Annotated in this window: 90 protein-coding genes (1 of these 90 only partly in view); 59 read left to right on the top strand and 31 right to left on the bottom strand. The window is 39.0% G+C overall.

What is annotated here, in order from left to right; translation table 11 throughout:
- A protein-coding gene (locus WAE64_RS17540) for a head GIN domain-containing protein (protein ID WP_340238815.1) crosses the window boundary here: on the bottom strand, positions 1 to 277 show its beginning. The gene continues 440 nt to the left of window position 1, outside the view; 277 of the gene's 717 nt are visible here — the first part of the coding sequence; it begins with the start codon at positions 275 to 277; its stop codon lies beyond the left edge, outside the window.
- 145 nt (positions 278 to 422) lie between these two features.
- On the opposite strand from WAE64_RS17540, the gene WAE64_RS17535 reads away from it, so the two are divergent.
- A complete protein-coding gene (locus WAE64_RS17535) occupies positions 423 to 1337 on the top strand; it encodes an ROK family protein (RefSeq protein WP_340238814.1) in 915 nt (304 codons plus the stop codon).
- A gap of 63 nt (positions 1338 to 1400) precedes the next feature.
- Here WAE64_RS17535 and WAE64_RS17530 read toward each other — a convergent pair whose 3' ends face one another.
- The 6 genes from WAE64_RS17530 to WAE64_RS17505 are packed head-to-tail and all read right to left on the bottom strand — an operon-like array spanning position 1401 to position 7065.
- The gene (locus WAE64_RS17530; RefSeq protein WP_340238812.1) at positions 1401 to 1772 is read right to left on the bottom strand and encodes a DUF805 domain-containing protein; all 372 of its coding nucleotides are present in this window, start codon (positions 1770 to 1772) and stop codon (positions 1401 to 1403) included.
- Between the two features lie 27 nt (positions 1773 to 1799).
- Complete coding sequence (locus WAE64_RS17525) at positions 1800 to 3134, bottom strand: DUF58 domain-containing protein (protein ID WP_340238809.1); 1335 nt, start codon at positions 3132 to 3134, stop codon at positions 1800 to 1802.
- Entirely contained in the window at positions 3134 to 4117 is a 984-nt protein-coding gene (locus WAE64_RS17520) for an AAA family ATPase (protein ID WP_340238807.1), read from the bottom strand. Before WAE64_RS17520 ends, WAE64_RS17525 begins: the two co-directional genes overlap by 1 nt.
- Before the next feature lie 9 nt (positions 4118 to 4126).
- A complete protein-coding gene (locus WAE64_RS17515) occupies positions 4127 to 5386 on the bottom strand; it encodes a DUF4350 domain-containing protein (RefSeq protein ID WP_340238806.1) in 1260 nt (419 codons plus the stop codon).
- A gap of 1 nt (position 5387) precedes the next feature.
- Positions 5388 to 6098 (bottom strand): hypothetical protein, encoded by a 711-nt coding sequence (locus WAE64_RS17510; protein WP_340238805.1) that lies wholly within the window; start codon positions 6096 to 6098, stop codon positions 5388 to 5390.
- A complete protein-coding gene (locus tag WAE64_RS17505; protein WP_340238803.1) occupies positions 6064 to 7065 on the bottom strand; it encodes a stage II sporulation protein M in 1002 nt (333 codons plus the stop codon). Before WAE64_RS17505 ends, WAE64_RS17510 begins: the two co-directional genes overlap by 35 nt.
- A 108-nt stretch (positions 7066 to 7173) precedes the next feature.
- Here WAE64_RS17505 and WAE64_RS17500 point away from each other — a divergent pair, with 108 nt between their 5' ends.
- Positions 7174 to 7947, top strand: a complete 774-nt coding sequence (locus WAE64_RS17500) for an RDD family protein (RefSeq protein WP_340238801.1) — start codon at positions 7174 to 7176, stop codon at positions 7945 to 7947.
- A 444-nt stretch (positions 7948 to 8391) separates the two neighbouring features.
- Here the strand turns inward: WAE64_RS17500 and WAE64_RS17495 are convergent, their stop codons facing one another.
- Positions 8392 to 9615 (bottom strand): 4-hydroxy-3-methylbut-2-enyl diphosphate reductase, encoded by a 1224-nt coding sequence (locus WAE64_RS17495; protein WP_340238799.1) that lies wholly within the window; start codon positions 9613 to 9615, stop codon positions 8392 to 8394.
- 195 nt (positions 9616 to 9810) lie between these two features.
- On the opposite strand from WAE64_RS17495, the gene WAE64_RS17490 reads away from it, so the two are divergent.
- The 3 genes from WAE64_RS17490 to WAE64_RS17480 all read left to right on the top strand — a co-directional run bounded on the left by WAE64_RS17490 (position 9811) and on the right by WAE64_RS17480 (position 14701).
- Positions 9811 to 11517: a capsule assembly Wzi family protein gene (locus WAE64_RS17490; RefSeq protein WP_340238798.1), complete on the top strand. Its 1707-nt coding sequence runs from the start codon at positions 9811 to 9813 to the stop codon at positions 11515 to 11517.
- A 112-nt stretch (positions 11518 to 11629) separates the two neighbouring features.
- Positions 11630 to 14026 (top strand): TonB-dependent receptor, encoded by a 2397-nt coding sequence (locus WAE64_RS17485; RefSeq protein ID WP_340238797.1) that lies wholly within the window; start codon positions 11630 to 11632, stop codon positions 14024 to 14026.
- Between the two features lie 114 nt (positions 14027 to 14140).
- Entirely contained in the window at positions 14141 to 14701 is a 561-nt protein-coding gene (locus tag WAE64_RS17480) for a hypothetical protein (RefSeq protein WP_340238795.1), read from the top strand.
- Positions 14702 to 14824: 123 nt separating this feature from the next.
- On the opposite strand, the gene WAE64_RS17475 is transcribed toward WAE64_RS17480, so the two are convergent.
- Positions 14825 to 15832: a LacI family DNA-binding transcriptional regulator gene (locus WAE64_RS17475; protein ID WP_340238794.1), complete on the bottom strand. Its 1008-nt coding sequence runs from the start codon at positions 15830 to 15832 to the stop codon at positions 14825 to 14827.
- A 266-nt stretch (positions 15833 to 16098) separates the two neighbouring features.
- On the opposite strand from WAE64_RS17475, the gene WAE64_RS17470 reads away from it, so the two are divergent.
- From WAE64_RS17470 to WAE64_RS17430, 9 genes are all read left to right on the top strand, one after another.
- Positions 16099 to 16863: an SDR family oxidoreductase gene (locus tag WAE64_RS17470; RefSeq protein ID WP_340238879.1), complete on the top strand. Its 765-nt coding sequence runs from the start codon at positions 16099 to 16101 to the stop codon at positions 16861 to 16863.
- Positions 16864 to 16968: 105 nt separating this feature from the next.
- Complete coding sequence (kduI, locus tag WAE64_RS17465) at positions 16969 to 17799, top strand: 5-dehydro-4-deoxy-D-glucuronate isomerase (RefSeq protein ID WP_340238792.1); 831 nt, start codon at positions 16969 to 16971, stop codon at positions 17797 to 17799.
- 56 nt (positions 17800 to 17855) lie between these two features.
- Positions 17856 to 19028 (top strand): glycoside hydrolase family 88 protein, encoded by a 1173-nt coding sequence (locus WAE64_RS17460; protein WP_340238790.1) that lies wholly within the window; start codon positions 17856 to 17858, stop codon positions 19026 to 19028.
- Positions 19029 to 19690: 662 nt separating this feature from the next.
- Positions 19691 to 20815, top strand: a complete 1125-nt coding sequence (locus tag WAE64_RS17455; protein ID WP_340238788.1) for a glycosyltransferase family 4 protein — start codon at positions 19691 to 19693, stop codon at positions 20813 to 20815.
- A gap of 328 nt (positions 20816 to 21143) precedes the next feature.
- Positions 21144 to 21548: a response regulator transcription factor gene (locus WAE64_RS17450; RefSeq protein ID WP_340238786.1), complete on the top strand. Its 405-nt coding sequence runs from the start codon at positions 21144 to 21146 to the stop codon at positions 21546 to 21548.
- 16 nt (positions 21549 to 21564) lie between these two features.
- On the top strand, positions 21565 to 22761 hold the full coding sequence (locus tag WAE64_RS17445; protein WP_340238784.1) for a sugar transferase: 1197 nt from the start codon (positions 21565 to 21567) through the stop codon (positions 22759 to 22761).
- Positions 22762 to 22807: 46 nt separating this feature from the next.
- A complete protein-coding gene (locus tag WAE64_RS17440) occupies positions 22808 to 23674 on the top strand; it encodes a glycosyltransferase family 2 protein (protein ID WP_340238782.1) in 867 nt (288 codons plus the stop codon).
- Between the two features lie 19 nt (positions 23675 to 23693).
- A complete protein-coding gene (locus WAE64_RS17435) occupies positions 23694 to 24611 on the top strand; it encodes a glycosyltransferase family 2 protein (RefSeq protein WP_340238780.1) in 918 nt (305 codons plus the stop codon).
- Between the two features lie 71 nt (positions 24612 to 24682).
- The gene (locus tag WAE64_RS17430; protein ID WP_340238778.1) at positions 24683 to 25816 is read left to right on the top strand and encodes a glycosyltransferase family 4 protein; all 1134 of its coding nucleotides are present in this window, start codon (positions 24683 to 24685) and stop codon (positions 25814 to 25816) included.
- Here WAE64_RS17430 and WAE64_RS17425 read toward each other — a convergent pair whose 3' ends face one another.
- The 11 genes from WAE64_RS17425 to WAE64_RS17375 form a co-directional block, all read right to left on the bottom strand.
- Positions 25817 to 26674 (bottom strand): beta-1,6-N-acetylglucosaminyltransferase, encoded by an 858-nt coding sequence (locus WAE64_RS17425; RefSeq protein WP_340238776.1) that lies wholly within the window; start codon positions 26672 to 26674, stop codon positions 25817 to 25819.
- Positions 26675 to 26683: 9 nt separating this feature from the next.
- On the bottom strand, positions 26684 to 28036 hold the full coding sequence (locus WAE64_RS17420) for an oligosaccharide flippase family protein (protein ID WP_340238774.1): 1353 nt from the start codon (positions 28034 to 28036) through the stop codon (positions 26684 to 26686).
- A gap of 41 nt (positions 28037 to 28077) precedes the next feature.
- Positions 28078 to 29286, bottom strand: a complete 1209-nt coding sequence (locus WAE64_RS17415) for a glycosyltransferase (protein ID WP_340238772.1) — start codon at positions 29284 to 29286, stop codon at positions 28078 to 28080.
- A gap of 106 nt (positions 29287 to 29392) precedes the next feature.
- On the bottom strand, positions 29393 to 30568 hold the full coding sequence (locus WAE64_RS17410; protein WP_340238770.1) for a glycosyltransferase family 2 protein: 1176 nt from the start codon (positions 30566 to 30568) through the stop codon (positions 29393 to 29395).
- Between the two features lie 88 nt (positions 30569 to 30656).
- Positions 30657 to 32126: an O-antigen ligase family protein gene (locus tag WAE64_RS17405; protein ID WP_340238768.1), complete on the bottom strand. Its 1470-nt coding sequence runs from the start codon at positions 32124 to 32126 to the stop codon at positions 30657 to 30659.
- A 13-nt stretch (positions 32127 to 32139) separates the two neighbouring features.
- Positions 32140 to 34344 (bottom strand): GumC family protein, encoded by a 2205-nt coding sequence (locus WAE64_RS17400; protein WP_340238766.1) that lies wholly within the window; start codon positions 34342 to 34344, stop codon positions 32140 to 32142.
- A complete protein-coding gene (locus tag WAE64_RS17395) occupies positions 34341 to 35180 on the bottom strand; it encodes a TolC family protein (protein ID WP_340238764.1) in 840 nt (279 codons plus the stop codon). The genes WAE64_RS17400 and WAE64_RS17395 overlap by 4 nt, the downstream gene beginning before the upstream one ends.
- 383 nt (positions 35181 to 35563) lie before the next feature.
- Positions 35564 to 36772 (bottom strand): glycosyltransferase family 2 protein, encoded by a 1209-nt coding sequence (locus WAE64_RS17390; protein WP_340238762.1) that lies wholly within the window; start codon positions 36770 to 36772, stop codon positions 35564 to 35566.
- A 93-nt stretch (positions 36773 to 36865) separates the two neighbouring features.
- Entirely contained in the window at positions 36866 to 37234 is a 369-nt protein-coding gene (locus WAE64_RS17385; protein WP_340238760.1) for an Hpt domain-containing protein, read from the bottom strand.
- 117 nt (positions 37235 to 37351) lie between these two features.
- Complete coding sequence (locus WAE64_RS17380) at positions 37352 to 38041, bottom strand: LytR/AlgR family response regulator transcription factor (RefSeq protein ID WP_340238759.1); 690 nt, start codon at positions 38039 to 38041, stop codon at positions 37352 to 37354.
- The gene (locus WAE64_RS17375; protein ID WP_340238757.1) at positions 38038 to 40884 is read right to left on the bottom strand and encodes a PAS domain-containing hybrid sensor histidine kinase/response regulator; all 2847 of its coding nucleotides are present in this window, start codon (positions 40882 to 40884) and stop codon (positions 38038 to 38040) included. Before WAE64_RS17375 ends, WAE64_RS17380 begins: the two co-directional genes overlap by 4 nt.
- A 662-nt stretch (positions 40885 to 41546) precedes the next feature.
- Here WAE64_RS17375 and WAE64_RS17370 point away from each other — a divergent pair.
- From WAE64_RS17370 to dapA, 14 genes are all read left to right on the top strand, one after another.
- Positions 41547 to 44648, top strand: coding sequence for a SusC/RagA family TonB-linked outer membrane protein (locus tag WAE64_RS17370; protein ID WP_340238755.1), 3102 nt, complete (start codon positions 41547 to 41549; stop codon positions 44646 to 44648).
- Between the two features lie 84 nt (positions 44649 to 44732).
- The gene (locus WAE64_RS17365) at positions 44733 to 46121 is read left to right on the top strand and encodes a SusD/RagB family nutrient-binding outer membrane lipoprotein (RefSeq protein WP_340238753.1); all 1389 of its coding nucleotides are present in this window, start codon (positions 44733 to 44735) and stop codon (positions 46119 to 46121) included.
- A 58-nt stretch (positions 46122 to 46179) separates the two neighbouring features.
- Positions 46180 to 46656, top strand: a complete 477-nt coding sequence (locus WAE64_RS17360) for a hypothetical protein (protein ID WP_340238751.1) — start codon at positions 46180 to 46182, stop codon at positions 46654 to 46656.
- Between the two features lie 288 nt (positions 46657 to 46944).
- Positions 46945 to 47292: a cupin domain-containing protein gene (locus WAE64_RS17355; protein WP_340238749.1), complete on the top strand. Its 348-nt coding sequence runs from the start codon at positions 46945 to 46947 to the stop codon at positions 47290 to 47292.
- An 11-nt stretch (positions 47293 to 47303) separates the two neighbouring features.
- Positions 47304 to 48464: an alpha/beta hydrolase gene (locus tag WAE64_RS17350; RefSeq protein WP_340238747.1), complete on the top strand. Its 1161-nt coding sequence runs from the start codon at positions 47304 to 47306 to the stop codon at positions 48462 to 48464.
- A gap of 187 nt (positions 48465 to 48651) precedes the next feature.
- Positions 48652 to 49857, top strand: coding sequence for a DUF6786 family protein (locus tag WAE64_RS17345; RefSeq protein WP_340238745.1), 1206 nt, complete (start codon positions 48652 to 48654; stop codon positions 49855 to 49857).
- A gap of 28 nt (positions 49858 to 49885) precedes the next feature.
- The gene (locus WAE64_RS17340; RefSeq protein WP_340238743.1) at positions 49886 to 52279 is read left to right on the top strand and encodes a glycoside hydrolase family 95 protein; all 2394 of its coding nucleotides are present in this window, start codon (positions 49886 to 49888) and stop codon (positions 52277 to 52279) included.
- Positions 52280 to 52319: 40 nt separating this feature from the next.
- Positions 52320 to 54233, top strand: coding sequence for a glycoside hydrolase family 88 protein (locus WAE64_RS17335; protein WP_340238741.1), 1914 nt, complete (start codon positions 52320 to 52322; stop codon positions 54231 to 54233).
- A 202-nt stretch (positions 54234 to 54435) separates the two neighbouring features.
- Positions 54436 to 55836 (top strand): glucuronate isomerase, encoded by a 1401-nt coding sequence (uxaC, locus tag WAE64_RS17330; protein WP_340238740.1) that lies wholly within the window; start codon positions 54436 to 54438, stop codon positions 55834 to 55836.
- Between the two features lie 12 nt (positions 55837 to 55848).
- Positions 55849 to 58386: a glycosyl hydrolase gene (locus tag WAE64_RS17325; protein ID WP_340238738.1), complete on the top strand. Its 2538-nt coding sequence runs from the start codon at positions 55849 to 55851 to the stop codon at positions 58384 to 58386.
- Positions 58387 to 58446: 60 nt separating this feature from the next.
- Positions 58447 to 59742 (top strand): MFS transporter, encoded by a 1296-nt coding sequence (locus tag WAE64_RS17320; RefSeq protein ID WP_340238736.1) that lies wholly within the window; start codon positions 58447 to 58449, stop codon positions 59740 to 59742.
- Positions 59743 to 59777: 35 nt separating this feature from the next.
- On the top strand, positions 59778 to 60218 hold the full coding sequence (locus tag WAE64_RS17315; RefSeq protein WP_340238734.1) for a nuclear transport factor 2 family protein: 441 nt from the start codon (positions 59778 to 59780) through the stop codon (positions 60216 to 60218).
- 120 nt (positions 60219 to 60338) lie between these two features.
- Entirely contained in the window at positions 60339 to 61613 is a 1275-nt protein-coding gene (locus WAE64_RS17310; protein ID WP_340238732.1) for a serine hydrolase domain-containing protein, read from the top strand.
- Between the two features lie 96 nt (positions 61614 to 61709).
- On the top strand, positions 61710 to 62594 hold the full coding sequence (gene dapA / locus WAE64_RS17305; RefSeq protein WP_340238730.1) for a 4-hydroxy-tetrahydrodipicolinate synthase: 885 nt from the start codon (positions 61710 to 61712) through the stop codon (positions 62592 to 62594).
- 14 nt (positions 62595 to 62608) lie between these two features.
- On the opposite strand, the gene WAE64_RS17300 is transcribed toward dapA, so the two are convergent.
- Positions 62609 to 63526: a YihY/virulence factor BrkB family protein gene (locus WAE64_RS17300; RefSeq protein ID WP_340238728.1), complete on the bottom strand. Its 918-nt coding sequence runs from the start codon at positions 63524 to 63526 to the stop codon at positions 62609 to 62611.
- Between the two features lie 189 nt (positions 63527 to 63715).
- Between WAE64_RS17300 and porX the strand changes: the two genes are divergently transcribed.
- Complete coding sequence (porX, locus tag WAE64_RS17295) at positions 63716 to 65278, top strand: T9SS response regulator signal transducer PorX (protein WP_340238726.1); 1563 nt, start codon at positions 63716 to 63718, stop codon at positions 65276 to 65278.
- Positions 65279 to 65286: 8 nt separating this feature from the next.
- Positions 65287 to 65991: a hypothetical protein gene (locus tag WAE64_RS17290; protein ID WP_340238724.1), complete on the top strand. Its 705-nt coding sequence runs from the start codon at positions 65287 to 65289 to the stop codon at positions 65989 to 65991.
- A gap of 12 nt (positions 65992 to 66003) precedes the next feature.
- Here the strand turns inward: WAE64_RS17290 and WAE64_RS17285 are convergent, their stop codons facing one another.
- Both WAE64_RS17285 and fsa read right to left on the bottom strand, forming a co-directional pair.
- The gene (locus WAE64_RS17285) at positions 66004 to 66729 is read right to left on the bottom strand and encodes a cell division ATP-binding protein FtsE (protein ID WP_340238722.1); all 726 of its coding nucleotides are present in this window, start codon (positions 66727 to 66729) and stop codon (positions 66004 to 66006) included.
- Positions 66730 to 66764: 35 nt separating this feature from the next.
- The gene (fsa, locus tag WAE64_RS17280) at positions 66765 to 67424 is read right to left on the bottom strand and encodes a fructose-6-phosphate aldolase (RefSeq protein ID WP_340238720.1); all 660 of its coding nucleotides are present in this window, start codon (positions 67422 to 67424) and stop codon (positions 66765 to 66767) included.
- Between the two features lie 434 nt (positions 67425 to 67858).
- Between fsa and WAE64_RS17275 the strand changes: the two genes are divergently transcribed.
- The 3 genes from WAE64_RS17275 to WAE64_RS17265 all read left to right on the top strand — a co-directional run bounded on the left by WAE64_RS17275 (position 67859) and on the right by WAE64_RS17265 (position 70063).
- Positions 67859 to 69145, top strand: coding sequence for a tail fiber domain-containing protein (locus WAE64_RS17275; RefSeq protein ID WP_340238719.1), 1287 nt, complete (start codon positions 67859 to 67861; stop codon positions 69143 to 69145).
- 11 nt (positions 69146 to 69156) lie between these two features.
- On the top strand, positions 69157 to 69534 hold the full coding sequence (locus WAE64_RS17270; RefSeq protein WP_340238717.1) for a hypothetical protein: 378 nt from the start codon (positions 69157 to 69159) through the stop codon (positions 69532 to 69534).
- Between the two features lie 193 nt (positions 69535 to 69727).
- Positions 69728 to 70063, top strand: a complete 336-nt coding sequence (locus WAE64_RS17265; protein ID WP_340238715.1) for a transmembrane 220 family protein — start codon at positions 69728 to 69730, stop codon at positions 70061 to 70063.
- A 58-nt stretch (positions 70064 to 70121) separates the two neighbouring features.
- On the opposite strand, the gene kdsB is transcribed toward WAE64_RS17265, so the two are convergent.
- The gene (kdsB, locus tag WAE64_RS17260; RefSeq protein ID WP_340238713.1) at positions 70122 to 70856 is read right to left on the bottom strand and encodes a 3-deoxy-manno-octulosonate cytidylyltransferase; all 735 of its coding nucleotides are present in this window, start codon (positions 70854 to 70856) and stop codon (positions 70122 to 70124) included.
- 106 nt (positions 70857 to 70962) lie between these two features.
- On the opposite strand from kdsB, the gene WAE64_RS17255 reads away from it, so the two are divergent.
- From WAE64_RS17255 to WAE64_RS17240, 4 genes are all read left to right on the top strand, one after another.
- Positions 70963 to 72048 (top strand): septal ring lytic transglycosylase RlpA family protein, encoded by a 1086-nt coding sequence (locus WAE64_RS17255; RefSeq protein ID WP_340238711.1) that lies wholly within the window; start codon positions 70963 to 70965, stop codon positions 72046 to 72048.
- A 27-nt stretch (positions 72049 to 72075) separates the two neighbouring features.
- The gene (locus tag WAE64_RS17250) at positions 72076 to 72270 is read left to right on the top strand and encodes a hypothetical protein (protein ID WP_340238709.1); all 195 of its coding nucleotides are present in this window, start codon (positions 72076 to 72078) and stop codon (positions 72268 to 72270) included.
- Between the two features lie 57 nt (positions 72271 to 72327).
- Positions 72328 to 73098: a TIGR02757 family protein gene (locus tag WAE64_RS17245; protein WP_340238708.1), complete on the top strand. Its 771-nt coding sequence runs from the start codon at positions 72328 to 72330 to the stop codon at positions 73096 to 73098.
- Positions 73099 to 73172: 74 nt separating this feature from the next.
- On the top strand, positions 73173 to 74357 hold the full coding sequence (locus tag WAE64_RS17240; protein ID WP_340238706.1) for an acyltransferase family protein: 1185 nt from the start codon (positions 73173 to 73175) through the stop codon (positions 74355 to 74357).
- 66 nt (positions 74358 to 74423) lie between these two features.
- On the opposite strand, the gene WAE64_RS17235 is transcribed toward WAE64_RS17240, so the two are convergent.
- Positions 74424 to 75350, bottom strand: a complete 927-nt coding sequence (locus tag WAE64_RS17235; RefSeq protein ID WP_340238878.1) for a zinc dependent phospholipase C family protein — start codon at positions 75348 to 75350, stop codon at positions 74424 to 74426.
- A gap of 168 nt (positions 75351 to 75518) precedes the next feature.
- Between WAE64_RS17235 and WAE64_RS17230 the strand changes: the two genes are divergently transcribed.
- From WAE64_RS17230 to WAE64_RS17200, 7 genes are all read left to right on the top strand, one after another.
- Positions 75519 to 76502 carry an alpha/beta fold hydrolase gene (locus WAE64_RS17230; protein WP_340238704.1) on the top strand — a complete coding sequence of 328 codons (984 nt, stop codon included), beginning with the start codon at positions 75519 to 75521 and terminating at the stop codon, positions 76500 to 76502.
- Positions 76503 to 76851: 349 nt separating this feature from the next.
- Complete coding sequence (locus WAE64_RS17225) at positions 76852 to 77265, top strand: Dabb family protein (RefSeq protein WP_340238702.1); 414 nt, start codon at positions 76852 to 76854, stop codon at positions 77263 to 77265.
- 204 nt (positions 77266 to 77469) lie between these two features.
- A complete protein-coding gene (rpsT, locus tag WAE64_RS17220; protein ID WP_340238700.1) occupies positions 77470 to 77724 on the top strand; it encodes a 30S ribosomal protein S20 in 255 nt (84 codons plus the stop codon).
- A 108-nt stretch (positions 77725 to 77832) separates the two neighbouring features.
- Entirely contained in the window at positions 77833 to 78513 is a 681-nt protein-coding gene (radC, locus tag WAE64_RS17215) for a RadC family protein (RefSeq protein ID WP_340238698.1), read from the top strand.
- A gap of 78 nt (positions 78514 to 78591) precedes the next feature.
- Positions 78592 to 80211 (top strand): ABC-F family ATP-binding cassette domain-containing protein, encoded by a 1620-nt coding sequence (locus WAE64_RS17210; protein ID WP_340238697.1) that lies wholly within the window; start codon positions 78592 to 78594, stop codon positions 80209 to 80211.
- A complete protein-coding gene (locus WAE64_RS17205; protein ID WP_340238695.1) occupies positions 80204 to 81136 on the top strand; it encodes an RpnC/YadD family protein in 933 nt (310 codons plus the stop codon). Before WAE64_RS17210 ends, WAE64_RS17205 begins: the two co-directional genes overlap by 8 nt.
- A gap of 7 nt (positions 81137 to 81143) precedes the next feature.
- Positions 81144 to 81428 (top strand): rhodanese-like domain-containing protein, encoded by a 285-nt coding sequence (locus WAE64_RS17200; RefSeq protein ID WP_340238694.1) that lies wholly within the window; start codon positions 81144 to 81146, stop codon positions 81426 to 81428.
- A 294-nt stretch (positions 81429 to 81722) separates the two neighbouring features.
- Here the strand turns inward: WAE64_RS17200 and WAE64_RS17195 are convergent, their stop codons facing one another.
- From WAE64_RS17195 to WAE64_RS17170, 6 genes are all read right to left on the bottom strand, one after another.
- Positions 81723 to 82889 carry an NRAMP family divalent metal transporter gene (locus tag WAE64_RS17195; protein WP_340238692.1) on the bottom strand — a complete coding sequence of 389 codons (1167 nt, stop codon included), beginning with the start codon at positions 82887 to 82889 and terminating at the stop codon, positions 81723 to 81725.
- A 133-nt stretch (positions 82890 to 83022) separates the two neighbouring features.
- Complete coding sequence (locus WAE64_RS17190) at positions 83023 to 89334, bottom strand: LamG-like jellyroll fold domain-containing protein (protein ID WP_340238690.1); 6312 nt, start codon at positions 89332 to 89334, stop codon at positions 83023 to 83025.
- 229 nt (positions 89335 to 89563) lie between these two features.
- Positions 89564 to 92437, bottom strand: a complete 2874-nt coding sequence (gcvP, locus tag WAE64_RS17185; protein WP_340238688.1) for an aminomethyl-transferring glycine dehydrogenase — start codon at positions 92435 to 92437, stop codon at positions 89564 to 89566.
- Positions 92438 to 92741: 304 nt separating this feature from the next.
- On the bottom strand, positions 92742 to 93605 hold the full coding sequence (locus tag WAE64_RS17180) for a sugar phosphate isomerase/epimerase family protein (RefSeq protein ID WP_340238685.1): 864 nt from the start codon (positions 93603 to 93605) through the stop codon (positions 92742 to 92744).
- 98 nt (positions 93606 to 93703) lie between these two features.
- On the bottom strand, positions 93704 to 94609 hold the full coding sequence (locus tag WAE64_RS17175) for a sugar phosphate isomerase/epimerase family protein (protein WP_340238683.1): 906 nt from the start codon (positions 94607 to 94609) through the stop codon (positions 93704 to 93706).
- Between the two features lie 187 nt (positions 94610 to 94796).
- Positions 94797 to 95114, bottom strand: coding sequence for a low molecular weight protein tyrosine phosphatase family protein (locus tag WAE64_RS17170; protein ID WP_340238681.1), 318 nt, complete (start codon positions 95112 to 95114; stop codon positions 94797 to 94799).
- A gap of 70 nt (positions 95115 to 95184) precedes the next feature.
- On the opposite strand from WAE64_RS17170, the gene WAE64_RS17165 reads away from it, so the two are divergent.
- The 15 genes from WAE64_RS17165 to WAE64_RS17095 all read left to right on the top strand — a co-directional run bounded on the left by WAE64_RS17165 (position 95185) and on the right by WAE64_RS17095 (position 115341).
- Complete coding sequence (locus tag WAE64_RS17165; protein WP_340238680.1) at positions 95185 to 95934, top strand: helix-turn-helix domain-containing protein; 750 nt, start codon at positions 95185 to 95187, stop codon at positions 95932 to 95934.
- A gap of 25 nt (positions 95935 to 95959) precedes the next feature.
- Positions 95960 to 97105: an FAD-dependent oxidoreductase gene (locus WAE64_RS17160; RefSeq protein ID WP_340238679.1), complete on the top strand. Its 1146-nt coding sequence runs from the start codon at positions 95960 to 95962 to the stop codon at positions 97103 to 97105.
- Between the two features lie 411 nt (positions 97106 to 97516).
- Positions 97517 to 98740 (top strand): cysteine dioxygenase, encoded by a 1224-nt coding sequence (locus tag WAE64_RS17155; RefSeq protein WP_340238677.1) that lies wholly within the window; start codon positions 97517 to 97519, stop codon positions 98738 to 98740.
- 121 nt (positions 98741 to 98861) lie between these two features.
- On the top strand, positions 98862 to 100337 hold the full coding sequence (locus WAE64_RS17150) for a hypothetical protein (protein ID WP_340238675.1): 1476 nt from the start codon (positions 98862 to 98864) through the stop codon (positions 100335 to 100337).
- Between the two features lie 273 nt (positions 100338 to 100610).
- Positions 100611 to 101147: a phage tail protein gene (locus WAE64_RS17145; RefSeq protein ID WP_340238673.1), complete on the top strand. Its 537-nt coding sequence runs from the start codon at positions 100611 to 100613 to the stop codon at positions 101145 to 101147.
- A 407-nt stretch (positions 101148 to 101554) separates the two neighbouring features.
- Positions 101555 to 102181, top strand: coding sequence for a hypothetical protein (locus WAE64_RS17140; RefSeq protein WP_340238671.1), 627 nt, complete (start codon positions 101555 to 101557; stop codon positions 102179 to 102181).
- 692 nt (positions 102182 to 102873) lie between these two features.
- Positions 102874 to 104520: a TldD/PmbA family protein gene (locus WAE64_RS17135; RefSeq protein ID WP_340238669.1), complete on the top strand. Its 1647-nt coding sequence runs from the start codon at positions 102874 to 102876 to the stop codon at positions 104518 to 104520.
- A 29-nt stretch (positions 104521 to 104549) separates the two neighbouring features.
- The gene (locus tag WAE64_RS17130; RefSeq protein ID WP_340238667.1) at positions 104550 to 105866 is read left to right on the top strand and encodes a TldD/PmbA family protein; all 1317 of its coding nucleotides are present in this window, start codon (positions 104550 to 104552) and stop codon (positions 105864 to 105866) included.
- A 320-nt stretch (positions 105867 to 106186) separates the two neighbouring features.
- A complete protein-coding gene (locus WAE64_RS17125; protein ID WP_340238666.1) occupies positions 106187 to 107827 on the top strand; it encodes a TldD/PmbA family protein in 1641 nt (546 codons plus the stop codon).
- Between the two features lie 134 nt (positions 107828 to 107961).
- Positions 107962 to 109299 (top strand): TldD/PmbA family protein, encoded by a 1338-nt coding sequence (locus WAE64_RS17120; RefSeq protein WP_340238665.1) that lies wholly within the window; start codon positions 107962 to 107964, stop codon positions 109297 to 109299.
- A gap of 129 nt (positions 109300 to 109428) precedes the next feature.
- Positions 109429 to 110043 (top strand): DUF4159 domain-containing protein, encoded by a 615-nt coding sequence (locus tag WAE64_RS17115; RefSeq protein ID WP_340238664.1) that lies wholly within the window; start codon positions 109429 to 109431, stop codon positions 110041 to 110043.
- Between the two features lie 3 nt (positions 110044 to 110046).
- Positions 110047 to 111024, top strand: coding sequence for an AAA family ATPase (locus WAE64_RS17110; RefSeq protein WP_340238662.1), 978 nt, complete (start codon positions 110047 to 110049; stop codon positions 111022 to 111024).
- A 5-nt stretch (positions 111025 to 111029) separates the two neighbouring features.
- A complete protein-coding gene (locus WAE64_RS17105) occupies positions 111030 to 111890 on the top strand; it encodes a DUF58 domain-containing protein (protein ID WP_340238661.1) in 861 nt (286 codons plus the stop codon).
- 2 nt (positions 111891 to 111892) lie between these two features.
- Entirely contained in the window at positions 111893 to 113116 is a 1224-nt protein-coding gene (locus WAE64_RS17100) for a BatA domain-containing protein (protein ID WP_340238659.1), read from the top strand.
- On the top strand, positions 113113 to 115341 hold the full coding sequence (locus tag WAE64_RS17095; protein WP_340238658.1) for a hypothetical protein: 2229 nt from the start codon (positions 113113 to 113115) through the stop codon (positions 115339 to 115341). The genes WAE64_RS17100 and WAE64_RS17095 overlap by 4 nt, the downstream gene beginning before the upstream one ends.
- The last annotated feature ends 2 nt before the right edge of the window (positions 115342 to 115343 follow it).

Here is a 115343-nt window from a genome sequence, read left to right as displayed (position 1 = left end):
GAAACCCACCATTAGCATCTAAAATAAGTGTATTACCGCTTATTCGGGTAACAATACGAGACATAATATTGCGCTCGGCTTCTATTTGTATATCTCTGGCCGGGCCTTGCGTAAGAATAACCTCTGCTGCAAAATCAAGCTCGATTCTGTTAAAATAGCCTGCCCGACGGTACTCTGTTTCAATAATTCCATTGCCTGTTTCTTCGTAAATATTACAAGAAGATAACCCTACTACTCCCAACAGGATTATGCCGATAAAGATGAGTGAACGTTTCATAGTAACACGATTTTAGCTTTTTCTAAGTTTTTTTTGCCTTTAACTATTAGATGCTATATGTTTGCATAAAGTTGTCTGGCAAATTGTTAATAATACGTTAAGGACAATTAAATGATGTTTTTCCCTCATATCAGTAATATAAAAAATGAAGACACTTTGGGGTATAGACCTGGGCGGTACCAAAATAGAAGGCGTAGTAATGAACGCCGATACAAATGAAGTTTTATTAAGAAAAAGGATTCCGACCGAAGCCGCTAAAGGCTACGAACATATTATCAGCCAGATTGCCCGATTGGTTGATATGATTAAAGAGGAAACCAAGCTTTCGCCTGTTGCTGTTGGTTTTAGCACGCCCGGTGCGCTAGACCCTAGCACACAAACCATGAAAAACTGCAATACTACCTGCATGAATGGCCAACGGATGAAAGAAGATATTGAAAGAGCCATTGGTGTGCCTATCGAGATTGCCAACGATGCCAATTGTTTTGCACTGGCCGAGGCAACTATGGGTATTGTGAAAGACGTAGTACCTGATGCAAAAGTAGTTTTTGGTATAATATTGGGCACAGGCGTTGGTGGCGGTGTAGTGATTAACGGACAAGTACTGAATGGCCGACACGGTATTGGTGGCGAATGGGGGCACAATGTATTGGAAGACGATGGCTACGAATGCTACTGTGGTAAAAGAGGTTGTAACGAAACGGTTTTCTCGGGGCCATCTCTACAACGCTATTATGAAAAAATTAGTGGCAAAGCCCTAACCATGAAAGAAATATATCAGGCGTATCGTGATGGCAACGACCCTCATGCTACGGCTACGCTGAAATACTTAACCAAATCGTTCGGGAAAGCTATTTCTTATATCACCAATGTGATTGACCCCGATGCCATTGTGATTGGCGGCGGTGTTGGTAATATTGACGAAATATATACCGAAGGACCTGAAGAACTGAAAAACTATATTTTCAATAGCCGTGTAGTAGAAACACCTTTCTTAAAACCTAAGTTAGGCGATAGCGCCGGGGTTTTCGGCGCAGCCGAATTGGTAAGAGGTTATTAATCTTTATGCTGATTTTAAAAAAGCGAGGGATGGCTCTAGTAAACTATCCCTCGCTTTTTTATATTATTGCCCTAATGATTTTCCTATTTCATCAATCTGGTCATCGTAACTATCATCATTTCCTATTCCTTTAGGGTTTGGTCCATACTCATTCTCACCATATTCTCCATCCTGAAAAAGCATCCAAAGCGGATAAAAAGGAATAATCTGATACCAACCGCTATTACCTAAATCGTGGCAACGCTTGGCTCCTTGCGCCCACATAAACCAAACTGTAGGGATATACAAAAGTATCATAAAAAGTAAGCCTGCTCCATAACCCACTAAAGTTAAAAATAAGATAAAAATAAAATAAGAAAAAACTCGAATAATAAGCGAAAGACCGTATTCTGTCCTTCTGATTCTTCCATCAAATGAAAAGGGATTTTTAAACATCACAGTATTAGTTTAGGTTAATTAAAATTAAATCATTTGTTTTCTTTTAATCTGAATATATTTGTTGATGGTTTCTATACTCAACAAATGGGGTTGGGTTATGAGACCCTGAATACCCGCCTTGATTAATTCTTTCAATATCAATTGATTCTGACTCAGAAAATGCTTGCCAATAGTATTTGAATATATCTCTCGAAGGTCAGTTGCAGGTTTATTTACAAACTCAACAATTTCTGAGTTTTCGAAGAAAACAACCAAAACCAGATGATATTGCGCTATGGCTTTCAGGTATTGCAGGTTTCTTTTCAGACTATTGATAGAGTCAAAATTTGTAAAAATGACTAACAAACTGCGCTGCCTTATTTTAACCCGCACAAATTTATACAAGCGTTCAAAATCTGATTCCAGAAAATCAGTTGTCAGGTTATAGAGCCTGTCATTAATAATACTAAACTGCTTGTATTCGCTTCTTGCAGGCAGATACGCACAGCTTTTTGATGAAAACGTAATGAGCCCGGCTTTGTCTTTTACATCTAGTATCGATTTTGTTAAAGCTATTGAGCCATTAATGGCATAGTCGAGCAAGGTTTGTTGTTTAAAAGGCATTTTCATGCTCCGCCCCATGTCTAGTACCATGTAAATATCCTGGCTCCGTTCGGCCTGATACTGGTTCAGCATCAGTCGCCCTTGTTTGGCACTTGCTTTCCAATTTATATGCCTGTAATTATCGCCGCTTACATAGTCTTTTATCTGCTCAAACTCAAGGCTCTGTCCTATTTTGCGGATATGCGTGGTGCTTGTTTCTGAAAAATTATTGACCAGTGCATTAATAGGTAATTTTTTAAATTGCTCAAACGAAGGATAACAACTGATAGACGTCAGGTCTTCGAATGTGAACTTACGGGCAACAAAACCGAGAAAAGACACGCTAGCTAGAATATTTGTATGATGCCACGAGTAAATACCCCGTTGCGTGGGTCTTACTTCATAATTAACATGCTGGTTTGCTGCTTTATTGAGCTTTACCTCAATTTTCCATATCCTGAGCTGGAGCAAATCGGGTAGGTCTTCATAGATAGTCAGAGCCAAATCAATGGTCGAATAATTTTTGAGTTGCAGTTCTATCTGATTCTGATCACCATTGCTTAGCCTGTTTGGTAAAACCCTGCGGCTACTAATAAGCTGTGTTTTGCTATAAACCAACACCGTTTCAACCAGCACAGCCAGAAACAGCAGGAATAGCAAAAGCTGCCCTAGTATAAAACTAAGGTTTAATACCAGACCAATGCAAAACAAGGCGATACAAACTCCTAAAACAATAAATGTTCGAGGAGTCAGATAAAACGATTTAAAGAAATTCATCAGCGTGGAATCTCTACTTTTGAAAACAGGTTATCTAGTACTTCATCTTCGTTTACGCCCTCCATTTCGGCGTCGGGTGTAAGTATAACTCTGTGGCGCAAAGTTGGTTTTGCCATACTTTTTACGTCTTCAGGTATCACAAAATCTCTGCCCGATAGAGCGGCCTTTGCTTTTGATGCCAACATCAAGGCAATAGAAGCACGTGGCGAAGCGCCCAACTCAAGCAATTTATAATTACGAGTAGCTTGTATAAGCAAAGTAATGTATTTCAGAATATTATCTTCAATAATTACTTGTCTTACGGTCTGGCGCAACTCTTTTAACAATCTTACATTCAGAACGGGTTGTAAATCGTTCACAACATCGTTGTATGTTTCATAATTGAAGCGTTTCAGCATTAATACCTCATCGTCTGGTGCAGGATACCCAATATTTACTTTGAACAGAAAACGGTCTAGCTGTGCCTCAGGCAATCGGTAAGTTCCCTCCTGCTCTATTGGGTTCTGGGTCGCCAATACAATAAACGGAGTTGCCATCGGATAAGTATTACCATCAATGCTTATCTGTCGCTCTTCCATTAGCTCAAACAAAGCTGCTTGTGTTTTGGCAGGGGCTCGGTTTATTTCATCAATTAACACAATATTACCAAAAACAGGACCTGGTTTATACTCAAAGTTTAAGGTTTTAGGATTAAAAACAGAAGTACCCAGCACATCAGAGGGCATCAGGTCAGGCGTAAACTGAATCCGCTTGAAAGAAATATCCAGTACCTTGCCCAACAGCTTGCTCATCATGGTTTTGGCTACACCCGGCACACCTTCTATCAGCACGTGTCCATCGCTTAGTAAGCCTATCAGTATCAGGTCTATTACCTCATCTTGCCCAAAAACAATCTGATTAAGCTCACGTTTAATGTCGCTCACAGCCTTGGTAACCATCGAAAGGTCTATTCTATTTGTAAAGATTTCTTCTTCGTTTTCCATCAGTAATTTTTATTCTTGGTAAAAAGAGTTAATTTTTTGGTACAAGTTCATCAGGTGTTGTTTACTAATTTCTTCGTGAGATTTGACAAAACTGATTTCATCAAAAACCTCTTTTACTTTTTGTAAACTTCGCCCTGTTTTATGGCTGATTTTTTCTAGACCAACCTCCTGAAAATCTTTTGAGTGAATCTGAAAATTATGCAGCAGATACTCAAAAAACTGTGCAATAATTTTATCAGCAATCGATTTATGATTTTGTTGTTGCCAATACAAACCGCTTACTACATTAATATAAGCCTCGCTATTGTTTTTTGGAGTGCTGTAAATAGGCACAGCCCTTTGGATACGCCGATAATAAATGAGGATAAACAAAAGTGCACCTGCAATAAAGGTATAAAAAGCCCACACCAAAGGCGGATGCTCAAAAATTACCCTCATTACTTCGCTACGGCCTATGCCCGACGAATTACTATCGTATCCGTCAGTATTATTTACTCGTCTATAAAAATCGTCCCAGATAATGTTATTTTCAGCCAGTTTTATTTTATCAGCCAGCTTGTTAAAGAGGGTGTAATTATCTTTATACAACAGAAAATAATTACTGAACAGAATAGGATTATTGCAAAGAAATATACGCCCAAGACCACAGGTGATTTCGAGCATCTGAATATTATTCTCGTTATCAGTAATCACCGTGTCAATATCAGTAACAAGGTTGTTGCTCAATAAAAAAATAGAGTCTAGTACGGCAGTAGTGGGTTTGTGCCCCCATAAATTATATTGAGTTGTAGTACTATCTTCGTTTTGCCAGTTTATATTCCAGCGGCTTTCTAGCAACAAGGGCGGATATGCTACATTTGCTTCTTCGCTTCTTGTTGAAAAATAGAGTGAGTCTATTACTTCTGAGGTAAGCCCAAAGGCACAGATAAACACATTGTTGCCTTTACTTGCAAATGTTTTAATATGATGGATGTCGTTGCCGGAAGGGTAAAAATTCGGCGAAACAATCATGTAGGTGTTATCGTAGGTCTCTATGTTACCCAAACCGCTTTCATCAAACCTTACATTACTCTCACTAAAGCCTCCGCCTGTATTTTTTTTTAGCTCGTCATAAAAAAACTTGCAGTCATAAGGCTTATAAGAATTGGGACTGACAGTGAAGACTTTTTCAAACTTTTTTTCTTTAGTAAACAAGTTTCCTAAACCCAAAAAGAGAGAAATCACAATTCCGATTAACACAATACCCACTATTATTAATTTACCCCTCATACTATTTTTTCAGAAAATCTTTAAAGGTCTTTTCAATTGTAAGAAATGCGGTTTCGGTTACCGCAAAATTTCCAAACCACAAATACTCATAATAATGTGTGCATTGGATAAATAAACTTAGCCTGTCTCTTGAAAAATTATTTCTTTTGCTTAGCTCTTGTGTATAATCTTGGTTGGTTTTATCTATATTAAACTCTATCAGTTGTGCTTCGTTTAGCATCTTCATTGCCCACAGGTAATAGTATCTTACTGCCAGTCGATAGTTTTTCTCCTGAATACTTTTCTCAATCAGGCTACTTAAATCAAGTGTTGAAAATGCTTTAATATCTAGCTCTTCGGCCTTTGCCTCTGTGGTAATAACTGCAACCTCAGGGTTTGATCTGAACCTGAACCCTTTTAGATTTTTGAAAATAACATAGATTGCACCAAGTACACCCGCTCCTAAAATAACCCAGACAAGCGCCCTGAAAACCGACGCAATAGCAGCAAGAATCTTTATTAGCCTTTCGGATTCTTTCTGGTTGTCGATAGGCTTTTGCTCACTCTTAAATTTATCAACATACCACAGTTTTTCTTCACTTTTCTTCAGCGAATCAACATACGTTTTCGACAAAGCCCCCTCTTGCGCAAAAGCCATTGTGCCCGAAAAAAAGAAAACCAAGCCCAGCAGATATAGCTTATTTATGAACAATATCTTCAATATATTTTGCATAAGGGTATTTTTCAGTCAGCCTTTTTGAATAAATAAAAAAGTACCAGATAACAACAAGCCAACTGCCTATAAAGACCAAAGCCAGAAACAACATAACAAGTATATTACTATTCTGAAAGCCCTGTTTGCCAAGATAGGTTACATAGCTTTCTATCAATGCAGCAATGGTAGTAAAAGGTAGCGTACCGATATAGATTTTCACACTCTCTGCCAGCCCCTTTTTAAACGCCTGCTTTCGGGTAAGTGTACCCGGAAACAGAAAACTTAAACCCAAAATAAAACCCGCCATACACTCTAGTATGAGCCCCATGAGCTCAAATGTGCCATGCAGCATGATAACAAACACGGCGTCGGTACCAAGATTATTCTGAATAAATAATGACATAAATGCTCCCACCATTACGCCGTTCGAGAAGGTAAAATAAAAACTGCCTATCCCAAAGAATATACCCGAAATAAACAGAATAAGACCTACCCGAAGGTTATTTGAGAAAATAGACAAAAACATAACCAAAGGTGAATTGGAAGCGTAAACACCAAATGGCTCTCCTTTCTTGATGTTTTCTTCGGTCATTCTCACGTAATCTCGGCCCAGAATACCTTCTATAAAGCTGGTATCAATAAAAGAGCAGATATAACCTAAAATACAGAAAGTAAAAAATATAGCCGTGGCCAACCATAGTATTCTTGAGTTATGCCCAATAATAGCCGGAAAATCTTTTACCCAGAAATGATAAAATGGATTTTTGTCTTGCTTTTGCTGGAGAAATATTTTCTTATAAACCCTTGATGAAAGCGAGTTTACGTATTCATTTATTTTACTATGAGGATAATGGGTTTGTGCATAAGATAAATCGTTCATCAGGTCGATGAAATCAGATGAAATTTCGTCAGGATCTGTTTTAAAATCATTTTCAATTTCTTCCCATCGCTTAAAATTTTTATCAATAAATGTACTTTCTCGCATAGCACTTGTTTGAAAAGTCGATACAGCAAATTAGAAAATATATTCGATAAAGTTGTATTTTTAAAAATAAAAAAAATAAATTTATCCAACAACAGCAGTGTTTTATAAATGAAGGCAATTTTTATCCCGACTTATCTGAATATAGACCTTAAATTTGAGTTGGCTCATGTTGGCGCTCGCTTTGGTGCATATTTAATAGATTGGGCAATTAAATGGCTTTATCTTATTGTTGTTTCTACAGTTACGAGCATTCCACTCATGGGCAATTCTGTGCTGGTTTCGTTTCTTATTTATATGCCATTTATCTTTTATTCTTTTTTGTTCGAATGTCTCAATAAAGGGCAATCGCCCGGAAAATATCTTCTGAAAATACGAGTAGTAGGCGTTGATGGTAACTATCCATCCATCTATCAGTGTGCTGCTCGTTGGTTGTTTCTTGGGGCTGATATGTGGCTTGTATGGCTTTTTATATTTGTACATCCTGCTTTTTCGGCACTGGCTATTTTTAGCCCACTTATTGGTGGTTTACTAATTATTTTTTCGGAAAGGAATCAACGCTTTGGCGATATGGCCGCCAATACGGTAGTGATTAGCACCAAGCAAAAAGAAATATATATTGAAGATACTATTTATGCCTATGCAACCAAGAAAAGAGATTATGAGCCTAAATATCCTGAAATCATGCGCTTGTCTGATAAAGACATTAACAAAATACAACAGTTGATGGAAAAAGGCGACCAAACAATGAATACTGAACTTACCAATAAGCTAGCAAAGCATCTTAAAAGTTTATTGAAAATAGAAACAGAAGACGATAACTATACGTTTTTGAAGCAATTGCTGAACGATTATAATTATTATGCCATTAACGAGACTAACTAAACGTTTATGGGTGATGTATGATTTATCGTTATAAAATCGTTCTGTTCAATAAAATCAGAAACCAAAAAAGCCTCTCAGTGTACTATACTGAGAGGCTTTTCCTTAAACACTTAGTTGTGATCGTCGGAAAGTCTTGTTCAGAATCCCCCGATAAATACTTCCGAATTTCCCATAACACCACTTTCTTAACTCGCGTACCTCTCGGATGGACAATAGCTTTAATGCTTTTTTTAATTCTTTTTCAAACAAACTACTTTCAAAACTTACTTTCTCTAGGACCACCTTCACGTAATCTAACATTTTCATAAATCATAATTGGTTAGAATGGTTATAGCGACTAGTAGGTGTAAATTTACAAATTATTTTTTTAATCGGTTATATAAAAAAGTTTAATTTTTTATTAAAAAAATATTCTTATTCAAAGGCATCATTTACACCCTTCTATTATTTCAACGCTTCAATTGTTTCGCTTATTTCATTTGTAATATTAAAAAAAGATGAAATCTTAAGCAATACGGCTTCCATGATTGCATCAGGACAAGAAGCACCACAGGTAAGCATAATGGTAGTTTTTTCTTGCTCTGGAATAAACCCACTTGTAACCTCCTGCTTGCTGTGGAGGTCGTAATGTATAATAAGGTTTTTATCTAAAATTTTGTCATGCGATTGTATAAAAAACGTTGGCAATTGCTTTTCACACAACTCTACAAGATGCGATGTATTTGAGCTATTATAGCCGCCTACTACTACGGCAAAATCTGCTTTGCTTTTCAATAAAGCATAGGTCGCCTCCTGATTGTCGTTAGTAGCATAGCAAAGCGTATCTCGGGTATTGGCAAAATGCTTTTCTACTTCTTGCGGCTGCAAATCATATTTAGCAATCATTATCTGTTTCAGGTAGTCGGCAATGGCTTGAGTATCCGATGCCAGCATGGTTGTCTGGTTTACTACGCCTATTCTTGCCAAATCTCTGTCAGGGTCAAACCCCTCTGAATACTGCCCTGCAAAATCCTGATAGAACTGCTCTTTTGGCAACTCTTTTGTTATGTACTTAGCCAATAACTGCGCTTCTTCCATGTCGTTCACCACTACGGTAGGCGCATTCTCTTTACTGTGCGAAAAAGTAGCACGGGTTTCTTCATGCTTTGGCTTGCCATGCACCACAATACTATAGCCCCTCTCTCCTATCTGCGATGCCCTGTTCCATACTTTTTCTACAAAAGGGCAGGTGGTGTCATATTTGTATGGGTCAATATTCAAGCTTTCGAGTTGTTGCTGAATCTCCAGCGTAGTACCAAATGCGGGCACTATCACGGCATCGTCAGGCTTTAGGTCGCTCCACTCAATCAGTTGATTCCCTTTTGTATCCATCAGAAACTTTACTCCCTGCGATAAGAGGTCGGCGTTCACATCAGGGTTGTGTATCATTTCGCTCAGCAAAAAGATACGTTTATCCCGATTTTCGCTTATTGTTTTATAGGCAATCTCAACGGCATTTTCTACACCATAACAAAAACCAAAATGGCGGGCAATCAGAAATTTAACAGGCCCTAAGTCTACTATTGTTGGCGAAAAATCTTTTTTCAGACGGTCTTTTGTCCGGCGAATTTCTTTGATTTTACCAATAATATTACTTTTATAAATTTCCGGAATAACAAATGTTTTCATAAATTATTATGATAATGATATACTAGCACGATAGCACACAATTTGCACCTTTTGGTTTATTAAAGATAGTTTTTATGTCTGACATTTTACTTATTAATTTCACAAAATTACAATATCTATAACATAAACTGAGGAATTATCCTTATTTTCGCAACCAATAGCCTCAGCTATATAAAAGAACATATTTTGATGCGTTTGAGTTTTATCTTTTTTCTGGGAGTAATATCTTTTGGTTCTTCGGCACAAAGTACTTTTACTCCGCTGAATAACAATTATTTGCATTTTATCGAACGTTATGAGATAAAAAGCGGTAAGCTCTCTAACAAATTCTTCAGTAATATTAAACCAATCAGCCGTAATGATTTAGTGGGAATGACCGTCGATTTAGAGAAAGATTCGTCTGCAAAACTTTCCAGAGTCGACCGCTTCAATATCTCATATCTACAAAATGATAGCTGGGAATGGCTTGCAGGGCATTATGCCGACGGACTTGACGAACATAAAGCTATTCAGAATAATACCAGAAGGCCTTTTCTCAAGCATCTCTTCGAGAAGAAATCAGATTTTTATTATTTCAATAACGAAGACTTTGATATCCATATTAACCCTATCCTACAATTTGGTATTGGCCACGATAATCTCACAAGTAACCAACCGTTTATTAATACCCGTGGAATAGAAATACGTGGAAATCTGAATAAAAAACTGGGCTTTTATACGATGCTTACCGAAAATCAGATTGCGTATCCACAATATGTGAGAGACTATGTAATGCTCTATAAGGGTTTTCCATATGAGGGCTTCACTAAAGTTAATAATAGTGATTCAACCAAGCTTGTAACCGATTTCTTTTCGGCAAGAGGGTATATTACATTTAAGGCTTTAAAGAACCTGACGCTGCAATTCGGGCATGATAAAAACTTTATCGGCTCGGGCATACGTTCTATGATATTATCTGATTTTGCGGCTCCATACCTGCATCTGAAAGCCATTACACAAGTGGGCAGGTTTCAATACATCAATATTTTTGCACAGACCATCAACAAACAAGTGGCTGTGGCTGCAGATGGTACAGAGCAACTTCCGCCTAAATATTTTACATTCCATCATTTAAGTGCCAATATCTCCAAAAACCTCAATATTGGTTTGTTTGAAAGCATTGCATTTGGCCAGCGCAAAATTGGTTTTGATATTAATTACCTCAACCCTGTTATTTTCTATCGCTATGTTGAAGGCCACTTGGGAAGCGTAGATAACTCTATCATAGGGGCAGATTTCAAGTTTAATTTCTTACGACATTTTTCGCTTTACGGGCAATTGGTTTTAGACGAGTTTAATCTTAAGCATTTTAAACGAAAAGGCTGGTGGGCTACAAAATACGCCGCACAATTAGGCTTACGCTATATTGATGCACTGGGCATTAAAAATCTTGATTTACAGACCGAATACAACATGGCTCGCCCTTATACTTACAGCCATAATTCGTCATTCAGTAACTATGCACATTATAATATGCCATTGGCACATCCGCTAGGGGCAAACTTTCATGAGTTTTTGTTTGTAGCACGTTACCAACCACTCAAACGCCTGACTATCACTTATAATGGAATGCTTGCCCAAAAAGGCGAAGATTATAATTTTATTAACTGGGGCGGCAATATCCTGCGCAATTATAACCTACTTCGCCCTTATGACTATAATAATGTTATCGGGCAAGGGAGCGAAGCCAACATACAACATAACGAAATAAGTGCCTCGTATATGCTTGGGCACAATTTCTTTATAGATGCCGGTTTTCAGAACAGAAAGGTAACTTATCCGGTAAGCTCCGAAAGCACTACAAGCAATATATTCTCGTTGGGTGTGCGTTGGAATATAGGTAAGCGACAGCTATTGTTTTAAGGTTTTCATCTACTTTTAATCTTATTTTCACGGGTTATTCATCTTTATTTTATAATTTTGCAATATAGTTGCATTTGTAACTATACGATTAGATAATCGTATAATTGAACTCATGAAAAAAGGATTCTTTATATTTTTTTATTTTTTGTATTTCTCCTCTTTCTCACAAACCAAAGAAGAAAATCAAAGTACCCATACCCAATGTGATTGTTTTATACAAGGTATTGTGCTCGACAACGCCACCAAAGAGCCAATTGTTGGCGCAGTGGTGTTAGTTAAAGAACAGAATAAAGGCACTAGCACCGATACCAAAGGGCGTTATAGAATCGCTAATCTTTGCCAGGGTACTTATACTATCATTGGCCGCATTGTAGGCTATCAGGAAAAAACCTATACTATCAAGCTCGAACACGGTGCCGAGCAAGACATTAAATTATCAGAAGACGAACTTCATCTTGCTAATATCGATATTAAGGCCGAAAAAATTGATAATCTGACACAAACCAAAAATGTGTTAGAAAATGCTGCCTTAGACCAAACCCGTGGGCAATCACTAGGCGAAGCACTCAAGCAGATTTCGGGCGTAACTACCTTACAAACAGGTAGCTCTATTGCCAAGCCTGTTATTCATGGCATGCACTCAAACCGGGTACTAATTATGAATAACGGTATTCGGCAGGAAGGCCAACAATGGGGAAGCGAACACGCACCCGAAATTGACCCTTTTGTAGCCAAAAAAATTACGGTTTTAAAAGGTGCTGCGGGTGTAAGATACGGCTCCGATGCCATAGCAGGGGTAATTATGCTTGAACCCGAGCCCCTGCCTGATTCAACCAAGTTTGGAGGTGAAGTAAATACTGTTTTCTTCACAAACGGGAATCAGATTGTAACTTCAGGCATACTCGAAGGGGGTTACCGCTTAAAAAAAGCTGCTGTGCCTCAATCGTTTGGTTATAGAGTGCAAGGCACTTTTAAAAAAGGTGGCGATATTTCGACACCCAACTACCGGTTGGCAAATACGGGTGTAGAAGAAATCAATTTTTCGATAGGTGCTAATTATAAACGCCGTAACTGGCAGTCAGAGGTTTTCTTTAGTCAGTTTAATACGCAAATCGGTGTATTTGCTGGTTCACACATTGGCAATGTAACCGACTTGGTTCAGGCTATTGAAAGGGGTAAACCGCTTAGTATTTATACACCCGAAAAGTTTACATACACCATAGGCCGCCCCTATCAGGATGTGCAGCATAATTTGCTGAAACTAAAATCGGTTCACCAATTACAGAGTGGCAAGTTATCGCTCACTTTGGGCCGACAATACAATTACAGAAAAGAGGTTGATGTATTGAGAGGCGATAGAAACTTGGTTCAGGTTTTTCAGTTAACTTCTTATACCGGAGAACTACAATTTGAACACAAGCCTCTGTTTAAATTACTGACGGGCTCAATAGGCGTAAATGCCAATTTCCAACAGAATGTAACTACCGGTACACTCAAAGAACCTCGTTCTTCTACAGTATTAATCCCTAATTTTCAGAACCTGACAGGAGGCTTATTTCTGATTGAAAGGGTTGTAAGAAATAAATGGGAAATTGAAGGTGGAATCAGGTATGATTTCCGGGATTTGAATGTTTATCGCATCCCGAGAGGACAATCAGGCATAGTAGAAAGTAATCTGCAAAACGAAAACTTTACAGGTACTTTTGGGCTTAATTTCAGACCCAGTGCGCAATGGAACTTCTTGTTGAACTTCACTTCTGCCTGGCGTGCCCCTACTGTTAATGAATTGTATAGCGACGGCGTACACCACGGAGCAGCCAGCTACGAAAGAGGCAACGAAAACCTGAATGCCGAAGTAGCTACTAATCTTTCGTTTACTACCAATTACATAACCAAGGTATTTCAGTTAGAGCTACACCTCTACAACAACTATATCCGTAATTTTATCTTTTTGTCGCCAACGGGGCGGCCTACACTTACTATTCGTGGGGCATTTCCTGAGTTTTGGTACACCCAAACCAATGCACGTTTCAGAGGTATTGATTTGAGCGGAAATTTTCAGATTCTGAAAAGTCTTTCTCTAAATTCTAAATTATCGTACCTGCAAGCGCAGGATATTAGCCACGAGCAGCCATTAATCATGATTCCGCCAAACCGCTGGGAAAACACCCTGCGTTATGAATGGAAACAAAGCGGCATTTCACTTACAAACCTTTATGTAGCCAAACAAAACCGTGTGCCTACCAAAGTGATTTTTAGTGAGATTCCGACCGACGAAATTATATTCAATCAATATGGCGGCGACTTTGCACCTCCACCACCGGCTTATATGCTTTGGTCGGCAGCATTTACGCAACATCTGAAATTTAACCATAAAAACGGGCTCGATTTATCGCTCACAGTAAGCAATTTGTTCAATACTGCCTACCGCGACTACCTGAACAGATTCAGATATTTTACTGATGAAATCGGCCGTAATTTTGTTTTAAGAGCTAAATATTCGTTTTAAATAAGTAATATACAACTTAATTTTATTTTGCAATATTGTTGCACAAATAATATTAAGCCAATATATTTGCACTATTGTTGCAAATAAAAAATTCATTACTTAATCCAAAGAACCATGCAAAAAAATCGCATTGCTTTACTCAAGTATCTTACATTAGCTATGTTATTTTCGGCAGTAGCTTGTAAAAAAGACGCAGTAGATGTTGAAGAAGAAAACGAAATTATTACTACTGTGAAGCTAAACTTTACGTCGGGTGGTACTACACAATCATTTGTTTTTACTGACCCTGACGGAGACGGAGGAAATGCCCCTACTAAATTCGATAATATTACCTTAAAAGCAAACACTTCTTACACGCTTAGTGTTGAGCTATTAGATGAGTCGAAAACACCTGCTGAGAACATTACAGAAGAGGTCTCTGAAGAAAGTGACGAACATTTATTTGTATTTACGCCTTCTCCATCAAGTTTATTAACTTATACTTATGGCGACAAAGATGCCCGTAATTTCCCGATTGGCTTAGCAGGAACAGTACAAACGGGTGCAGCAGGTAGCGGAAAACTTAAAGTACAATTGCGTCATCAGCCACCAGTAAATGGGAAAGAAGTAAAAGACGGCACGCCAACACCCGGCAGCGACGACGTAAACCTAGACTTTAATATCAGTATTCAGTAATATAGATACGAAAAAATCTGTTTAAACATATAAGATTAAAGCAAACAGTTTTTTTAGTTTTTTTTTAATCTTATAGTTTAGTTTAGATAACAAATCCGCAGGCTACTGGCTTGCGGATTTTTTTCATTCTGACGAAGTCCGAAGGTTTACCTCCGTTGGTATTTTTATGGTTTTTACTGCGGCATTGCTTTGTTTGTTTTCAATGGTATCCAACAGCATTTCGGCAGCGGTTTTACCTATTGCAAAAGCAGGTTGAACAATAGTGCTCAGCGGAGGGTCTAAAAGATGTGCTACTCCCAGATTTGTAAAGCCAATAAAGGCCACTTGCTCAGGAATCTGAATCCCTTTGGCTTTTACGGCTGCAAAACTATCGAGCGCAAGTCGGTCGCTGGCAGTAAAAATAGCATCAGGTTTTTGGGTTTCAAGTACTTCAAAAATTACCTGTTTGGCATCTTCGGGCTCAAAGCCACAATAACGCACCAGATTTTCATCAAAAGGTATATTATATTTAGCCAAAGCAGCTTTATAACCCTCTAGTCGTTCATTGGTAGTATAAAGCAACGAAGGGCTTGTGATATGAGCGATTCTTTTACGACCCGATAAAATCAAATGTTCGGTGGCCTCATAAGCCCCTTGAAAATTATCAGCAATAACTTTATTAGAGATGATATCGTTCGAGATACGGTCAAAAACTACCAGAGGTACTCCCCTCTTTTGTATTTCCTGCAAATGTTCAACTGTGGTTGTTTGCCCTGATAGCGAAATCAACACGCCATCAACCTTACGCCCTACAAGGTGTTGTATATTGCTACGCTCCCGCTCATAAGACTCGTGGCTCTGGAAAATTACAACATGGTAGCCTCTATCATAAGCTACAGCCTCTATGCCATTAATTGCTTGCGAGAAAAAATTATTAGCTATTTCCGGCACTATTACCCCTATGGCTTTGCTTCGGTTTTCTTTTAGACTCAAAGCAATCGGATTAGGGTGGTAATTCATCTTCTCGGCATACTCCAGCACCAGTTTCTTGGTTTCGTTATTAATCTCATAACTACCCCTCAGCGCTCTCGAAACCGTAGAGGTTGAGAGGTTCAGGGCTTTGGCAATATCTTTTATGGTTATAGCTTCCAAGATTAATACAAGTAAAATGCAATTCGGTGGTTTGTTCGTTTTAAGTCAGGCAATCAGCCAGATGGCATAACTACAACCAAAGATATTAAATTTATCTAATCCGATGCTAGCAAAATGCCTTTTTGGTAACGTTCCCGATAACGATTGCATAAATAAAGTCAATTATTTATTTGTTTCTCCCTATATTCCGTTTGCATCTTAGCATATAAATTTGTTTCAATTTACTGTCCTGTTCCAGGGCTATATCTTAGAATAATTCTATTAATATACTTAAAATGTTTAATCTTTCAGGTAAAGTTGCCCTTGTAACAGGTTGTAATAGAGGTATTGGCAAAGCCATAGCTATTGGGCTAGCCGAAGCCGGAGCCGATATTATTGGTGTATCGGCCAGTATTGAGCTAGAAAATAGTGAAGTAGAAAAAGCCGTTAAGGCTTTGAATAAAAGCTTCAAGGCTTATCAGGCTGATTTTAGTGACAGAGATAGCCTTTATCAGTTTATTAAGCAAGTAAAAGCCGATTTCCCGACTATTGATATTCTGATAAACAATGCAGGCACTATTTTGCGTAAGCCTGCTGCCGAGCATCCTGATGAATATTGGGACAAAGTAATGGCTATAAATCTTGATTCTCAATTTATTCTGGCCCGTGAAATTGGTGCAAGAATGGTTGAACAAAAATCAGGGAAAATCATTTTTACTGCCTCATTACTTACTTTCCAAGGGGGTATTAACGTTCCGGGCTATGCTGCCAGCAAAGGCGCTATTGGTAGTTTGGTAAAAGCACTTGCCAACGAATGGGCCTCGCATGGCGTGAATGTAAATGCCATTGCACCGGGCTATATCGCAACCGATAATACCGAAGCACTCAGAAACGACCCCGAAAGAAGTACATCAATATTGGCACGTATTCCGGCTGGTCGTTGGGGCGAAACCGAAGACTTTAAAGGCCCGGCAGTATTCCTGGCCTCATCAGCATCAGACTACGTCCATGGTACTATCCTGACAGTAGACGGTGGCTGGATGGGGAGGTAATTTTGCAAAGGGCAGAGGGCTTGGAGCAAAGGGGCTTTTTTAGCATTATTCACTAATTCGCCATTCGCTAATTCACCATTTTCTTAAATCACTAAATTAATTTATATGCAATCAAGATATGAAAGTAGTCCACGCGAAACAGCGGGAATGACTACTAAAGAACTAAGAGACAATTTTCTGGTAGAAACACTATTTACACCAGACCAGGTACACGTGGTTTATTCTCATTACGACCGTATGATTATAGGCGGAATAATGCCTAAAAATGAAGCTGTTCCACTTGGAAACTATGATGAACTAAAAGCTGAGTTCTTTCTGGAAAGAAGAGAAATAGGTATTATCAACGTTGCTGGTGATGGCAAGATTACGGTAGATGGCGAAACTTTCAACATCAACAAGCTAGATTGCTTATATGTAGGGAAAGGAGCAAAAAAGGTAGTTTTTGAAAGCGTTGATAACAATGCACCTGCAAAATATTTTATTCTTTCGGCGCCTGCGCATGTGGCTTATCCAACTCGCCTCATGACCAAAGAAGAGGCTTCTCCGGCAAGTATGGGCGCAGTTGAAACAGCTAACCAACGTGTGATTTATAAGTACATCCACCTTGATGGTATCAGAAGTTGCCAGTTAGTAATGGGGCTTACTGTATTACAAACCGGAAGCGTATGGAACACGATGCCATCGCACACACACGACCGCCGTATGGAGGCTTACTGCTATTTTGATGTACCTGAGAACCACGGCGTACTTCATTTGATGGGGCAACCGCAAGAAACCCGCCATTTATGGATAAGCAACCACCAAGCTATTATTTCTCCGCCTTGGTCGGTGCATTCGGGTTGTGGCACTTCTAATTATTCATTTATCTGGGGTATGGCAGGCGAAAACCAGTCTTTTGCAGATATGGATTTCATTGCTATTCCAGATTTACGTTAATGTAATTTTATTTCTATTCATACAATCTATTCAATTTATTTCAACCTTATTTTAAAATGAAATACACCTCAAAATTAACTGTTTTACTTGCATTCGTTTCTATAGTCGCTTTTGGGCAAAAGAAGATAGATGTGGCCAAAGAATTTGCTTTTGCTGCTCAACAATACGAAGGAATGCTTAAAAGCCACCCCGATATTACCAAAACGCCACAATCAACCAACCCCGATGGCTCGCCAAGAGATATGCCTACCAGTTGGTGGTGTAGTGGTTTCTTTGGTGGTTCGTTATGGTATATTTTTGAGCAAACCAAAGACCAGAAATGGAAAGAAGCTGCCGATAAATGGACAATGGCCGTAGAAAAAGAGCAATATAACACCAGCACGCACGATTTAGGCTTTATGCTTTATTGTCCGTTTGGTAATGGCTACCGCCTTACTAAAAACGAGAAGTATAAAGAGATTATGCTTACGGGTGCTAAATCGTTAGCGACTCGCTTTGACCCTAAAGTTGGCGTAATCAAATCGTGGAACAACTGGAAAGGTAATAAATACCCTGTTATTATTGATAATATGATGAACCTTGAGTTTTTGTTCTGGGCAGCTCGTGAGTCGGGTAACAAAGACTTTTACAACCTGAGTGTAACTCATGCCGATAATACCTTGAAAAACCATTTCCGCCCTGATGGCAGTAGTTTCCACGTAGTGGCTTATGGCCCAAATGGCGAAGTAGCAACAAAAGGTACACACCAAGGCTATGCTGATGAATCAGCTTGGGCGAGAGGTCAGGCTTGGGCTTTGTATGGCTACACAGATATGTACAGAGAAACCAAAGACAAAAAATACCTGGCACAAGCAGAAAAAATCGCTGATTTCTATTTGAATCACCCGAATTTGCCAGCAGATAAAATTCCTTACTGGGACTTTAACGCACCTAATATTCCGAACGAAGAGCGTGATGCTTCAGCAGGTGCCATTACAGCTTCGGCGCTATTAGAGTTAAGCACTTATGTAGGCAAAGCTAAAAGCAAAGTATATTTTGCTGCCGCCGAAACTATGTTACAAAATCTGGCAAGCCCTGCGTATAAAGCCAATCTTGGTGAAAACAATCATTTTATATTAAAGCATTCGGTAGGTGCAAAACCTCTAAAATCAGAGATTGACGTACCATTGGTTTATGCCGATTATTACTTCTTAGAAGGCTTGTTGCGCTATCAGAAATTGAAGAAATAATCCTTCTTATTGCCCACAAAAATGCCCCTAAAAAAAGGGGCTTTTTGCTTTAATTACAATTTATTTTACTTAAAAAAATAAATTGTAACTCCATAAAGGTAAAATATCTTGAAAGTCGTAAAAACTATTTATCGCTAATGAATTTTGTTTCAAACCATAAATGCATGGTTCTTATATTCAAATACTCGGTTCTGCTTGAATGTTACTATTTAACCGAAAGATAGATTGATTTTTTTTGCAAAATTCAAATTTTAGACAAACTACCCATATATGCCACAAACAGCATTTGTGCACCAAATTGGCTATTTAGGGTACTTTACCAAAGTTTGTATTTAATGGTTTGCTGTATCCAACAATTCTTCGATACTTGCAAAATTAATACCCATTAGCTTTCTCCATTCTTTCCAGATAAGGCATATCATCAGTATATGTGTTATGCATTTTCTAACTGCTGTAATCAAGCTTTCGGCTACACAGTTCTATACCAAATAGAACAAAAAAATATTTTCATTCTCAAAATCATCTCTGCATTACATTATGCCATTATTAAAAAACTGCAATTACACCGCTTGATAATTTTATATGATTATTTAATCAGACTTGGCATTAGGTTTGTGCATTTTTTTTTACTTTTAAAATATACCTATTCTCAAAACTCCAACATGCCGGAAAACAAAAAAATCAGAATTTTACAAACAATCAGACAAGGAAAAATAGGTGGTGGAGAAACGCACGTACTTGATTTGGTAAGTACACTAAATCAGGACAAATACGAGTCTATTGTGCTTTCGTTTACCGAAGGCCCTATGATAGATAAAATGAAAGCCAAAGGTGTAAAAACCTATGTAATTCATACCGAAAAGCCTTTCGATTTTTCTGTCTGGAAAGAGGTAGGTGAAATTCTGAAACAAGAGAAAATAGACATTGTGCATGCCCACGGCACAAGAGCAAACTCAAATACTTTTAAAGCAGCCCAAAAATTGGGTATTCCGCTTTTATATACGGTTCATGGCTGGTCGTTTCATAATGACCAGAATTTTCTGGTAAAGAATATCAGAACTTACAGCGAAAAATTTCTGGTACAGAATGCCCAGAAAACCATTTGTGTTTCGAACAGTAATTATGAAGATGGCGCCAAGAGATTCAGCATGAAAAATGCCACAGTAATCACCAATGGTATTAATCTGGCTAAATTTAATCTCAACAATAGCTTTAAAGATATTCGTAAAGAGTTTGGCATTAAAGCAGATGAAATTTTAGTAGGCTTTATTGCCCGTATGACAGCGCAAAAAGACCCTTTTACTCTACTGAAAGCCATTTCGAAGATTCCGGCCGATAATAAAATAAAGTTTCTGATAGTAGGCGATGGCGACAGTAAAGAAGAGGTATTAAAAATGGCCAACGAGTTGGGTATTAACTCAAGAGTTATTTTTGAGCGTTTCAGAGAAGATATACCCGATATACTCAACGGCATTGATATTTTCTGCCTGCCTTCGTTATGGGAAGGGCTACCAATAGCCTTGTTAGAAGCCATGGCAATGGGTAAAGCCATTGTTGCTACAGCCATTGATGGAACAAAAGAGGTCTTACAACAAGAACAAAACGGCTTATTAGTGCAACCCATGAACCCCGACCAACTGGCAAATGCCTTGATGCAACTGGCCAATGATAAAGCCCTGAGAGAGAAGTTGAGTAAGGCTGCAAGACTCACTGTTGAGACCAATTATAATGTAGAGCGCATGACAAGAGAAGTAGAAAAAATTTACGACCAACTATATAAATCATAATAATTGACGCAAAACTTATACCTCTCCTTAACTTTTTATCGGCTTGCTATTAATAAACTGATTTTTAAGGCTATAAGTATTAATTGTGTACGTTGTAGAAAAACAAATTTACCAAGTATTTTGGCAGAATAATTGCTATATATTTTATTGATTAAACCGTCTTTTATAAAGTAATCGGAGCAAATAATAAATTTGTTAATTTTTTGTCTTTTCAACTTTAAGCAACTAAGTATTGTCAACATCAGGCAATTTCTTGTTTCTTAGAAGAGCATCTCCTAACAAAACTTATTAATGCTTTTCTAAAATATTCTCACTAATTTTAATAACGATGAACAAAAAATTAAAACTTCTAATAATTGATGATGAGGCAAGTATTAGAAAAGTTTTAGAACATTTTCTTAATAAAGAATTTGAAGTAACTGTTAAGAACGATGGCATGGAAGGCATGAGCTGGCTAGAAGCCGGCAATGATACCGATTTTATCATCGCCGACCTGAATATGCCCAATCTAAGTGGAAAAGAATTTACTAAAGTGATAAGAGCCAGTAATTTGTACGGCGACATACCCATTATTATTCTGTCGGGTACCGACGAAAGCAAAGAGCGAATAGAATGCCTCAATATCGGTGCCGACGACTTTATGTTGAAGCCTTTTAATCCGATGGAAGTACACGCTAAAATCAAAGCAATTTTAAGACGTGTAAAACCAAAATCTATAGTTGATTCATATTAACACTCATCTCTGATATATGAATAATACTGTACCAAATACTACGGCAATTACTGAACAAGATAAGCTTCCGATTAAGATAATTTTAGTTGAAAAAGACGACAAGGCGGTAGTGAATTTTCTAAAGAAATTCGGAGAGAAAATTCACGTAAAAGTAATGAACAGCCCAGAGAGTTGTCTTGAATATCTAAAAAACACCTATCCGCCTGATGCCATTGTTATCAGCAGAAGCAGCGGTGGTTTAAAATTTCTGGAAATGATTCGTGCTGAAGCATGGACAAGAACGCTTCCGGTAGTTATAACCAGCGACCACATTACGCATGGTTTACTAAAAGAAATAATCGAAAAGGGTGCCGATGATTTATACCCAAGCGATTTCAGCAGCGGGGATTTAATTACTCGCCTTGATTATTTCATAAAGCGTCGGCATTATAAGGCTATGCAACAAACCAAAGCCAGTATCCTTGATGTAAAGATTCCATTCTGGAAAAGATTTATAGACGTAAGTACTACTGGCCTAGCACTACTGTTGCTATCGCCTTTATTGATAATTGTTGCCATTTTGATTAAACTTGATTCAAAAGGTCCGGTTATCTACTTATCGAAACGTGTAGGTGCAGGGTACAAAATTTTTAGTATTTACAAATTCAGAACTATGCGAACCGATGCCGACCAGCTAATTAAAAACATGGGCTCGCTGAATATGTACACCAAAAATACTGATACCAAACAGATAACCGGACTATGTGAAACCTGCACAGGCTTAGGTAGTTGCCAACAGCAGTTGTATCTGGATGGTGAAATAGTTTGTGAAAAGATGTACTTATCGGAGAAAAAAGAGAAAGTAGCTTTCATGAAGTTTCAGAACGACCCACGTATTACACGACTTGGCAAGTTTTTGCGCAATAGCAGTATTGACGAGCTACCTCAGTTATTTAATATTTTCTTAGGCGATATGTCGTTGGTAGGTAACCGCCCATTGCCATTGTATGAAGCCGAAAAATTAACAACTGATGAATACATAGAGCGTTTCGCTGGCCCTGGTGGTTTAACAGGGCTCTGGCAAGTAACCAAACGAGGTAAAGGCAAGAAAGACATGACCGAAGAAGAAAGAATTCAGCTAGATATTGAGTATGCAAGAAACTTCTCTTTTAAATACGACATGAAAATTTTCTTTATGACTTTCCCTGCACTATTGCAATCAGAAAACGTATAAGTCTATTTCTGTGTTTGTGGTTTCTTTGATTTAAAACAGATAAATAATGATTCATCTCCGCTTGCCTGACTGGGTAAAGAACATACTGAACAAACCTTTACGGATAGAGCAATATCCTGCTGAGGAAGTTGAAGAGTTAAAAAGAAAATTGGCAAGGTTTTCTGTTAAAGATCCTATTGTGAGTGTTGTAATACCTGCATGGAACGAAGAAGAAGGAATTATACATACACTGCTCTCTTTTGCCAATACTAATACACAATACCCGGCTGAACTAATAGTTGTTGATAATAACTCTACCGACGGTACCCACGCCCTTTTAAAAAAATTAGGCGTGCAAACCATCATGGAAACCAAACAAGGCGTAGGCCATGCCCGTACAGCAGGTTTACACTATGCCAAAGGCAAATATCTGCTTACAGCCGATAGTGATACGCTGTATCCGCCAGGTTGGATAAGCGCTATGACCAAAACCATGATTGATGGTGAGAACGAAAAAGTATATTGTGTGCACGGCACTTACTCTTTCTTGCCGAGCACATCAACCCCACGTTGGCAATATGGTATTTATGAGTTTATCAGCCGATATGCTATAAAGAAGAAAGGTAAAAGACAACCTTACCTCAATGTATTGGGTTATAATAGTGGAATTGTACGCCAAAAAGGTATTGAAGTAAATGGATATGATATTGAAGTACAGCGTACTTTCAGAGGAACACCAAGAGAAAACGAAGGGCACGCCGCCGAAGATGGCATGATGGCTTTTAGGCTAATGGAAGCAGGTGGAAAAATAAAAGGTGTAGAAGGAGACGATGGCAGAGTATGGACAAGCGACCGCCGGATTCAGATAGACGGAGGCTTACTGAGAGCTTTCATATTCAGGGTAAGAAAGCATCTTTTCAGAACGCATTTCTAAGTAAAAAGCCTATTGTCTTATGCCTAGCAATTTACCTAAAGTTTCAATAATTACTGTTAATTTTAATGGCACGGCCGTAACAGCCGAATTGCTTCATTCGTTGGAAAAAATAACTTATCCTTCTATTGAAGTAGTAGTGGTTGATAACAGTAATAAAGAACCCGGCCACCAGTTACCTATCGATTTCCCCTGGATTAAATACCTGGAAACCGGAGCAAATCTTGGCTTTGCCGGCGGGAATAACCGTGGCATGGAAATAGCCACAGGTGATTATTTTTTTTTATTGAATAATGATACAGAAGTTGACCCAGGTTTTCTTGAGCCATTGGTCAGCCGTATGCAAAGCGATAAAACGATTGGCATTGTTTGCCCAAAGATTCTTTATTTCGACGAACCCGATACCATTCAGTTTGCAGGCTTTTTACCGATTAATCCTGTAACGGGTAGAGGCTTCTCGATTGGCCATTTCGAAAAAGACCAAGGGCAATACGATGTAGCCCGAGCAACCTCAAGAGCGCATGGCGCCGCCATGATGTACTCACGAGAAGCTTTTGAAAAAGTAGGCATGATGGCCGAGCTTTTCTTTTTATATTACGAAGAAATGGATTATTGCGAAAGATTCAAAAGAGCAGGTTATAGCATTTGGTACGAACCCAAGAGCCGAATCTGGCATAAAGAATCGATGAGCACGGGCAAAGGCTCAACCCTGAAAACTTATTATTACAGCCGAAACAGGCTCCTTTATTTACGCCGTAATACGTTTGGACTCCAACGAATCCTGATGTTTTTATATTACTTTTTTATAGCTGTGCCTAAAAATATGTTGAGCTATCTTCTTAAAAGAGATTGGCCCCACCTTAAAGCATTCTGGCAAGGTTTTATCTGGAATTTCAGCAATAGCAAGAATGATATTCATGATAAAATAAGTGCAGTTTGACTATAAGACCCGCTAGTGGAACTTTTAAGCGCAGTTTGTTTTTCTTTCTACACACATTCATTTGCAACCTGATGCGTATTGGAATAGAAGCTCAACGTATTTTCCGACAAAAAAAGCATGGCATGGATATTGTCATACTTGAAATACTGCGCCAATTGCAGCAGATGCAGACGCCTCACAAATACTTTGTTTACGCTCAACCTTATAATGATACTGATACACTCCGATCTTCAGAAAATATACAGTTACAACTAAGAGGCCCTGCTTTATATCCTATATGGGAGCAATATCTTTTGCCCAGCGCAAGCCGAAAAGATAAAATAGACTTGCTTCATTGCACAAGCAACACCGCTCCTACCAATATTGATATACCTCTAGTTGTTACGATACACGACATTATCTATCTCGAAAAACAAACCAGTAAAGCAGGCAGTTTATACCAGAAACTTGGTGCAGCATATCGCAAATGGAATGTACCAAAAATAGCGGATAAAGCAGCTATGATAATAACGGTAAGTAACTATGAGCGGGAAAGAATCATTGAAAAGCTGCACCTGCCGGAAGATAGAGTTCGTACAGTTTATAATGCTTGTAGTGAGCATTTTCAGGCCAAACATAGCGAAGATGAGTTACTGGCATTCAAGCAAAAAATGAATCTGCCCGAGCGATATGTGTTGTTTCTGGGCAATACCGACCCTAAGAAAAACCTGCCCAATGTTATCAGAACTATGGGTTTGCTTTACCAACGCAAGCAACTGGATTTTACGCTCGTAATGACCGACTACAAACCGGAAGACCTCTTGCCTTTGCTACGTGAGCAAAACAATGAGCATTTACTGAAACACATTATGCTTATTGGCTATGTTGTAAATCAGGAACTACCCAAATTATATAAGCTCGCCCAGTTGTTTTTATACCCATCGTTACGAGAGAGTTTCGGTATTCCGATACTAGAGGCTATGCAGTGTGGAACGCCCGTAATTACCAGCAACACATCGGCAATGCCCGAAATAGCCGGAAGTGGTGCTATATTGGTAGACCCAACCGATATAGAACAGATTGCTGATAAAATAGTATTGCTACTAAACGATACACATCTACGAAATAAAGCGATTACTTACGGAATTGAACGAGTAAAGCTTTTCTCATGGAAACAAACTACCGAACAAGTGCTCGGCATCTATAATGAAGTATTAAACGGCTAGTCAGTGTATTTCTTTGTGTTTTATATTGGCTTTATCTAAGGCATCTAACAGTTCAGACGAATCTTTTAAAGAGAATTTACGGGCAAATAGTTTTTCTGACTGCAACAAAGCAGGTAAATCTTCAAAAGTTAATACCTTCGGGCTTGCTTTACCCTCCGACCAGTCGATATAGCGCAGGCCGTCATTAACGATATCTTGCTGATAAGGAGAATTATAGAGAATAGTCTGAAAAATTATTTCATCAGCACCCCAGGTCAATTCAAAGAATTTCTTCACTTTGGGGTATTTTTGCAGGTATTCAACAATATATTTTATATGTTGTATACTCACGGTAAACCATTGCGAACGCCCTACCGGCACAAGGTTATTTGGCATTTTGCGGTTTAAAGCAAAAAGATTCAAGAACTTCTCAATCAAATAACGGCCTTTAAAACGATAATTTATAAAATGATATTTTCTTAATCTTGGCAACGCTTCTTCCCATTCCGACTCTATCAGCAGCGCATCCATAAAAGCTTTGCCTTGGTGATGCTCAAAAAAATTATGAATAAATTCGACGCTTTTCAGTGGGTAATCTTGGCCGCTTAGTAAATTCACAAAATCGTATTTTTCATTTGATGCCAGAATCTCGTAGAAGCTATTTACCGTAGCCTGAACAATGCTATAAGCCCCCCAATACACTTTTATACGATTCTGTATAAAAAAAACATGCTTATTTGCTAAAGGTAGAAACGGCTCAATATTAGCCTTTAAATCGACGTGGATATAAAAGTCGGCATCAGGATGCGCTAAACTTTCTATCAATCTTTCTAATTGACTTGGATTAGCATGAGTCAGTATTAAATGGGCAATTTTCATATATAGATTTTAAGCAGCCTTGTTCTTATATAAGAGCTGGCTGTACAACTGTTTGATTTCATTAAACCCAACTGTAAAAAAGCTCAATAGCCTAAAATCCAGATACTTCTTCAACCAGAAATAACCAAAAAGAACACCTGATAAAAATGTAAAGAATGTGGCAATAGCCACCCCAAGTATTCCGTCGAATAAGTAAAGACCCAGAAAATCGAAAGCAATGTTGGTAGCTAACATCACTAAAACCTTATAAAAATTGATTCTTGGCTGATGAATAATATCTAAAGTAACCCCCAGGAATCGATCAATAGGGAAAAACATGGCAAACGACATAAAAATACGGTAAACCGTTACGGCTTCAGTGCCCACATACTTGCCCCCACCCAAAATACCAATAGCCAGGTCGGCAAGCAGAATAGCAATCAAACAGATAGGAATAAGCGCAATTGTGAGTAGCCCGCCATATTTCTGCATGATATTTACCACCTCTTTCTTATTATTTTTATTGAATGCTTCTGACATTGAAGGCATACCCGTTGCCAGGAAACTCCGAAGCGGTATTTCAATAATCTCCATCAATCGCATCGGAATATTATACATAGCTACTGCAGCAGGCCCGGCAGTACCCAATACTATCATGATAATAAAGGTATCGGAACTACGAAGCAAATTGGAACTGATGGTTGTACCTACACTATATTTCCCAAAATGAAATAACTCGCTAATAGATTCTTTTGTACGCTTCTTAAAGGTATCTAGGTGTGTCCAGCCTTTAAAGAGGCAAAAAATACTTACTACTAGCATACACACTGCATTGATAATGAGAATCTTATCTAATGTCAGGTTATGAAAAATCACCATCAGTAAAACCATTACAATAAATAAACCCTGATTGATTACCCTTAGAATCAGGAGTTTATCAAATCTCTGCTCGGCTTGTAGTACCCAAGAAGCAATATTTGAAGGCAGACTACATAAAAATGTAATACCAAACCACTGTATTGTAATAATAACCCCCGTACTATCAGTAAAATTTAATAATGGTACGGCTAGTATGTTCAGTATAACCAATATACCCGTAATAATAATCCCTAGATACCAGACAGAGCCCAAAACAGCATCTGCCTTTACCTTTTCGGCACCAGTATAGAATTTAATTAATGCTACTTGAAGGAACCCACTTCTGAAGGTATCGAGCAATACAAATATAGATTGAAAAAAGAACCAATAGCCGAGGTCGTCTGAATGCATAGACCTGAATAATATACCGGCAAGCACCATTCCTAAAACGGCCATTGCCCCATTACCAAACAGTGATAAAAAATGCCTGTTACGCAATTTTGATATAATATTCTTTAGCTTCATAAGGTTAATTAAAACGACGGAACGCCTTTAGGGTGGATTTGTTATTTTTCTTTCAGTAATTGTTTTTGTACTGCATAGATTTTCTCTACGCAAGCCGCCCATGTATGACTTTTGGCACAATTAATAGCAGCTATTTTTTGCTCGTATTCTTGCGGTTGTAGTGCTTTTTCGATGGCCTTCAGATACCCATCAAGCCCCACAGCTAATTCTACATGAGGTAAAAACATTTTCATAGCGATAGTCTCGGTAGCTACTGTTGGCTTACCCATCGACAAATACTCATCTATTTTTCTAGGATAATTCCCAATCGTTAAGCCGTTAACAACCTGCGGATTCATACATACATCAATATAATGCATATAAGCAGGCAATTCGCTTGTTTTTTTTGAGCCCAGAAAATGTACATTAGGTAGGTGGTGCAGTCGGCTTTTCTCAAACACAGGTTCTTCGGGGCCTATCAGCACAAGCTGCCAGTCTTTTCTGGCTTCGGCTATTTGCTCTAAAAGCTGAATATCCAGACGCTCATGCGTCAGAAAACCTACATAACCAATACGTGGATGTTTGATTTTTGCCAGATCGGCAGGTTCTGTTTTTTCAGAGAAAGCATCGTAGATGTCGGTTTCACACCCCTGCCCTATATCAAGGCTTATCTTATTGTATTTTGCCCCATACTCGGCCAGATAAGCCGAGTTAGCAAAAATAGCATCAGCCGCTTCAATTGTTATAGGCTCTATACGTGGGCCATGAAACTTAAAATATGCTTGCTCAACAAGGTTATCTCTTATATAATAAAAACTCAATAATGGCTTAAAAAACGCTTTGATAAAAGGGCCGGCAAACATCTGGCTATCGTTAAAAACCACACAATTTTCGGGCTTCCAGCCCAATTTTCTAACTGCCTTTTTTAAGCTACTCAAAAAACCCTTTGTATTTCTTTTGTTCAGAATATCGTAGAGCTTAAAATTTTTAAGCCAGTTTATCGAATATCCAATATTTTGGGGTGTATGTACCCATAAATTGTCGGCTACTTTTACTGTGTTTTTGCCTATACCCAAAGCTAGTTTCAGTCGGGTTCTGCCGTATGGAGTCCCGAGCCTATCTATCAGACTTTTAATACCAACATCTGGGTTAACATATATTACAGGTTTAGTTTTGCTAAACTCTACGGCTAAGTTACGGGCATTGCTTCCAAGGTTTAGTTCCCATTCCTGCTGTGCAATCAGAATATATGCTTCAACTTCTTTTGACATGGCGTTTGTTTTTAATTTTCAGACCTTTAGCAAAACCCCAGAGTAAGCATATTATACCTGTTACAGCGATAATATCCCAAGGCATAATTTTTATTGTTTAGATGTGTTATGATTCACCGTGAGGTGTATGAATAAACTTTTTACGGGCTTCGCCAATGTGCAACATCGCTTTTAGCATCGAAAACAAAGCACTTGGTATCTGCAAAAGTGCCATAAACAGTTTTTTGTTATACCATTTGCCCGGAATACCCAACAACAATGCTAAAACCAAAGCAAAAAACATTCCAATTGTTACGTATAAAAACGCTCTGAAAAAAACAATTGTCAACACTAACCAAAGACACACAACCGCTACCAACATAACCCTTGGCAATAAGTAAGTTTGAAAAACTTTATCAAAAAAAGCTACGTTTCCTCTGAATAACTGTACCCAGCCTTCAACAAAATATTTTTCAAAAAACTCAAGCTGCATAGCCATCCATCGGCTTCTTTGTTTGCTAAAAACATCAGTTTTCGCCACCTTCTCATCATATACAAATCGGCCATCCAGAAAAGCAATATCTTTACCTTGTCTGATGATGCGGTATTCCATTTCTTTATCTTCACCCGAGGTATCTCCTATGTTATGTAACAACGAAACGAAGAAGTCCCACTGAAAAGCCATACCGCTACCAATCAATGCCGATGGTAAGCCAACAGCCACGTGACCTCTACGGAAAATGTGGTTGTTTATCTCTTCTGTGCAGGCATCAAGCATGGCAAACGGCGTTTTGAAATCTTTGGCTGTACGGTGCCCTTGCACCACTTCGTAGCCTTTTTCAAAAGCATTATTAACAGCATGTAGAAAACCAGCCGACATGTGGTTATCAGCATCTAAAATCAATACAATATCTACTGGCTCGTGCTTAGTTGCCTCAACGGCTTTTTCTAAAGCTTTGCCTTTGGTACTTTTTTCGAAACTTACTTCAATGACTTTAATAGGAAGAGCATTTAACGTAGCTAAAGTAGCCTCACTGAAAGAGTCAGCAATGATTACTACTTCGTATTTATCTTTAGGATAGTCTTGCTCGATAGCGTCTTTGGCTGTAGAAATAATTACGGCATCTTCTTTATAACCCGGAATAAAGATTCTTATTTTTCTGAGCTTCTGGGCTTCAACAAAGGTCTCTTTTCGGGCTATTTTACCTGCAATGGAGTAAAAGAGCAGATAAAACACCTGAATACCCAGGTAAATAAGCACAGCGTAGAGAACAATGTTTAATAAAATGTACAAAACATCCATCGTATTATCAGGTTTTACTCAAAGGTGAAATAATATTAAAAAAACTGATTGAGCTAATCATAAAATCAGCTCAATCAGTCTCTTGGATTCAGTAAATACTTTCTTCTTCTTTAATCTCAATTACTTTAGGCTCAGGTGTATCCCATCTTGGGCTTAGCCATATCAGCGCCCAGCTAATGTAAACAATAGCCGACGAAGGCATGGCGTTGAGTACCTCGTTACCATAACTACACAATAAAATACCTGCTGCACCCGAGCACAAGGATACCAACTGGTTTTTAAGCACAGGGTCTCGGGTTTTCCAGATTATTCCGGCGCTTTTACCCATAATATACATCATGATTCCGAACCATATCAGAAAACCTACAATGCCATACATACCCCATATTTTCACAAAAAGGCTATCAGGCGGAATCTGCGAAATATACTTATCTTTATTATAAGTAGTGCCCCACATCCCCATTGTACCTACACCTGCTCCGAAAGGCTTGGTGCGTATATAGTCGGCCAATATTTTCTGGTTTATAAAGCGTACCTGCAAAGAAGCATCCTTAGGGTCTAAAGAAGTACGCAAACGCCTCACCTCGGCATTATCGTTACCAATGGTTGTGTATTTGAGCACTCCTAAAAAAGCGCCACCTACTATAATGCCTAAAAGCAGAATTTTTATCTGCTTACTAAGCACCAGAAAGGTGAAGCCCCCTCCTACCAGGCCAAATAAAGCACCTCTTGTACCAGAAATAATCATGCCATACATAATCATCAGCCCTGCCACCAGATAGGCTATTTTTCTTTTTTGTGTATAAGGCCCTACTGCCAATATAATGCACATAATGGCAAGTTGCGCCTGTGAAGCACCAAATTGCCCGGCATCTGAATAGTAAGAAAATACACGCAGTTTACCAAATAAAACGTGTGTCTTCTTAGGCCCTTCTTCAAGCCATCTGTTTTCGGCGGCATCAGGCCCATATTTTTTTTGTTTCACACCATAAACTGCTCCCAGAAAAGACAAAACAATTATAATGGTGAGAAACAGGTTAATATCTGATTTTTTGTAAAACAGCAGAAGTGCCAGGGGTATGGTCAGAATCCAGTAAAGCGTTGCTGAGCGCATCTCGTAAACCCATCCTAAAATGCTAGGTCTTTCAGGATTCCCCAACTGCAAAATGGTAATAATAAACCACACTACTGCCATCCAGAATAGGTCAACGTTTATGTGCCTGAACTTAAACTTATCGCCTCTGAAAAATAACACTGCAAATAGTGTTAAAAAAAGCAAGCCATCTACTGCCAAACCAAACTGCACGCCCGGAATATGTTTCCCGATAGTAGGCATCAGAAAACAATAAATGAGATAGGCATACATACCCACACGTGGCCTGAAAAAAACCAATGCCACAAAGCCTATTACAAAGGGTAATACTAACAAAACAGCCCCAATTGCAATACCTTTTCTAGCTATTACCCAACCGCACGCAACAGTAAAAAGAACAATTGGTATCAGCCAAATATTCTTTATAATGTTACGATTGCTTGTATAAAAAATATTACTCTCCATTCGCAAGGCTCAGCTAAGACCTATAGGCTGATTTTCTATTACCAAATTCAAATTTTACTATTTTCTTAATAAATGCCCTGAAAGCACTACGCTTTTTAGGTACTTCTCCAATATGTTCTTCGGCAAAATCGGTTTCTACGCCATTCAAAATAAACATTGGTTGGCTATGTGTTGTTTGCATAAAAATAGAAACCATGTCTTTATCTTTATTGTCCCATATACGGTTGGCTCTACAAACCAGAAAAGAGTGATTAAGCGGTGGAAAAAGACCGGGCTTTATCACCATTTTCTCTAATGCCGGAAACTCAACCAATATAAAATCTTTTTCTTTTTTCTTTACAAGTCCATGCTCGTCTGTCATCATCAACTGGCTATCATGGCTTTTGATAACCTCATGCTCATTAGCCAATTCTAACTGGTGAGCCGCCAAACTAAGAGGCATTGATATACCCAATTGGCGGTATTCAGTATTAGAGAGCAATAATTGTTTTTCTACATGGTAGCCCAGATCAATCAGTTGTTGTTCCAGAATATCAATAATCGTGCTTTTACCTTCGCCTTTTTGTGTGCTGATAAAACCGAGATAGATAGTGTCCTGATGTCCGTCAATTTTGGCAAGTACGTGCTGTAACAGACGCAAGTCGGCTTTTCTTAAGAAATTAGGATTATCATTAAGTAAAGGATAAATACCCAACAAAGGCAGGTTAATCATTTTTCTGGCTCTACCAGGCTCAAGCAGTGTTTTATTGATGAACGCTCTGCCTATTATCACGCCCAGTACCAATACAAAACCTACCATAAAACCTACTACCACCAGAATCAATCGTTTTGATGGGTTTGGTTTAAGAGGTAAAAATGGTGGGTCAACTACATTCAGTTTAGATGTAAGCTCGGTATTTTGTTGTGAAAGTTTCGCTTGATTAAGGTCATGCAACAATTGCAAGTACTCTTGTTCTGATACGTTTATTTGTCTTTCAATTTTTTTAAGAATAGCTCCTAACGGCGCAAATTTGCGGTATTCTTCTGTAAACTCTTTCTTACGCTTGTCCATCACGGCCAGCTTGGCTTTGCTTTGTTCATAAGTAAGGGTAGTTCGCAGCCATTCGTCTAATACATTTTTTGTCGGAATCCCATTCGGCGTATTCGACTCTTGATTTAATTCGGTCAGCGATTTCTTGATGTTGCCCTCGTAAATAGTCGCCAGTCTTCTTAGACTATCAAGTTCTTTTTTATTTGAACCATCTTTATTTATTACTTCGCTGTTAGCGATCTTATTATAAATATCTGAAAGTTTCTGTCTTTCATTAATTATCTCACTTCCATAAATTGATTGATATACACGATTTTTTATGCTTTCATTCACTTTATCAAGCGCTTTTCCTGATGCCATTTCATCCATTTCCAGCTCATGATTCATCGTATATAAATTCTCTCTTTCTCCTGCTACGGCTTTGGTTTGCTCATAATAGTTAATGATGTCATTATTTTTATTAAAATCCAGAAAAAGTTTTTCTACCGAATCAAGCTTTATGAACGATTTTCGGGTTTGTGCTTCAAAATAATCAACTACCGAAGTGGTTTGCCCCTCTCTCAACGAGCGGTATTTTTCCATAAAAATATCTATCAGCAATTCTAATGTGCGTTGGCATATAAAAGGGTCGTTAGTATCATAAGATAGTTTTACCAAATCACTGGTGTTGATACGGGTTGATTCAATTTTGTTTAAAGCATCTATCGAATAATAAGGTTCTTTTGAGTTCAGCAACTCATAAATGACATTATCATCGCTGCTCAACATATATTTAAGAATCGCAGCCCGTGTCTCTGGTAATGTTGGTTTTACGAGTAGTTTTCTAATGCTATCGGGCACTTGTTTGCCTAGCTCTTCATACGATGCCCAGGTCATCATTTCAGCATTATGCTTCTCCATCGACAAATGCTCGGCAAGCAAAGAAACAGCAACCTCTTGCTTGGTTTCTCTTGACTGTATAAGCGATAACAGGTTATCGAAGGCATTACTGGTAGAGTAGAAGTCGGCTTTATTGGCTCCACTTAAGCTATATCCAGAAGCAATACCTGTATAAATTGTCGATTCTGAGGCATATACTTTTTTCTCCTTACGAGTAAAATAAAAAATCGTAACGGCTAGTAGTATCGGAACCAATACCAGCCATTTCAGATTTTTAAAAACTAAATTAAGGAAATGCAAAAAACTCATCTTACTCTCTTTAATAAAAGTGCTAAAGTTGTTCCTGTAAACGTTTCTAATTGCATAAGGCTAGTCTGAAACATATTCAGCGTTGTTTCATACTCAATTTTTGCCTTATTGTTCATTTCAAGAACCCTCGAAAGTTGCTCTACTGTCATCTGTCCTTGCAAAAACTCCTTTTCAGCCAAATCGTAGTTCAATTGCAACGATTGTCTATTATTTGTGCTGATGGCTAATAGTTTCTGCGACAGCTTCAATTCCTGATACATCCTGATCACTTCTTGCCTCACAACCTGTGTGGCTGTTTCTTTTTCATGCCCAAACATTTCCATTTGCATCCGTGCAGACTTCACTAAATGTTTGCGATTAATAACTGTGGTAAGGGGTATCTGTAAACCAACCCCAACATTATAAAATCCTGTTTGAGTAGTAGTAAGTCGATTAAAGTTGGTTGCGGCGGTAGCGTCGGCTACGGCAGCATAATTGGTACCATACGAATAGGCCGATTGAAAAGCAAGCCCACTATAAAGCGAATTCTTATTTATTTTCAGGTTGGCTTCGGCCAGTTGAATACTCTTTTCGAATTTCTTTACTTCACCCGAGTTTTTTAAGGCAGCATCTATCAGAAAAGGCAATAGTTCGTCAGATGCGAAGGCTTTTGCCAGGGTAGCATCAGCAGAAGCAACTTGGGCATGTACTTCTGTTTTAATAGTTATTAGCATGGCTACAGTAAAAAGTACTGTAAAAAATCTTCTTAAGCACGTCATTTTCTTATCAACAAAGGTTTGTTGTTTATCGTTATCAGGCAGGCCCTGAGGCTTAATATCATGCTGTTCAAATATCATACCTAATCTTATTTTTGCAAGAAATACTTAACAAAAAATCTGTTTTTAATAATAAAAATTTCTTAGGTACTCAATAGCAGAGTCTGAGTGGGGTGGAGTTATTACAAAAAAAAGAAGAAAGTTGCTGAAAAACCTATTGAAAAAAGTTAAAATATGGCTTGTTAAACGTTTTTAATAAGAGTGTGTTTAAATTTTGTTTTTCTGACCGAGAAGTAAAGATTTTTTCACTAAACAAGGCGTATTTTGCAGATGTAGCCGGCAGCTACATCGAAAAAATGCAACGCAGTGTAGTAAAAAAAGATTACTTCGTAGGTCGAAATACAATTTTTAAAAATACTCTAAAACAGTTAATAATGTTTATTAACTGTTTTATTAAAAAAATATTATTGTGCACGCTTGGCTTTTTCCCAGATACCTGAGGTAACACCGTTTCGGTAGCGGTTATAGCCTCTGATAGCGCAGTAGTTCATGAACGAAAAGTAAAATGGCACAAAGAGTAATTTTATTCTGATTTTCTGGTTTTCTAGCCAATAGCCTACAATAGCTAATACATAAAAAGCCACTTGTGCAAGCATCAATATTTTATAAAAACTGAAAGGCTCGCTCATGTCTTCCATCAATACCAAAGCCAGGTTCAGCAGAAAGATAAGTGGCAAACAAAAAGGTGCAACTGCCCAACGCATAGCTCTATGAGACACATACTGAAAAGATAACCAACCGTATTTAAAGATGTTCCATAAAAATGCTAATCTTGCAATAGACTGAAAACCGCCTGCTGCAATGCGCACCTTACGTTTCATTTCGTCCTGAATAGAAAAAGATGGGCGTTCGATAGCATAAGCCTCTGGCTCATAGATAACCCGATAGCCACTGGCAGCTACTCTTAGCGAGACCATAAAATCATCGAGCAAGGTATCTTTTTCAACATGACCATAAAGATTTGTTCTTACGGCAAAGAGTTCGCCGGCTGCCCCTACTACCGAATAAAGTTTGGTATCTAGTTTTTTCAGAAACGACTCATATTTCCAGTATAGCCCCTCTCCTGCTCCGGCGGCAGCCTCACTTTCATCGGTCTGAATACGTTTTTCGCCTGCTACTGCTCCAACTTTTTCGTCTTTAAAGTGGCGTACAATATTTTTTATTACATTTTTATTGAGTGTTGTATTGGCATCGGTGAAAATAACAATGGGCGTATTAATAGTTTTGATAGCCATATTCATAGCTTCTATTTTACCTTTACGCTCATTGCCTCCTATTATTCTCAGATTCGGATATATGCTCTGCAAAGATTCTATGTATTCGGTAGTACCATCATTTGACCCCTCTGTTACAAATAGTACATCCATTTTATCGGCGGGATAATCAAGCGCAAAAGAGTTTTTTACTTTTGCATCAATACAACTCATTTCGTTGTAAGCCGGAACCACCAATGTAACTTTAGGCTGAAAAGCCGGGTCGTTGAGAACCGGAAATTTAATACCAAGAATAGTGCGGACTTTAACAAAAATCCATGCTAAAATACCATAACCTATATAAGTGTAAAAAACCAACCCAATACAAAGCCAGAAGAGAATTTCAATAATAGTTTTCATTAGCAATAATTGTATAAATAGTAAGATAGCCGTATAAGCGAATCGAAACGGTATTTGTCAGAATATGTTCAAAACAATAACAAAGTTGCCAGTTTACACATAGGCTTCCATCCGCTTCAGGTCTTCTTCTATTACTAATTTTGCATGGTTAATGTCTACTGCCATTTGTTGGTACTGCTTTAGTAATTCATCTTGCGCAGCACCCGACTTTGCGAATGCTTCAAATGCCTGAATTTTTGGGTGTAGAAAAGTAAGACCTACCATTGCAAAAGATGGCTTAATCTGGTGAGCCAGACGCCCCACTTCGGCATAATTACCACTGATAACCTTGTCTTTTATTTCGTCCCACACAGGCAAGCTATCTTCTAAAAAAGAAGCAAACATGATTTGTACGATAGATAAATCGCCACCATAAATTTCGTTGATGTAGTCGGCATCAAGATGAGCATTAAACTCAAACATAAGATTACAATTTTTAGGAAAGAATAAAGCAAAAAAAATACCATTATATTCTTTTCGACAAAAAATATTTCTTGAGTACTATAGCAGATTTTAAGGGTATTATAAAAATAATAAAATTTATAGCATATTGAGTCGATTCATCAGTTCAGGCTTATTTGCACGGCTGATAGGGATTACTTTTTTTGCTATTACCAGATTATTTTCTTCAATATCAACAATCTTATCAAGATGAACAATAAAAGACCTATGCACACGCAAAAACTGATTTCCCAGTTTTTCTTCCAGATACTTCATTGTAGTATGGATAATATATGAATTATCATGCGTGAATATTTTTACATAATCGCCGATATTTTCGATATAGAGAATATCTGTATAGGGTAAGCGTATATATCGTCCTTCAGACTTTACATAGATTTCTTGTCGTTGTGGCGAAACCGACGTTTTACGGGCATTTAGTTCCAGCACTTTATCAACAGCCATTTTGAATCTTGGCATCATGACAGGCTTTTTCAGATAGTCGGTAACCTGATACTGGTAAGCATTAAATGCATACTCGGTTTTTGTGGTAGTCATTATTACTTGCGGAATCGATGTCAGGTTTTCTAACAAATCGAACCCAGACAGCCCGGGCATTTCTACATCAAGCCAGATAATGTCGACTTTTTCTGTTGATAAAAAAACCAAGGCATCTTCAGCATTTTCAAACACAGAAACTAAGTCAAGCGATTCGTGTTGCTCACAAAGCCGCTGTAATGATTTCCGAGCCATTACCTCATCTTCAACGATGATGCATTTTAATTTCATGTTCGTAATTTGGCTAATTCACTTTCTATAATTGGAATGCATTGGGTAATATCTGCAAATATATCATTCCAGATTAGACCTAGCACCTCTTTATCAGGCGAAACCCCAATTTTTTCTTCAAAATCAAGCATTTCTTTCTCTAGTGCCGGTAGCCCTACCATAGCTAATGTAGGTTTGAGCTTATGCACTACCTTAGCCAGAGTATCCCAGTTTTGATTGTTTATGAGGTCTTTTAAAATACTAAAATCAGGAATTACTTCTAACAGAAAAGTCTGAAACATATCAGCAGCATATTCTTTATCATCACCATATAGTTCGTTCAGGAAAGCTCTGTTTAATTCTATTTTTCCATTAGTGTTTGTAATCACTTCTTTATCTGATGTTTTTTGTGCATTTAGATATTCTTGGATAGTACCCAAAAGATGATTTGGGGTAAACGGTTTTGAAATAAAGTCATTCATTCCTACTGCCATTGCCCTGTTTTTCTGGTCAACCAAAGCCGAGGCAGTAAGCGCAATTATTGGCGTTTTCTTATTCGGATTATCTGTATTTCTGATATTAATTGTAGCCTCATAGCCATCCATATTGGGCATCTGAATATCCATCAATATAATATCAAATACCTGCTTCTGTGCTAGTTCTACGGCCTTTTTGCCATCTGGTGCAATAATAAACGGGAAATTCCACTTATTAAGCAGATTACTGATATATTTCTGATTCATGGCATTATCTTCTGCCACCAATATCCGGGTTACTTTTAAGCCTTCAGCGGTTATATCTTTTTTTATGGTATTAATACCCTCAGGTGTTTTCTGAAATGGCAATATAAAACTAAAAGTTGAACCTTGGCCTTCAATACTTTTTACCGATATGCTTCCGCCTTGCAATTCCACTAGCTGTTTGGTAATTGCAAGCCCTAATCCCGTACCTCTGTGTTTATTACCATCTAGTGTAACTTGTTCAAATTTCTGAAAAATCAAGTCTAATTTCTCGGTTGGTATCCCGATTCCGGTATCTGAAACCTTAAACTCAAGCCAGATATTCTCTCCTTCTTCTTTCTTAACTTTAACCGCAATCTCGATTGTGCCCTCTTCAGTAAACTTTTCAGCATTACCAACTATATTCAACAAAATCTGATTTAGTAATAAATCATCGCCAATATAATTCCCTTCAATTTGCCCGTCAATCATCAGATTCAGTTTTATAGGGCGGTTATCTAATTTGATTTTAAAAATCTGCTGAGTGGTGCGCAGTACTCCTATCAAATCAAAAGATTTTTTCTTTACCTCTACCCTTCCATCTTCAATTTTAGCCATATCTAATAGGTTAGATATTAAGCCGTACAGAAAATCGGCAGTAGTTTTTAATATATCAAGGTATTCTTTCTGCTGCTGACTCGGGCGTGTATCGAACAACAAGTGTGTCATGCCGATAATTGCATTCAAAGGCGTACGAATCTCATGGCTCATGTTGGCCAAAAACTGCTTTTCGGCATGGCTGGCGTCTTCGGCAATTTGCTTGGCCTGTTTCAACTCCTGCTCTAATTGCTTGCGCTCTGTAATATCATAATGAAGCCCTATTGAACCAACCGTCTTGCCGTCTTCATCAATGATAGGTGTTCCGCTGATAATAGCCCACAACGGGCTTCCATCTTTTCTTATGAGCTTCATCTCATAAGAACTACCCCTACCTTGAGTTCTTTTTTCTTGTTCAGCATTTAAGATGCTCTCATAATCTTTCGATATGAATAATTCCGGGGCAATTTTGCCCACCAGTTCTTCTTCTGAATAGCCAATCATTTTACAAAAACGGTCATAAGCACGAACAATCCTTTGGTCGTTATCTACTTCCAGCAGTCCTAACTCCATGTTATCCATAATTTTACGATATTTTTCTTCACTCTTACGAATATTCTCGGCTGATAAGTGTCGTTGAGTAATATCGGCATACTCCCAAAGGTTTCCTCGATAAACACCTTCCTGAAAAATTGGGATATAGTCACGCTCTAATATTCTTCCGTCAACAGCAGTTATTTTTTCTTCTACAACTATCTTCTGATTGTTTATCAGCTCAGTCATTCTACTCATAAAACTTTCGGGGTCTTCAAAAGAAAACTTTATTTGTTCTAATGATTCGAAAGAGTTGGTACCAATCAAAGTATCTGGCGTAGCAGATATACCAAAAAAATCACAGAACAACTGATTAACCAAAATCACTTTTCTGTTTTCATCTTCAACCAATACAGCTTTTTGCAGATTGGTAATGAGTGCAGTTAATCTGCCCTCGGTTGTACGAAGTATGTCTTCTGTATTTTTTTTGTCGGTTATGTCTCTAGCAACTGCCGATAACTCAACAGTTCTATTATCTTTTTTTAGTAAATGAACACTTTGTCCAATCCATACCACACGGCTATCTTTAGCCATCGCAGGAAATTCAGTGTAAGTACTCCCCTGTTTTTCCTTCATCATATTCCAATAGAACCCAGTAAGTGCTTCTCGGTATTCAGGCAAAACTAATTCTGTAAAATGCTTTCCTATAATTTCATTTTCTTTATACCCTAAAACCTGTTCAACTACAGGATTCACAAACGTAAAAAAGCCTTCTGGCGAGATTTTATAGACAATATCTTTTAAAGATTCAACTAATTGTTGATAGCGATTCTCACTTTGCTTCAGTGCAGCATTTCCTTCTTCAATCTGTCGCTCAAGGCTGGCATTCAAGTTACGTAACTGCTCCTCTACCAGAGCCAAATGCATAGTCTTTTCTTGTAGAAGAACCTGGGTTTTTCTACGAACTTCTTGTTCTTGTTCAATTTGTTTTTTTAGAAGTTCTATCTCTTCCATATATTATTCCAGAATCTCAAGCTAATGTAAGCTAATCATAATATACCTATTCTCACTATAAAAGTAAACTATCGAGAAAGATAAGATTACTTTAGAAATATACTTGCCAAAAACTTATGTTGTTGTTAGTATTCTTGAAAATATTGCCTATTATTCTAAAGCTATCTTGCCAGAGATTTTATTAAAATTGTATAGGTCTGATGCCTTCTTTAACTACAGCAAAATGATACCAAATCTGCAAAGTAATATTTACTATGCCAAGTCAGAAGCTTTATTAAATATCCTTGTTTTTAAGACCGCAATAAATATGCCTATTTTTAAATAAAAAAATATATTTATTTCGAGGGGCACCTAAAACCTGTTTTTTTAATATCTTTTTAATGAATCAACTAAAAAGAATAAGCCTGAAAATTGGGCAATTTTTGAGCCAGTCAACAAATTATATAGTTTTAGAAAGTACCAATATTAAAATTCAGGAATATTTTTTCAGCACACACTTCGTCTCTTCTTTATCAAATTTAGTCCACAAAATACCCTGTTTGGTAGTAAATCCAAGGCTCAAAAAAGGTATTTGCGCATACTATTTGTGTACTGTTTTTTGTAGGTATTTTAGATATAATCCTTACATTTACAATACTATAACCAAATATATTTATATTATTATGAAAAAAAAGCTACTTAAACTGAGTTTTTTATTCTGCCTTTTGCTTTCTTTACACGTGTCTGCACAAAATACGGTTCGAGGGAAAGTTACTTCTTCAGATGATGGCATGGCAATTCCGGGCGTTAACGTTACGGCCAAAGGAAAAAATGTCGGCACTGTCACAGATGCAAATGGTGAATACAGCATCTCAGCAGCACGAGGAACTGAATTGATTTTCAGTTTTGTGGGTATGGATACCCAAACCATTCTGGTACAAGACCAAAGCACTATCAACGTGGTAATGACCTCTACTTCTTCAACCCTAGGCGAAGTAGTAGTTACGGCTTTGGGGCAAACCCAAGAAAAACGAGCCATCGGGTACTCAATACAATCTCTCAAGTCAGAAGAGATTAAGAACTCGGGCAATCAGAACTTGGTTGGGGCACTACAAGGTAAAATTGCCGGAGCCGTAATTACAGGCTCGGGTGGCGCACCAGGCGCTGGTATTAACATTATTTTAAGAGGAGTTACTTCTTTGAGTGGTAATGCCGACAACCAACCTTTATTTGTAGTTGACGGAATTATTATCTCAAACTCAACAAGTGTGGGTAATCCATTACCAAGTGCAGGTAGTAACTCGCCGGGTGCAGGTGAGCAATTTGCCAACACCAACCGTGCGGCCGATATTAATCCTGACGATATCGAGAGTATTTCGGTCTTGAAAGGCCCATCTGCTACGGCACTATATGGTTTACGTGCATCAAACGGTGCTATTATTATTACTACAAAGAGAGGTAAAGCAGGTAAAATGGCTATCTCTGTTTCGTCTTCAGTCAGTGCCGATGTTCTAGGCAAATCTCCTGCTATTCAAACTACATTCTTACAAGGTAGATTAGGCGAATTTATTCCGCTTGGCCCAGGTAGAACTCCTTACCAGTCTTTTGGCCCGGTGCTAGACCCACAGAATACTACTGACCAGATTTATGATAACTTTCGTGGGTTTTATCGCACAGGTTTAACCAACAACAATAATATTACGATTACTAAAGGCGGCGACAAAGGCAACATTTATGTATCGTTAGGCCGCAGTTATCAGGCGGGTATTGTACCAAATACCGATTTCGGGCGTACTTCGGCAAGAATAGCCGGTATGTACAATATCACTAAAGATTTTTCGGTTTCGGCTTCGTTTAACTACATAAACTCTGGTGGTAAACGCCCACCGGCCGGAGATAAATCTATCTTTAGTGCTCTGAGCTACTGGCCAAATACCTATGATGTGAACGATTATCTGAACCCTGATGGAACACAGAAAAACATCCTTCCGGGTTTTACCGATAACCCACGTTATCTGGTTGAAAAAAGCCCTCGTATCGATAAAATCAACCGTTATATAGCCGATGTTACTTTAAATTACAACATCACCAACTGGTTGTCAGCTAAATATCAATTAACTTATGATACTTATAACGAAACCCGTACACGCCAGGTAGATAGTACCTTTGATGTGGGTATTCAGGTAAAAGGCTTCCTTGTAAACGAATTTCTTAACTACCGAGAGCTTAACTCAAACCTATATGTAACTGCTAAAAAAGATTTTGGAAATAACTGGAGTGGTGCATTAATGGTGGGCAATTCATTAGTAAACAGCGAGCGTCCTGACAGTTATTACATCCGTGGTGAAGGCTTTAAAGCACCTTTTACCAACGACCTTAGCAGCTACCGAAACCAACAAAAACGTTTCTACTCACCTGCGCAATACCGCATAGCCAGTTTCTTTGCTGATGCAAAACTAAGCTATAAAGATATTTTGTATCTGAATGCAACAGGGCGTAACGATATAGTTTCTACTTTGCCACAAGCCAATAACTCATTCTTCTACCCATCGTTTAGTGCAGGTTATATCTTTACTGAGCATCTTGCAAAAAACAACACCTTATCATACGGTAAATTGCGTGCTTCGTGGGCGCAGGTTGGTAAAGGTACCGACCCTTATGTATCGGGTAATTATTTCGAAATCACTGATAATTTCCCGTTTGGCAACACCGTACCGGGGTATTTCCGCCGTGCAACTACTGCTGACCCTAACCTGAAACCAGAGCGCACAACATCAATTGAAGTGGGTACAGAATTACGTTTCTTCAAAAACCGCTTTATGCTAGATGCAACCTATTTTACAATGGATAGCCGAGACCAGATTGTACGTGCTCCGGTTTCTAATGTTTCAGGATATTCTTTCTATTATACCAATATCGGTTTGATTCGTAACAAAGGCGTAGAGTTATTAGCTACTGCCAAAATTATCCAGAACAAGGCTTTCTCTTGGGATGCATCTTTAAACTGGTCAACAATGTCGGGTAAAGTAATAGAAATGCCGGCCGAGCTACAAGAAATTTCTTACTACGATAACGTAGTAGGTAGTTTAAGAATACGTGAAGGAAGTAAAATTGGTGATTTGTGGGGTTATGATTACAGAAGAGCGCCAGACGGCCAACCTCTTATTGATGCCAATACCGGATTCCCGATAACAAGTACAACGCTTACTCAATACGGAAATGCCATGCCTGACTGGATTGGTGGTTTAACTAATACTTTCAGTTATAAAGGATTAAGCGTATCGGCTCTTTTGGAGTGGCGCCACGGTGGTGATGTTATTGACTTAGGCGAGAGAAATGCGCTTCGTAGTGGCTCTATTAAACTAACCGAACGTCGCTACGAAAAAGTAGTTTTCAACGGTGTTGTAGAAACAAAAGGTGCAGATGGTACATCAACTTATGCACCTAATACAAGAGAAGTTTATTTAGACGATGCGCTATACAATCCATCTACTTCTACACGTTTCAATAGTTGGTCAAAACTAAATATTCAGGATGCATCGTGGATTCGTCTGCGCACTGTTAGTGTAAATTATGCACTTCCACAAAGCCTGATTGGTAAAACGGTGTTTAAAAACGGGGTTAGATTCAGCTTTACAGGTACTAACTTGTTCTTGAATACGCCATTCCGTGGCTATGACCCAGAGGCGCTATCGTTTGGTGCAGGAACCAACATCATTGGTTTTGTAGGCAGAAACAACCCTGCTACCAAAAGTTTTATGTTTGGAGTATCGGCTAATTTCTAATTGAATCCAACTTTTGTAAACATTATTCCAATTATTGCAATGAAAAAAGTACATTATATATATACCTTTTTAGTGGCAGGATTCATGACTATCCTATCCGGTTGTCAGAGTTTCCTCGATGTCAACGTAGACCCTACGCTGAAATCAGATGCCACCCTTCAAGAGCTTTTACCAACAGCTCAATTTTATACCAGCGAAGCAAGCTACCAGCAAGCATACGTGGCCGGGCAATATGCGCAGCAATTGGGTAGCAACTTAGGTACCAATGGTACAGATGCCTATTATGAGGCTGAAAACGCCACAGGCTGGTCGAATCTGTACCTATATGTGATTCCACAATTGAACCTACTTGTACAGAAAGGACAAACCGAAAACAGCCCTGCCTATGTAGGTATCGCCAAAACGCTATTGGCCTATAACCTTGGTTTAGCTACTGCGAACTGGGAGAATGTACCATTCTCACAAGCTGATCAGAAAAACTTTACCCCGGGTTATGACACGCAGCAAACTATCTATACTTCTATCCAGAAACTGCTAGATGAAGGTATTGCCGAACTAGCTAAAAATGCAGGTACAAAACCTGGCGCTGACGATATGGTTTATGGCGGAGATTTAGGTAAATGGTCACGCTTGGCTTACTCGCTCAAAGCTCGTTATGCCATGCATCAGTCAGGCTTGAATCCTCAAACTGCTGCGCAAGCAGCTTTAGCAGCTTTACCAAATGCCATGACAAGCAACGCCGACGATTTTCAGTTACAATATAACTCAAAAAACCTGAGCCCTTGGTATAGCCGTGTGGCTTTGGCAAACAGCACTGGTAACTTGTCAATAACTTACGGTAGTACTTTTGTTGATTTAATGAACGGCAAAGTACAAGGCATTGTTGACCCTCGCCTACCAATTGTAGTGAGCCTTAAAAACGGACAAACAACTTATGCAGGTGTTGTTCCGGGTTCTGGAGCAGGCTCAACAGTAGACTTCACTATCAGAGCATGGCACTCAAACATCAATTCACCGATTGTAATGATGACCTACGCCGAAGTAAAAGCTATTGAAGCAGAGGCGAGATTCCTGGCAAACGGTGGTAGCCTTACCTCAACAGGTACAACTACCGATGCATATAATGCTTATCTTGACATTGCAAGAGCCAATATGCAAAAATTGGGCGTAGCTACCGAAGCTGCAAATACTTATCTGAACGATGCCGCAGTAAGTGTAGGCGCAACAAACCTTACTTTATTGCATATTATGCATGAAAAATACAAGGCGATGTTCTTGATTGGTGACATCTGGACTGATGTAAGAAAATACAATTATCTTGATTTCCCGATGCCGCTAAACGCTAATCCTGATTTGAATGGCCAGCGTATTCAACGAATGAAATACCCTTCGTCAGAGCTTACAAGAAATGCAGCCAATGCCGAAGCGAACCTGAAACAACCGAGTGTAAAAATGTGGGTATTTACTAAATAATAGCAAGGTTATAGCTAGTAGGCTTACAGATTTTTAATTGATTCAAAATTTCAAGAATATGAAAAACATAAAAGTATTATTATTCACTTTATTGGCTTCGTCTGCTGTGTTTATGACAGGCTGCTACGAAGAACCTGATTTACTGAGTGAAATAACAACAAGTAAAGGAAAGGTAGCTCAAATATCGGTTGTATGGATAGGCACTACCCGTACTACAACGGCTAATACCTCGGTAATTACGGGGCTTACGGCAGCGCCGGGTACTAATACTAATTTTAATATTGAGTACACATCAGAAGTACCCGTGAAAGAGTTCAGAGTTTACTGGGCTCCGACAGCTACAGGTACAAAAACTTTGTTGGCTACCATTCCGGTAGGTACACAAAAATATGATGCAACACTCCGCAATTATGTATTGGCTGTACCGATTACTGCGCAGGAAACCGCAAAAACCTCACGTGTTTTCTTTGCCGAGATTCTAACCGAAAACGGCCTTTTATCGGCTCAGAAATCGGCAACGCTAACTACAAACTAAGTAATACAGACTTGCCATAACAAAAGCCCTGATGGTTGAAAAGCTATCAGGGCTTTTTGTTAAAACCTAACAAGAGGTGCCATAAGCCTATATTTTTCAGTCAATTTCTTAGATATTTACAATTCGTTTAATACTAAGTGCAATTTTGGGAACGTTCCCGATAACGTTTGCATAAAAATATCAATTGCACCTAAATATTTTCTTTAAAAATAATAGGTACTTTTACCTTTCAGTAAAAGTATAATCTATTCAATAACCATCTATTAAGTATTAATTTTGAACTCTCTAGTGCAAAACGTCTTTGAAAAAACATTGGTAGAAGACAAAGAACTACCTTGGGAAATAGTGGGCGATAAAGTAAAACGTAAAATCATGTCTTATTCTAAAGACCTGATGCTCGTAAAAGTAGCCTTCGAAAAAGGAGGTATCGGAGCCGTCCACAAGCACCCACATCTACAAATCAGCTACATTGCCAATGGTGTTTTTGAAATTACCATTGATGGCGAAACCAAGTTACTAAAAGAAGGTGATGTTTATTTTGTGCCGTCTGATATACTGCACGGCGCAGTTTGCATAGAAGATGGAGTTCTGGTTGATGTCTTTAATCCGATGCGTGAAGATTTTATTCATACTTAAAAATTACCTCTATGAAATCATCATTTTTTACCCTCTGTTTTTCATTAGTTGGGGCATGGGCAGTGGCTCAGTATAATCCCGAAAAACCCGACCTATGCCAGGGGCGTTTTTATACCGAAGAACAAGCCGTAAAAGTACACGAAGATTTAGCTAAAAAATATACCGATAAAAAGAGCTGGGAAAAACACGCCACTCTTGTCAGACAGGGTATTCTTGAAGGTTCAGAACTGAACAAACTTAAATTGAAAAAACCTTCAAATATCACTATCCACAGCAAAAAAGAATTTAATGGTTATAGTGTAGAAAATGTATCGTTTCAGAGCTTAGAAGGCATTTATGTTACAGGTAATTTATACCGTCCGCTGGTTCAAAGTAAAAAAATGGCGGGTATTCTTTGTCCGCATGGCCACGGCCAAGACCCACGCCTGAAAGAATATACCCAACAACGTTGCGCTACATTGGCACGTATGGGTGCCGTAGTATTTGCCTACGATATGATAGGCATGGGAGACTCAAAACAATGCGATCATAAAATTCCAAAGGCCGTAAAACTACAATTAGCCAACAGCATAGCCGCATTAGATTTTCTGCTTGATTTACCAAATATAGACAAAGACCGTATCGGTATGACCGGAGAATCTGGCGGTGGTACACAAACTTTTTTACTCACAGCTATTGACCAACGAATTAAAGTTTCTGTACCAGTTGTAATGGTATCGGGTTATTTCTTTGGCGGTTGTGTTTGCGAAAGCGGCATGCCAGTTCACAAACGCCCTACACACCAGACAACCAATGTTGAAATAGCTGCACTTGCTGCGCCTCGCCCTATGATATTGATTTCAGATGGTGGAGACTGGACAAATAACACACCTAAACAAGAGTATCCTTTCATTAACAGAATATACGGTTTTTATGGTGCCGAAAAGCAGCTTGAAAACGTACACTTGCCGAACGAAAAACACGATTATGGGATTTCGAAACGTCTGGCAGCTTATGATTTTCTGGCAAAACACCTGAAACTTGATATTAATAAAGTAATGGTAAATGGCAAAGTAGACGAAAGCGCCAACACAGTATTAAGCCCAAGCGACTTACAGGTATTTGACGATAAACACCCACTACCCGCCAATGCGCTAATGGGCAACGAAGCTGTTATGAAACTATTAAACTAAGAGTAGGTTTAAATTTTGTTTTTCTGACCGAAAAGGATAGGTTTTTTAGCTAGACAAGGCGTATTTTGCAGATGTAGCCTGCAGCTACACGGTGCGCCGCTGCGATCGAAAAAATGCAACGCAGTATAGCTAAAAAAACTGCCTTTGTAAGTCGAAAAATAATTTTTAAACATACTCTAACTTTCAGATGAAAAATATCCTTTTACCATTGTTGGTAGTAGCTACGCTAGCTTGCAATTCCAACAAGAAGACCAATGAAACACAAACCACAATGAAAGCAGAGGAGACTTTTGGTTACGATTATGATTTTCTTAAAAAACACAAAGATGTAGTATTATTAGAACAAGATAGCATGAAGGTAGCCATTGTTGGCGACTATCAGGCACGTGTTATGACTAGTTCGGGTAAAGGCATGAGCGGCTTTAGTTATGGCTGGATAAACCATGACGTAATTGCCTCAGGGAAGTTGACACCCCACATGAACGCCTTCGGAGGAGAAGAACGCTTCTGGTTTGGCCCGGAAGGTGGGCAATATTCAGTGTTCTTCAAAAAAGGTACTTCTTTCGATTTTGCCAACTGGCAAACCCCTGCCGAAATAGATACGGTTTCTTATGATTTGGTAGAAAAACAAGCCAACAAAGCAGTTTTTACAAAAGATATGGAACTTGAAAACTATTCGGGTACTAAGTTTAAAGTAAACCTGAATCGTGAAATCAGTTTATTGAGCAAGACAGATGTTGAAAAACTCTTGGGTGTACCATTGAACGATGTAGCGTGGGTTGGCTATCAAACTAAAAATGCACTAAAAAACACCGGAACCGAAGATTGGGACAAGTCGAAAGGTGTACTTTCAATTTGGCTTCTGGGTATGATGAAGGCATCACCACAAAATACAATCATTATTCCTTACCAATCTGGCAAAGCTAACGAGATTAATGATGCGTATTTTGGCAAAATACCTGCCGAGCGATTAGTAAAGAAGGATGATATTCTATTTTTTAAGGCTGATGCGCAATCGAGAGGTAAACTTGGCGTTCCGCCGCAGGCTCTAAAACCGGTAGCAGGAAGTTACGATGCCGAGCATAAAATTCTGACAATCGTTCAGTTTGATTATAAAGGCGAAACCGACTATGTAAACTCAATGTGGGAGATTCAGAAAAACCCTTATAAAGGTGATGCCATTAATGCCTATAACGATGGTAAAAACGATTCAGGCTCGCAAATGGGGCAGTTCTATGAGTTAGAGACCTCGTCGCCGGCCATTGCCTTAAAACGCAACGAAACCCTTACGCATACCCAACGTACCTTCCATTTTGAAGGAGCAGAAAACACCCTTGATACTATTAGCAAAAAACTATTAGGCATCAGTTTATCAGAAGTCCCTAAACTTTGAAGCTATCAGTAAACACAAACTCCAATCCATGAAAAAATACAGATTACTACTACTACTCTTTACAATTACAAACATCAGCTATGCACAGGCCGATAAAACGCTATGGTACAAAAAACCTGCACAATATTTTGAAGAAACACTGGTGCTGGGCAATGGTAAACTAGGCGCTACGGTCTTTGGTGGTGTGCAGTCAGACAAAATTTATCTGAACGATGCCACACTGTGGTCGGGCGAGCCAGTAAATGCCAATATGAATCCCGAAGCCTACAAGCATATTCCGGCTATCAGAGAGGCATTGAAAAACGAAGATTACCAGTTAGCAGACAAACTTTATCGTAATATCCAAGGCAAATATTCAGAGTCGTTTGCGCCGTTAGGCACTATGTACATTAATTTTGGCAATACAGACGAAGCTCAGAATTACTACCGTGAGTTAAACATTAGCGATGCTATATCTAAAACTACTTACGAAATAAATGGTGTGAAATACACCAGAGAATACTTTGTATCGCACCCTGACCAGGTTATGGTCATTAAATTGAGCAGTAGTAAACCGGGAGCACTAAACTTTGAGGTAAAATTCAACAGTTTACTAAAAAACAAAGCTGTCGGCACTGCTGACTTGCTAAAAGTAGATGGTTATGCGCCCATAAAAGCTGCGCCTAATTATGTAAATATACCCGATGCCGTGGTGTTTGACGAAACCAAAGGCACACGCTTTACTACCCTGGCCAAAATCAAAAATAACGGCGGCGGCACAGTAGTAAACACCGATAGCACCATAGGCATTAAAAATGGAACAGATGCGCTGATTTTTGTTGCAATAGCTACCAGTTTCAATGGTTTTGATAAAAACCCTGCTACCGAAGGGCTCGATAATCAAGCAATAGCAGCCGCTAACCTTGCTAAAGCTTTTGCCAAAACATATACGCAGCTAAAACAGGTGCATATCAAAGACTATCAATCGTTTTTCAATCGGGTTAGCTTGAATTTAGGGCAAACCAATGCCCCTGTTCTACCAACCGACGAACGACTAAGACGCTATGCAGAAGGCAAAGAAGACAAAGTGCTTGAAGTGTTGTATTTCCAATACGGCCGCTATTTGTTAATCAGTAGCTCCCGTACAAATGGTGTTCCTGCTAACTTACAAGGTATCTGGAACCCATATATGCGTCCGCCTTGGAGTAGCAATTACACAACCAATATTAATGCTGAAGAGAATTACTGGTTAGCCGAAAACACCAACTTATCTGAAATGCACAGGCCGCTTTTAGGATTCATCAAAAATGCATCAGAAACAGGAAAAGTTACGGCTAAAACCTTTTACGGCGTAAATGGCTGGACGGTAGCCCACAACTCTGATATATGGGCTATGAGTAATCCGGTGGGTGATTTTGGTAAAGGCGACCCCGTATGGGCCAACTGGACGATGGGCGGCACATGGCTAAGCACCCACTTATGGGAGCACTACATTTTCACAAAAGACCTCAACTTCTTGAAAAACGAAGGCTATGAGCTTATGCGTGGTGCAGCACAGTTTTGCCTTGAGTTTCTGGTAGAAGATAAAAACGGGCATCTGGTTACCTCGCCATCTACTTCTCCCGAAAACAAATATGTTACCTCAACAGGCTACAAAGGTGCTACACTTTATGGCGCTACTGCCGACCTTGCCATGATTAGAGAATGCTTTGAGCAGACTATAAAAGCCTCTAAATTATTAAATACCGATGCCGAATTCAGAGCGAAACTTGAACAAGCATTAGCGAAATTATATCCTTACCAGATTGGTAAAAAAGGGAATCTGCAAGAATGGTATTATGACTGGGAAGACGAAGACCCAAAACACCGCCATCAGTCTCATTTGTTTGGCTTGTTTCCGGGTAACCATATTACTCCTGAGAAAACACCTTTATTAGCCGATGCCTGCCGTACAACGCTAGAAATTAAAGGCGATGAAACAACAGGCTGGTCGAAAGGCTGGCGGATTAATCTTTGGGCAAGACTTTGGGACGGTAACCATGCCTATAAAATGTATCGTGAATTGTTACACTATGTAGAGCCTGATGGCGTAAAAACCAATTATGCCCGTGGTGGTGGTACTTATCCTAACTTATTTGATGCCCACCCTCCTTTCCAGATTGATGGCAATTTTGGTGGAGCAGCGGCCGTAGCCGAAATGTTGGTGCAATCAGACGAAAATCAGATTCGTCTCTTACCTGCCCTACCCGACGAATGGGCAAGCGGCTCGGTAAAAGGTTTATGTGCCAGAGGTGGTTTTGAAATTGCTATGACCTGGGCTAATAAAAACATTAAAACACTGACGATATATTCGAAACAAGGCGGACAAACCACGATTATCAACGGTAAAAAATCAAAAAAGATTACCTTGAAAGCAGGGCAAAAACTTAATGTAACTCTGTAAGCCTGTTCGGTTCTGAATCATTTATAGATATTTTCTTAACATGAATACGAAAAAACTAATTGCTATTCTTTCTTTTGCCAGCTTAACAAGCGTAGCGCAAAAGCCTTATTCGGTGCAAATGGCTGAGTCTTTTATGACATGGCACAAAGATTCTATTACTGTAAAACCCAATAAACCTGCCGGATGGGATTACGAACAAGGCTTAGTACTAAAAGGACTTGAAAAAGTATGGTATCGTACCGGAGACGGTAAGTACTTTGAGTACATACGCAAAGACATGGACCGCTACGTGCAGAAAGATGGTAGTATTCGTACCTATGCCTATAATGATTTCAATCTTGATAATATTCCGACGGGAAGAGAATTGTTGATGCTTGCACAGCAGACGCAACCAGATAAAGAAAAATATATCAAAGCTGCGCATTTGTTGTGGAAACAAATCGAAAATCAGCCTAAAACCAAAGAGGGTGGCTATTGGCACAAACAACGCTACCCCAACCAGATGTGGCTCGACGGCCTGTTTATGTGCGAACCCTTTGCAGCAGAGTACAGCAAGCTTTTTAATAAAACTGAGCATTTTGATGACATTGCCAAACAATTTGCATTGATTGAAAAGCACGCCGTAGACGAACAAACAGGCCTGATTTATCATGGTTACGACGAGAGCCGTGAGCAAAAATGGGCCGATAAAAAAACCGGTCTTTCGCCACATTTCTGGAGTCGTGCCATTGGTTGGTATGCAATGGCTTTGGTTGATGTCTTGGATTATTTCCCTGAATATCACTCCGAAAAAGCTAATCTTATCAAATACTTGCAACGCCTTGCCCCTGCCCTGGTGAAATACCAGGACGTTAAAAGTGGCGTATGGTACCAAATGACCACTCAAGGTACACGCAAAGGCAACTATTTTGAGGCTTCGGGCTCGTGTATGTTTGTGTATGCCTTAGCCAAAGGCGTTCGTCAAGGTTATTTAGATGCTAAATACCTTGCAGCAGCTAAAAAAGGTTATGCAGGCATATTGAAAGAATTTGTAGAAAAAGAAAAAGATGGTACCATCAGCCTTAACAAAACTGTTAGTGTGGGTGGTTTGGGCGGCAACCCTTACCGTGATGGTTCGTATGAATATTACCTGAGCGAGCCTATCCGTAAGAACGATTTGAAAGGCGTTGGACCATTTATTTTTGCAAGTGTTGAAATGGAAATAGCCAACGAAAATGCCTTGGGCAAAGGCAAAATTGTAGCCGTTGATGGGCATTTTAACAATGAGTTCAGAAAAGATATAAATGGCAATCAGGAGAATTTCCACTACACATGGGACGACCGCATGCATTCGGGTTTCTGGGTATGGGGTAATATTTTTAATGAATTAGGGGCACGCACAACTACTATTAAAGCCGCCCCGACAGCCGAAAATCTGAAAGACATAAATGTGTATATCATTGTTGACCCTGATACCAAAAAAGAAACAGCAAAGCCTAATTTTATTCAGGCCAATGATATTAAAAATATCAGCAATTGGGTAAAGAATGGAGGTACCTTGGTAATGATGGCCAACGATACTGCCAACTGCGAACACAAAAACTTTAATCTACTAGCTAAAGAGTTTGGGATTCAGTTTTTGCCTAAAAACATAAACATGGTGCAAGGCACACAATGGGAACAAGGGCGACTTGATATTGCTGCTAATAATCCTGTGTTCAAAAATACCAAAGCCGTTTATATCAAAGAGCTTGCACCGCTTGCGCTCAGCGGCACGGCTAAGTCAATATTAACCGAGAAAGGCGAAGTGATTATTGCTACTGCCAAAGTCGGAAAAGGAACGGTGTTTGCCGTTGGTGACCCTTGGCTATACAATGAGTATACAGATGGCCGACGTATCCCGATTGTGTATGAGAATTTCAGCGCTGCTAAAGATTTAGCTACGTGGTTGTTGCAACAAAGCCCTAAGAAGTAGTTTATTGACTTAACTAATTATTTAAATACCACTGAGTATTTCCTTTTTGTCAAAATAGTATTAAAAAAAGAAAAATTAGGGCAGAATAAATTAATCGAAACTAAATAGTTTTGCTGAATAAATATTTCTAAAAATCAGAGAACTGCTAAAAGGACAGAAATATTCTTATAGCCAATCTCTAAAATTCACCCTTCCAGAGCGCATGAAACCGTTTTTAGACGAAGATTTTTTACTGCAAACCAAAACTGCTCGCACCCTCTACCACGAGTTTGCGAAAGATATGCCTATCATTGATTACCATAATCACTTGCCACCAGACCAGATTCTGAGCGATAAGGTATTCAAGAATATAACAGAAATATGGCTCTATGGCGACCACTATAAATGGCGTGCCATGCGTACCAATGGTATTAATGAAAAATATTGTACGGGCGATGCCTCTGACTACGAGAAGTTTGAGAAATGGGCAGAAACTGTGCCTTATACTATGCGTAATCCATTGTATCATTGGACACACCTTGAGTTACAGCGTTATTTCGATATAAAAGAGACTTTAAGCCCTGCAACGGCCAAAAAGATTTACGACATCAGCTCAGAGAAAATCAATTCGCCTGAGTTTTCGGTAAGAAATCTATTGAATAAAATGAATGTAAAAGTGGTTTGTAGTACCGACGACCCACTCGATAGTCTGGAATATCATCAGCAATTAAGAGAGGCTGGCGATTATGACGTAAAAGTGCTCCCAGCGTTCAGACCAGATAAATTCATTCTGATTGATAATCCTAATTTCCCGACTTATATCCAGAAACTAGGTGCAATCGTTAATTTCGAAATACAATCTTTTGAAGATTTACTAAAGGCCCTTCGCCAAAGAGCTGATTTCTTCGCTTCACAAGGCGGACAAATCTCTGACCACGGTTTAGAACAAATATATGCCGCTGATTTCACACCGGAAACAGCCGATAGTGCATTCAAAAATGCTATTTCGGGTAAAACGCTTTCAGAAGCCGAAGCAGTTGTTTTCAAATCGGCTATTCTGCACGAATTAGGTAAAATGTATGCCGAATTGGGCTGGACACAGCAATTCCACCTCGGTGCTTTGCGCAACAATAACAAACGTGCCATGCGTGTGCTAGGCCCAGATACTGGTTGGGACTCAATCGGGGACTGGTCGCAGGCTTCTGCTTTATCTAAATTCTTAGGCAAGCTTGACGAATACGACCAATTAGCTAAAACCATTATTTACAACCTGAATCCTAGAGATAATGAATTGATTGCCACAATGGTTGGTAATTTCAACGATGGTTCAATGGCAGGTAAAGTACAATTTGGTTCAGGCTGGTGGTTCCTCGACCAGAAAGATGGCATGGAAAAACAAATCAATGCACTCTCAAACATGGGGCTTCTGAGCCGTTTCATTGGTATGCTTACCGACTCACGCAGTTTCTTATCATTCCCTCGCCACGAATATTTCCGCCGAATCCTTTGTAACATCTATGGTAACGACATCGAAAACGGTGAACTGCCTAATGATATACCTTGGATTGGTGAAACCATACAGAATATTTGTTACAACAACGCCAAAAATTACTTTGGCTGGTAATTAAAGAGCAATATGAAACGCTTTGTGATTCTTTTTTGCTTCATTACCTGCCAGGTATCTGCGCAAGTATCTACCAACAAGCCTTGGGCTTATTGGTGGTGGATGGGTAGTGCCGTTACTAAAGAGGGAATCACGCAAAATTTGCAAGAATATGCCAAAGCGGGTTTTGGCGGTATGCACATTATACCTATTTATGGTGTAAAGGGTGAAGAAAGCAAGTTTCTGCCGTTTTTATCAACAGAATGGCTCGAAATGCTTGATTTTACCTTGCAAGAAGCCAGGAAAAACAATCTGGGTATCGACCTCACCTTAGGTACAGGTTGGCCATTTGGTGGTAAAAGTGTTTCGCCACAAGATGCCGCACAGGCATTTAAAGTAGAAGAACAAAACGGGAAATATACGCTAACATTTTCGCCTACCAATCAAAAAGTAAAAAGGGCTGCACCGGGCGGAGAAGGCTTGGTAGTTGACCATTTTAATAAAGAGGCCGTAGAGCGTTATTTACAGACATTCAAAGAAGCATTCGGGCAGAAGAATTATCCTGTCCGTGCTTTTTATAATGATTCTTACGAGGTTTATGGTGCCAACTGGACGGTTAATTTCTTTCAGCGTTTTAAAGAACTAAGAGGCTACGATTTGCAAGACCACCTTGATGTATTAGCTAAAGAAAAAGCCGAAACCGAAAGAGAAAAACTTATCTGGGGAGATTACAACGAAACCTTATCAGATATTTTGCGTGACGATTTCACCAAAACATGGATAAATTGGTCGAAGCAGCAAGGCAAAATTACCCGTAACGAAGCACATGGTTCTCCGGCTAATATCTTAGATTTATACGCCATTGCCGACATACCCGAAACAGAGTTTTTTGGTAGTAAGCCCTACGACATTCCGCTTTCACGCATAGACCCTGACTACGAAGAAAATCGCTTTGGTTTGCCCGATGCACTCGTGGTAAAATTAGCTTCATCGGTAGCGCATGTAACTGGCAAGAAATTAGTTAGTTCTGAAACAGCAACCTGGCTTGGCAACCATTTTAAGGTATCGCTTGCGCAGGTAAAACCAATTATCGATGAATCGTTTATTGGTGGCGTAAACCATGTTTTTTATCATGGGCTGCCTTACTCACCACCAAATGAACCGTTTCCGGGTTGGTTGTTTTATGCTTCTACCAATTTTAACCAACAAAGCCATTTCTGGGAATATCTGCCCGAATTGAATAATTACATTGCCCGTTGTCAGGCAAAACTGCAAAACAGCAAGCCTGATAACGATATTCTGATGTATTTTCCTTTCTATGACCTTTGGCAGTCGGTTGGCAACAAGGCCAAAACCCATGCAATTGATGTGCATGCCATCATGCGAGATGGTATGCTAAAACCAAAATCAGCCTTTGGCGATTTATGTAAAACACTCATGGCACAAGGCTATAGTTTCGATTTTATCTCTGATTTACAATTAAAAAACGCTCAGGCTAGTAATAAGCAATTGATTACACAAGGCAAGCAAAACTACAAAGCAATCGTTGTTCCGCCTGTAAAATACCTTCCTTTGGCTACATTGGCATTATTAGAGAAATACAAAAGTGCCGGTATTCAGGTATTTTTTATTGACCAATTACCAAAATCTACCACAGGTTTTAAAGATTGGGAAAAACACCAAGCACAGTTTGAGGCATTACTACCGAAATTGAGCAAGAATCTTAGTTCAGATATTGTCTCAAGCTTAAAATCTGCCGGAATCAGACAAGAGAATATGTCTGAGTTAGGACTGTCGTTTATCCGCAAGAAAACTGCTAAAGGCACACTCTATTTTGTCAGCAATTTAGGTAAGCAGTATCAGAATGGAAAAATCCAGTTAGCTACATCAGCACAAGCCATCAGAATATCAGACCCGCTCCATCAAAAAAACGGACTGGTGAGCTTCAAACGAATTGCTCCGAATCTGATAGAAATACCACTTACGCTTTATGGTGGACAAAGTGTCTTTATTGAAGCATTGACACAAAAGCCTGCTGGCGAAAAAACTTATAATCAGAAAAATACAGGCGAAACCATTGTACTTAAAGGCCAATGGAAAGTAGATTTTATCAAAGGACATCCTTTTATCCCTCATTCCTTTCAGACCGACAGCTTGCAATCGTGGGTGAATCTTAGTGATACTACTGCGCAGTATTTCAGTGGTACGGCTCGCTATCAATTAAGTTTCGACCTTGATAAATCGCAGATTAAAAACGGCTGGATAGACCTTGGCGATGTGCGAGAAATGGCTACTGTAAAACTCAATGGCACAGACTTGGGTAAATATTGGTCTTTACCGTTCAGAGTACCTTTTACAGCCGATATGTTAAGTACAAGCAACAAATTAGAAATAGAAGTAAGCAATTTATCAGCTAACCGAATTAGGTATTTAGATAAAACAGGAGTAAATTGGAAGAAATTTTATGACACCAACATGGTGGACATCCGTTATCAACCCTTTAATGCCGCAAAGTGGGAGCCCGTTCCGTCAGGTCTTCTTGGCAAAGTACAATTAATTTTTGAGGAGTAAATCCCTCTCTGAAAAGCCTCAACCTCTTTTCAGCGCCTAATCTTTTTAACCCTATTAACTATGGAAAAAATCGGAAAGTATCGTTGGACTATCTGTAGTCTACTGTTTCTTGCAACCACTATTAATTACCTCGACCGAAACGTTATTAGTTATTTAAAACCGTACCTGGCAGCAGCATTCAACTGGACACCCGAACAAGAAGTTATCGACTACTCTAATATCGAAATCGCTTTTAAGTTTGCCTATGCCTTCGGGATGTTTTTTGCAGGCGGATTCATTGACAAATTCGGAACAAAATTAGGTTATGCTATCGCAACAGGTCTTTGGAGCGTAGCAGCCGTAGCACACGCTTTTTGTACCGGAACGTTAGGTTTTATTGTTGCCCGTGTTTTTTTAGGCGCAACAGAAGCCGGAAATTTCCCTGCGGCCATCAAATCAGTAGCCGAATGGTTCCCTCAAAAAGAAAGAGCTTTGGCTACGGGTTTCTTTAACTCTGGTACAAACATCGGCGCTATTATTGTGCCACTTTCAGTGCCATTCATTGCTGAGCAATGGGGTTGGCAATGGGCTTTTATTCTTACAGGCGCAATCGGTTTTATCTGGCTTATTTTATGGTTTATTTACTACGAAGTACCCGAAAAACAAGCACGTTTATCAAAAGCCGAGTTTGATTATATCAATTCTGACAAATCAGAACCTGCCACAAAAGAAAGTGTTTCGTGGGGTAAACTTTTAACTTTCCCTCAAACGTGGGCATTTGCTATAGGCAAATTCCTTACCGACCCCGTTTGGTGGTTTTACCTATTCTGGCTACCAGATTTCTTAATGAAAGAATACCACCTGAAATCTACCGAAATCGTTTGGCCGTCGGCATTTGTTTATATCATTGGTAGTGTGGGCAGTATCTTTGGCGGATGGCTACCTATGAACCTTATCAATAAAAACTGGCCTGCCTTTAAAGCCCGTAAAACAAGTATGCTCATCTATGCAATTGCTGTACTACCGGTATTGCTATCTCAATATCTAGGAGCCATTAATATGTGGCTCGCTGTATTGGTAATCGGTATTGCAGCATCTGCTCACCAGGCATGGAGCGCCAATATTTTTACTACCGTATCTGATATGTTCCCTAAAAAAGCCACTGGCTCAGTAACCGGCATTGGTGGTATGTTTGGTGGTTTAGGAGGTATTTTGCTTACATGGTTGGTACAAAAAAATATGTTTGTGTACTACACCAAAATCGGGCAGATACAAACCGGATACTTCATCATGTTCTGTATTTGTGGTGGGGCGTATCTTTTGGCGTGGCTGATTATGCACATATTAGTACCAAAAATGAAGAAAGTAGAACTGTAATAAGATTCTTTTAACCTAAAGAATGATAATTTAGTATGAAAAAATTAATTGTATTAGGGCTGTTTTTATTGGTCAGCCAGTTTTTGTTCGGGCAAGATATAAAAGCCACTATCGAAGATTTAGAGAAAAAGCGTTTTGCTGCGCAGGTTGCCAAAGATGCCGATTATATGAATAAAATCTTTGCCGATGACTTGGTGTATGTACACTCAAGCGGCAAAACCGATAATAAAGAGGCCTACATAGCTTCGGTTTTAAATGGCAGTAGTGTTTACTCAAAAGTAGACATTGAAGAGCTTACAGTAAGAGCCTATAACAAAGGGCAAACGGCTGTAGTAAACGGCACAGTTATGATTACTCAACCACCTGTTGATGGTAAGCCAACGCTATTACACCTGCGCTATCTGGTTGTTTATGTGAAAGATAGTAAAAAAGGCTGGCAATTAAACTCGTGGCAGTCGTCTAAACTGGCAAAGTAGTTTCTATTTTTATTCTAAGCATAATTACTGGTTTTACCATTATCCGGAGTTTTTGGGGGTGGTAAAACCATTCTTGCATTTAGCAAAGTACACCTAAACAGACCTATTCATAATTATAAAATGAAGAAATTAGCTTCTTTATCGGGATTCCTCCTACTTTTTTTACTGACATGCGTAAATGCACAAATACCCCAGGTACTCACACAAGCCAAAACAGCCGAAGAAGTTGGTTTTTCGAGCGAAAGGTTAAAGAGGCTCGACGCTCATTTTCAGGATATTGTTGATAAAGGCATTGCACCAAATGTCGTTACTTTGGTTGCTCGCAAAGGCAAAATTGTGCACGAAAAAGCCTTTGGTTTTAGTAATCTGGAAAGCAAAACACCATTAAAAAAAGACGATATTTTCCGTATCGCCTCTCAGTCAAAACTTATTTCTACTATTGGCCTGATGATGTTATTTGAAGAGGGTAAGTTTTTTCTTGACGAACCTATCTCTAAGTACATTCCATCATTCAAAGATGCCAAAGTCTTGGTAAGTTACGACGAGAAAGACCGCAGCAAGTATATTACTCGCCCTGCCAAATCAGCCATTACTATACGCCAATTATTGAGCCATTCGGCAGGTATTCCGTACGAGCACCCTTTGCAAGATTTACCTGCATTCAAAGTACCATTTTTCTGCTCTGCTGACAACGATGTACTGAAAGATGTAGTAGACAAAATAGCCGCTCGTCCGCTCCTGTCAGACCCCGGCACACAGTTTACTTATGGTTTGAATACAGATGTTATCGGCCGCTTGATTGAAATACTTTCAGGGATGCCGTTTGATGAATACCTGAATAAAAAAGTTCTCGGCCCTTTGGGTATGAACGATACATATTTTTATCTGCCTGCCGATAAAGCTAATCGATTGGTTGAATTATATTCTAAAGGTAGTACTACCGATAAACTTAGCCTTCATAACAACGAAACCTACCGTAAATATGCCATAAGTGGGCAAAAAACCTATTTTTCGGGTGGTGCGGGTTTAGTGAGTACAATTCAGGACTATGCCAAAATCTGCCAGTTTATTTTGAACAAAGGTGAGTTTAATGGCAAAAGGCTATTAAGTAAAAGCAGCGTAGACCTAATGGCACGCAACCAGATAGGCGAAAGTTTTGTATGGGACAGACAAGATAAATTTGGGCTTGGTTTACAGATTATTACGCCCGAATCTCATTATGGAGATAACGCTACGCCGGGTTCGCTTACATGGGGAGGAATGTATTGTTCAGAATACACCATCGACCCTAAAGAAGATTTGATTCTGTTGGTATTTACCAATGTTCAGCCTTATGCACATTATTCTGAAATTGTAAGAAAATTCAGAATTTTGGTATATCAGGCACTTTTATAAATATTTCAATGGGCAATGATTTAAAAAATCGTTTTACAAAGTCCGATTTTCTAACGACCTTTGCCCTTCACGTCAATTCTATTATTTCAATAAAAAATGGCACATCCGTTAGAAGGAGTAGGTGTAGCTTTAATAACACCATTTGATGAACAGCACGAAGTTGATTTTGAGGCTTACGGCAGGCTGCTCGACTTTACAAGCACAGGCGGGGTAGATTACTTTGTTGTACAAGGTACAACAGGCGAAACATCTACTACTACTACCAAAGAAAAGGCCGATTTATTAAAGTACACTAAGGAAAACAACCCTAAGAATCTTCCGATTGTTTTTGGCTTAGGTGGCAACAACACTAAAGCAGTTTTAGAAACCATCAAAACAACTGATTTAGAAGGTGTTACAGCTATTCTATCGGTTTGTCCATATTATAATAAGCCTTCACAGGCTGGTTTAATTGCTCACTTTACAGCCATTGCAGATGCATCTCCGGTGCCTGTTTTGTTGTACAATGTACCAGGCCGCACGGTTATTCACCTGCAAATACCAACCGTAGTTGAGTTAGCAAAACACCCGAATATTATTGGTATAAAAGATGCCAGCACTATTGAAAACGCACTAGAACTAGCCAAACGTTGCCCAGAAGATTTTCTTCTGTTATCAGGTGATGATAACCTGGTTACTACTTCTATTAGCGTGGGTTTCAAAGGTGTTATTTCAGTAATTGCCAATGCATTCCCGAAAGAGTTTGGTGAAATGACCTGGGCTGCATTGAATGGTGATTTCAAGAAAGCCGCCGACTTACAAAGAAGATTTGTAGATTTTGATACTTTGCTTTACACAGAGTCGAATCCGGTAGGTATCAAAAAATGCCTTGAAATTAAAGGCATCTGTAGTTCAGAAGCACGCTTGCCCTTAGTAAAAGCCAGCCATGCTCTAGGTGAAAAACTAGAAAAAGCCATGATTGCCGAAGGCTTCTGGCAATAAGCACGATATATAGATTATTCGTCTAAAGGTGAGTCTAACTCACCTTTTTCGTTTCTATAGAAATAGAGTGCATCTCGCACCGAAATATTGATTTCAAAACCCAGTATCAGAATCAAGGCAATCAGATACAACCATACCATCAGGGCAATCAGTGTACCAATAGAACCATACAATTTGTTGTAAGAGTTGAAATTTGCCAGATAAAACGAAAAAAGGTTTGTAGCCAGAATACCCAAGAAAGAAGCGATGAACGCACCCATGTTAAAAAATTTCAGTTTTTTGTGCACCGCAGGGGCAAAATAATAAATTACACATACCCCAAAATAGAAAATCAGAAAGATACCTCCGTATCGCACTATCTGAAATAAATAGAAGGTAAAATTTTCGTTCAGCAAACCTTTTGCAAACAGAAAATCAATAAAGATTCTACCTACGATTAACACCACCACAGCACATACCATTACTATTATTAATAATACGGTCAAGAAAAGCGCCATTAATCTGGCTTTCAGATAATTACGTTTCTCTTTTACATGCAGAGCCATATTAAAAGCACGCATCAGAGCCATCATGCCATTGGTAGCAGCAAAGACAGTAAAGAAAAAACCGAACGACAATATATCGCTTCGTTTTCTGCTCACAATATCTTGTATTGTAAGCGCAATATTCTCATAAATTCCACGAGGAATAGCATCTTCCAGAAAGCCCATAATCAGGCGATCGAGATGGTTGATAGGAATGAAAGGAATAAGCGTAAATAAGAAAATTATTCCCGGAAAAACCGCCAGCAAAAAACTATACGAAACCGACGCCGCACGCTGGTCGATATCGAAAGTTATAATTTTTTTCCAGAGAATTGTCAACAAATGGTACAGCGAAACAGTTGTGTTCCATAGATAGATACTTTCAAGGAAATGTTTAAGTCGTTTCAAATTAAAAACTCTGTTGGTTTGTTACAAAAATACAAATTTACTTGATTTAACTATCCATAATACTGATTTTCATGTATTTTAGCGATATTGCAAGCAATAAATTTAACAAAAATTAAGCGTGCGTATAGGCAATAAAAGTGCATGTTTTTACATTTTAGCAATACACAATTTTAATAAACCGATATTCTTATGCGATATAACATACTCTGGGCAGACGACGAAATAGACCTACTAAAACCATACATTATTTTTCTACAAGGCAAAGGTTATGATGTAACACCTGTACCAAGTGGCGCCGATGCCATTGACAAGGTAGAAACCGAACGCTTTGATGTGGTTTTTCTAGACGAAATGATGCCTGGTATGACAGGGCTTGAAACACTATCGCAGATTAAAGTTATTAAACCTAATTTGCCTGTAGTAATGATTACGAAGTCGGAAGAGGAGCGAATTATGGAAGATGCTATCGGTTCAAACATAGCTGACTACTTGATAAAACCACTGAATCCGAACCAGATATTGCTCTCGGTAAAGAAGATTCTTGAAAATAAACGCCTCATTTCAGAAAAAACTAATCTTGGTTATCAGCAAGACTTCCGTAACCTGGCCATGCAGTACAACGACCGCATCGGGCATCAGGAATGGGCCGAAATCTACAAAAAACTTATCTATTGGGAGCTTCAACTCGATAAATCGGAAGATAAAAGCATGGAAGAAGTATTTGGCATGCAAAAATCAGAAGCCAATTCTAATTTTTGTAAGTTTATAGAAGAAAACTACGAAGACTGGCTCAACGACCCTAAAGCAGATAAACCCTTGCTTTCGCACCAGTTGATGAAGAAAAAAGTTTTCCCGCTCGTGCAATCTAATTCTCCGCTCTTTTTCTTACTGATTGACAATTTGCGCTACGACCAATGGAAAGTGCTTGAAGAAGTAATTAATGACTACTTCAATGTAGAAGAAGAAAGCGATTATTATGCTATTCTGCCAACGGCTACCTCGTATGCACGTAATGCCATATTCTCGGGCTTGATGCCATCTGACATGGCAAGGCAACACCCTGACCTTTGGGTAAATGATGAAGGCGAAAAAGAAGATGCCCTAAACAACAACGAGGCAGAGTTTTTGAAACGCCAGATTGACAAAAGCCGCCTGAATATCAGTTTTTCTTACCATAAAATTCTGAATACAAGCCAAGGTAAAAGTTTGGTTGATAATTTTAACAACCTACTAAAAAACCAACTGATAGCCATAGTTTATAACTTTGTAGATATGCTTTCGCATGCCCGTACCGAAATGGGTATGATTAAAGAATTAGCCCCTGACGAATCAGCTTATCGCTCTATTACCAGGTCCTGGATTGAGCACTCGCCTTTGTTAGATTTACTAAAGAAAATCGCAGAGAAAAAAGGCCGCTTGGTAATTACAACCGACCACGGTATGATTCGGGTAAGACATCCTAAAAGAATTGTGGGTGATAGAAACGTAAATACGAATTTACGTTATAAACAAGGTAAAAACCTGAACTTGGACGATAAAGACGACCACGTTTTGGTAGTACGCCGCCCAGAGTTATTTATGTTGCCAAAACCTAATGTTTCTACGGCCTATTTCTTTACAATGGAAGATTATTTCTTTGCGTATCCGAATAATTATAACCATTATGTGAGTCATTATAAAGATACATTCCAGCATGGAGGTATTTCGATAGAAGAAATGATAGTTCCGTTTGCGTATCTGACTGCGAAATAGTAACGAAAATGAGAGTAATACTTTGTTTAATTTTTTGTACGAGTCTATTAAAGGCTGTTGCGCAAGAGCAACAGCCTAAATATATAGAAGATAAGCTATCTTATTTTGTTGCGCTGAATCTGGGCAATGCAGTAGGAAACTATCGGAATATATTGAAAGAAAGTAATAAAGCCGGTACAAAATTTGGTTTAACAGGCGGCATATTATTTAACCCTTATGGACGAAAAAAAGCCTCTACCGTATTTTATGGTGCCGAGCTGGGGTTTCAGGGAGATGGCCGGGGTGATGTAAAAACTACCTATAGTGGTGATTTTAGGGTTACAAACACCTCGTATTGGATAAACGGATTAGTCAGATATCGCCCTATTCTGTGGAGTTCAAAAATCAACCCCTACATTGACGCATTCGCCGGGCCAAAGATTATCCAGACAAGCTTAATTGAACAATTGAACGATGAAGATTCAGAAACCTTAGAACGCTGGACAAAAGTAACGCCTAATTATGGCTTGGGTGTAGGTGTAGGCTTTAAACTGTTTGGCAGTTTACAAAACAGTTATCTTGATATTGGCATATATTATCAGCAGGCTGAAGCTACTAAAATAATACGCCCTAATTCGGTAGAAATAGATAACAACTTTGAGTATAAAAGTAAGCAGGTACTTACTACTACTAATCAATGGGTAGTTAAGATTGGAATAACCGGATTTAATTAAATCAGGGGCGGTTTATATACTTTCTGATAAATCTTGTACAAGACCTTTATCGCAATATAAAGTACGGCGAGGGAAGCGTTCTATTAGCTCAAAATCGTGCGTAGCCATTAGCACAGCCGTATTCGACTTCTCATTAATATCCATAAATAATTTCAGAATCTCGACCGACATCTCAGGGTCAAGGTTCCCCGTAGGTTCGTCAGCAAGCAATATTTCAGGCTGATTGAGCAATGCACGGGCAATACCTACCCTTTGCTGCTCGCCACCTGATAATTGGTGCGGCATTTTCTCAAGAATATTCGGCAGATTAACCAGGCTCAATACTTCGCTGATTCGGACTTTCATTTCTTCTTTATCTTTCCAGCCCATAGCTTTCAGATAAAACATCAGATTGCGTTCTACGTTCCTATCGCCCAGTAACTGGAAATCCTGAAAAACTATACCGATATTTCTTCTTAGATAAGGTATTTGTGAGCGTCTGAGCGCATGAAGTTCATAGCCTGCCACTACTCCGGTGCCTTTTTCAAGCCAAAGGTCGGCATACAATGTCTGTAATACTGAAGATTTTCCGCTACCTGTTCGCCCAATCAGATAAACAAATTCACCTTTATGAATAACAAAGTTGACCGCCGACAGCACCAGTTGGTCACGTTGATAAATATAAGCATTTTGTAGCGAAATAACAGGTTCCATGTATTGGGCGAGTAATTTTCTGACAATATTGAGCAGTTTTGCCATAATCAGCAAAACTGCTCAATAGCACTTATAGAAGCTTATTTCTGATTAACTTTTGCGTGGTCGGCCAAGAATTTAGCCAATCCGCTATCAGTTAACGGGTGATTCAATAACGCAAGGATAGCCGAAAGAGGGCCTGTCATTACATCAGAGCCGATTTTTGCACATTGAATAATATGCATAGGGTGGCGTACCGATGCCGCTAAGATTTGTGTTTCGTAACCGTAGTTATCATAAATCTGGCGAATGTCTTCAATTAATGTCATACCATCGGTTGAAATATCATCTAAACGACCAACAAATGGCGATACATAAGTAGCACCGGCTTTAGCAGCTAATAGTGCCTGACCCGGCGAGAACACCAATGTACAGTTGGTTTTAATACCTCTTTCCGAAAAATATTTAATAGCCTTGATACCATCTTTTATCATTGGTATCTTCACAACTATTTGTTCATCTATTTCTGCAAGTTCTTCGCCTTCATTAATCATCTCTTCGTATTTGGTCGAGATTACTTCTGCACTTACGTCTCCGTCTACAATCTCACAAATAGCTTTATAATGACGCATTACATTGTCTTTTCCGGCGATTCCTTCTTTTGCCATCAACGACGGATTGGTAGTTACACCATCAAGCACACCAAGGTCTTGTGCTTCTTGTATTTCTTTAAGAGAGGCAGTATCAATAAAAAATTTCATAGAGCATATAACCCCATATCCGTCACGAAACGGACCTCTTTGTTAGGACTTTCATGCCTTTGGGGGATTAGTTACATGAAAGCAGTGGTATATATTAGAATAGTTGCAATAATCCGAAAACAAAAAAAGGCAAATTCACCGCTCAACCACAATACCCTTGCTTCGGTCAAGACCTGGGGGATTCAGCAGGAGCTGGTAATTTGCCGCTGCAAAGGTACAAAAAAAATATCCATTTACAAATGGTTTTAAAAAAAAGACTAATACTACTTTAAACAACAAGATTATACACCACAACCACTAAATAAATTTATTTATAGAAAGTAATATCTAAATAAATCTTATATTCGCATATAATCTAACTTTGAAGTTAGCAAGCAACTCCATTAGCTTCCTTATTATCACCTTTTTAAGTCTAAACTTCTAAATTTACTTCCATGAAAAAAAACTTATCTATTGTGTTTCCCTGCGTTTTGTTTCTCTGCTTGGTTACAGTAGAAAAAGCCTTTTCACAAGGTCCAAAAAAAAACGCAAAAACTTCTGACTTGTATGTTGTACCAAAAGTATACTCGCAAACAAAAACACCTCAGCAATTACTAAAAGACCCTTTAGGCAATAAGGGTGTGCTGAAAGAACGAAGCATTGCCGACCAGGTAATAGCTGACGATTTGATTGTACAAGGTAGTGGCTGTTTTGGCTTTGACTGTATAAACAATGAAAACTTTGGGTATAGTACAGTAATACTAAAAGAAAATAACCTAAGGCTAAGATTTGATGACACAAGCCTTACTGGCTCATTTGCGGCAAATGACTGGGAGCTTGAAGCAAATGAGAGTGCAAACGGCGGAACTAATCATTTTGCCATAAATGATATAACCGGAGCAACAACTCCATTTAAAATTATTGCAGCAGCCCCAACAAATAGTTTCTTTGTGGCTTCAAACGGTAAGGTTGGCTTCCGTACATCTACTCCAGTATTAGATTTACACATGAATACAAGGGATACACCAGCTGTAAGATTTGAGCAAAATAACTCTGGTGGTTTTACAGCTCAAACTTGGGATGTTGCCGGTAATGAAACCAATTTTTTTGTGAGAGATGTAACAGGTGGTAGCCGTTTACCTTTCCGTATTCGCCCTGGTGCGCCAACTAGCAGTATTGATATTAACGCACAGGGGTTTGTAGGTATGAGTACAGCTAATCCTCAAGCGACCCTTCATGTTGAAGGATTTGCCTTTGTACGAGACTCTTTATTCGTAAAAGGGGCGATTCTACCAGGAGCAATCGTTTCCCCTTCCGACGAAAGGCTGAAGAGAAATATTGCAGATATGGGCAGTATGTCTGGCATTATCAGTTCATTAAAGCCTAAAACCTTTTATTACAATACTGATAAATATAGCGATATGGGCTTTTCAGGTAATTTGCAATATGGCCTTATCGCACAAGAAGTTGAAACGACTCTACCATCGTTCGTAAGTCCAACGTCTTTTCCGGGCCATAAAGAAAGTTTCAAAACCGTTAATTATGTAGGCTTAATTCCGATTCTATTGCAAGGCATAAAAGAGCAAATAAGCATTAATGAACAACAAAAGGCCGAAATTACAGACCTAAAAGCCAAATTAGCCAAATACGAAACCTTAAATGCAAGGCTAGACCGACTGGAAGCAGCCTTGAACCTTAAAGATGTAAATACTACTGAAGAAAAAAAAGCAGATAAAAAATAAACCCGAAAAAAATGAAAACTATCTATACGCTTATCATATTATCGTTTCTTAGCTTGTCTGCTTTTTGCCAAAGCATTGATGAGAATGGCCGAACAGCCGCACAAAGAATTACTTCTGCCACTACAATGCAAGAAGCCTCTTTGAAGGAAGACACAGCACTTAAAACAGATGCTTCTTTCACACTGAAATATACACTGCCCGTTGGCAAAACATCAGGCGAAATTGTACTGTTTCACCCTAAAGCAGATATAGTATTGAAAAAAGTAAGTTTAAACCAACAGCAAGGCTCTATTGAAATTGCAGTAAAAGATTTACCTGTAAATATTATAGCAACTTTGTACTCTGACAATGTACCTATCAAAAATACAAATATTACATTAGTGAATTAAGGTTTTATGCCTTTTCAAAAAGTCTGATAACACGAGGTTGCTATCAGACTTTTTTTATTTTTTGTAGCCTGATTGCCGATATTTTACCTACGTTACACACTTTTCCAAAAAAGTTATCAGCACTTTAACTTGACTGTAAATGATTTTTTAAGTTGTTTTGATGAGCCAATCCTGACCTTAATTCTTTCTACCAATGATAAAAAAAAGTATTATGTGGCTTTTTATGGCCATGTTTGTGTATGCTGCAATTGTACAGTATAACGACCCCGACCCATACGTATGGATACCCACTTACCTGATTCCGGTATTTTTATGTTACCGCAAACTACAAGGCAAGGGCGAGCAAGTAATGTACTTTACAATTGGCTTACTGTATTTGATGTGGGCCATAAATCAGTTTCCACCAGAGTGGGAAGGCGTAAAACTTAACCAGATGGGGATGAAAACAATCAATATTGAGTTGGGAAGAGAATCGCTAGGCTTAGGTATTTGCGCAATTGCAATATGGGTATGCAATTTATTTAAGTAGCAAAAGTTTGTTGTTATACTTATGGCGTAGCTTACAAAAGCTACGCCATAAGTATAAGCTAAAGATTTATCTTTTCAAGATCTTCTTTGGTGTCTATTCCAAAACTTTCGTAGTTGGTTACAATAGCGTAAATTTTATACCCATAACCTAACCAACGAAGCTGTTCGAGTTTTTCGGTATTTTCTAACGGAGAAGTAGGCATGTGCGAAATTTGCTCAAGAACATCACTACGATAGGCATAAATGCCAACGTGCTTATAAAAATCGGCGTGTTCTAGCCATTCATCGGGCTCGTAGCCACGCACAAAAGGTATTATCTGGCGACTGAAATACAAGCATTGTTTACGGATTGTAAGCACAGCTTTCACTACGTTGGGGTCACGTAGGGTTTCATAATCCTTAATTTTCTTAACAGCCGTTGCAATTTCTGTTTTGAAGTCTAGTAAACTTGCAATCTGGTCTATTGTGTCAGGGTCAATAAAAGGTTCATCGCCTTGAATATTAATGGCGTAATCATACTTAGTTACACCACCGGCCTTTTCGAGCGCCTCAAAACAACGGTCGGTACCTGTTGGGTGATTGCTCGAAGTCATCACCGCATCGCCACCAAATTCTAAAACATGATTCAATATTCTGGCATCATCTGTTGCTACCACAACTCTTTGTAAACTTTTGGCTTTTAATGCCTGTTCATACACACGCTGAATCATACTTTTACCGTTGATTTCTACCAAAGGTTTGCCAGGAAAACGACTAGAAGCATATCTTGCCGGTATAATTCCGAGAATTTTCATAGGTTTCAATGTTTTATTCGGGGCGAATTTACACGAAAAAAAAAATATATGCGTTAATCTCTCGCAGAATCATTAAATTTGCGTTAAATCCAATCGCTTGACTACCATGTTAAGATACTTTTTTACTACGGCTTTTCTAGTGCTTTACCTGACAGAATCATTCAGTAATTCACTCCCAACACCTATTGATTCGATAGGAATTGAGAAAAAAAACGGTAAGTTGTTTGTTCTACATAAAATAGAACAAGGCGAGACTTTGTACTCGATTCTTAAACGCTATAATTCTACTGATAAAGAATTTTATGCGGCAAATCCTGAGTTTAAAAAAGATGCTATCATGGCTAGCGACCAGGTAATCAGCGTGCCTCTTAACACCAGAAGTAAGAGCATACCTCGCCCCAAAGTGGCAGAGGTACAACAACCTGCCCCTGATACAACCCGACCAAGAGGAATAGTAGACGAAAACGGAATTGAGATAATTGATATTCCGGAAGCAACGCCTAAAGAGGCTTTACCGATCCATAAAGACGATAGCCTTAAAAATGCTGTAGCAGAAAATGCTAACGACACGAAAGAGACAAAGCTAAAAACACATACTGTTGTTTCGGGCGACAGACTATTTGCCATTGCAACCAAATATAAGGTAAAGGTGTGGCAATTGCGTGAATGGAATAAACTCTCTTCTGATATTCTGAAAATTAATCAGGTATTAGTGGTTGAAAAACCTGCCAATATGATAGCGACAGCACCTAAAGAAGAGAAAAAAGAAGTTATTAAGCCTAAAACGTCTCCTGCAGTTGTTAGCAATAAACCTAAGCCTGTATCGGCCTCTGGCCCAGCCGGAGACGCTGAAAAACCAAAAGCAACTACTGTGGTTACAAAACCTGTCGACAACAAACCGCAAACACCTGTGCCTAATGCCCCTACCGGTAAAAAATATAGCGAACAAGGCATTGCCGAGGTAATAGATGCCGGAGGTAGCACCAACAAATACCTGGCCTTGCACCGCACAGCACCCGTAGGCACGCTTATTAAAATTGCCAACGATGCCAACGGACAAAGTGTTTGGGTAAAAGTAATTGGTAAATTATCGGGCTCAAGCGATGTTATTATTAAGATTTCGCCAAAGGCTTTTGAAAAATTACAACCAAAAGATAAACGAATTCGTGCTTCTTTGAGTTATGCTTTATAAGAAGAGTACACAAATCATATTTTTTTCATGCCCTCTGATCAACTAAAAGATAATACCCCAAAACCAGCAGAAACTGCCGTAAAAGATAAAGTCTGGACCGTTTTTTTTGCTATTATGTACCCTATCATTACTGCATTCGGTCTTTTATTTACGGGTATTGTAGCAGTTTTTTCGGCTATTTCGAGCGTTTTTGTGTTTTTTTTAAGATTAATAAAAAAATAATTTTCTCTGCTTTTACTAAATCTCTGATATAAATCAGAGTAGTGGTTTTGTTTATTCATGTCTGACTATATTCTGAATCTGCTCAACGAAAAGTATGAGCAGTTTAACCAGCCCAATTTTATTGCCAACGACCCCGTAAGTATTCCTCATCAGTTTACGCTTAAACAAGATATAGAAATTATGGGGTTTATAGCTGCCACCTTAGCCTGGGGGCAGCGCAAAACCATTATCAATAAATGTAATGAGTTGGTGCAGTTGATGGATGGCGCACCGTATGATTTCATCAAAAATCATCAGGATACCGACCTGAAACGTTTTCTTTCGTTCAAGCATCGCACATTTAATAACACCGATACACTTTATTTCATCGAGTTCTTTAAAGATTTTTATGCCAAACATGAATCTTTAGAAGAAGCATTTACTAATGGGCTAACTACCGAATCGGTCAATACTAAAACTGCATTGGAGAATTTTCAGCAAATATTTTTCAGTTTAGAAGATTATCCGGTTCGCACCAGAAAACACATTGCCACCCCAGCCCGAAACTCTTCATGCAAACGTATCAATATGTTTTTGCGCTGGATGGTGCGTAAAGACGACAAAGGCGTTGATTTTGGTATCTGGCAGAATATTTCTCCTGCCCAATTGGTTTGCCCTTGCGATGTACACGTAGAAAGAGTAGGCCGCAAACTTGGCCTCATAAGCCGCCCGAAAACTGATTGGCAAATGGCTGTAGAACTAACGGATAATCTGAAACAACTAGACCCAACAGACCCTGTAAAATACGATTTTGCCTTGTTTGGCTTAGGTGTAGAAGGGTATATGTAAGAATAAAACAGTCTTGTAAGGTTGATTTAAAGAAGAAATTTCTATTTTTACCTTCCTATTTCAACCACTATCGTATGACCACCCCTACTACCCCTAATCGCCTGGCATCGGCCGATGTCTACCGTGGCTTTGTAATGCTGCTCATGATAGCCGAAGTTTTACGTTTACACAAAGTTTCTGAATCTTTGCCCAACAGCTCCTTCTGGCAATTTCTAGCTCACCACCAAGACCACGTCAGTTGGGTAGGCTGCGCCCTGCACGACCTCATTCAACCCTCGTTCTCGTTTCTGGTAGGCGTTGTTCTCCCCTATTCTATTGCCAGCAGGCTAACCAAAGAAAGCAGTTTCTGGAAGACCTTCCGCCACGCCTTGTGGCGCTCGCTGATATTAATTCTTTTGGGTATATTTTTGCGTTCTCAATGGGCAGAGCAAACCAATTTTACATTTGAAGATACACTAACACAGATAGGCTTGGGGTATCCGTTCTTGTTTTTATTAGGCTTTGCCTCACAGCGTGTTCAGATTGGCGCATTGGTGCTTATTTTAATAGGCTATTGGGCAGCTTTTGCACTTTATCCGCTTCCTGGTGCCAATTTTGATTATACCAATGCCGGAGCCATTAAAGACTGGGAACATAACCTGACAGGCTTTGCTGCACATTGGAACAAAAACACCAACCTTGCCTGGGCTTTCGACCGCTGGTTTCTGAATCTCTTTCCGAGAGAAGAGCCTTTCTTATATAATGGTGGTGGCTATGCAACCCTAAGTTTTATACCGACCTTAGGCACAATGCTACTAGGTTTAATTGCCGGAAACTTCCTTAAATCAGACAAAACTCAGCAAGAAAAAATCAAAATATTTGTGATTATGGGCGTTTCGGGGCTGATTTTAGGTTTATTACTTAACTGGTCAGGTATTTGCCCGAATGTAAAACGAATCTGGACACCTACTTGGGTTATCTTTAGCGGTGGCTGGTGTTTTCTGTTCTTAGCGTTTTTCTATTGGGTAGTAGATGTACTACAAAAACGCAATTGGTTCTTTGTCCTGACCGTGATAGGCATGAATTCGATTGCAGCCTATTTCATTGCCGATGCGCTTAACTCTTACGTATCTAAATCATTAAAAATACATCTGGGGCAAAATTATGCAGCTATTTTCGGCGAGCCTTACCAAACCTTAGTACATGGTGTATTGGTACTACTCATTGATTGGATGATACTGAAATGGATGTATAATAAGAAGTTATTTATCAGAATATAAATTCTTTATCTTAAAGACGGGGTTACTAAGAGTCTAAAACTTTGAGCAACCCCATTTTACATTTAATTAATTATCGCTTTCATTTCTTACCTCAAATATTCTTTTTAGCCATAAAAGTTTCTCGTTCTTTTCTTGTTCAACTTCCTCTTTGGCTGGTTCATATTTTTTCAGGTTTGATAAATCGGGCTGTCCGGCATCTACCCAGCAAGTAAACCACATATCGCCAATCATTTTTACCGAAGCTCGCATTTGCCGCTCCACTTGGTTTTTAAGCATCTGGTGGTATTCGGTAGAAAAATCTTTAGAATACACTCTTGTAGTGCTCCCGTTTACTTCTTCAAAACTGTATTTTTTATCCTCCGAAAACTGGCTGCTCAATTCTTTTTCAAAGGTCAGTACTGAATCTAATGCCGCATTCGCCTGCATTACTGTTTGCCACGCTCTTTTCTGAGGAAACTCTTCATAAGAGGCTTGCCCGACGAAGAAATCATAATTTCCGGCAAATATTTCGGGCAAACGACTCTCCCAAAAACCATGAATCCCAACCTGATTACTTAGTTGACCATTATAATTCTTAGTAGTATGCAATGGCACGTGCGCATCAGCAATATAATGACCTATATCAGCCGACAGACTCAGAATACGCCTGATGTCTCTTTTTTTAAACGCTTCTGTTAGTTGATATTTCACGGCATTGATATGCCACGGCACAATACCATGCGCATAGAGTGTATTCTCCCCTATTTTCTCAGTAGCCTCTTTCCATGAAAAAGTACTTAGATTTAATCTAACAGAGTCGGAATAATTATCGAGGTCAATAAAATGCTTTGGTGCTTCTTCTTTAACCGCATAGCGCCTTTGGTCGGCATTAATGGCGTTTTCGGTAATATAATCGATGTTCTTCTTATAAAAGCCAAACATTTCAGGCGGCAAGGTAAACACTGCTAATCGGTTGATTTGTTTATGGGCAAAAAACCCCCAGATGCTTCTCATCTTTTTTGAATTGTCTTTTCTCAATGTAAATGCGCTTATGGTAATCAAGAGCACAAGTGCAGCTAAGGAGAGGCTTAAATTCGTGGCAAGTCTTGCAAAAAGTTGTATAATTTGCTTCATTCGCATTAGTTTAAATTATTCCCCTAATATTATACCTATTTCATCAAAATGAAAAGACTTCTGTTTCTCTTTTGTTTTTGTGCAAGCCAATTAATGGCACAAAATAGCCTCAAGTTTGCTAATATTGGTTCGTTTAAAACACAAGGGGGTAAAACTATCCAGAACTGTAAACTTGCTTACCGCACTTTTGGGGAGTTGAATGCCGAAAAAAGCAATGCCATTTTGTTTCCGACATGGTTTGGTGGTAAAAGCGAAAATCTGGTAAGCAATGCCGGAACCATGATTGATACCACTAAGTTTTACTTGATTTTAGTTGATGCTTTGGGTAACGGCGTATCCTCATCTCCTTCTAATACGCCTGCGTTCCCTGATATTACAATACGAGACATGGTAAATTCAGAATATGCCTTGTTAACTCAAAAATTACACATTAATCACTTATATGCTATAATGGGTATTTCGATGGGCGGTATGCAAACTTTTGAATGGCTGGTGGCTTATCCTGATTTTATGGAGAAGGCTATCCCGATTGTTGGAACACCCAAACAATCTTATTATGACATACTACTCTGGAAAACCGAGTGGAATATTATTGAGCAAGCAGGGAAAAATCCGGCAGCCCGAAAAAACGCCATGCGCCAAGTGGCTACTGTACATAACCTTAATCTGGCAACGCCTGATTTTTACATACGTACCGAACAAGCCGAAAATGCTTACGCAAAAATACAAAAGGCGGGCGATGATTATGTAACGAATAATAACCCCGAAAACTGGATATGCCAGATAAAAGCTATGCTCTCGCAAGATATTTATAAAACCTCAGGGAAATCGCTAGCTGAAATGCCCGAGTACATTAAAGCCAAAATGTTGGTAATTGTAGCAACAAGAGATGGCATGGTGAATCCACAGTCTGCAATGGATTTTGCCAAGGTAGTAAATACAAAATATGTACAGCTTACCAGCGACTGCGGGCACTTAGCGACGGGTTGCGAGAGCGATAAAGTCAAAAAAGCGGTTTCAGCGTTCCTATAAAGTATCAAAATTTTATTTTTACTTTCAATATTCTTCAAAAACCTTAATTTTCAACCTAAAAAAACATAAAAACATATTTTTTTTATTAAAAAACTCAAATTTGAAACGTACTTTTTTGAGTTTTTTATTTTTTATACGCCAACTATTCTAAAATCGCCCCTACTATCTATATTTTCTTATTTATATGTTTTTTTTCGCATTCTGAAATACCGACCAAAAACAAAATATTATTCTGGATAATTAAAAAAATATAAAATCAATAAAATTTTTTCTTGAAAAAATGCAACGATTTAAAATATTTTGCGTTATATTTGTAGTGTAATACAAAATATTATTCGGAAAAAACATAATGAGTCATACACAAAAAAAATCGTTATTGAGATATTTATTGCCAGCAATTGCTTTAGGCGTTTTTGCTTTTTTAATGGTAGCTTATGGTTCGGCCTACTCGCCACCTAAAGCCCAGAAACAAAGCATTGTTTGTTTCAAATTTAAACAAGGCACATCAGCAGAGGCAATAAAAAATCACCTAGTGCAGTTTCAAGGCTTGAAACGCGACCTGCCTGAAATAGTTAGTTATTCAGCCGGAAATACCATTTCAGAAAATGGTTCAGAAGCAGAGTATGATGTAATGCATTATCTTACTTTCAGAACTGATGCCGAAATGGAGAAATTCCGTAAGAGTGCTCAATATGAAGCATTCGAGAAATCGAATGAAGCTAATTGGGAAAAAGTTTTGGTTATTAACTCAGAGATAAAATAATTTTTAGCTCTGTTATCAAAGAAATATCAGGAAAAAGCACGCAAAAACGCGTGCTTTTTTTATCATCTATCTTATTAAAGGCACAAAAACATATACTCAATACGATATTTTTTATCCTTGTGTTTTGTACTTATTAAGAAAATAGCTATTTTTGCACCCTCAATTGAGATTCTATAACAGGAACAGACAAATTATTAAAATAAAATGGCAAATCATAAGTCGGCATTAAAACGTATCAGAGCGAACGAGACAAAGCGTTTGAGAAATCGTTACCAACACAAATCAACTCGTACAGTTGTAAGAAAACTACGTGCTCTTACAGATAAAGTAGCAGCAACAGAGTTGTTTAAAACAGCCGCTTCTATGTTGGATAAATTAGCTCGTAAGAACGTTATCCACAAAAACAAAGCAGCAAACTTGAAATCTGGTTTAGCGAAACACATCAGCTCTTTAGCATAATCGGTGTGAGATACAATATTTTGCTCATGGAAACGCCTCCGTGGGCATTTTTTGTTTAGTATTGTTAAAAATTTCAAACGATACAAAGCTACAACCTCACCAGAATTCATGAACAAGATTCTTTCCTGGGCTGAAGAAGACCGTCCGAGAGAAAAACTAATGCTCAAAGGAAGAGCAGCACTCTCTGACGCCGAATTAATTGCAATACTGATTGGCTCGGGTACCCGAGAGCTATCAGCCGTTGATTTATCAAAGCTGATACTACAGAGCGTTGGCAATAACCTGAACGAACTGGCAAAACTCAGTATCAACGACCTGATGAAGTTTAAAGGCGTTGGCGACGCAAAAGCCATTTCGATAGCCGCAGCACTTGAACTAGGCCGCAGACGAAAAGAAAGCGATGTGCTGAAAAAAGCCAAGGTAACTTCATCGTCAGATGCTTATCATGCCATAAGACCCTACTTGATGGACTTATCGCATGAGCAATTCTGGATTTTATTGCTTAATCGGGCCAATGAGGTAATCAGGCCGTTTCAGGTAAGTATCGGAGGCGTAGCTGGTACCGTTGCCGACCCTAAGATAATTTTCAAGAGTGCCATTGAATACTTAGCTTCTGCCATTATTTTAGTGCATAATCATCCGTCTGGAAACCTGACACCTAGCCAAGCTGATAAAGACCTTACAAAAAAGGTAAAAGAAGCCGGGCGCTTGTTGGATATTCCGATACTCGACCATTTGATTTTCGGCGATAATGGCTATTACAGTTTTGCTGACCAGGGAATCCTCTAGAATTTTATCTTTCAATTTGTTGTTCTTTATAAAGTACATATCTAATTATATTCGACATTATAAATTCTTTTGATATAAATGCTAACAGTTTCAAACATTTCGCTTCGTTTTGGTAAACGTACGCTTTTCGAAGAAGTTAATTTAAAATTCACTCCTGGCAACGTTTATGGCCTTATTGGCGCTAACGGAGCAGGAAAATCGACTTTTGTAAAAATACTTGCAGGTGACCTGGAGCCTACTTCAGGTAACGTAAGTATGGATCCGGGCGAAAGGATGTCGGTTTTAAAACAAAACCAGAATGCTTTTGACAACGAAAGCGTATTGAACACAGTTATCAGAGGCAACGAACGCCTTTACGAAATCATTCAGGAAAAAGATGCTATCTATGAAAAACCTGATTTTTCGGAAGAAGACGGAAATCGTGCGGCAGAACTAGAGTCTGAGTTTGCTGAAATGAATGGTTGGGAGGCAGAATCGGATGCAGCTTCGTTATTATCTGGTTTAGGTATTAAAGAAGACTTACATTATACCATAATGGCCGATATGAACCCTTCCGACAAAGTGAAGGTGTTATTGGCGCAGGCCTTATTTGGTAATCCTGATATTTTGTTATTAGATGAGCCTACCAACAACTTAGATATTGAGTCTATTTTGTGGTTGGAGAACTTCCTGATGAACTTCAAAAATACAGTTATTGTAGTTTCTCACGACCGTCACTTCTTAGATAACGTTTGTACCTACATTGCCGACCTTGACTTCAAGAAAATCACACTTTATGGTGGTAACTACTCTTTCTGGTATGAATCTAGCCAGTTAGCTGCCCGCCAAAAAGCTGACCAGAACAAAAAAGCTGAGGAGAAAAAGAAAGAGTTGGAAGAATTTATTCGTCGTTTCTCTGCTAACGTAGCTAAGTCGAAACAAGCGACTGCTCGTCAGAAAATGATTGAGAAACTGAACATTGAGCAAATCCAGCCATCGTCTCGTAAGTACCCATATATTGGTTTTAAACCTGAGCGTGAAGTAGGCGACCAGATTTTATTGGTAGAAAACCTGAGCTATAAACTAGAAGATGGTACTTATCTATTCAAAAATCTAAGCTTTCAGGTAGGTCGCAATGAAAAAGTTGCGTTCTTAAGCAAAGATGGTTTGGCAGTAACAGCACTATTTGATATACTGATGGGAGAAAGACAGGCGTCAAGCGGTACGTTCAAATGGGGTGTTACTATCACAAACAGCTATTTGCCTAACGACAACGCTAAATATTTCTCTGATGGCAGCCTTGACCTTGTTGATTGGTTACGCCAGTATTCTACCGAAAAAGACGAGACGTTTATCAGAGGTTTCTTGGGTAGAATGTTATTCTCCGGCGAAGAGGCTTTGAAAAAATGTACGGTACTATCAGGAGGAGAAAAACAACGTTGTATGTTCTCAAGAATGATGCTTTCAGGAGCTAACGTATTGCTTTTTGACGAACCAACCAACCACTTAGATTTGGAATCGATTCAGGCACTTAACAAAGGTATGGAAGATTTCCCGAGCAATATTCTCTTCACTTGTCATGACCACCAGTTAACTCAAACAGTAGCTACACGTGTAATAGAATTGACGCCTAATGGCTGCTTAGATAAACTAATGGATTTTGATGATTATCTGACCAACGAAAAAGTAAAATCTCAAAGAGACGCATTATATGCCTAAGCAGAGATGGTTTAAGCCAGATGATTCTCTATGGAAAGCAATCATAGAAGACGTCTTTGATGATTTTCTAAGATTCTTTTTTCATCAGGCTGATGAGCTTTTTGCAATGGAAAAAGGGTTCGAGTTTCTGGACAAGGAACTCGAACAACTTTTCCCTCCGCAAAACGACAGTTTTGCACCCAAATATGTTGACAAGCTAGTAAAGGTATTTATGAAAGATGGCCGAGAAGAGTGGATTCTGGTACATATAGAAGTACAAGGATATAAAGATAAGCTCTTCGCTGAACGAATGTTCACTTACTACTATCGTATTTTTGATAAATACAACAAGCCAATCACAGCATTTGCTATCTTCACAGATGATAATCTGAAACACTATCCCAATAAATTTGAAAAATCTTTTTTAGGCACAAGTATAAGTTATAAGTATAACACTTATACAATAGCTGAGCAAAGCGAACAAGAGTTAGTGACTAGCAATAATCCTTTTGCCATTGTTATTCTCGCAGTTAAAGCTGCTCTTAAAAGTAAAAGAATAAACGAGCTCGAAGTATTTCAATTAAAGGTTGATTTAGCAAAAACTCTTTTACAAAAACAATTTTCAAAAGAAAAGATAAGGGCTTTAATGAACTTTCTGAAATATCATATTCGTTTTGATAACGAAGAAACTATTATTAGATTTGATAAAGAAATTGAATTACTCACAGGTAAATCTAAGACTATGGGAATTGAAGAATTTTTAATAAATAGAGCAACTGAGGAGGGTAAGAAAATAGGTCTCGAAGAAGGTATAGAATTGCAAAAAGAGTCTTTTGTAATTGCCCTTTTAAAAGAAACTGAGTTCAATTCAGAAAAAATTGCTCAACTGGCAGGCGTGTCTTTGGCGTTTGTTGAAAAAGTAAAGAAAGAATCAGAAACAAAATAGATTAACATTGGCCGATTTCACTGAAATATCACAGCAAGACCTTAAAGATATTCTAACCAAACCAAAAACGCTATTGTTAGATGTACGGGAGGTGTGGGAATTCGCTGATTTTAATATAGGGGGCATTAATATTCCGCCACACGAAATCACTGAACGACTGGAAGAGTTAAGTAATTATGATACAATTGTGGTTGCTTGTTCAAATGGAACACGGAGTAGTATCGTAGCCAGGTTGCTTACAAAGAAACTACCAGCCAAAGATATTTTACACCTTGAAGAAGGAATTTTCTGATAAAAATCAATAAACAATTCAGAAACTGTTTATTGATTTTTATTTATAGGCTTAAAACTATTAATAGTCTCTTTCTTTTTTATTCAACCATTTGCCAACACCGTAAGAAAAAACTAACAGAACAACAAAAAATACTAGAGCAAGCCAAGTTGGATATTGATAACCGAACATAATCGTTTGAGTTTTAAGTTTCGACCTCACAAAAATACAACAAAAACCTATACGCAGGAGATAATGGCCGTAAAAAAACCAAAAAATTAAATTACTCTTCTCATAAACAGCCCTTATTTGTTTTTATAAAAACGCTTTAATTGCCATCGCAAACATAGCAAATACAACCAGCCAGCCTATTATTTGCAGAAAAACAGCGTGCTTATATGTGCCCATTAATCTTGCGTTTCTGCTCGCTAATAGAATGATAGCCAAACCAATAGGTAAAATAAAACCATTGAGCGTACCAACCCACACCAGTGTTTTTACAGGTTTGCCAATCAGTACAAAAACAATACTTGAAAAAACAATGAAGCCGATAATAATTGAGCGATGAAATTTTTCGAAGACCGGGTGAAAAGTGCGCAAAAATGAAACTGATGTATAGGCAGCCCCTACAACCGAAGTAATAGCCGCACACCAGATAACAATTCCAAAAATTTTGTATCCTATATTTCCTGCTGCACTCTGAAACACTGACCCCGCAGGATTGTTTTGGTTCAAGCTAAAACCGGTTGCAACTACACCTAAAGAGGCCAGAAACAGCAGATAACGCACAATGGCAGTTACCAGAATACCTCTGGTAGCACTCTTATTTATTTGTGGCAGATTCTCCTGCCCGCCCACACCGGCATCTATCAACCGATGCACCCCTGCAAACGTGATATACCCCCCTACCGTACCCCCAACAAGTGTAATAGTAGCTAAGGCATCAAATTTTTGTGGTATAAATGTGTGATGTATAGCATCAAAAACAGGAGGTTTTGCAACAAATACCACATATAAAATCAGGATAATCATTACAAAGCCTAAAATCTTGGCAAAGTTATCCATCACCTTTCCTGCTTCTTTCGAAACGAAAATACCAATGGCTATTACAGCACTTATGATAGCCCCTATTTTTACATCTACTCCGAAAAGTACCTCAAGACCTAAACCTGCACCTGCTACATTGCCAATATTAAAAGCCAAGCCTCCTATTACAATCAAAAAAGCCAGCAGATAGCCTAGGCCGGGCAGTAAGTCGTTAGCTAAATCCTGCGCTCTTTTATTACTTACGGCTAACACTCGCCAGATATTAAGCTGTGCGGCAATATCCAGCAGAATTGATAACAAAATAACAAAGCCAAAACTCGCAAACAGTTGCCCTGTAAAAACGGTTGTTTGAGTAAGGAAGCCCGGCCCTATTGCTGAGGTAGCCATCAGAAAGGCTGCCCCTGTAATAGCTCCTTTGTAGGTGTTTTTTTGCATTATCGGATAGTTCTATAGCGAAAGCCTGTTTAAAACTATTCTCTGTTCAGTAGTATCTTTTGGTAGCTTTTTGCAACAGAATAATAATTCAAACAGGCCTTTACTTATTTATTTATTATCTGAATATAAAACGCTACTCAACGCAACCACCTCCTGTTTTTGCAGTAAATATTGCATTACTTTCCGTTTTAAAGCCAGGTTGTAAAATAATAGCGTTCTTAGCATCAAAATAAATATTTGCTCCGGCTTCAATTCCACTTTTACCAGTAATAAGGTTCGCAGCTTTTAGGGTTTGCCGTCCACTAAGCGCTTCACTGTAAGTGGCACTTGATAAACATTTATAACTTGTTGCATCAAAACAAGCTTGTGTATTACTATAGAGAGCGTTTATCTGTCCGGGAGTCAATGCTCCTTTATAAATTTGCACATCATCAATTTTACCTATAACATGAGGGTTGTTATCAACATACCCATCACCTATTATTATTCTACGTGGATAACCATAAGAGGCTCCTTCATAACCAACATTTGATACAACATTAGCAATCAGATTATTATTTAAATATAAGTAAAGCTTCCCTATTGAACGAACAAAAATCATTGAATGCCATTGTCCGGGAGTGTAATTATTTAAGTCAAACTGATAGAAATCTAAGCCTAAATGACTCGATCCAGTAACCTGTATCGCATATTTCCCATCTGCTTTCTTTTTCAACAGAAAAATATTAGATGATAAATCCATTATTTTGAGTCCAGAGTTTAAAACCTGATCATTAGGAAAATTAAACCACATAGATATAGTAAATTCTAAATTCTCTACATTAAGTGCAGGCGTACTCTGAACATATGCGGCCTCACTAAAATTATAAGCTCTATTAGCAACTCCAAATCTATCAGTAGTTAAAGTAGCACCAGTGTTTGTGGCATTATTTATTCCTTTGGCATCGTTAGTATTTCCAGAAAAAGGGTAACAACTTACTAAACGAATAGGAACAGGTGTAACTGTAACTGTTGCACTACCACTTGAAGTACCATTCCCACAAAAATTCGATAAAGATGTAATAGTGTAAGTTGTATTTGTTACAGGAGCAACACCAACGGTTAATGGTGAAGTACTAGTTGTGCGACTTGTACCACCATTGAGTGCATAAGTCCAAGGAGCCTGACCTGTAAAGTTAATTGTAACGTTACCGAATTCACCTTCGTTAATGGCTGCAACTCCAGAAAGTGTTGCGGTAGCAGACTCTCTTATTTCAATTTCATCTGAAATATTACTAATGACAGGAGATGTATCAGAAGAGATCAATCTGACCCTGTACCTGGACCCTGCTGAGTAATAAGATGGAATTTTCCCAGTTAATGAAGTTGAATAACCAGAGCCTATTTCTACGGGATTCGCAAAACTTCCATCAGCATCTGATATCTGAATTTTCAGAGGGAATGTCAAATTTTGATGTAACGACCAATTAACAGTTAAGTTTGCACCTTTACACACATTTTTCGTTGAAATTGGCTCTAAACTTAATAACCTTAGACTTGAAACATCTACACAATTTGTTTGGTTATAAAGTGCTTCTACCTGAGAAATTTGAAGTGCTCTTCTATAAATTTTTATATCATCAATTTTACCACTAAAATAATTTATATTTGTAGAGTCTACTCCTTTACCAATATATGCTACATAATTATTCAATATCTGGTCAACCGCAGGCTGGTTTGTAGAACTCTTTAGAGCGCCATTTATATAATAACGAACTACATTACCTTGTCGGGTAACTACCAGATGGTACCAAGTAGATAAATCAAGGGCAGTGCCAAACTCATAATTACATTGACCTACACTACCACTGCAAGGTCTGGTATACCGTGCAACTCTATCACTGTTAATATTGAATCCATGTAAGTTCCCTAGCTCATGGCCTGACGGTGGCCCAATTGTAAATATATTAAAAGTATTTGAAGCAGAAGGAGCACTAGTTAAATTAACCCATGCTGATAGAGAATAATCACTTGTAGCACCAAGACCTGTAATTGGGAGTTTGATATAACCATCAACCCCATCAAAAGAATAAGCACTATTAGGATTACCAAAGCGATCGGTCGTCTGGCTAACCCCTCCATATAAAGTTCCGACGTTATTTCCTATTTGATCGTTCACGTCACCATCAAATGGGAAACATGAAGTTAAGTAAGGACCATTCTTCACCGTTATAGAAGTATTACTTCCTGTAGTACCTACTCCACACATATTTCGAATCGATGTAATAGTATATGTTGTACTTGTAGTAGGAGAAACAGGAATAGTGAATGACGAATTATCTGCGGTTTGAGTTGACCCATAATTTATCGCATAAGTCACTGGAGTAACTCCTGTAAAATTAATAGTCAGATTTGCAGATTGCCCAATACTTATAACTGATGGAGCAGTAATAGTTGCTTTTGGCCTTTTTTTAGTTGTAAAACTTGTGGACGGTTCACTTACAAAAGCTGGCGAATCACTAACAACTCTAACCTTATATTTATCACTAACAACCACAGATGTTGGAATTACACCAACAATTGGAGTATCAAACGTTGTTATTAATCTAGTTGGATTCGCAAAACTTCCAGTGCTATCCGATAACTCAAGTCTAAACCCGGTAGTTGAAGTAAAGTTTGCATTAAAAGAAACAGGTATATTTTCGCCCTCACAATAACTTGCTCTGATAGTGCCTAGCGTAATGTTAGGATTTACCGTAACAGTAGCGCTCTGTGTTGCAGTACCATTTCCACAAGCATTTTTAACTAATGTAACCGAATAAGTTGTAGTTCTTGTTGGTGAAACCGGCACTATTACAGGATTAATACTCGAAGTAAGGGTTGTCCCATTATTAATTCTATAAGTCCAGGGGCCACTTTCGGTAAAAGTAATTTTCAAGTTTACCGACCCTCCTATATTAATAGTTGTGTCTCCTGAAAATGCGGCAGTCGGCTTGGCTATTATAGTCAAATTGTTAAATTCAGGACTAGTGTAGGCAGGCGAAGTACTTACAATTCTGATTTTATAGGCTGTTCCACCCAGAGGATTACTTGGCATAGTTGCCGAAATTGGCGAACTTGTACCTGTTCCTATAATAGTTGGGTTCGCAAAGCTTCCGTTTACATCCGACAGTTCTACTTTAAAATTAGGATTAGGCGTATAATTTGTAGTGAATGGCACTGTAAACGCATGCCCCGGACAAAAAGTTTTAATACTTAATGTACCTAATGTTATATTAGGATTAACTGTAACAACAGCACTACCCGTTACTGTTCCGCTACCACAAGTATTAGAGACTGATGTAAGCGTATAGGTAGTAGTAGTAGTTGGAGAAACCGAAATTGTCAACGGATTAGTGCTTGTAGTCTGACTTGTCTGATTGTTAATAGAATATGTCCAAGGAGCCGTACCCGTAAAATTAATAACAAGGTTTGTACTCGAACCATAATTGATAGTTCCACTTCCTGATATAGTAGCTGTTGGCAATGCACCATTTATGTTAAGTGTAGCTGTTGTAAGACTGGTTACAGGGCTTGCGCCACTCGAAACAATTCGAACTCTATATGAGCTACTGTTTGATGCACTAGCAGGTATAGTTACTGAAATCGGGCTACTGATTCCGCTTCCTATAACAGTCGGGTTTGAAAAGTTTCCAGTCTGATCTGATAATTGTACTATAAAAGGAGAGCCCGAGGTAGGAGTAATATTGCTGGTTGTGTAACTTACGCTAACATTAGAACCTGCACAAACACTTGCAGAAGATAGTGATTTCACTAGAATAATTGATGAATTCTCAACTGTTGGGCAATTGCTTGTATTAGCAAATAGCGCAAACACTTCTTCATCGTTTAGTGCACCTTTATATAGCCTTACATCATCAATTTTTCCATTAAAAAAATTACTTGGATAAGAACTATTAGCCCCGATACGGCCGATATCAGACACTTTAAACGGGATATTATCTGCACTGTTGGTCACAGCCACCAGATTACCATTTACATATAATTTTAACTGTTGATAAGTTCTCACGGCTGTCAAGTGCACCCATTGATTAGCAGCCCATCCGGTAGTTGATGTAGCGTAGTAGCCCCCATTATTAGAATAAGAGAGAAATTGCCAGCCCCAATTAGTTAGAGCCAAGCCCTGAAATGTATTCGTACCAGTTTCTCCTTGCGATATTATATACTGTGTACCGCCTGAAATATTATTTGCTAAAACCCAAGCCGACATTGTGTATTCACGCTTGCGTAAAAGATTAGTGGTATACTCAATATAATCGCTGGTGCCATTAAATGTATAAGCAGCGTTTATTTGTCCATAACGGTTTTCTGTAGGCACTAAAGTACCATTAACAGTAGTAGTATTATTACCTTTCTGGTCAGTAGCGTTACCACTAAACGGCAAACAAGTTACATTTTGCTTGGTAAAATTAACTGTAACAGTAGCACTGGTATTTCCGTTTGGACTTACGTTTCCACAAACATTTTGGCTTGATGTTACCGCATAAGTAGTAGTTTGGTCAGGATTAACCGGAATAACCCAAGGACTTGTGGTAGCAACTCCACTTAACCCTGTTGATAAAACATAATTCCAAGGCCCTGTACCTGTAAAATTTAAAGAGACGTTTGCTGCTTGGCCATCGTTAATAGCTGTAGTGCCAGTAACATTGTAAGTAGAAGATTTATTAATATAGACATCAAAATTATTTATACTTACAATAGAGCCATATCTGATTCTGAGTTTATGATTACCGCCGGCCACTGTGTTAGGAACAACCACCGTTAAAGGCAAGAAATTAGAAGAACCGATTACTGTTGGGTTAGCAAAACTTCCATTTGCATCAGAAAGTTCTGCTATAAATGGAGTATCGTACTCAATAGTTAAATTGTTGGTAATACCACGTACAGTAAAAGTCACAGTAGTACAAATTAATGAGGTACTAATGCTCTGTACTGATATATAGGTATCTAAAAATATATCATTACAGCTTGTATTATCTTGAAGTAACAAAACTTCAGGCTCAATCAGAGAGTTTCTAAAAAACTTAATATCATCAATTTTCCCTTTAAAAAACTTATTATTAGCAAGACCTCCCCCTACTCTTCCAGCTAAAGGACTACTAAATGTAGATGTGCCAGATACATTGCTAGTACCTGTTAGCGCGCCATCAACATATATTTTTAACTGTCCTCCGGTTCTTACGCCTATCAGTAAATGCCAACCTGTATTAACAGTAGCCGTAGAATATACTTTTGCCTCATTTGAAGCAAATTTCCACGATGCGGCTCCATTATAATATTCTACTCCTAAATAATGCTCGTCGCTGCTTCCACCTAAGCTTAAAATCACTTGTTCTGTATTTGTACTAGTAGGCAAAGCATCTAATTTTACCCATGCCGCAAAAGCAAAGGTATTTTGATTAAGTTGATTTGCCGATAAACTCACATAGTCGTTTATTCCATCAAACTGCAAAGCTTTATTTGTCTCATTATTTCTATTAGTAGTAGTTGTTACGCCATTCTGCAACGAGCCGGTATTTATTCCTTTCGAATCAGTTACACTGCCATCTAATGGAAAACAAGATTGCATGGCAATATTTCTGTTTACCGAAATACCGACACTACCTGTACCGCTGTTGGTTCCGCAAAGGTTACTAACAGAGTTTATAGTATAGGTTTGAGAAGCCGTAGGGTAAACATTTATATTAATAGGCGAAGTATTTGCAGTTCCGATGGTTCCGTCAGACAATGTATAATTCCATGGACCACTTCCAGAGAAACTCAAAGTAAGAGTAGCCGCTTGGCCTTCATTAATCGTAGCACTTTCTCCGCTGATATTGGCAGTAGGTAATGAAGAACAATTAGGCAGATTTACCATTGCATAAGTAACCGAGCCGCCTGAGGGCTGAGAAATATAAATGGTAGTATTAGCATTTGAGTAATTCGTTACCAACATCAAATATTTCTGTCCTGCCTGAGCATTATTAATATAAAGGTCAGGGCGGCCTGTATCAAAATCGCAGGTTAAAGGCGAATTCTGAGTCGAAGCACAGGCATTAGCTACATCATTATTGATGATAGGCCCCCAAATTGCCGCATCTACATCATAGCCATACGAATTAGAAATATTAAAGTACAAGTTGCCGCCTGTATTAACAGTAATAACAAACCATGCCTGATTAGGCACAGAACCTAAGCAGCCATATTTTGCTCCTTCGGGGCCAACCAGGTATGAGTTATTGTTGACAGGAGCACTATACGAAAAAGCTGAACCTGTTGTATAATTATTGGGATCGTTGAACAAAGAACAACCAACTCGATAGTTGGCATCAGCAACCATATTTGGTAAAGGAGTGAGTGAGCGTTTTTGTTGGGCGTAGGTAGAGATAAAGCTTAAAATAAGCCAGAAGGGTAGCAGTTTTTTCATTAAAAGTCACAAATTAGTAGTAAACGTATATAGTTTTATAATAGTGGTAAAATACATACAAAAATACTTATTTTTTATATTCTCTTCTATACAAGTCAAATAATTAATAGTAGAATAATCCAAAAAATGGAAATTCATTTATAATAAAAAGCATCAGCTCTATATCAAATAAAAACAAAGGCGCAGCCACAGCCACGCCTCTATTCTTTATTTAATTTCCAGACTTTAATTACCCTTCATACTCTTCCAAAGGCGGACAAGCACAAATCAGGTTTCTATCGCCATAAGCCGAATCAATACGGCTTACAGTCGCCCAGAATTTATTAGCTTTTACATACGGCAACGGGAAAGCCGCTTTTTCTCTGGTATATTGTTTATCCCAGTTTTCGGCTAGTACTACTGCTGCAGTATGTGGTGCATTTTTCAATACATTATTAGCTTTATCAGCATTGCCTGCTTCTACTTCAGCTATTTCTTCTCTGATTGTAAGCATTGCATCGCAGAAACGGTCAAGTTCTGCTTTAGATTCTGATTCTGTTGGCTCAATCATCAAAGTTCCTGCAACTGGAAACGATAAAGTTGGCGCATGGAAGTTATAGTCCATCAGGCGTTTTGCAACGTCTTCTGCCTCTACACCTGCCGACGATTTGAACGGACGTAAATCTACAATCATTTCGTGTGCACAACGGCCGTTGCTTCCTGTATAAAGAATCGGGTATTTTTGTTCTAAACGAGCCTTAATATAGTTAGCATTCAGAATTGCATGTTTGGTAGCATTGGTTAAGCCTTCAGCGCCCATCATGGCAATATATGCATAAGAAATAGTAAGGATACTTGCACTACCATAAGGCCCTGCCGAAATAGCATGTACGCCATCATAGCCCGATACAGGTACTACTTTGTGGTTTGGTAAGAAAGGTACCAGGTGTTGTGCAACACCGATAGGCCCCATACCCGGCCCACCACCGCCATGAGGGATACAGAATGTTTTGTGCAAGTTAAGGTGACACACGTCAGCACCGATAGATGCCGGAGAGGTTAAACCTACCTGTGCATTCATATTGGCACCATCCATGTACACTTGTCCGCCATTACTATGAATAATCTCACAAATTTCTTTGATTGATTCTTCAAAAACACCGTGTGTTGATGGGTAAGTAGCCATCAGACACGATAATCTGTCGGCATATTGTTCTGCTTTGGCTTTCAGGTCTTCTACATCAATATTTCCTCTTTCGTCACATTTGGTTACAACCACCTGCATACCTGCCATAACAGCAGAAGCTGGATTAGTACCATGTGCCGACGATGGAATTAAAGCTATATTACGGTGTCCTTCTTCACGGCTTTCATGATACGCTCTAATAACCATTAAGCCTGCGTATTCGCCTTGTGCACCTGAGTTAGGCTGTAGCGACATACGAGCAAAACCTGTAATGGCACACAACCAATCATTTAATTCTTCAAACAATTGTTGGTAGCCTTGTGCCTGTTCTTGCGGAACAAATGGGTGCATTCTACCAAACTCAGGCCATGTTACCGGAATCATCTCGGCTGTGGCGTTGAGTTTCATAGTACAACTACCCAAAGAAATCATTGAGTGTACCAAAGATAAATCTTTGTTCTCAAGCGATTTCAAATAACGCAACATCTCGTGTTCGGTATGATAACTACTAAACACCGGATGTGTCATAAAAGCAGACGTACGATTCAGGCTTGGAGCAAAAACAATATCAATCTCCGATTTCAGGTTAATTGTTGTTTCTTTACCACTAGCTTCGGCAAAAATGCCAAGTAATTCTTCTACATCAGCCAAAGTTTTGGTTTCGTCGAAAGAGATACTTACGTTATATTGGTCAACATATCTGAAATTCACACCTTGTCTTTCAGCAATAGCACGAAGAGCTGCGCTGTCTTCAGTATGAATGGTAAGCGTGTCAAAATAATTTTGTGTCAATACCTGATAATCTAAACCTTCTACCGACTCGGCGAATAATCTGGTCAGGCCATGTACTTTAGCGGCAATGTTTTTTAAGCCTTGCGGGCCATGATAAACACCATAAGCCGCTGCCATTACCGATAACAACACCTGTGCAGTACAGATATTAGAAGTAGCTTTTTCACGGCGGATATGTTGCTCACGGGTTTGTAGTGCCATACGCAAAGCACGATTTCCGTGTGCATCAACCGATACACCAATGATACGACCCGGAATCTGACGTTTGAAAGACTCTTTGGTAGCAAAATAAGCAGCATGCGGCCCACCATAGCCCATTGGCACTCCTAAACGTTGAGCCGACCCAACTACTACATCCGCACCCATTTCACCTGGAGGGGTTAAAAGCGTAAGCGACAATAAATCGGCAGCTACAGCAACTGAAATACTCAATTCATGCGCCGAAGCAATAAGGTCTGTATAATCGTAAACCTCACCGTTTGTAGCCGGATACTGTAACAATACAGCATATATATCTTCTTGTGTAAGGTCAAAAGTTTCATGGTTGCCCACTACCACTCTTATACCCAGAGGTTTTGCACGGCCTAATACTACATCGATAGTTTGTGGATGGCAAAGCTCTGAAACAAAGAAAGTATTAGCGTTTTTCTTAGCCGCCGCACGCACACTGTGTAGCATTGTCATGGCCTCGGCAGCAGCAGTAGCTTCATCTAACAACGAAGCATTGGCAATTTCCATACCCGTAAGGTCGATAACCATCGTCTGGAAATTCAATAGCATCTCTAAACGTCCTTGTGCTATTTCGGCCTGATAAGGCGTGTAGGCAGTGTACCACGATGGGTTTTCAAGGATATTTCTCAGAACCACATTTGGTACCACAGTATCATAATAACCTGTACCAATATAAGATTTAAAGATTTTGTTTTTTTGTGCCAGTGCTTTAAAATCAGCAAGGAACTCAACTTCTGACTTCGCTTTTGGTAGATTTAAAGGAGCTTGCAGACGAATCTGCTCTGGAACTGTTTGATTGATGAGTGTGTCAAGCGAGTCGGCACCGATGGTTTTTAACATGACCTGCAGGTCGTTTTCGCTTTTGCCTTGATGGCGGCTTTCAAAGGATTCTTGAGTATTCAGATTGATTTTCATCGGGAAGTTAAAATGTGTTATTGAACGACCCGCCGAAGCGGTAAATGCCCTATTAGTTGTTACAACAAATAGTTCATTCCAGATTGTTCTGCAAATATAATAAAATTACAAAAGAGTTTTTGATACTATCAGGAAGAAAGACAGATAAATTTTATTTTAAATAAAATAAATACTAGTTTGTTTCACCTATTGTGTTTTATTTTTTAGATAAAATATCTATCAATTTAGTAGAGTACAGATAAAACACCTGTGAGTTGTTATGTCTGAGCTTTGATACCTACTTAATAAAAGTTCAGACAATATTCTATTTCATTAAACCTCTTACAAAATCATTATTTTGCAGATAACTTTCAAACATACTTTTGCCTTCGGGCACAGCCCCTTCAATCTGAATACAGCCCATATAACCTATTTCATCAATGCAACGCCTTACCTCTGCGAAATCGACCTTGCCTTTGCCTAGCAAAGAGCCGTTTTCTTTAAAATGAAATTCGCAAATCTGATTTTGTTTGCCAAGCCATCGCATTTCTTTATAGATATCATAACCCATTTGCTGCGAGTTAGCCACATCATAATAACACTTAATGGCCTTTGAGCCTACGGCATCTATTATTTTCATGTGTTCTTCGGCACTTAGCCAAGATTCTATACCCAATGTTATGCCTAACCGCTCCGCTTTAGGTGCTACCTGCCGGAATTTCCTGATTACGGCATCTTGCCCTTTAGGGTCATTTTTTAGGTCACCATTATAGAAAAAAGCCAGTAAAATAACCTTAACGCCTAATTCTTTGGCTACATCTATGCTATCAGACACCCATTCGTCGGTGCGGTCGTCTGATTTATAAGGAATGTTGTTCAACTCTCCTATCCCTAAACCCGTAAAACCTATCTTAAAAATATCGGCCAGTGCTTTGTATGCCTGCTGAACGTCTTTCTGGCGTAGATGCATATTGTTTTCGGCCGAGCCTAAACTTACCTGTACACCATCTAAACCTATACGCTTAGCCATTTCCATTGCGCCCAAATTTCCGGTATTGTTAATTGACCAATCGCAGGCACCAATACGAAACGAACCAGCAGTTGGTGATGAAGCGGCAAATAGTTCATTATGGAAAAAGGAGGCTATCATGCCTCCTCCTACTCCTTTGATAATATCTCGTCGGTTCATAGAATCTAATTAGTGAATTAGCGATTGAGTGAATGAGTGATTACTTTTCACGTGACGGCAAAATCACTCAATCACACACTCACTCAATCACTAAATTCTTATTTATATCCCCATTTGTTAATTATTTCAAGGTCTTCTTTTATAGAGTCTAATGGTGCTTTGCCTTGATACGACTCCTGCTCTATGATAAAATGCGTAGTGCCCCCCATTTTTCGGCCCATATCAATGATTTCTTTTACATTGATAATACCTGTACCCAACACCGCACTTTCGTATTTTTCGTTAGCCCCTGCTACGGCAATTTCGTCTTTTACGTGCATTGACTCAAAACGACCCGGATATTGTTTCAACAAGTCGGCTGCTCTGCCGCCACCACCATACATATTACCTATGTCTAATTGCTGAATTACCAGCTTAGGATCGGTATTCTGTAAAATGATGTCGTATACTTTTACGCTGCTGAGTTTCAAGCTAAATTCAAAATCGTGGTTATGGTAGCCAAATTTCATACCTGACTTCTGGCATAACTCACCCGATTTATTGAAAACTTCCATAAAACGCTTTAAGCCATCAAAGTCTTTGCGAAGGCTCACATCCAGCCAAGGGCTGATTACATATTTTTGTCCGCAGATAGCAGCATCTTCTACCGTTTGTTTCCAAAGGTCAGTAAATTCTCCTTTGGCTTCATCCCAGTGCTGTTTGCCCATTACGGTGTGCCCGCTTGGCATTTTCAAACCCATATCGTCTAGGATTTTCTTAAATTCAGTAGCCGAATAACCATAGAATTTACGGTTTACATAGTTGGCGTGTTCTACGTTTTTATACCCCATGTCGGCCACTTTTTTCAGTGTTCCGAGTGGGTCTTTCTGCATATCGGCACGCACAGAGTAAAGCTGCACGCCCACCATTTCTCCTTTCTTTTTTGCTGCAAATAAATCGTTAGATAAGGCCGTAGTGGCTGCAAGAGCCATTGCTCCTTTTTGCAAGAAGTCTCTTCGTTTCATAGTAATCTGATAGGTTTTTTAATAGATGTCGGTAATGTACGCTTGGTTGAATTTCAGCACATATCCAAATATATCATACGCTGAAATTAGCTTTAGCAACAACATCCAGGTATTAGTAATACATTTAAACACGCTTTTAAATTTACTATTTTATCATTGAATAGTTAAACAAAAAAGTAAAAAAAAATTACAAATAAGGCGAAACTACTGTTTTTAACGACAACACAAGGTCTTCATCCATAAACTGGTATTCGTCCGGAATATCCAGTACGATAATTTCTTTCTCATTAACGAGCTGCGGGAATTTTTGTTGAATACGCTGCTTGTGTTTTTTCTCCATCACAAAAACTATATCAGCCCAGTCCAACAACTTTTCAGTAAGCCTGATTCGCGCAGACGGCTCTGTACCTGCCGACTTTACTTGGTGCAATTCATGATTTTTAAAAATGGCTTCGGCCGTAGGGCTACGCCATTGGTTGCGGCTGCATATAAAAAGTAAATTCATAACATTAAAATAAATGTGTAGTAAGTAAGTAATAATTACGATATTTCGCTAAGAATTTCGCTTACATCAAATGGCCTTGCTAACAAAATTTGTAAAACCTGATGCATCAATTGCCGACTTTGTAGAGAGTTTCTGGCTGCTACACAACCAATCGGCACAAGACAAAGAGGTAGTTATAGTACCTGACGGGCGCATTGATTTATTCTTATCAAAATCGGCAACAGAACCTTTTCATATAACGCTACTGGGACTTGAAACCGAACCTACACAGGCCACCATTGCTCCCGACTTATTGACTTTTGCAATCAGTTTCAAACCACTAGCTAGCGAGTATGTGCTCAAGCATACAGTAGCTCATTTATTAGATAGTGCATCAACACTCCCATCTGATTTCTGGGATTTCAACGCAAACGACCTAAATGATTTTACTGAATTCTGTGAGAAAGCCAGCAATGCAATACATACCCGATTGAAAGAAAAAATAGATGAACGAAAGATAAAGCTATTTAAACTCATTTATGAATCAAACGGAGCCATGAGTGTGCAAGAGCTATCGGACAATGTGTATTGGACAAGCCGACAGATAAACCGCTATTTTACCCAGCAATATGGGCTTTCGCTAAAGGCTTATTGTAATATTCTGCGCTTCAGAGCAGCATTTAAGCAGATTAAAGAAGGCAAGTTGTTTCCTGAGCAGAATTTTGCTGACCAGTCGCACTTTATCCGTGAAATCAAAAAATTATCAGGAGTAGCCCCTAAAGAATTTCTGCGCAATAAAAACGACCGATTTATCCAATTATCGACCCTGCCTGAACAGTAATTTTGTGCCATAAATCAATTATGGTATGTTAATACAAGATAAAAAAATAGCTATTGTAGGCGGCGGCCCTGGAGGACTAACACTCGCCAGACTTTTAACATTGAAAGGTGCGGATGTAAAAGTTTATGAACGTGACGTAAATAAAGCAGTAAGGGTACAAGGTGCTACACTCGACCTACACGAAGAATCAGGCTTAGAGGCAATTCGTAGAGCGGGTCTACTAGAGATTTTTTATGCCAACCACAGACCCGATGCAGGTAAATTAAGAATATTGGACAAAGATGGTAACATAAGAATGGACGACCATGAAGAAGGAAGCCATGGCGAACATCGCCCCGAAATAGACCGTGGCCCGCTGCGCAAAATACTTTTAGATTCTTTAAAAGATGACACCGTTGTCTGGGACTCTCATTTCCTTTCAATGGAAAAGCAAGGCGATGGCTGGCTTCTGCATTTTAAAAACGGTACATCTGCTTATGCTGACATTGTGATTGCTGCCGATGGTGCTAATTCAAAAATACGCCCTTATATCAATACTATTAAGCCAATTTATTCGGGCATTACTATAGTAGAAGGAAATTTATACAATGCTGCTATCAATGCCCCAAAACTGTATGATTTAGTAAAAGGAGGTAAGGTATTTGCTTTTGGCGATGAACAATCCTTGATTTTAAGTGCCAAAGGTGATGGTAGTTTATCGTTTTATACAGGTTGTAAAGTTGCAGAGAATTGGGTAACAAAAAGCGGTATTGATTTCGCTGATAAAGCACAAGTATTTGAATGGTTTAAGCAAGCTTTTGGCACTTGGAACAGCCAATGGCAAGAATTATTTAAGAGTGATGAAATCTGGTTTGTGCCTCGCCCACAATACCATTATCCTTTAGACCAAAAATGGGAGGCACTCCCCAACATCACTATGCTTGGTGATGCTGCCCACCGTATGCCGCCTTACGCAGGCGAAGGCGTAAACATGGCTATGCAAGACGCCTACGAACTAGCCGATTGCCTAACTAATAAGGCTTTCACTTCTATTAAGGAGGCCATAGCTGCTTACGAAAAACAAATGCTACTGCGGGCATCAGCTATTACACAACATACTTTAAATTCTACTGAAATGCTTCATTCTGATGATGCGATTGGCAAGATGCTTCAGCTTTTTAGCAAAGCATAAAAATAGCATAAGTTTGTATGCAATCCCTTTGTTGTAGCCCAGCAAAGGGATTATATTTTTAGAGAATTTCTATCTAGCGGTATCATTTTAAAAACGCTCCGATTAACGAAGAAATAAACAGCTTTTGTATTGTTTATACCTTTCATATTATTTAGTTTTATAATTCATTTCCGGCCAAACTTCAAAAAACTTATTGTCCGATTTCGGTTGCTATCTACAATCATAGTATCCGGCATAAGTTATTAAAAATCACTCTAAAAGTTAGCTTAACTTTTGGGTACAGTTATTTTGTGATTTCGTTTTTCTTAAAATAATCAAAAAACAGGGGGAAACCCCTATTTCATTGTTTGCAGAAGATTACTTCTTTTGCATACACTTTTGCACCATTTATTAACTTTAAACTTTTGAACTGTGTCTTTTTCAAATCCTAACCTCCAATTCAGCCGTGAGCGGCGTTTTACACTACCTGTTGCTGCTTCTGCTTCGCTAGAAGTAATGCCTGCTATTATTAACAACCTAGCCCTTATTATTAAGGGACAAGGAGTTATAATTTTCAAAGCATCTGATGAATTCTCGCCTGATAATACTGCCAATGTCTCTTTTCATAACCAAGACAAAAGCATAGATTTAAGCCTTAAATTACAAGTAGGCAAAATAACTTTAAGCAAAAACGGTGAAGTATTATACGAGCAAGAGAATACCGGGCTTACTACACATCCAAGAGCTTTTTATTGGATAAGCCTTGATGCCCAGAAACAATGTATCAAGTTTGGTGTTGGTGAATCTCGTTTGGAAACTCAAACATTTTGCTATCAGTTTCCTACCGACCACTCTACAAAATTATTCTTAGAAAGTTTTTCAAACTTTAGCTATGACGATGAATCTCTCGTATTATTAAGGCTCTTGCGTGACCCTATTCTGAACAATGTACCCCTGAAAGTAAAAAACACAAACGAATTGACGATGGATATGATTGCCGAAGGTAGTTTTATGCCCAAAGCAAACCTCTCTACCATAGCTCAGCAATTATATGATAACATAGCCGGAAAAAATTTCACACTCAACACACCCGATTTCCCTGATTTTGTTGAGGCAATTGAGCATAGTATTGCTACACCCGGTTGTTGGTGTTTCGAAAAACTGAAAGCCAAAGCCGGAGAATTTGGCCATGCTGACCCCAGGAAAGTATATCTTAGAATTACCTTAGGTCAGAACGGCGGAGAGTCGCCGGGAATACCTTATGTAATGGAAATATGGCCACCGGGTTGCTACTCTCCTATTCATAACCATGCCGGAGCCAATGCCATCATCAGGGTACTACACGGCCAGATAAGCGTAAAGCTCTTCCCTTATCTGGGTACCGAAAAACCTTTTGGAGAAGAAGTTTTTTCAGAAGGCGATTTCACCTGGATCAGCCCTACCCTCAACCAGTTTCATAAACTACAAAACCCTAATGAATCGGGGCCAACTTGTATCACTATCCAGTGCTATATGTATGACGAAAATGACTTAGGCCATTATGACTATTTCGACTACATGGGAGATGATGACGAAATAAAACAATATGAGCCTGATTCTGATGACGATTTTCTGATTTTTAAAGCTACTATCAGAGAAGAATGGCGTAAAAAATAATATACGTATATACAGTAAGTTCAAAAAGGCAACAGTAGTTGCCCTGCTATTGCTTTGCCTATAAGTTCATCAAATACCTTGAATTTTTTTATTATCAATAATACAATTTCTATACTAACACATGAATACCAAAAACTGGATGGCTCAGTTAAACAATGAGCTTACGTTAAAGCAAATCTGTATGCCCGGCTCACACGATGCTGGTATGTATCACTCTCAACTTTTTGGGGTAATAAAGTCTTTTATCCCTTTGGCTGCAAAAGCATCTGCCTTTCTACACACGCAAGAATTGGATATGAAAGGCCAACTAGAAGGTGGAGTCAGGTATTTCGATATTCGCCCACAATACATCACAAGCGCCTCTGATTTGATAAAATCAATTATTTCTTACATAGGTGTAAACCTCAACATAGAGTCTCTGATTGCCCCAATTACCAAAGCACTTGACCTTAATGACGGCAACCCTGTTTTTGTTGCCCATCATAGCATACCCGTAGGCGATTCTATTAGCAACATGCTGAAAGCCACCAACGAATTTATCAGAAACAACCCGACAGAAACTGTATTGCTAAATTTCTCACATTGGGAAGGTTTCTCGGGTACCGTTGATGATAAATTTGTTGGAGAACTACTTAGACACATCGATGACCAACATCTGCTGAAAATAGACTATACAAAAAAAATAGCCGACCTGAAACTTTCAGAGCTTAGAGGTAAAGTGCTTTTAATTATTGAAAACAAATATATGTATGAAAACTCAGTAAAAGCTAAAAAAATTAAGGGCATTTTTAACTCTGGCACCGAAATAAGTATTTATGACGACTACTCGAACAAAAAGTCTTATGAAGAAATGGTTATTGACCAAATGTACAAATTTGGTAATTTCGATAACAAAGAAAAATTGTTTTTGCTAAACTGGACTTTAACTCCTGATGGCTGGAATGTTTTGCCCTTTGCCTCTGGTGTGCATGATTACGCCAATAATATTAATCCTAAACTAGGCGGCTATGGCCAAGCAAGAGATTTCTTATTTCAACCCAATCATTATGGCCAGATAGTGAATATTGTGAATGGCGACTATTGGAATAATATTGGTGAAACCGTAGTAAAGGTGTGCTTGGAAATAATGAATAACAGAGGCAATAAGCATACAAAAGTTACTTTAAAATCGACAGCCACCGGGCAGGCACTCGACATGAAGCCAATTGCACATGTATATGCGTATCAATTTCATGGGGGGCTTCATCAGACATGGTACAAAAAACATGTAAGCAACAATGTTTTTAGGCTACAAAGTGCGGCTACAGGGCTATACCTTCGGGCTGCTACCGAAAATATCTTTACCAGTACATTTTCTTTTTTAGGACTGAAAGATAAAAATAACCACCTGGTAGGAGCATTGGAAGAAAGCGGTGACGATAACCTCAAATGGCACTTTGAATCGTTGGGCGGTAAAAACTATCATGTGGTATCATATCGCAGAAAAAAAGATGGCGATTCGTATGACAGGCTAGATAGTAGTGACGGTGGTATGTACTTACACAAACCAAATGATGGTAGGTTTCAGATATGGGAAGAAAACCAGATTGATAATTAAAAATAGGCAAATCAAGCACCAAAATACCGCTCAATAAAAAAACACTTGTTTTTATAAGACAAATAAAGATAAAGTTTGGAAAAGAAAAAAAAAGTCTTTTTCTTGTACCAAATAATAAAAACAACTTAGCTAACAAGCTTCGCAAGGCCCCTTATCTTACTAATCTTATAAAAGTTTCATTGATTGAAATATTTCGTTGCACTAACCGCACCGAACAGGATTCTATTATCAATTTTCAAATAATTATTTAACTTTTAAACACTTAGTAAACTTATGGAAGAGTACATTGGCGTTATCAAACTTTTTGCTGGCAACTATGAGCCACAAGACTATCTTTTCTGTGATGGCAGGCTTCTACCTATACAACAATACAACGCTCTGTTTGCCGTACTTGGACTTACCTATGGAGGAGATGGAAAAACCACTTTTGCACTACCAGATTTAAGAGGCAGAACCGCCATAGGAGCTGGTACAGGCCCTGGATTAAAAACCAGAAAATTAGGAGAAGTGAGTGGTTCTGAAGGAGTAACCCTTAACATTGGTGAAATGCCTACCCACTCACATTATTATTATGGCTTATCTGGTGGAACCGAAACTAATACTCCAACGAATAATTTTCTTCCAGAGTACACAAATACTGCTACAAGATTTTATAGCATAGACAACCAGCCTGGTGATCAACTACTAAAGATGAATGAGAAAACAATAGGATTAACAGGTGCGTCTCAGGCGCATAATAATATGCAGCCGTATAATGCTTTGAACTATATCATTTGTGTAAACGGTCTTTTCCCTCCACATTGGAATTAAGAAATTGCGTATTTGATATAACTGAAGGAACTACTGAGTTCCTTTTGAGTAATAAGCCAATTGTCTGCCCAGATAATTGGCTTATTGCTTTCTAAATTCAAGATTTATCACGACATAGGCTTATACATTTGTATCTGCCTATTAACCCATTTTTTGCTACCCTATTCTTACTGGTTTGTTCTGAATAAAATTTGCTATCTACCGCACAATAGCTGTGCTATTGTTTTTTCTCACATTTTACCACTCAGTAAAAATGGCATAAATTTTATGGCTGCCCTTTCATTTTTGCCGAACTTTATCTAAAACTTGTTTACACGGCAAGTAAAAGCCATGAATTTCGGTTAAAATCAGTCTTTTTTGAAGACAGATTTTAGCTATTAAAACTTTGTCCAATATATTTTATAGCTATGAAAAATTCACAAATTTTCCTGCTTGGGTTTATTGCCTTTAGCGGCTGCAAATCTTCTGAGCCTGCACCAATTCCGGTCGAAAAAACAGAGTTTACCGTACAAAGTATCATTGGTACCTCAAACGGAGGTATTCTTGCCTCTCGCAGAGGATTCTTTAGTCTGGCCGATGGTAAAGCCTATTCACAAACAGAAGCCCCTGCTGTTTCGGATAAAATTGATTTTGCTTACAATTATCATGGAGGTGGTTGCAATACCTGTCGTTTTTTTGAAAATGTTAAAAATATGTCGACCCGAACTTACTATGTAGAAGCATTCAGTACCCATACCGACGCTCGTATCGCCAACGTTGAGGCTTACAATAAAATGTCGGTAGCTGCTTTTGATTCGCTTGAAACATCAAGCGATTTCGACAGAATGGTTAAAAACTATAAAATTGATTTCAATCAGCTGAGTGGCTCGGCCGATGTTACCAATCGCACTACTGATGCAGCTACCGGACGAGTATTTGCATTTAAAGATAAAAACGGCCGATTGGGTTTCTTCAAAATAGGTAATTATACAGCCAATGTGCCTACCGGCAACGAAGCCACTTTAACGCTAAGTGTAAAAATAAAAGCGCAATAAGATTCTCCAAAAACCAAGTCATATAGAGTGGTGCTTGCAAGCACCACTCTTACTTAAATACAAGTCGTTGCTCAATAAAGTATTGTGTATAAGCAATAGTCTTCTTCTCTTTCCTCAAACCTTGACTATTGAAAATATTTTATTCTATGACCCGGAGCTTCTATTCATCTGCCATTGCTTTTGCTACATTCCCCCAACAAAGCCCATAATATCTGGAATGAGGTGAGTGATACGCCGGGATTATTAGATTGGCTCTTTGCACAGAACCTTGATGAAAGAAAACAAAAATCCGGAAGTTAGAAACCTCCGGATTTAGACATAAAAAACATCTATAAACAGTATATCTACTGGTTAAAACCTACCTAAATTGGTTTTACAGATACAAAGATAAAGTACAAACCAACAATATGCAACATTGTTGCAGAAATAAAATAAATATAATTCTGCTTGTAGCCATACACCTGTGTAAGTCGCTGAAAAACATCATTTGGTCGTAGCTGGGCGGTGGTGTTTTAATTTTTAATTATTTTTAAAAATGATTTTTTAACATAAACTAAACTTATATTCTACCATTGTAGTGCTATTCACCCAATTTGGGGGAATTTTAGGCTAAAGATTGCGAAGTATATAGTTTTTTATCATTTTTACGATATTAGTATTTCATCTTTCAAACTTCAATTACTCACCCAATTATGAAAAGACGGGATTTTATCCAATTGTCGGGTATGGGTCTGGGGGCTATGATGGGTTCAACCATACCTGTTTTAGGTAACATAGTTCCTGTTGAACATCTACTCGAGCCCGGGGCTGACGCCGCTACCAAAAAGAAAATGGCCGATGTTGCACTAAACGCAGCTAAAGCAAAAGGAGCTACTTATACCGATGTGCGTATTGGCCGCTATTTACAGCAATACCTCTTCACGCGTGAAAACAAAGTGCAGAATATCGTTAATGCTGAGTCTTATGGTGTGGGTATAAGAGTAATAGCCAACGGAACGTGGGGCTTTGCTGCTACCAGCGACGTAAGCAATACAGGTATTGCCAAATGTGCCGAAACAGCCGTTGCCATTGCAAAAGCCAATGCAAAAATACAAACCGAGCCTGTTATTTTGGCACCACAAAAGGGTGTAGGCGAAGTTACCTGGAAAACCCCAATCCAGAAAAATGCTTTTGAAATCCCGGTTCAACAGAAAATCGACCTATTGATGAACGTAAACAGCGAGGCCATGAAAAATGGTGCCGGTTTTGTTACGTCTAACATGTTTTTTGTAAACGAGCAAAAATACTTTGCTTCGTCTGATGGTTCATACATCGACCAGGATGTACACCGTATCTGGCCTACTTTTACGGTAACAGCCGTAGACAAACAAGCGGGTAAATTCAAAACTCGTGATGCTATCAGCTCGCCAATGGGTATGGGCTATGAATACCTTGATGGTTTAGCAAGCGAGAAAATCGCCGGACCAAACGGATTGGTAGGCTACCGTAATTCTTACGATATGGTAGAAGATGCTATCAATGCCGCTAAACAAGCCAAAGAAAAACTTACAGCCAAATCGGTACAACCTGGCAAATACGATCTTGTGCTAGACCCTAACCACTTAGGTTTAACTATCCACGAGTCGGTTGGTCACCCACTTGAGCTTGACCGTGTATTAGGTTATGAAGCCAACTACGCCGGAACCAGCTTTGCTACCCTTGATAAATGGAAAACCAAGAACTTTAATTATGGTAGCAAACTTGTAAATATTGTTGCAGATAAAACACAGCCACATACTTTGGGTACCGTAGGATACGACGACGAAGGCGTACCTTGTAAAGAATGGGACTTGATAAAAGATGGGATTCTGGTAAACTATCAGGCTATCAGAGACCAAGTGAATATTCTTGGAGAAAAAGAGTCACATGGTTGTTGCTATGCCGATAACTGGAATTCTGTACAGTTTCAGCGTATGCCAAACGTATCGCTTCGCCCGGGCACAGAAAAGCTTAATGTGATGGATATGATTAAGGGCGTTGAGAAAGGTATCTACATTATTGGCCGTGGTTCTTATTCTATTGACCAGCAACGTTATAACTTCCAATTTGGCGGTCAGCTATTTTATGAAATCAAAAATGGTGAAATAGCTGGAATGCTCGACGACGTAGCTTACCAATCGAACACACAGGAGTTCTGGAACTCATGTGCACAGATATGTGACAAAGACGACTACCGCACGTTCGGTTCGTTCTTTGATGGCAAAGGCCAACCGTCGCAGGTAAGTGCGGTTTCGCATGGTAGTTCTACTACTCGTTTTAATGGTGTAAATGTCATTAATACAGGCAGAAAAATTGGTTAACATACGCATCAACAAAAGAATATTAACAAATGGCTATATTAACAAAAGAAGAAGCTAAAAAAATAATCGACAAGGTTTTAGCATTCTCAAAAGCAGACGAAATGAGCGTTGGTATCACAGGCCGCCGCACCGGAAATATTCGTTATGCACGTAATACGGTTTCTACCAGTGGCGAATCAACCGATTTGTCGTTGGCAGTTACGGCAGTTTACGGCAAACGCTCGGGTACATCAACTATCAATGAGTTTGATGATGCTTCTTTAGAAAAAACAGTTCGCAGAGCTGAAGAAATCGCAAAGCTAGCTCCCGAGAACCCTGAGTATATGCCTATGCTAGGGCCACAAACCTACATAGAGTCAAATACTTTTGCCCAAAGCACGGCTAATATCGATCCTGCATTCAGAGCAAAAGCAGCTTTCGACAGTATCGATCCTTGTTCTAAAAAGAATTTGGTAGCTGCAGGTTATCTTGAAGATACAACAGGCTTTTTTGCAATTGGTAATAGCAAAGGCTTGTTTGGCTATAACAAATCTACATCGGTCGATTTCTCTATTACAGTTCGTACGGCCGACGGCCTGGGCTCAGGCTATGCCATTAAAGACTTCAATGATGTATCGAAACTAAGCACTAAATCTGCTACCGAAGTAGCCATGCAAAAAGCGATGGCATCGGTTTCGGCACAAGCACTAGAGCCGGGTAAATACACGGTTATCTTAGAACCAGCTGCCGGAGTAGATTTATTGCAAAACATGATGCGCAGCCTTGATGCACGTAATGCAGATGAAGGCAGAAGTTTCTTGAGCAAAAAAGGTGGTGGTGTACGTTTAGGAGAAAAACTATTTGACGAAAGAGTAAACATTTATTCTGACCCTACCAATGCCGACACACCAACATCTGGTTTCTCAGGCGATGGTCGTCCGCAAGAAAAAATCTCATGGATTGAAAATGGCGTGGTTAAAAACCTAACGTATTCGAGATTCTGGGCCGATAAAAAAGGTGTAAAGGCTGTACCTCCACCACAGGGGTTCTTGATGCAGGGCGGTACTGAGTCATTAGCCGATTTGATTAAAGGTACAGACAAGGGTATTCTTGTAACGCGTTTCTGGTATATCCGTGCCGTTGACCCTCAAACATTGCTGTATACGGGTCTTACACGTGACGGAACTTTCTATATCGAAAACGGAAAAATCAAGTTTCCTGTTAAAAACTTCCGTTTCAACGAGAGTCCGGTTATTATGCTCAACAACCTTGAAGCGATGGGTGCACCTGTGCGTATCAATGGCAACATGATTCCACCATTGAAAATCAGAGATTTTACATTCTCATCACTTTCTGATGCGGTTTAAGATATATTAACCCCACCCTAACCCTCCCCAACAATGGGGAGGGGATTAAAAATCCCTTCCTTTTAAGATTCATTTACATTTTTATGGATGCTATGAACTAAAATAAAGAGTTTTTTGCTCCCTCCCCACGGTTGGGGAGGGTCGGGGTGGGGTTTTCTTCAAACACTCCTATTTAACATATTTTAACAGGCCATTTAGCCGTTTTTTAGGCCATTCATCAAAATCCCCCGTACTGGGTTAGTATTAAGTAAGTAATAATTCTTACTTTTATAACTCAGGTAAACATTCTTTCATTCACAAAATTAAAAACTGAAAAAGCTTTGAAAAGAAGAGACTTTATCCAATTATCTGGTATGGGATTTGGCGCAATGATGTTGCCCAATATTCCGATTGTAGGCAACGCTGTGTCGCAAGAAGCCCTTTTAGACGGAGGCATTGATGTTGCACTAAAAAAACGTTTGGCTGATGCTGCCCTCAATGCAGCTAAAGCCAAAGGTGCTACTTATACCGACATTCGTATCGGCCGCTACCTTAACCAATTTGTTGTTACCCGTGAAGACAAAGTGCAAAACATCGTTAACACCGAATCTTATGGTGTAGGTGTGCGTGTAATTGCCAATGGTTGCTGGGGATTTGCCGCAGTAGTAGATGCAAAAAGCGAAGCTGATACAGCCCGAGCTGCTGAAGAAGCGGTAGCGATTGCAAAAGCTAATGCTAAATTGATGAAAGAGCCAGTACAATTGGCTCCACAAAAAGGCTTTGGCGAAGTTAGCTGGAAAGCCCCAATTACAAAAAATGCCTTTGAGGTACCTATTAAAGAAAAAGTAGATTTATTGCTGAGTGTTAACGATGCTGCTTTGAAAAACGGCGCCAACTACGTTAACTCGGTATTATTTATGGTAAATGAGCAAAAATATTTTGCTTCGTCTGATGGCTCATACATCGACCAAGACGTTCACCGTATCTGGCCTATTGCATCAGTAACAGCCATTGACCCTAAAACCGGAAAATTTGAAACACGCCAAGCATTGAGCGCTCCGGTTGGTATGGGTTATGAGTACCTACAGGCAAATCCTTCTGATAAAGTTACAGGTATCACAACCCGCTACAACAAAGGTTACGATATGCTTGAAGACGTAACCGCAGCTGCCAGACAAGCCAAAGAAAAACTTACAGCCAAATCTGTAGAAGCAGGTAAATATGATTTAGTACTTGACCCATCGCACTTATGGCTTACTATCCACGAGTCGGTTGGTCACCCGCTTGAACTTGACCGTGTGTTAGGCTACGAAGCTAACTTTGCAGGTACATCTTTTGCAACGCTAGACAAATGGCAAAGCAAGAATTTCAATTACGGTAGCAAAGAGGTAAACTTATTTGCCGATAAAACGCAAGTAGGATCACTAGGTGCTGTAGGTTGGGACGACGAAGGTGTACAAACCAAACGCTGGGATTTAGTAAAAGATGGTACGTTGGTAAATTATCAGGCTATCAGAGACCAGGCCCATATCATTGGCGAAAAAGAATCGCATGGCTGTTGCTATGCCGATAGCTGGTCATCAGTACAATTCCAACGTATGGCTAACGTTTCGTTGGCTCCGGGTAAAGCTCCGCTTTCGGTTGATGAATTGATTAAAGATGTAAAAAAAGGTATATATATTATTGGCGATGGTTCGTTCTCAATTGACCAACAACGCTACAACTTCCAGTTTGGCGGACAATTGTATTATGAAATTAAAGATGGCAAGATTGAAGGTATGTTAAAAGATGTGGCGTATCAATCTAACACACAAGAGTTCTGGAACTCGTGTGTACAGATTTGCGACGAAAGAGATTACCGTTTAGGAGGTTCGTTCTTCGATGGCAAAGGGCAACCTTCGCAATCAAGTGCGGTTTCGCATGGTAGCTCTACAGCTCGTTTTAATGGAGTAAATGTCATTAATACAGCTCGTAAAATCTAGTTCTGTGTTGGAGAAAGGAGAAAGAAGAATGGAAAAAGGGATGTCAAACTAAAAATTGAATCCTTGTTCCGCTAACCTTGTTCCATTAACCTTTTACCAATCCCTTCAATCAAACCTTAAAATCTGAAAATCAAATGTCTGTTATATTAAATGAAGCAGAAGCTAAGGCCTTGTTAAAAAAGGTATTAAGCTACTCAAAAGCAGATGAATGTGAAGTAAATCTGCTGGGCGAAATACGTGGAAACATACGCTATGCCCGTAATGAAGTATCAACGAGTGGTGCTTTAATCAATCAGAACCTACAAGTGCAATCGGCCTATGGTAAAAAAGTAGGTGTTGCTACTATTGATGAATTTAGCGATGAAGCTATAGAAAAAGTAGTACGTCGCTCAGAAGAACTGGCACAACTAGCCCCTGAAAACCCTGAGTATGTAGGTCTTTTAGGGCCACAAGAGTACATAAAATCAAGTGGTTATTATGACTCTACCGCCAAAATTAACCCTGATACCCGTGCCGATGCCGTAGACAAAAGTCTTAAATTATCAAGAGAGCAAAACCTTGTAGCAGCAGGCTTTCTGGAAGACCACAAGGGTTTCAATGCCATGATGAACTCAAAGGGTTTGTTTGCTTATTTTCTTGACACAAACGTTAATTTCTCGCTTACTGTGCGCACACAAGACGGCACAGGCTCGGGTTATGTAGCTCGTGGCTATAGCGATGTTAATAAACTGGATACTGCCCTTGCTACCAAAATAGCTATTCAGAAATCAGTTGGTTCAGTTGGTGCAAAGGCTTTAGAACCGGGTAAATACACAGTTATCCTCGAACCTACCGCTGCGGTTGTGCTTTTAGAAAACCTGTATTTTGATATGGATGCCCGTAGTGCCGACGAAGGTCGCTCTTCGATGAGTAAGCCCGGAGGTAAAACTAAAATCGGCGAAAAAATAGTTGACGAAAGAGTAACTTTTTACTCAGACCCTCAACACCCTGAGTTACCAGCAGCGTCATGGTCAGGCGATGGCCGTCCGCAGAAGAAAACATTCTGGGTAGAAAAAGGTGTAGTAAAAAATCTTTCGTACTCAAGATTCTGGGCACAGAAAAAAGGTGTACCGGCTGTTCCATTCCCGAATAACATGATTATGGAAGGTGGCACCGCTACGCTCGAAGACATGATTAGAAGTACCAAGCGAGGTATTTTAGTTACAAAACTATGGTACATCCGCTCGGTTGACCCGCAAACATTGTTGCAAACGGGACTAACACGCGACGGAACTTTCTATATTGAAGACGGAAAGATAAAACACCCAATCAAAAACTTCCGTTTCAACGAAAGTCCGATTATTATGCTAAACAACCTCGAAACGCTGGGCAAACCAGAACGTGTTGTAAGCACAGAATCAAACCAGAATTATATTGTACCTCCAATGAAAATCAGAGAATTTACATTCTCATCACTTTCAGATGCGGTATAAATAGGATAAAGGAGAATGGAGGAAGGAACACGGAAAAGAATTTTCTTATGACAATTTCCTTTTTCCATGTTCCATTCTCCATTCTCCTAACATATCAAAGAAAAATTGAAAATTAACACTTCATCAAATTTGAAACCTTTCGTCTTCACTCGGATTCAATACACTTCGGGGGATTGGGATACAGACCAACGTATGCCTTCCAATATTCTCAATTCGCTGGTGGAGTATACTACCATACCTATCGACGAAAAGGAAAAGATTGTATTGTTGAGTAGTAACGATATATTCAGAAGCCCGTTTTGCTACCTGAGTGGGCACAAATTAGTAGAGTTTTCGAGTCAGGAAAGAGACCATTTTCGCAAATATGTTGAAAACGGAGGTTTTGTTTTTGTTGACGATTGCAACCACGATATTGACGGACTCTTTGCTAAATCTTTTGAGCAAGAAATGGCTCGTACTTTTGGTGCAAAAGCATTACAGAAAATACCCAATACTCACCCTCTTTATCATTCTTTCTTCCATTTTGATGGCCCACCTACTACAAGTTTCGAACTGAACGGTTGGGGCGACGACCTCGTGCATGATTACCTGAAAGCCGTTGAAATTAACGGAAGAATAGGGGTGCTATATAGCAACAAAGATTACGGCTGCGAGTGGGACTATGATTTCAGAAACAAACGGTGGTTAGCCGAAGACAACACCAAATTTGGGGTAAATATCATTAATTACGCATTAACTGTTTAAACATTGGAAACACAAACGCTTAATCACTATAAATCACTGGTATCAAAGCTACCAAGCTTAAAAAAAGAAATCAGTAAAGTTATTGTAGGGCAGGAAGAGGCAATCAACGAAATTCTGATTAGTTTACTTGCTGGTGGGCATTGTTTATTGGAAGGTGTACCCGGGCTCGCCAAAACATTGATGGTAAAAACCATGTCGGAGGCACTCGACATGAAATTTAAACGTGTACAGTTTACACCCGACCTAATGCCGGGCGACATTATTGGCACCGAGATTCTGGAAGAAGACCACGAAACGGGCAAAAAGTTTTTTAAATTTAACCAAGGCCCTATTTTTGCAAATATCGTTCTGGCTGACGAAATTAATCGCACGCCTCCTAAAACACAGGCGGCATTACTAGAGGCCATGCAAGAGTATAAGGTTACTTATGCAGGTACTAACTACAACCTGCCCCTACCCTTTCTGATTATTGCTACCCAAAACCCTATTGAGCAAGCTGGTACATATCCGTTACCAGAAGCCCAGCTCGACCGTTTTTTGCTTTATATCAAATTGGGGTATCCGTCAGAACAAGAAGAACTTAATGTATTAAAAAATACAACAGGTAGCCGTAAACAAACCCTGCAAACGGTTTTGACCGATAATGAGATTCTTGACCTGCAAAAACTTACAAGACAAGTACACATCAGCGACGAACTGATTATCAGAGTAAATCAGTTGGTGCGTAATACTCGCCCAGCTAATACAAACTCTTCGTTTGTAAAACAATGGTGCGACTGGGGTGCAGGCCCACGTGCAGGACAAGCCTTGATTCTATGCTCAAAAGCAAGAGCCGTATTAAACGAACGCTTCTCGGTGATTCCAGAAGACATTGAAACCTTGGCATATCCGGTTTTACGCCATAGAATTGCCTTGAATTTCCGTGCAGAAGCCGAAAACATCACCACCGATAATGTGATTGGGGAATTGTTGAAAAAATAAATCTGATGCTCACTACCGAACTTATTAAATTAAATAATCTGCAACTGGCTGGTCGATTAGTTAGTGAAGAAGTAATGCTGGGAATCCACGGAAGCAAGCGTTCGGGTATCGGAACAGAATTTGAACAATACAGACACTACGAACCGGGCGATGACCCCAAAAGAATTGACTGGAAGCTCTATGCCCGCACACAAAAGCATCTGGTTCGGGAGTCGGCTACTGAAAGTAACTTGCATATCAGATTTGTGTTAGACCTTTCCGGCTCTATGAACTATCAGGAAAAAGCCGTTAGCCGACTACAATACTGCAAAATTCTGTTAGCATCATTGGCCTATTTAGGCTATCGACAAAGCGACCAGATGAGTTTGTACACACTCCAAAACGGAGATTTACAAACCCTTGTACCCTCGGGCAAGCAATCTTTTCAACGCATTTTATATTCGCTCGAAAAAGCCGAGGCTAGTGGACAATGGCGCAACAGCAACCCGAAATTTCCTGAGTTTCAGCAAAAACAAAAAGAGCTGATAGTTATTGCATCTGATTTTTTACAGGCCGACGACGAATGGCTAAAATTGATTCACAATATAGCCAATCCAAGGCGTGAAATCGTAATTTTTCAGGTGTTAGGAGAAGACGAACTCAACTTCGACTTGAAAGGCTTTTATCGTTTCAAAGACTTAGAAACGCAAAAAGAAGTTGAATTACAAGCCGAGGCAATCAAAGATGGTTTTAAAACGGCTATATCCGACTACCTCAATAATCTGGAAGTTGCGCTGCGAATACCCAACGTAAATTTAATAAGAATAACACTCAATGAGCCTATTGCAAGGGTTATTGCAGAGTCATTAAAGAAAAGGAAACTGTAAGCATGGAATTGTTAAATCCGCTGATGCTTTGGGGTGGTCTGGCCGTTGCCATACCGATTATACTCCATTTCTGGCATCAGAAAAAAGGTAAAGTACTAGAATGGGCAGCTACACAATGGCTAATCGAAAAAAACCTGCAACAATCAAGGGGTATTCGGTTAGACAATATTCTATTGCTCTTGCTCAGATGCTTATTGATTTTATTGCTTTGTTTTTTTCTGAGTAAACCTCTAGTAAACTGGCTTGGCGCACAAACATCTACGCAAAAAATACATTTGGTTCAAGCAAATAGCCTTATTGTCAACAACTTCAAATTTGAGTTAGAAGAAGCACTAAAAAAAGGCGAAAAACTTTATTGGATTCAGCCTACTCCTAGCCCAATTAATGATATTAACAGCATCCCCTCAACAGAAGACTTTAATCCATTAATACTGCAATCGTGTTTGAATAAACTTTCGCAGACAGTAGACAAAACACAGCTAGAACTTTACATAATCAACACACATACATTGGCAGAAGTACCTACAATTTATGTACCCGCCCCTTTCAGCTTGCATACAGTTGTTGATTCGGTGAAACAAATTCCTAAGCCTTATCTGGCCTTTGCCAATACTAAACTTTTTGTAAATGCGGCCAATCAATTAAGTAGTCAACCCGAATTAGATAAAAACGGAAAATATATACAAAATACTACTGTCAATCAGGCAATTGATGCATTAGTTTTAAACCAGAATAAGGCAGAAAAACAGAGCATTACGGCATCATTAAAAGCACTTGCTGAGGTTTATAACTTAACTATAAACATGGATACTGAGCCTGTGGGCGACAAAAAATACAATTGGGTTTTCTGCGACAAAACCCTACCACAACAATCAAAAGCATTTACCGAATCGACCTTTTATATTGTAAGTAACACCAATCAGGTTTCGGCTAGTCAGTTAAGTTATCAGCAAAATGTCATCCGGGTTCCTTACAGTTTTAACCCGCAGACATCAGAGCATATTTTTAATGGCGAATTGCCCGAATGGCTCGGAGAAACATTGGTAAAATATTATCATCTAAACCCTTCAATGTCAGCGCTGAGTTATCAGCAATTACATAGTTTGTTTACTTATGCAGCGCATCATAAAGCTCCCGAAGAAAGTGCATTTTCGAAGACTTTGCTCTTAGCATTTATCGTTATTTTTGGTATTGAACGTTACATAGCCATTCGCAAAAACGCATGAATCAGGTTAAAAATATTATATCAGGTGTACGTTATCAGCTATATGCAACAGCTTTGCTTACATGTAGTCTGATAGCTATTTCTGTGTTTTTATTGCTTTCTGTCTTTACTCATTCTTTCCCCATAGCAATAACCGGAAGTGTGATTGCTTTTAGTATAAGTGCCTATTTCACTCAACTTTTTGCCGATAAACAGAATGATGCGGTAAGATTGATTCATCAAACAATTGATGATAGCGAATATAGCCTGCAATTGCTTAATGTTGCGCAACCAAATATAGCCGAGCATCTACAGTTGGAGAGGTTGGCCGATAAACTAAGCGGGCAGAAAATTCCGATGGTTATTAATAAGCAGATATGGATACCTTTAGTTGTATTGTTGGTATCGTTTGTTGTGTATTATGGGTATCCGCTTATGAAACAAAAACAATCAGCCCTTGCAATTAATCAGAATGAAAATATACCAACGGCCGAGCAGGTAGCCAAAGCACCTGTTTTTAATTCTGCTCAACTCATCATTACCCCTCCTGCTTATACTAAACTTCCGGTGAAGTCTGGTAATGAGTTGAATGCCTCTGCCATTAGCGGTTCTATTCTGAAATGGCAACTCGAATTTAGCCATACACAAAACCTGGCAGTGAAACTGAGTAACAACAGAGGTGAAGAACTAAATTTCAAGAAAGCAGGTGAGATTTTTGAATACAGCGATGTTTTGCAAGGCTCTGGCTTATATGCCATAAAAGCCTATTGGAAAGATTCGCTGGTTTATCAGTCAGACTATTACCGATTGGAAGCGATACCCGATTTAGCTCCTAAAATAGAGCCAACCTCTAAAGAACTCTACAAATTTCATTTTCTGAAAGACCCTAAAAATATACAGATTTCAGCCAAAATATCAGACGATTTTCTGGTAACACAGGCCTTTATTGTAGCCACAGTTGCCAGAGGTTCGGGCGAGAACGTGAAATTCAGAGAGGTAAAATTTCCAATCAGCCAAGCTAATTTCAAGGAGGCAACGGTTTCAAAAAGTATCGATCTAAAGGCTCTCAATTTTGCTCCGGGCGATGAATTATATTATTACTGGGGTGCATTTGATAATAAAAAGCCTGAGGCCAACTATACCAAATCAGACACCTATTTTATTGTTTATAAAGATACTTCTAAAACTCAGGAAGCCGAAATGGCAACTATGGCCATGAATATTCTGCCCGAATATTTCAGAAGCCAACGCCAGATTATTATAGATACCGAAAAACTGATTGCCAAAAGAAATAAAATCACGCAGAAAGAATTTAATAGTATCTCTAACGAAATAGGTTTCGACCAGAAGGCACTGCGCTTACGCTACGGACAATATCTGGGCGAAGAATTTGAAAACTCTATTGGTGGCGGCGCTGCCATACCGGAGGAAGCTACACACGGCTCGTCGATGGGTGGAGATTTACTTAAAGGTTTTGTACATGCCCATGATGAAGGCGAGCACGACCACGAAGATGGCGAAAAGCCTCATAGTGAAGGCCACAACCATGACCACGGAGCAACAAAAGGTGGTTCAGACAATGAAGACCCTTTGGCTTCTATTCTGAAAGAATACGTGCACTCGCACGATGATGGCGAAGCCAATACTTTCTATGAGCAATCGACCCGTAGTTTGTTAAAAATGGCGCTCGAACAAATGTGGCAGTCAGAACTGCACTTGCGCCTTTATGAACCTGAAAAAGCTTTACCTTTTGAGAAAAAAGCCCTTGAGTTTCTGAAATCAGCTCAACAAAAAGCCCGGACCTTTGTAAAGAAAACAAGTTTCGACCCACCGCCTATCAAAGAAAAAGAAAAACGCATGACAGGCGAATTGAACAAGTTTAATGAGGCATTCAGTTATGAAAAGAATTTTTCGCAGCAACAATTAACTCGCTTAATAGCCGAAGTACTGGGTATTATAGATACAAAAGTAGAAGCACAAAAACTAAATGGATTACAAAAACAAAAGGTATTGGTGCTTGGAAGCTACCTGAGCGGCAAAGTAATGAATACCAAATTAGCCGACTGGTCAGTCTTAAGTTTATTGCAGAAATTGATTAACGATAAAGATTTATCGACCGACGAAAAAGCTGATTTAAAGACAAAACTCTATAAGCTTGCAGGCATGAACCAGCCTAAAGGCACACTTAATAAATCTTACATAGGAGAGAAGAAATTAGAAAAGGCATTCTGGAAAAATATTCAGTAATG

It is taken from the genome of Emticicia soli (assembly GCF_037860775.1).
Classification (GTDB): domain Bacteria; phylum Bacteroidota; class Bacteroidia; order Cytophagales; family Spirosomataceae; genus Emticicia; species Emticicia soli.
The sequence above is the reverse complement of the archived record's forward strand: the minus strand, read 5'-3'. Positions and strand labels throughout refer to the sequence as shown.

Excerpts from the sequence above, each read along its gene's own strand:
- WAE64_RS17285 (WP_340238722.1), bottom strand. The coding sequence starts at position 66,729 with ATGGCAAAACTGCTCAATATTGTCAGAAAATTACTCGCCCAATACATG.
- WAE64_RS17525 (WP_340238809.1), bottom strand. The coding sequence starts at position 3,134 with ATGAATTTCTTTAAATCGTTTTATCTGACTCCTCGAACATTTATTGTT.
- WAE64_RS17310 (WP_340238732.1), top strand. The coding sequence starts at position 60,339 with ATGAAGAAATTAGCTTCTTTATCGGGATTCCTCCTACTTTTTTTACTG.
- kduI (WP_340238792.1), top strand. The coding sequence starts at position 16,969 with ATGCAATCAAGATATGAAAGTAGTCCACGCGAAACAGCGGGAATGACT.
- WAE64_RS17205 (WP_340238695.1), top strand. The coding sequence starts at position 80,204 with ATGCCTAAGCAGAGATGGTTTAAGCCAGATGATTCTCTATGGAAAGCA.
- fsa (WP_340238720.1), bottom strand. The coding sequence starts at position 67,424 with ATGAAATTTTTTATTGATACTGCCTCTCTTAAAGAAATACAAGAAGCA.
- uxaC (WP_340238740.1), top strand. The coding sequence starts at position 54,436 with ATGAAACCGTTTTTAGACGAAGATTTTTTACTGCAAACCAAAACTGCT.
- WAE64_RS17440 (WP_340238782.1), top strand. The coding sequence starts at position 22,808 with ATGATTCATCTCCGCTTGCCTGACTGGGTAAAGAACATACTGAACAAA.
- WAE64_RS17230 (WP_340238704.1), top strand. The coding sequence starts at position 75,519 with ATGAAAAGACTTCTGTTTCTCTTTTGTTTTTGTGCAAGCCAATTAATG.
- WAE64_RS17365 (WP_340238753.1), top strand. The coding sequence starts at position 44,733 with ATGACTATCCTATCCGGTTGTCAGAGTTTCCTCGATGTCAACGTAGAC.
- WAE64_RS17170 (WP_340238681.1), bottom strand. The coding sequence starts at position 95,114 with ATGAATTTACTTTTTATATGCAGCCGCAACCAATGGCGTAGCCCTACG.
- WAE64_RS17195 (WP_340238692.1), bottom strand. The coding sequence starts at position 82,889 with ATGCAAAAAAACACCTACAAAGGAGCTATTACAGGGGCAGCCTTTCTG.
- WAE64_RS17495 (WP_340238799.1), bottom strand. The coding sequence starts at position 9,615 with ATGAAAACATTTGTTATTCCGGAAATTTATAAAAGTAATATTATTGGT.
- WAE64_RS17480 (WP_340238795.1), top strand. The coding sequence starts at position 14,141 with ATGCAAAAAAATCGCATTGCTTTACTCAAGTATCTTACATTAGCTATG.
- WAE64_RS17335 (WP_340238741.1), top strand. The coding sequence starts at position 52,320 with ATGAATACGAAAAAACTAATTGCTATTCTTTCTTTTGCCAGCTTAACA.
- WAE64_RS17150 (WP_340238675.1), top strand. The coding sequence starts at position 98,862 with ATGAATACCAAAAACTGGATGGCTCAGTTAAACAATGAGCTTACGTTA.
- WAE64_RS17135 (WP_340238669.1), top strand. The coding sequence starts at position 102,874 with ATGAAAAGACGGGATTTTATCCAATTGTCGGGTATGGGTCTGGGGGCT.
- WAE64_RS17160 (WP_340238679.1), top strand. The coding sequence starts at position 95,960 with ATGTTAATACAAGATAAAAAAATAGCTATTGTAGGCGGCGGCCCTGGA.
- WAE64_RS17415 (WP_340238772.1), bottom strand. The coding sequence starts at position 29,286 with ATGTCAAAAGAAGTTGAAGCATATATTCTGATTGCACAGCAGGAATGG.
- WAE64_RS17530 (WP_340238812.1), bottom strand. The coding sequence starts at position 1,772 with ATGTTTAAAAATCCCTTTTCATTTGATGGAAGAATCAGAAGGACAGAA.
- kdsB (WP_340238713.1), bottom strand. The coding sequence starts at position 70,856 with ATGAAAATTCTCGGAATTATACCGGCAAGATATGCTTCTAGTCGTTTT.
- WAE64_RS17445 (WP_340238784.1), top strand. The coding sequence starts at position 21,565 with ATGAATAATACTGTACCAAATACTACGGCAATTACTGAACAAGATAAG.
- WAE64_RS17225 (WP_340238702.1), top strand. The coding sequence starts at position 76,852 with ATGAGTCATACACAAAAAAAATCGTTATTGAGATATTTATTGCCAGCA.
- porX (WP_340238726.1), top strand. The coding sequence starts at position 63,716 with ATGCGATATAACATACTCTGGGCAGACGACGAAATAGACCTACTAAAA.
- WAE64_RS17265 (WP_340238715.1), top strand. The coding sequence starts at position 69,728 with ATGATAAAAAAAAGTATTATGTGGCTTTTTATGGCCATGTTTGTGTAT.
- dapA (WP_340238730.1), top strand. The coding sequence starts at position 61,710 with ATGGCACATCCGTTAGAAGGAGTAGGTGTAGCTTTAATAACACCATTT.
- WAE64_RS17245 (WP_340238708.1), top strand. The coding sequence starts at position 72,328 with ATGTCTGACTATATTCTGAATCTGCTCAACGAAAAGTATGAGCAGTTT.
- WAE64_RS17275 (WP_340238719.1), top strand. The coding sequence starts at position 67,859 with ATGAAAAAAAACTTATCTATTGTGTTTCCCTGCGTTTTGTTTCTCTGC.
- WAE64_RS17165 (WP_340238680.1), top strand. The coding sequence starts at position 95,185 with ATGGCCTTGCTAACAAAATTTGTAAAACCTGATGCATCAATTGCCGAC.
- WAE64_RS17370 (WP_340238755.1), top strand. The coding sequence starts at position 41,547 with ATGAAAAAAAAGCTACTTAAACTGAGTTTTTTATTCTGCCTTTTGCTT.
- rpsT (WP_340238700.1), top strand. The coding sequence starts at position 77,470 with ATGGCAAATCATAAGTCGGCATTAAAACGTATCAGAGCGAACGAGACA.
- WAE64_RS17120 (WP_340238665.1), top strand. The coding sequence starts at position 107,962 with ATGTCTGTTATATTAAATGAAGCAGAAGCTAAGGCCTTGTTAAAAAAG.
- WAE64_RS17095 (WP_340238658.1), top strand. The coding sequence starts at position 113,113 with ATGAATCAGGTTAAAAATATTATATCAGGTGTACGTTATCAGCTATAT.
- WAE64_RS17380 (WP_340238759.1), bottom strand. The coding sequence starts at position 38,041 with ATGAAATTAAAATGCATCATCGTTGAAGATGAGGTAATGGCTCGGAAA.
- WAE64_RS17450 (WP_340238786.1), top strand. The coding sequence starts at position 21,144 with ATGAACAAAAAATTAAAACTTCTAATAATTGATGATGAGGCAAGTATT.
- WAE64_RS17520 (WP_340238807.1), bottom strand. The coding sequence starts at position 4,117 with ATGGAAAACGAAGAAGAAATCTTTACAAATAGAATAGACCTTTCGATG.
- WAE64_RS17180 (WP_340238685.1), bottom strand. The coding sequence starts at position 93,605 with ATGAACCGACGAGATATTATCAAAGGAGTAGGAGGAGGCATGATAGCC.
- WAE64_RS17210 (WP_340238697.1), top strand. The coding sequence starts at position 78,592 with ATGCTAACAGTTTCAAACATTTCGCTTCGTTTTGGTAAACGTACGCTT.
- WAE64_RS17410 (WP_340238770.1), bottom strand. The coding sequence starts at position 30,568 with ATGGATGTTTTGTACATTTTATTAAACATTGTTCTCTACGCTGTGCTT.
- WAE64_RS17460 (WP_340238790.1), top strand. The coding sequence starts at position 17,856 with ATGAAATACACCTCAAAATTAACTGTTTTACTTGCATTCGTTTCTATA.
- WAE64_RS17270 (WP_340238717.1), top strand. The coding sequence starts at position 69,157 with ATGAAAACTATCTATACGCTTATCATATTATCGTTTCTTAGCTTGTCT.
- WAE64_RS17130 (WP_340238667.1), top strand. The coding sequence starts at position 104,550 with ATGGCTATATTAACAAAAGAAGAAGCTAAAAAAATAATCGACAAGGTT.
- WAE64_RS17485 (WP_340238797.1), top strand. The coding sequence starts at position 11,630 with ATGAAAAAAGGATTCTTTATATTTTTTTATTTTTTGTATTTCTCCTCT.
- WAE64_RS17315 (WP_340238734.1), top strand. The coding sequence starts at position 59,778 with ATGAAAAAATTAATTGTATTAGGGCTGTTTTTATTGGTCAGCCAGTTT.
- WAE64_RS17395 (WP_340238764.1), bottom strand. The coding sequence starts at position 35,180 with ATGATATTTGAACAGCATGATATTAAGCCTCAGGGCCTGCCTGATAAC.
- WAE64_RS17190 (WP_340238690.1), bottom strand. The coding sequence starts at position 89,334 with ATGAAAAAACTGCTACCCTTCTGGCTTATTTTAAGCTTTATCTCTACC.
- WAE64_RS17105 (WP_340238661.1), top strand. The coding sequence starts at position 111,030 with ATGCTCACTACCGAACTTATTAAATTAAATAATCTGCAACTGGCTGGT.
- WAE64_RS17240 (WP_340238706.1), top strand. The coding sequence starts at position 73,173 with ATGACCACCCCTACTACCCCTAATCGCCTGGCATCGGCCGATGTCTAC.
- WAE64_RS17385 (WP_340238760.1), bottom strand. The coding sequence starts at position 37,234 with ATGTTTGAGTTTAATGCTCATCTTGATGCCGACTACATCAACGAAATT.
- WAE64_RS17400 (WP_340238766.1), bottom strand. The coding sequence starts at position 34,344 with ATGAGTTTTTTGCATTTCCTTAATTTAGTTTTTAAAAATCTGAAATGG.
- WAE64_RS17390 (WP_340238762.1), bottom strand. The coding sequence starts at position 36,772 with ATGAAAACTATTATTGAAATTCTCTTCTGGCTTTGTATTGGGTTGGTT.
- WAE64_RS17175 (WP_340238683.1), bottom strand. The coding sequence starts at position 94,609 with ATGAAACGAAGAGACTTCTTGCAAAAAGGAGCAATGGCTCTTGCAGCC.
- WAE64_RS17505 (WP_340238803.1), bottom strand. The coding sequence starts at position 7,065 with ATGCGAGAAAGTACATTTATTGATAAAAATTTTAAGCGATGGGAAGAA.
- WAE64_RS17250 (WP_340238709.1), top strand. The coding sequence starts at position 72,076 with ATGCCCTCTGATCAACTAAAAGATAATACCCCAAAACCAGCAGAAACT.
- WAE64_RS17435 (WP_340238780.1), top strand. The coding sequence starts at position 23,694 with ATGCCTAGCAATTTACCTAAAGTTTCAATAATTACTGTTAATTTTAAT.
- WAE64_RS17255 (WP_340238711.1), top strand. The coding sequence starts at position 70,963 with ATGTTAAGATACTTTTTTACTACGGCTTTTCTAGTGCTTTACCTGACA.
- WAE64_RS17405 (WP_340238768.1), bottom strand. The coding sequence starts at position 32,126 with ATGGAGAGTAATATTTTTTATACAAGCAATCGTAACATTATAAAGAAT.
- WAE64_RS17455 (WP_340238788.1), top strand. The coding sequence starts at position 19,691 with ATGCCGGAAAACAAAAAAATCAGAATTTTACAAACAATCAGACAAGGA.
- WAE64_RS17360 (WP_340238751.1), top strand. The coding sequence starts at position 46,180 with ATGAAAAACATAAAAGTATTATTATTCACTTTATTGGCTTCGTCTGCT.
- WAE64_RS17350 (WP_340238747.1), top strand. The coding sequence starts at position 47,304 with ATGAAATCATCATTTTTTACCCTCTGTTTTTCATTAGTTGGGGCATGG.
- WAE64_RS17340 (WP_340238743.1), top strand. The coding sequence starts at position 49,886 with ATGAAAAAATACAGATTACTACTACTACTCTTTACAATTACAAACATC.
- WAE64_RS17375 (WP_340238757.1), bottom strand. The coding sequence starts at position 40,884 with ATGGAAGAGATAGAACTTCTAAAAAAACAAATTGAACAAGAACAAGAA.
- radC (WP_340238698.1), top strand. The coding sequence starts at position 77,833 with ATGAACAAGATTCTTTCCTGGGCTGAAGAAGACCGTCCGAGAGAAAAA.
- WAE64_RS17425 (WP_340238776.1), bottom strand. The coding sequence starts at position 26,674 with ATGAAAATTGCCCATTTAATACTGACTCATGCTAATCCAAGTCAATTA.
- WAE64_RS17145 (WP_340238673.1), top strand. The coding sequence starts at position 100,611 with ATGGAAGAGTACATTGGCGTTATCAAACTTTTTGCTGGCAACTATGAG.
- WAE64_RS17290 (WP_340238724.1), top strand. The coding sequence starts at position 65,287 with ATGAGAGTAATACTTTGTTTAATTTTTTGTACGAGTCTATTAAAGGCT.
- WAE64_RS17420 (WP_340238774.1), bottom strand. The coding sequence starts at position 28,036 with ATGAAGCTAAAGAATATTATATCAAAATTGCGTAACAGGCATTTTTTA.
- WAE64_RS17535 (WP_340238814.1), top strand. The coding sequence starts at position 423 with ATGAAGACACTTTGGGGTATAGACCTGGGCGGTACCAAAATAGAAGGC.
- WAE64_RS17235 (WP_340238878.1), bottom strand. The coding sequence starts at position 75,350 with ATGAGAAGCATCTGGGGGTTTTTTGCCCATAAACAAATCAACCGATTA.
- WAE64_RS17345 (WP_340238745.1), top strand. The coding sequence starts at position 48,652 with ATGAAAAATATCCTTTTACCATTGTTGGTAGTAGCTACGCTAGCTTGC.
- WAE64_RS17430 (WP_340238778.1), top strand. The coding sequence starts at position 24,683 with ATGCGTATTGGAATAGAAGCTCAACGTATTTTCCGACAAAAAAAGCAT.
- WAE64_RS17140 (WP_340238671.1), top strand. The coding sequence starts at position 101,555 with ATGAAAAATTCACAAATTTTCCTGCTTGGGTTTATTGCCTTTAGCGGC.
- gcvP (WP_340238688.1), bottom strand. The coding sequence starts at position 92,437 with ATGAAAATCAATCTGAATACTCAAGAATCCTTTGAAAGCCGCCATCAA.
- WAE64_RS17500 (WP_340238801.1), top strand. The coding sequence starts at position 7,174 with ATGAAGGCAATTTTTATCCCGACTTATCTGAATATAGACCTTAAATTT.
- WAE64_RS17320 (WP_340238736.1), top strand. The coding sequence starts at position 58,447 with ATGGAAAAAATCGGAAAGTATCGTTGGACTATCTGTAGTCTACTGTTT.
- WAE64_RS17100 (WP_340238659.1), top strand. The coding sequence starts at position 111,893 with ATGGAATTGTTAAATCCGCTGATGCTTTGGGGTGGTCTGGCCGTTGCC.
- WAE64_RS17515 (WP_340238806.1), bottom strand. The coding sequence starts at position 5,386 with ATGAGGGGTAAATTAATAATAGTGGGTATTGTGTTAATCGGAATTGTG.
- WAE64_RS17325 (WP_340238738.1), top strand. The coding sequence starts at position 55,849 with ATGAAACGCTTTGTGATTCTTTTTTGCTTCATTACCTGCCAGGTATCT.
- WAE64_RS17510 (WP_340238805.1), bottom strand. The coding sequence starts at position 6,098 with ATGCAAAATATATTGAAGATATTGTTCATAAATAAGCTATATCTGCTG.